Origin of the sequence: Rhodococcus sp. NPDC047139, assembly GCF_040643435.1 — a bacterium.
Classification (GTDB): Bacteria; Actinomycetota; Actinomycetes; order Mycobacteriales; family Mycobacteriaceae; genus Rhodococcus.
On the sequence record NZ_JBEYUH010000010.1, the window covers coordinates 57,672 to 171,832 of the forward strand.

The window sequence follows — 114,161 nt, forward strand, 5'->3', positions numbered from 1 at the left end:
GGAACACTGCCTGCCTACCGGAAGCTGTCGCTGCCCGCGAGCAAGGTCGGTGACGTCGACATCGACGAGAAGTACCATTTCGCGCCCGGGCAGACGCCCGTCACCGTCGACGCCTTCGGAACCCGATTCGGGTGCGTGATCTGCTACGACCGCACGTTCCCGGAGAACTGGGCCGTTGCCCGCGCGCTCGGCGCGGAGGTGATGCTCGCGATCGTCTCGTCGCTCGGTACCCGCGAGGACCTTTTCCTCGCGGAACTGCAGACGCGTGCCCTCGAATCGCAGATGTGGATCGTGGCCGCCAACCGGGCGGGCCCGGAAACTCTCAACGAGGTGACGGTCGACTATTTCGGGCTGTCGTGCGTGATCGCACCCAACGGAGCGATCGTCGCCCAGGCTCCGGCTCATCGTGCCGGGGAGACGCTGCGCTTCACCCTCGACCTCGACGCCGTCTCCACGCAACGCGCAGCCTTCCCGCTGACCCGGGACCGGCGTCCGGACGTGCTGCGCCTGCTCGCCGACCTGACCGCGGGCACCGTGAGGCCCGCTCCGCTGCCGCGACCGGCCCCCGCGGCCACGGAGGTGCTCCGGTGACCACCACCGACTATCCCGACCTCACCGCTGAGGCGGCCGAGACCGTCGACGACCTGCTCCCGCAGGCCCGCGCCGACATGGAACCGCTGCTCGGGGCCGGACGACTCACGCCTCTGGCCTCGGCGCCGGACGGCCCGGCCTGCGAACCGGCGCATTCCTCCGCGTTTCTCGCGGCGAGCCCCGTCCCCACATCTCCGGTCGACGCACCCGCCTACACCGCCCGCGTCGACGCTCCCGCGCACGAACTCGGCGTCGTCGACCTGCTCGCCGCCTACCGGTCCGGCAGGACCGCCCCCACCGCCGTCCTCGCCGCGCTGCGGGCCCGATGGAGCGACCCGGCGCTGTCCGGAGGGGCCGTCCTCGCCGTGGTCGAGGGCGCCGACGACGCGGCAGCGGACTCGGACCGACGGTGGAGCGACGGCACTGCGCGCCCCCTCGAGGGCATCTTCTTCGCAGTCAAGGACATCATCGATGTGGCCGGGGCTCCTGTCACCGCCGGTTCGCGCACCACCGGCGACCGCATCGCGGTGACCGACGCGACCGTCGTAGCCCGCCTCCGCGCAGCCGGAGCCATTCCCGTACTCATGACCGCCACCACCGAGTTCGCCTGCGGTGCACCGCACAACGCGCGCTACGGTGCCGTGACCAACCCGTGGGACCGGAGCCGGTGGACGGGTGGATCGTCGACCGGATCGGCGGGTGCGCTCGCCGCGCGGCTCGTGCCGTTGGCGCTGGGCACCGACACGGGTGGCTCCATCCGGGTGCCCAGCGCCTTGTGCAATCTCACGGGCATCAAGCCCACCTACGGTCTCGTACCGCGTACCGGCGTCGCGTCGCTGTCGTGGACCCTCGACCACATCGGTCCCATGGCGCGTTCCGCCGCGGACCTGCGGATCGCCCTTGAGGTGCTCGCCGGACCCGACGGATACGACCCTGCCGCCGTCCCGGACGAGGCGGCGCGGCAGGTGCGGGACGGGCTCGCCGCGACCGATGCTCCCGGCCCGGTCTCACTGGCCGGCGTTCGTCTCGGTGTGCCCACTACCTGGTTCACCGAACTGTGCGACGCCGGAGTGCTCGCCGCCTGGGAGGCGGCCGTGGACACCTTCCGTCAGCTCGGCGCGGAGATCGTGCCGGTCGACATCCCCGAAGCGCACCGCCTGCACGACGACGTCACGATCGTCATGACCTGCGAACTGGCCTCCAATCAGGAGGACTCCCTGGAGAAGTTTGCGCTGTACGACATCGGTACGCAGGTGCGGATCGCGCGCGGACTGGTGCCCTCGGCGGTGGACTACCTGCGGTCGGTGCGCCGCCGCGCGCTCGCCCAGCGGGAGACGATCCGCGCGTTCGACGCCGCGGGTATCGATGTGCTCGTCACCCCGGGGATCGGTGCCATAGCGGCCCGGTTGTCGGATGTGACGATGGAGATCGACGGTGTGCGGTACCCGATGCAGTCGGTCGTCGGCCGCAACACCGGCCTGTTCGACTATCTCGGCCTGCCCGCCGTCATGACACCTGCGGGATTCTCCGAAGGGATGCCGGTCGGCGTGCAGTTGGTGGGACGGCCGTGGGCGGACGATACGTGCCTGCGCCTGGCTCAGGTGCTGCAGTCCGTCACCGACGTCCACGACCGTCGTGCCGATGGCTAGCCTCACTGCCCGGCGTCATCCATATCCGTGGCGGGTCTTCGCAGCAACCAGTATCGGCGTGGTCGCCGTATTCATCAGCCTGAGCGGGCTGACTGTCGCGCTGCCCACCGTCACTCGCGAACTGGATGCCTCCGGCGCCCAGTCCACGTGGATCCTGCTCGGCTACATGCTGGTCACCACAGCACTGATCCTGGTGTTCGGCAGACTCGCCGACATCCTCGGTCGTCGGCCGCTCTACCTGGCGGGTCTGGTCACGTTCACAGTGGCCACAGGTCTGTGTCTGCTGGCGCCATCTGCGGGTTGGCTCATCGCGGCGAGAGTGCTCCAGGGTGTCGGAGCCGCAGCCGTGGTCACCAACAACACGGCTCTGCTCACGGACACCTTCCCGCCGCGGCTGCTCGGCCGCGCGCTGGGCTGGAACGCGACCGTCGCGGCCGTGGCCCAGGTCGTCGGCCCCCTCATCGGTGGAGCAGCCACAGCAGCCCTCGGATGGCGGGGTCTGTTCGTCGTCGTACTGCCCGTCGGGATCGCGGCCATCGTTGCCTCGTTGTGGGTGATTCCGCGCAGTCCTCGTACGAGTGTGATCCGGGAACCCTTCGATCTGACCGGTGCTGTCCTGTCCACCGCGCTGCTCACCGCAGTCGTTCTGGCTCTCACCCCGGGGGTCGATTCGGTCCCCTGGTTGCCGTGGGCATGTGGGGGCGCGAGTTTCGTCCTCTCCATGGCCTTCGTCGTCGTCCAGGTCCGCCGAACCCATCCGCTCGTCGACGTGTCGCTCTTCCGGGAGCGTGGGATAGCCCTCGTTCTCGTCGCGGTACTCGTGAATGCCGTTGCAACCTACGCCGTGACATTGCTCGTCTCTCTGTACGGGCAGGCAGTGAACGGTATATCCGCGGTGGCGGCGGGAGCTCTCGTGATGCCTGTCGCATTCGGTACCGTAATCGCTGCAGCGGCAGCCGGTTCCCTCATGCTGCGCTTCAGTCCCCGCGTTCTCACCGCGATCGGAATGGGGCTCAACGCGATCGGATTGCTCGGTGTCGCCCTCGTCTTGTCCGACGATGGTGGAGCACTGGCAGCGACTGCGCCCTTCCTGTTCGTTCTCGGTTGCGGGTCAGGGTTGTTCATGACACCGAGTACCAGTGCGCTCATGTTGACGGCACCGTCGGACCGCCGCGGAATCGCCAACGGTCTGCGTTCGACGTTGCAGAACGTGGGCTATCTGCTCAGTACCGCACTCGCACTGGTCTTCGCCACGGTCGGTCTCAGTGCGACCGCCCGCCAAGCCGCCTACGGCGGCACACTCGGTGCGCTCGGAAGTGATGAAGTGGCCCGTTTCGTCGACAACGTTCGCTACGTGAGCCTCGCACTCGCCGCGGTCGCCGTGGTGGGAGTCTTCGTCTGTCTGTCTTTTCCCCGCCGCAACGTCACTGCGGCAGTTCATCCACTCGAATCCGTCACTTCACTCAAGGAGTCAGCTTGACCACCGCAGATCGCATCGAACAGGCCGCAGACTACGTCCGAGCCGGCTTCGGGCAGGAACTCCGGCCGGGAAATCGTCCCGCCCTTGTCCTCGTCGATCCCGCACGGGCATACATCGATCCGGAATGCCCCCTCTATGCGGGGGTGGAATCCAATGTCGAGGCCATGAAGGCCCTGCTCGCAGCTGCGCGCGCCGCAGGAATCCCCGTGGTGGTCACGGAAGTCCGCCTACGGGCCGACGGAGCCGATGCCGGGGTCTTCTTCAAGAAGTCGGGCACGCTGGTCGCGTTCTGCGAAGGAAGTCCGTACGGGGAGTTCATCGAGGGACTCGAACCCACCTGTGCCGAAATGCTGGTGACGAAGAAGTATCCCAGCGCCTTCTTCGGCACCACTCTCAACTCGCACCTGACCTCGCTCGGAGTGGATACGGTGCTCATCGCGGGCTTGTCGACGAGCGGCTGCGTGCGAGCAACCACCCTGGATGCCATGCAACACGGTTTTATTCCGATCGTGGTCGAAGAGGCTGTAGGAGACAGGGACTCGTCCATCCACAACTCGAACCTGTTCGACATGCAGCAGAAGATGGCCGAGGTGTGGCCGCTGGCGCGAGCGCAGGACTACCTGGCGGAGATCTCAACACTCCACGACGCGGATCGCGTGCGCATTTAACACGAACGATCCAAGTACGCCGCTACGTGCAACACGCCGCGGATACATTCGAATTCATCACCTTTCGAGCCTGTCCCGCAACGACGCGGTCGCTTCTTCTTCGGCACTTCTCATCCTCCCAGGAGAATCCATGCGTCATTCCCTTCCCGGTCGCGCCGCGATCGCCGCGCTCGCCTTCTCGGCCGTCTTCGGTCTCGCCGCATGCAGCAGTGAGGGCTCGGGTGGCGGCGACGTGTCCGACGCGGACGTCACCGCCGGGCTCGAATACGCTCGCGCCCAACTTGCCCTGTACGAGGCGGATCCGGAGTTCACGCTCGAGGCCGAGCCGTTTCCGATGAAGGACATCGCCGGCAAGACGATCTTTGCGATTCCCACCAACAGCGAGAATCCGTACAACGTCGCTGTCGACGAGGAATCGAGGAAGGTCGCCGAACGTTATGGGGCCACCTGGATCGAGTACACGAACCAGGGCCAGCCCGCCCAGTGGGCAACCGGCGTCGAACAGGCCGTGAACCAGAAGGTCGACCTCATCATCCTGTCACAGGGCGTCGATGCCTCCCTGATCAAACCAGCGCTCGAAAAGGCGGATGCCGCTGGAATTCCCGTCCTGCTCACCCATACGATCCTGCGCGGCGAGTCGGTGCCCGCGGATCTCGAGGGACTGATCGACGCCACGACAGACGCCCCGCTCGCCGAAGCCAACCGGCTCACCGTCGACTGGATGATCGACCGCACGGACGGGGAGGGCAATGCGCTGATCATCACCTCCAACGAGGTTCCGCCGGCCAAGGCCGAGGTGGCCGCGATGGAGGATGAGATCGCACAGTACTGCCCGAAGTGCACGTACAAGATCGTCAACGTCCCGGTCACCGAGTGGGCCACCAAGATCCAGTCCGAGGTGCAGTCCGCGCTCTCCGCCGACCCGAACATCAATTTCATCCTGCCCATCTACGACTCGATGTCGCTCTACGCCCAGTCGGGTATCAAGGCCGCCGGCAAGACCGGGCAGGTCGAGATCTCGTCGGTCAACGGCACGCCCGCCGTCCTCAAGATCCAGCAGGACGACGGCATCGTCACGATGAACGTCGGTGAGTCCATCCCGTGGCTGGCGTGGGCGACGATGGACCAGGCCGGTCGCCTCCTGCTCGGCTACGACCCCGTTCCGAACGGCGCGCAGGAGACCCCGCTCAAGCTCATCACCGCCGAGAACATCGATGAGACCGGCACCCCGCCGCAGCCCGACAAGGGCTACGGCACGGCCTACGTCACCGGCTACGAAGCACTGTGGGGTCCCAGTGAGCAGTCCTGATCCCATCGTCAACATCGTCGGTTTGTCCAAGACCTTCGGTGAGCACACGGTGCTGAAGAAGGTCGGCCTGACGATCCACGCCGGCGAGGTGCACGGACTGCTGGGGGAGAACGGCTCCGGCAAGTCCACACTCATCAAGGTCCTCGCAGGCTTCCACGCCCCCGATCCCGGCGCTGCGCTGCAGGTCCGCGGGCGGGACGTGTCCCTGCCCGTCCCGGCGGGCGGGTTCCGTGACCTCGGCATCAGCTTCGTCCACCAGGATCTGGCGCTCGTGCCGGATCTGTCGGTGGTCGAGAACCTCCGTGTCGGACCGGTCGTGGCCGGGTCGAAGCCGTGGATCTCGTGGCGACGCGAGAAGCGCACCGCCCATGCATTGTTCGAACGTTTCGGCCTCCACGTCGACCCCGAGGCTCCGGTGGCGAGTCTCGACGAGACCGAACGTGCCCTTCTCGCTATCCTGCGGGCGACCGAGGAACTGGGGGAGCGCCGCACTCTGCTCGTGCTCGACGAGCCCACAGTCTTCCTGCCGCGCGAGGGCACCGACCTGCTGTTCGACGTCGTCCGCGAGATCGTCGCCGACAAGAAGGCCGCCGTCCTGTTCGTCTCCCACGACCTCGACGAGGTGCTCGAACACACCGATCGTGTCACCGTTCTGCGCGACGGGGTGTCGCAGGGTACGCACCGTACCCGCGACCTGACGGCGACCTCGCTCATCGACCTCATCGTCGGGCGCAGTCTCGACTCCGCCGACCCGCGCGTCGCCGGGCCCACCCGCGACTTCGCGGAGGCACCGGTCCTTGCGCGGGTCGAGGACCTCGAGACCGCCACCGTCGACGGTGTCGGGTTCGATGTGCGGCCCGGCGAGGTCGTCGGGCTCACCGGCATCGCCGGCTCGGGCTACGACGACGTGCTGCCTGCTCTGTACGGGGCCCGGCAGGCCCGCGGGGGACGGTTGACCGTCGACGGAGACAGCATGGCCCTGCCCGCGATGACGCCGATCGACGCTCTTGCCCGCAAGGTCGTCTACGTTCCACCGGACCGCAAGGTCGAGGGCAGCGCCCCCGAACTGACCGTCGTCGAGAACGTCACCCTCCCGCTGCTGGGCACAGGGTTCGTCAAACCGCGGGCGTTGACGGACATCGCGACCGCGCTCGCAGAGCACTGCGACGTCCGTCCTCGCGACCCGCAGGCCGTCTACGGGTCGCTGTCCGGCGGCAACCAGCAGAAGGCTCTGCTCGGCAAGTGGCTCCAGACCGACCCGGTGCTGGTGCTCCTCGCCGAACCCACCCAGGGTGTGGACATCGGTGCCCGTGCCCGCATCTTCGAAATGCTGCGGGAGACCGCGCGCGGGGGAGCGGGCATCGTCGTCGCCAGCTCCGACTACGAGCAGTTGTCGGTCCTGTGCGATCGCGTCCTCGTCTTCTCCCGCGGGCATGTTGTCGCCGAACTCACCGGCAACAGCCTGTCCAAGCACCACATCTCGGACAGTGTCCTCGGTCTGACCCGACAGGAAGTGAGCTCCTGATGTCCGTCACCATCGACAATTCCACCCCTCCTCGAGCCGCCGAAGCGGAGCCGGATTCGTCTCGGTCGCGTTCCTTCGGACCGATGTTCGAAAAGTACGCCCTGGTACTGGCGCTCGTGGCAGTGGTCGTCTTCTTCAGTATCCTGCGGCCGGAGATATATCCGACGGCGAACAACCTGCAGAACATCCTCGGTTCGCAGGCAGTGCTGCTCATTCTGGCGCTCGGATTGATCGTGCCCCTCACGGCCGGCGAATTCGACCTGTCTGCGGTGTCGACCATGTCGCTGTCGGCCATGACCATCGCCGTGCTCAACGTGCAGCACGGCTGGTCGCTGCTGTCCGCCATCGCCGTCGCCGTCCTCGCGTGCCTCGTCGTCGGCCTGATCAATGCACTGCTGGTCGTGCGATTGCAGATCGACTCGTTCATCGCGACCCTCGGTAGCGGCACCGTCGTCCTCGGTACGGTGCAGTGGATCTCGGACTCGACCTCGGTCACCGGCATCGATTCCGGCCTCGTCGATGCCACCATCGGCACCCGCATCTTCGGAGTCTCGCTGCAGTTCTACTACGCCCTCGCACTCGTGCTGATCATGGCGGTGGTCTTCCAGTACACACCGATCGGACGACGCCTGCTCTTCGTCGGACGCGGTGCCCAGGTCGCGCGGTTGAGCGGTCTGCACGTCGACCGCATCCGCGGTGGTGCCCTCGTCACGTCGGCGCTGGTCGCCGCGCTCGCGGGCATCGTCTACGCCGGCATGCTCGGCGGTGCCGATCCGTCCTCGGGCCAGTCGTTCATGCTGCCCGCCTTCGCTGCAGCCTTCCTCGGTGCCACCGCGATCGTCCCGGGCCGCTTCAACGCCTTCGGGACGCTGGTCGCCGTGTACTTCCTCGTCGCCGGCGTCGTCGGGCTGCAGATGCTCGGCGTAGCCAGCTTTGTCCAGCAACTGTTCTACGGCGGCGCACTCGTGATCGCGGTGGCGCTGTCCGGGGCGGTTCGACGCCGCACGACATCACGTGGCACACGCTGAGGCGGCGGAATCGAGGTGTCTTCGCAGGGCCGTCCTGATCTGAGCCGCCTTCATCCGCTTCCCGACGGCGCAATATGTACGCCACATTCAGGCTTCAATTCCGACACACGAGTCGGGTCGAATAACCGGTGACAGGCGGAACGCCTCGCCTGAAAAGGAGATCCACATGAAGGTCACAGTCGTTGCCGGCAACCCGAAGCCCGGCTCCCGCACTCTGGATGCCGCCACTCTGCTGGCGACCGCACTCACCGGAGAAGCCCCCGACGACGTCGTCGACGTCGTCACCCTCGGACCGGGCCTTCTGTGCTGGGGAGACGACGCGGTGAAGACGGCCGTCGAGACCGTGGCCGCTTCCGGCCTGGTGATCTTCGCCAGCCCGACCTTCAAGGCCACCTACACCGGCATCCTGAAGTTGTTTCTCGACCAGTTCGCCACCGGAGACGGCTTGCGCGATGTCACCGCCGTGCCGCTCATGCTCGGTGCCGGACCCGCGCACGCCATGGCTCCCGACCTGTTGCTCAAGCCTGTACTCGTCGAACTCGGCGCCACATGTCCGGCTCCCGGTCTCTACCTGCTCGATTCCACCTACACCACCGACACCCGGATCGCCGAGTACGCCGAGCGCTGGGCGCCGGTGCTGCGGTCCACAATCCGGACGGAGGCATCATGACCACCCTCGCCCTCGACGGCGCCACCTTGCGCCGCGCATTCGCCCACGTGCCTTCGGGTGTCGTTGCGATCTGCGCCGACACCGGCAGCGAGCGCATCGGCATGGCGGCGAGCACCTTCGTGCCCGTCTCGCTCGACCCGCCGCTGGTTGCCTTCTGTGTGCAGAACACCTCGACCACCTGGCCGAAACTCGAAGCGCAACCGAGGCTCGGCGTCAGCGTGCTCTCGTCCGAACACGACATCGCGGCACGGGTGCTGGCGGCGAAGAACGGTGATCGCTTCGCTGGGATCGAGACCGAGACACGCGACGGCGGAGCACTGTTCATCAACGGCTGCGGGGTGCGGATGGACGTGTCGATCGAACAGCAGGTGCCGGCGGGCGACCACGCCATCGTCGTACTGCGGGTACACGAACTGCACTGCGACGAAACGGATTACGAAACAGAGCCGATCGTCTTCCACCGCAGTTCCTTCCGACGGTTGGTGGCCTCGTGAACCGCGTCGAGGCGGCGCTCGATGCCTTGAGGGCCGGTAGGCCTGTGCTGGTCTCGGACGACGCCTCCCGCGAGAACGAAGGTGACGTGATCCTCGCCGCGCATCAGGCCACACCCGAGTGGATCGCGTGGACCGTGCGGCACACGTCCGGTCTGCTGTGCGCACCGATGACCGGTGCCCGCGCCGACGCTCTGGATCTCCCGGCGATGGTGGCAGAGAACCAGGATCCGAAGCAGACGGCCTATACCGTGACGGTGGACGCCGCGCGCGGCGTCACGACCGGGATCAGTGCCGCGGACCGTGCGACGACTCTGCGTGTGCTCGCCGATCCCTCGTCGACGTCGCGGGATCTGATCCGTCCGGGCCACATCCTGCCGCTGCGCGCGCGTCCGGGAGGAGTCCTCGAACGTCCGGGTCACACCGAAGCCGCCGTCGATCTGTGCGCCCTTGCGGGAGTGCCGCAGGTCGGAGTGATCGCCGAACTCGTCGCCGACGACGGATCGATGATGCGGATGCCCGAGATCGAGGCCCTCGGGGCGCGACACGATCTACCGGTGCTCACGATCGAGGAATTGATCAATTATCGCTCCGCACATCCCTTTCCGTCACCCGCCGTGCCGACGGGGCGGGTCGTGAGAGCCGACGAGACGCTGATGCCGACCCGCGTCGGGACGTTTCGTGCCGTCGGTTTTCTCGACCGTCAGACCGGGGCCGATCATCTGGCGCTGATCTCCGGGCCGGTGGGCGACGACACACTGGTTCGCGTGCACTCGGAATGTCTGACAGGAGAGTCGTTCGCGTCGCAGCGCTGCGAGTGCGGTCCTCAACTCGATGCCGCACTCGAGCGGATCGCGCACGAAGGTGGCGTCCTCGTCTATCTGCGGGGTCACGAGGGGCGGGGGATCGGACTGCTCAAGAAACTTGCGGCGTACCGATTGCAGGACGACGGCCTCGATACGGTCCAGGCCAATCTGGAACTCGACGAACCGGCGGACGGTCGTGAGTACGGCGGCGCCGCGGCGATCCTTCACGAACTCGGGATCGGCTCGGTTCGGCTCCTGACCAACAACCCCGCGAAGATCTCGGGACTCGCGGACAACGGCATCGTTGTCACAGGCCGGGAACCGCTGCACGTCGGCGTCGTAGCGGCGAACGTGCGCTATCTCGAGACGAAGCGGCGGAGGATGGGGCACATGCTCCCCGCGGCGCAGAGCTGATTCGAGAATCCTCGCTGCACGAAGCGAGGCTCACCGTTACTGCAGCGCGCGCGAACCCCGGTTCGGCGAGCGAGGACTCGCCCGGCAGTTCTTCGGTCACGAGTCCACATGCGGGCTGCGTCGGTCCGCCGGTAGGCACCGCGCTGCCGACCTGCGCACGGCCCGGCATCGACATCGGGCTTCAGAGGGGATCGAGTTGCACGACGACCGTCGTGCGGCCCTTCTCGTCGCGCCGCGCCACGGCGTGCCCGGTGCGTTCGCTGTCGAGCCCGATCCGGATGGGTGCGCCGTCGCCGAGGAAGGTGCGCCACCAGGTCTTGCTCTCGGCACGGGCTACGCCGATCGTGACGGTATCGCCGTCGCGGCGGTACACCACCGGCAGCGTGATGGTTCGTCCCGATCTGCGGCCGACGTAGGTGATCGGTACGACGCCCCGCCGCGCGAGTCCGCCGATCACCGGCAGGCGCAGCACGGCCAGGACCGTTCGGTTGAACCGGTCGGGTGATTGTCCGGACGCGCTCTTCGCTGCCATGACTGCCCCTTGTTCGTACGGTGCGGCAATTGCACCACGTGCGGGCACGCATCGGAACATGTCGAACCGCTCGCCCGGAATCCGTGCCGCACCCGTGGCGAGCGTCCTACGGTTGTCGGCATGGGCACGCCCGGCCTCGACCAGTGGGTCCTCCACGTCGACCTCGACCAGTTCATCGCCGCGGTCGAGGTGCTGCGCAATCCGGAGTTGGCGGGACGGCCGGTGGTGGTCGGCGGTCGCGGCGACCCCACCGAGCGCGGAGTGGTTTCCACCGCGTCGTACGAGGCTCGGGAGTTCGGGGTGGGGTCGGGGATGCCGTTGCGGGTCGCGGCACGCAAGATTCCGGACGCGATCTTCCTGCCCGTCGACGCCGAAACCTACAACGAGGTGTCGCAGGTCGTGATGGACACGCTGCGCGGACTCGGCGTGGTCGTCGACGTGCTCGGCTGGGACGAAGCGTTCCTGGGAGTCGTGACCGACGATCCCGAGGCGTTCGCGCGCCGGGCACAGGCCGCGGTGCACGACGCGACCGGCCTGCACTGCACCGTCGGGATCGGCGACAACGTCCTGCGCGCGAAGATCGCGACGGGCTTCGGGAAGCCCCGCGGCGTATTCCGGCTCACGCGCGACAACTGGTTCGCCGTGATGGGTGAACGCTCGCCCGATTCGCTGTGGGGCGTCGGCTCACGCACGGTGAAGAAACTCGACGAGATGGGTATCCGCACGGTCCGCGAGCTGGCCCGGGCACCTGTCGACGCGATGGCTGCGCGATTCGGACCCAAGATCGGCCCGTGGCTCGTCGGTCTCGGAGCCGGGGCCGGCGCGACGGAGGTCTCGTCTGAGCCGTGGGTGGCCCGGTCACGGAGTCGGGAGACGACCTTCCAGCACAATGTCGGAGACTGGAGAGTGATCGCCGACTGCGTGCGCGACCTCGCCGCACGTGCAGTCGACGATGTGCGCGGTGAAGGACGAGCGGGAGTGCGGGTCGCGCTGAAGATCCGCTACGCGCCGTTCGTCACCCACACCGCGAGCGTCGCCCTTCCATCGCCTACCGCGGACCTCGGGGCCGTGACGGATGCGGCCGTCGGGCTGCTCGACCGCTTCGATCACGAACGCGAGGTCCGGCTGGTCGGGGTGCGGGTCGAGATGACGCCACCGGAGAACCCGCAGTCACGCTAGCGGCTGGCAGACTGGGCCGGTGCGATCGGTGACCAGGACACGGGGCCCTCTTCGACCACCGGAGGCCGCCGCCGCGGCGGTCTTCGGAACGCTGACGGCAGTGCTGTCGGTTGTCGCCGGGCTGATACCGGTCGGTGTCGCTCAGGTGCTCGTCGCGCTTCCCGTGGCCTTCCTCGCTGCCACCGGCCGCCTCCGCGCGATCGTCGCCGCGACGGTCGCTGCCGGGGTGGTCGCGCTCGTGGCCGGAGGACCGTTCGCCGTCGTCTCCGTCGTCGTCCTCTCCGGTATCGGCACGCTCGTCGGCTTCGCCCATCGACGGTGGGGCAATGCTGCGGTCTTCGCGGTACTGGCAGGAGCCGTCCCGGCCGGGCTGGCGCTCGCGGCCGCCGCCTGCGGACTGTTGCTGCTCTTCGACCAGACCCGGATCCTGCTGCTCGAAGCGCTCGAGACGTCGATGCGCGGGACTCTCCGGGCATTCGAGGCCGCCGGTGCGGGTGAGCAGTTCGTCGACACCTGGGAACGAACCCTCGAGATCATGGTGCGACTGTGGTGGGTGTGGATCGGCGGTGCCGTCTTCGTCGCCACCGTCGGTACCGCACTGCTGTGTTTCGGGATCTTCCGCCTGGTAGCGCTGCGCAGTACGTGGGCGACGCGTTCGGTCGACTGGCCGGCGGAGAACCGGTCCGCCGACCCGGCTCCCTTGCCTGTCGCGTTGCGGCTGGCCGGATACCGATATCCGGGAGCCGACCGCGATGCCCTGTCGGACATCGATCTCACGATCGAACCGGGAGAGTTCGTCGCGATCGTCGGGGGCAACGGCTCGGGTAAGTCGACACTGGTGCGGTTGCTCGCGGGTCTCGGTCCCACCGCCGGCCTGGTGGACCGGCCCGGACCTGTCGGGCTCGGACGCCCCGGTGGAACGGCGATGATCTTCCAGCATCCCGAGAGTCAGGTGCTCGGCCGTACGGTCGGCGAGGACCTGCTGTGGGGGACCGACGACGTCGACGTCGACGAGTTGCTCACCCAGGTCGGTCTCGTAGGGATGGCGGACCGTGCCACGGAGGAGCTGTCCGGCGGCCAATTGCAGCGACTCGCGCTGGCAGGTGCATTGGCCAGGCGGCCCGCACTGCTCATCGCCGACGAGATCACCGCGATGGTCGATGGGGACAGCCGTGTGGAGCTGATCCGCCTGCTCGCGAACGTGGCACGGGCAGGCACCGCTGTCGTACTCGTCACCCATCTCGACGACGAAGCCCGCGCTGCCGACCGCATCGTGCACATCGCCGACGGCCGGATCGTCCCGCAGGTCGCTCCATCGCCGCTGCCGGAGCCGGTCACGGCGACCGCGCCCGCCTTCCCGCAACCGATCCTCGAACTGCGCGATGTCACACACGTCTACGCGGCCGGCACGCCCTGGGCGCATACCGCACTGCGCGAGGTGACGCTGACGATCTGCCGCGGAGAAGGGGTACTGGTGGTCGGGGAGAACGGTTCGGGCAAATCCACACTCGCGTGGATCCTTGCGGGACTGACCCGCCCCACCCGCGGAACCGCGGTCCTGCACGACACACCGACCGCCGACCTGCACGGAGAGGTCGCGATGGTCTTCCAGCAGGCCCGGCTCCAGCTACAGCGACCCACCGTCGCGCAGGAGATCTCCGAGGTGGCCGGGCTTCCGCACACCGATCACGGTTACGTCGCCGCCGTTCTGCACCGCGTGGGCCTTCGTCCGGAGTTGATCGACCGGCCGATCGACCGTCTCAGCGGAGGGGAGATGCGGCGTGTCGCGATCGCCGCGCAACTTGCTCGCACTCCGCGGGTGCTGGTGCTCGACGAACCACTGGCAGGACTGGATCTGCGTGGCCGCCGCGAGATCGTGTCGATCCTCGCCCACCTGCGTGCGGTGGAGCACGTGACCGTGGTCGTCATCTCGCACGACCTGCACGGAATGGAAGAAGTGTGTTCACGCACCGTGGTGCTCGAAGAGGGACGGATCGTGGAACAGTCGGGAGCGGTGACCGCATGATTCGCACTCGGAGCCGGCCGAGGCGCCCGCTCATCCTCCTGAGACCCGTACCACGGGAGACACCCCTGCACCGCGTGTGGGCCGGCACGAAGGTCGTCTCGGCGGCGGCGTTGTCGGTGGCGGTGAGTTTCGCTCCGAGTTGGACCGGGTTCGGCATCCTGTTCGCTGTTCTGGTGGTCGGGGTGCTGGTTGCACGTGTCCCTCGCGGTGCGGTACCGACGATTCCGTGGTGGGTGTTCGCATTCGTCGCCGCCGGTGCGGTACTCAACGCGGCGGGAGGAGGGATCGTCGCCTATGTCCGGGCGATCCTGCTGGGAGTGGGGCTGCTGGTTCTCGCCTCGCTCGTCGGGTGGACGACGCGACTGTCCGACCTCGTGGATGCTCTGCCGGTCCTGTTCGCGCCGCTGCGGCTGCTGCGATTGCCCGTGGACGAATGGGTGACGGTCTGCGCGCTGGCGCTGCGGGTGCTGCCGACTGCTCGCGCCGAGATGCGCGTGCTGTTCGCTGCTCGCAAGGTCCGCGGCCGGCCCGGCCTCCGCAACCCGGCGGGTTGGTGGCACGAGGTGATCGATTCGGCCGGTGCGGTGGTGTCGGTATCGATGCGGCAGATCCGCGACCTCGGCGACGCCTTGTCGGTGCGTGGCCCGCGATCGGCTGCTCGCCCGCCGCTGCGACTGCGTCTCGGTGACGTGGTCACCGTGCTGGTCGTGGCGGGCGCGTGCACCGCGATGGTCCTCTGGGGGTGATCTCTCAGTTGTGGTCTTTCGCGCGCACGCGGGAGCGAATGCGACGCACCAACCCGTAGCCGATCACGCCGACGACGACGGCGAGCACTACGTACTGCAGCACCTCGGCATACGGTTCGACAGCACTCCAGTTCTCCCCGAGTTGGTAGCCGGCCAACACGAAGATCGAGTTCCAGATGAGGCTGCCGGCGGTGGTGAAGGCGAGGAACTGCCAGGTCGGCATCTGTGTGACACCGGCGGGGATGGAGATGAGACTTCGGAAGACGGGCACCATCCGCCCGAAGAAGACCGCCTTGCGGCCGTGCCGATGGAACCAGTCGGTCGAACGTTCGAGGTCCTCGACATCGACGAGCGGCAACTTCCTGACGACCGTGCGGATTCGGTCCTCACCCACCCATCGGCCGATCGAGTACAGGCCGAGCGCGCCGACCACCGATCCGAGGGTTGTCCAGAACAATGCCCCGAACAGAGTGAAGCTACCGAGGCTTGCGGCGAACCCGGCGAGCGGCAGGATCACCTCGCTCGGGAGCGGCGGGAAGAAGTTCTCGAGGGCGATTGCGATACCGGCACCGAGACCGCCGAGACGGTCCATCAGATCGAGTGCCCATCCTGCGAGACCGTCGGTGGGCGCTGACTGAGAATCCGCAACACTCATCCACCAGACGTTACCGACGCGCGGCGGAGGCTTCCGCTTGCACGGATCGAAGCCGTACGGACCGGACCGGCCGAGCGGGGTGATGGCGAGTACTGTTCGCCTTCCATCGGAGGGCCGGTCCCGCACGGAGAGTTCCGGCGACGTTCGTTGTCGTCGCGGACAACCCGAAGCCCGGGGCCTGCGTTGCCGGTGCGGGAGCCGTAGCTGCGACCGGGCGAGATGCCGATCACAGTGTGCCGGTGGTCACATGCAAACAGAGACCGCCTGGCGGAACGGGGCGCCACCACCCCGGGGGTGAGCCCTGTATCTTCACGAGTCGACGCACACAACCGATACCCTTCTCGCGGATTACGCCGAATGCTGCACGTTCGGTGTCGTCCGCCGCAATTCGAAGCGAGGCCTCATGACCACTCTCGACGGACTCTCTCTGCGGCAGGCCTTCGCGCATGTGCCCTCCGGTGTGGTCGCGATCTGCGCCGAGGTGGACGGGGAGCGGATCGGGATGGCCGCGAGCACCTTCGTGCCCGTCTCGCTCGAACCGCCGCTCGTGGCCTTCTGTGTGCAGAACACGTCGACCACGTGGCCGCGTCTGTCGTCCCTCCCGCATCTCGGCATCAGTGTGCTGAGCGAGGAGCACGACGGCGCGGCGCGGGTTCTCGCTGCGAAGAACGGCGACCGCTTCGCCGGTATCGACATCGAGACCCGTGAGGGCGGCGCCCTGTTCGTCTCGGGCACGAGCGTACGGATGGATGTGACCGTCGAGCAGGAGGTACCGGCGGGCGATCACGCGATCGTCGTGCTGAAGATCAACGAGCTGCTCACCGACGCCGACGTCGAGCCCATCGTCTTCCACCGCAGCTCGTTCCGCCGCCTGCTCGCGTCCTGAGCGACCGGGCAGACTACGGCGGCGATGCTCCGGCCGGCCGGCGGGGCAGTCGGCCGGTGCCGAACAGGGCCGCGATCGCGAGCAGGGCGGTCACGGCGAACGCGACACGCAGCGCTTCGAGCCGGGCATCGGCGTTGACCGAGATGAGCGCATCTGCTGTGGCCGGGTCGACCCCGGCGTTGCCCAGCTCGGACTGTAGCTGAGTCGTGGAGAGGAACGGGACACCGTCGGCCAGTTCGGTGGTCGCCTGCTGCTGTACTGCAGGGGGGACACCGGGGTTGTTCTCGATCCCGGCGACGACCGACGACGTGAGGGTCGCGATCAGGATCGATCCGACCAGAGCGGTGCCCAGTGACGCACCGAGATTGGTCGCGGTGTTCTGCAAACCGCCGACCTCGGCGCTCTCCGAGTCGGGCACGGACGAAACCGTGAGCGCACCGAGTTGTGAAGCCAGCGCTCCGAGGCCGAGTCCCATGAGCAACATGGGGATCGCCACCACGGCCGCCTCGGCGCCCGGGTCCATGCCGGCGACGAGGATCAGGATTCCGAGGATCATCGAGGCCAGTCCCGAGCGCACCACCCGCCGAGGATCGGCGTGCGGCCGTAGCTTCGGAATCACCGTTGCGGCCAAGACGAGCGCGATCGACAGCGGCAGGATGCGCACTCCCGTCTCGATCGCGCTGAGTTCGAGCACGACAGACAGGAACAGCGGGACGGAGAAGAACACGCCGGCCTGAACGGCGAACTGTGCGAAGAACATCGTCAGGCCGCCGACCAGTTGCCTGTTGGCGAACAGTTCCGGATCGACCAGGGGGGTACGCCCTCTGCCCTGGAGAGCGCTCTGCCATCGCGCGAAGGCGTAGAGCACCAGCAAGCCCGCGACGAGCAACCAGACGACCGGGGACAGGCCCAGTACGGCAGGTCCGTTCGGTTCGGCCTGCACCCAGCCCCACTCACTCGATCGCAGGACACCGTAGACGATCGAGCCCAATCCGAGTACCGACAATGCCGAGCCCACGAGGTCGAGGTGGACCCGTTGGGGAGGGACGTCTTCGACGCGGCGCAGCACGAGCAGGATCAGCACCACGAGAACGACCTCGCCGAAGAAGACGTAGCGCCACGACGCGTAGGTGGTGACGGCGCCGCCCAGCAGCGGACCTACGGCGACTGCCGAAGCGCCGGCCGCCGCGACCAGACCGTAGGCTGCCGACCGTCGCTCGGGAGCGAAGTTGGCCGCGACGAGGGAGACGATCGCCGGCATGATCAGGGCGGCGCCGACACCTTCGAGCAACGACCAGCCCAACAGGAGGACCGTGAGATTCGGGGCCAGCCCCGTGGTGAACGAGCCGATACCGTAGATCACCAGTCCGATTCCGAATGCGCGCCGTCGGCCGAGGATCGTCCCGACCTTCCCGCCCGTGATCATCAGCGACGCCATCACCAGTGTGTACAGGGTGATCGCGGTCTGAATACCGGTGATCGTGGTGTCCACGTCCTGCGCGACCGTCGCCATCGACACGTTCATCACCGAACTGTCGAGGGTCATCAGGAACTGCCCCGACGCCAGCACGCCGAGCACCAGCGTCGAACCGGAACGGACCTCCGATTGCGACGACACCTCTCCGCGTCCCCGTGCTCAGGCCGATGGGAACGGCCGAGAATGCCCGATGTCGTTGCCGTCTCGCATCGTTCTCTGCTGCAACATGTCTCACTCCTCGCGTTCGAACGTCACGAGCACGTCTCCGGTGTCACCGCTGCTGCGCAGGTTCGTCGAGAAGCGTCTCGGGCCTGCCGCCGAGCATTCCCTCAGGAAGTCACTTGTGAGTGAATACGCCTCCAGCCTACGGTCGTCTCGTCCGGATCTCCCCGATCTCCGCGATTCTGTCCCGTGGGGATCTCGATGCGGCGCGGGATCAGCGTGTGGCGCCGTAGAAGCGGGAGACAGCCACACGCAACAGCAACCTGCGATCGGCGACCATCGCGGCACGGAAGTCGTCCCAGTCCGGATGCTCACCCTGCACGGCCCGGTACAGCGCCACAAGCTGTTCGACGGTGTCGTCGTGCGGATCCGCTGCCACCGTCGACAATTCGGCCTCACCCTCCGCGACGGCATAGGACCACTTGTCGCCGGATTCGACGAACAGGCTCACACGCGGGTCGCGTCGTATGTTGCGCGTCTTGGCTCGGTCGTCGGTGACGGAGACGAAGAACGTACGGGTGTCGGGCTCGTACCGATAGGTGATGTTCGACAGTTGTGGTCGTCCGTCGCGTTTGAGCGTCACGAGAGTTGCGACACCGGTGGGCGCGAACAATGCTTCGAGTGCGGTCTCGTCGGCCGGCATGGTGCTCAGATTACGGGCGGCGGTGCAGAATCGGTGCGGATATCGGGCCGAATACGGAGGGCAGCGCATGCTGGACTACGCGCGTTACTGCGGAGAGATCGTCGCGCAGACGGAACTGCTGGTCGCATCTCTGACCGGGCAGGACACGACCACGCCGGTGCCGTCGTGCCCCGGATGGAATGTCGGTCAACTCGTCCGGCACGTCGGCTACGGCCACCGGTGGGCTACCGAGGCGGTCCGCGGGCGCGGGGCCATGCCCCGCACCGATCGTGCGATGCGGGAGTTGTCTGGCTACGCCGCGGAGACGCCGGACGAGCTGATTCCGTGGTTGCGGGAGGGTGCGCGGGAACTCGACACCGCGCTGCGGGAGGTCGGCCCGAACATCCGGGTGTGGACGCCGATCCCCGGAGGCAGGAAGACCCCGGGCTTCTTCGGTAGGCGGTTCACTCACGAGACTGTGGTTCACCGTGCCGATGCTGCGCTGGCGCTGGGCACGCCGTTCGAGGTGGCACACGACCTTGCGGTCGACAACATCGACGAGTGGTTCGTGCTGGCGGAGGTCGTGTGGCCGAGACGTGACGTGGAACGGCATCGCGCGCTGCACGGACCGAACAGGACACTGCATTTCCATGCGACGGACACGTCGGCGGAGTGGGTCGTGGACCTGACCGGAGAAGAATTCGTGTGGCGACATGCGCACGAGAAGAGCGCGGTCGCGGTGCGCGGACCCCTGACGGATCTGCTTCTGGTGCTCTACCGCCGGCGTCCGGTGGAGGCAGCTGGCGTGGAGGTCTTCGGTGACGCCGATTTCCTGGCATCGTGGCTCGAGGTCAGTGGCTTCGGGTAACCGCACCGCGGCGGCATCCGGTGGCCGCAAGGCGGGCGGGTGCGGCGCGGCCACCGGATGTGTCTCAGAGCGACCGAATGTGTCTCAGAGCGACAGGCGCGCGGCGGAGTACGCGTGACGGATCGCGTCGAGTGCACTGGTGCAGGGGATGTGCGCTTCGCGCAGCGAGTGGATCACCTCGGCGGTCGATCCGGTCTGCTCGAAGGCACTACCGGCGGCGACGGCCCAAGCGACTTCGCCAGGCTCGAAAGTGCGAGTGGGTTTCCATCCTCGCTGAGGTGCGAGTTCGCGCAGCGTGCTCCAGTGCGCCACTTCGTCCGCATCCGGGCGTCCGATGAACAGTAGACGGTCGTGTCCCACGATCAACCCCTTTGTCCTTCGTCGTGCTTCGACAGGTAAGTCGTGTGTTCTGTGTGGTTCGTTACATCTACCTGATCGCGGACGGTTATAGGCTTATGACACGCCACCATGTGGTAGCGGCATCTCGATGCGTCGAGACCGCCTGTGGCAAGACGGTCATTCGACGCCGAAACGCTCGGCGAATGCCCCGGGGGTCATTCCGACGACTCTGGCGAAATCGCGCACGAAGTGCGGTTGGTCGGCGTAGCCGAGCACGGCGGCGACCTCCGACAGCGATGCCGACCGTTCGCGCAGTCGTTCGGCGGCCTCTTGGAGCCGTCGTCGCTGGATGAGCCACTTCGGGGTCAAACCGATCCGCCGCTGGACGAGACGCTGCAGGGATCGTTCGGTGAGGTCGAATTCGGCTCGGACCTGCTCCACGCGCAGTACGTCGGAATTGTCCTCGACGAACGCCACCAGCCGGTTGACCAGTCGGCTCTCGTCGCCGATCGGCAGATACGCACGCAGCATCTCGTCGAACGCTTCGGTCGCCGCGCGATGCGAATCCGGTGAGTGCGGCTTCGGCATCATCGCATCGCGGATCTGCGCGGTCGCACGCGCACCGGCCTCGCCCAGGAGGTCCGTCAGGTCCACGGCGCGGTCGGTGAACGCCGCGAGCGACCTGCCGCCGGTGAGCAGGGCCCCGGCGGCAGGACTGAGCATGCAGCCGACCGCCCAGCCGTCGCCGGTGAGTGTGATCGTGGACAGCCCGTGGTCGACGCCGTAGAAGTGGGCATAGTCGTGTGCGACCACCACCTGGCAGACCGGGTAGCGCAGTACGCGCTGGGGCGCTTCACGGCCGGGGGGCACCGACCAGACAGGAATCCAGTACCGCTGCATCAGCTCGGTGAGGCCCGGAGTGGCGGGGTATCGGTGGATCGTGTGTGAGGCGTCGTGCGGATCCTTCAGATGAGCCCGCTCGATTCGGTCGCGGCCGTCGGGTTTCATCAATACCTCGCGCTCGGTGTGTCGTCAGAATCGAGCTCATGAATACAACAGCATTGCGATACGCGGAGGCCGAACGACCGCTCACCGAGGTGATCGCGTCTCTGCGCGACACGGATTGGGACGCGCCGTCACCATGTGAGGGCTGGACGGCGCGCGACGTCCTGACGCACATCATCGACACTCAACGTGAATTCTTCGCCGGTCGTGGTCTCGAGGTGGGCGATCGGCCCGATCCGGTCCGGCCCGCCGAGGCGTGGAAGGAGCACACGGCGCGTGTCGCCGGGATCCTGGCCGACGACGGGGTCGTTTCCACGGCCTACGAGGGATATTTCGGACCGACGACGGTCGGCGAAACCTTCGAACAGTTCTACATCTGGGACATGTTCGTACACCGCTGGGACATCGCGCGAAGTGCGGGTATCGACCTGAAGTTCTCGGATGGTGAACTCGATCGGATCGAGGCCGGCGCCGACAGCTTCGGCGACGCGCTCTACATGGACGGCGTGTGTGCGGACGCTCTGGCTGTGGCCGAGGATGCCGACCGCACGACCCGCGTCCTGGCGAGAATGGGCCGCAACCCAGCCGCAACGGTCTGATCACCCGCGTTATCGTCGGTCGTATGAGCGAACCGATCCGCGTCGCGGACTTCGTGTGCGAGGCGATCGCGGCCGGTCGGCCGGTGGTGGCGCTCGAATCGACCATCTTCACGCACGGGCTGACCCGTCCCCGCAATGTCGAGGTCGCGCTCGACGCCGAGCAACGCCTGCGCGACTCCGGTGTGGTGCCTGCGACGATCGGCGTCATCGACGGAACCCCCACCGTCGGCCTGTCGGAGCAGCAGATCCGCATGCTCGCCGCCGAGGACTTCCCGGCCGTGAAGCTCGGCGTTCGCGACCTGCCGGTCGCGGTGGCGAAGAGCCTGCACGGCGGCACGACGGTGTCGGCGACGGCACTGCTCGCACATCGCGCGGGCATCGGTGTGTTCGCTACCGGTGGTCTCGGCGGAGTGCACCGCGGAGCGGCGTCCACCTTCGATGAGAGTGCGGATCTTGTCGCGTTGGCGACACTTCCGATCCTGGTGGTGAGTGGAGGCGTGAAGTCGATCCTCGATGTGCCGGCGACCCTCGAACGGCTCGAGACGCTCGGGGTGATCGTGGTCGGTTACCGGACGACTCGATTTCCGGGCTTCTACGTACGCGACAGTGGTTGCGTGGTCGACGAGGTCAACTCCGCGGAGCAGGCCGCGGAGATGGCGCGGGCCCGGGACGGGTTGGGGTTGCGGTCGGCGGTTCTCGTCGCCAATCCGGTGGCTGCCGAGGATCAGATCGATCCGGAACTGCACGACCGTGTGCTCGCCGAGGCCGAGCGGGCGGCCACGGATGCCGGGATGCGGGGCAAGGCTCTCACGCCGTTCCTGCTCGACCACATGCATCGGGCCACCGAGGGGCGCACGCTCGACACGAACGTCTCGGTCTACAGGAGCAACGTCGCTGTCGCCGCCGAGATCGCACATGCGCTGGCGCGCTGACGTCTCACTGCAGGAGGAAGGCTGCTGTGGAGGCCGGTAGGGGAGTGCCGCGTCGGCGGTAGATCTCTGCGGGGCGTCCCGTGCCTTCCCGCCGCAACTCTCCGGTGGGTTCCAGCCCGTGCAGCAGATGCCGGCGGAAGGTGTCCTTGGGATAACTGCGTGCGTACAGGGTTTCGTACAGCAGGCGCAGGTCGAGCACGGTGAAACTGTCACCGAGGAAGTTGCCGGGGTCGACCTCGGCGGCGCATCGGCGGCGCAGATCGTCCACGGCCATCCCGACGATCTCGGAATGGTCGAAGGCGAGGTGTGCGGTGTCCGTCGTGGGCGCGAGGTGCGCCTCGGCGGGGATCTCCGCGACGGGCACCGCGGCGCCGTGGGCCATGGACAACACCCAGCCGCGATCGTCGCGTTCGGGGTCGTCGAGCATTGCCAGCTGATGGAAGTCCACGCCGGTGAGCCCGGCCTTGTCGCGAAGGGCGCGCTCGGCGGCATCGGCGAGCCGTTCGCCGGGATGAAGGAAGGTGCCCGGCAGCGCGTAGCTGCCGTCGGGACGTTCGACGACCAGCACTTTCAGCACCTCGTCGACGGTGAGCACCGCGACGTCCACGGCCACCGAAGGCCGGGGATAGTCGGTGAGCGACTTTCCGGTCGAGTCGGTCGATGAGCCCATGGTGGACATTCAATCATTGATGCGCTAACTTTAGCGCAGCATTGATCGAAGAGGGGTTGTCATGGAACCGACCGCAGCACAGCACGACCGGGCCGCCGGTGTCCTGCTCGCCACCGCAGCGGGGGACGCGCTCGGTGCCGGATACGAATTCACCTATCCGACAGAGGATATGCGTATCGACATGATCGGCGGTGGTCTCGGGCCGTTCGAGCCCGGCGAGTGGACCGACGACACGTCCATGGCACTGGCCGTCGCCGAGGTCTCGGCGACGGGGGCGGACATCGGAACGGGCGCGGGTCTCGATGCGGTGGCCGCGCAGTTCCGCCGCTGGTACGCCACGAATCCGAAGGACATCGGCAACCAGACGAGCGCCGTGCTCCGCGCGGCGGGACCCACCGCCGCCACCATGCAGGCCCGTGCCCGGAGCCTGCCGGGCCGCACCGGCGGCAACGGTTCGCTCATGCGCACCGCGCCCGTCGGCCTGGCATATCTCGACGACGCCGAGCGGTGCCTGGCTGCGGCCCACGAGATCAGCAGCCTCACCCATGCGGACGAACAGGCGTCGGAAGCGTGCCGGTTGTGGTCGTTCGCCATCCGTCACGCCGTCCTCCACGGCACCTTCGACGGTGTGCGGCTCGCCTTGCCCCACCTGCCGCGACCCGCCGCGCAGCGGTGGACGGCACTGCTGGACGAGGCCGAGACCGCGACGAACCCGCGAGTGTTCGACAACAACGGCTGGGTCGTCCACGCCTTGCAAGCCGCGTGGTGGGCGATCACGCACGCACGTGCGGACGGACCGGGACACCTGCCGGAGGCGCTCGAACTCGCGGTGCGGGCCGGCAACGACACCGACACCGTCGCCGCGATCGCCGGAGGGTTGCTCGGCGCTCGGTGGGGTGCGTCCGCGGTGCCGGAGCGGTGGCGTCGCATGCTGCACGGATGGCCGGGCTACCGAGCCGACGACCTCGAGCGCCTCGGCCTTCGTACAGCCTGGGGAGGAGTGGACCACCGCGAGCGGATACTGCCGATCGGCGAAGCGTGAGACACCGCGCCATCGCGCGGGTGCGTCCGTCCGGGCCCACGATGCGGTAGACACGACCTCGAAGGCCGGACACTCGAGGAGGGATCGGACGTGGCTGCTTCCATCGCACTTCCACGCATCATTCGCGTCGGCGGGGGTTCCGTCGACGACATCGGTGAGGTGGTGGCCGGACTCGGACTCACGCGACCTCTCGTGGTGACCGACCGGTTCCTCGTCGGAACCGGGGCGGTGGACCGGATGGTCGCCCGCCTCGAGGCCGCGGGTCTGCACCCCGCGGTCTTCGCCGAGACCGTTCCCGATCCCACGACCGCCTCACTCGAAGCCGGGGTCGTTGCGGTCACCGAGCACAAGGCCGACTGCGTGATCGGCTTCGGCGGGGGCAGCCCGATGGACACTGCGAAAGCACTCGGATTGCTGGCGCTCCAGGGCGGGAGCATGAGCGACTACAAGGCACCTCGCAACAACACCGGGCCGGCACTGCCGGTGATCGCCGTGCCGACCACTGCAGGGAGCGGCTCGGAGGCAACACAGTTCACCGTCATCAGCGACAGTGACACCGACGAGAAGATGCTGTGTCCCGGCCTCGCCTTCCTGCCGGTGGCGGCGATCGTGGACTACCGGCTCACCGTGACGATGCCCCCGCGCCTGACCGCCGACACCGGCGTGGATGCGCTCACCCACGCGATCGAGGCCTACGTCAGCAGGAAGGCGAACCAGTTCTCCGACAGCCTCGCCCTGGTCGCCATCGGCACCATCGGGCGGGTGCTCCGGCGTGTCTACGCGAACGGGCAGGATCTCGAAGCGCGTGAGCAGATGATGCTCGCCGCGACGCAGGCGGGGATCGCATTCTCCAATTCGAGCGTCGCGCTCGTCCACGGCATGAGCAGGCCCATCGGGGCGCACTTCCACGTCGCGCACGGATTGTCGAACGCGATGCTCTTCCCGGCGGTCACCGAATTCTCGGTGGGTGCGGCCGAAGCCCGCTATGCGGACTGCGCGCGGGCGCTCGGTGCGACCACCGCCGGTGCGTCGGACGCGACGGCTTCCGCGGACCTGGTCGCCGCGCTGGCCGAACTGTGCCGTGACGTGGAAGTGCCGACACCGAAGTCGTACGGGATCGACAAGCGGACGTGGGAAGAACGGATCCCGATCATGGCAGAGCAGGCACTGGCCTCGGGATCACCGAACAACAATCCGAGGATTCCCACCAGCGACGAGATCCGCGAACTCTACGGCCGGATCTACGGCTGAAGACGGTTCATTCGGGAGCCTGATCGTCGGGCTCGACCTTCTCGGTTCTCACCCGATCCGAGACATTGCCGGGGGCACCCTCCTGCTCACGTTCGTTCTCGACCTTCTGTTCGAGCTTGTCGACGATGTTCTTGATCTTCTGACCCGTGAGATCGTCGTTGTCCTCAGGGCGACCCGAGCCGTGCTTGGGGGCGTTGTCCATCGACGTTCGTCCTTCGTTCGTAGGTGCAGGGGAGCGGTACCCGTGGCCCGGAGCGATCAAACGGCGGCAGCATCGCTATCGGACGTCATCTCCGACCACAACGGTTCTGTTCACGCCGGTCGCGACTCTGTACGAAGCCGGTGACCGCGCGCGATCATCGAGGAGGTATGTCCGACGAGGAAAGGGACGAAGTTGACCGTCACCGATGAATTCCTGACGAACAACGAGGTGTATGCGGCCGGCTTCTCCGGGCCCTTGCCGCTGCCTCCCAGCAGACACATCGCGATCGTGGCCTGCATGGATGCCCGGCTCGACGTGTACCGGGCGCTCGGGATCGAGGAGGGCCAGGCACACGTGATCAGGAACGCCGGTGGGGCGGTGAGCGACGATGTGATCCGCTCGCTCACGATCAGCCAGCGACTGCTCGGCACTACCGAGATCGTGCTGATCCACCACACCGACTGCGGGATGCTGACGTTCACCGACGACGAGTTCACCCGCGCAGTGCAGGACGACACCGGTATCCGCCCGTCCTGGGCGCCGGAGTCCTTCCGTGATGTGCACGAGGACGTACGCCAGTCGCTGCGGCGTATCGAGACGAGTCCGTTCGTCACGAAGACCACCTCACTGCGCGGCTTCGTCTTCGACGTGGCCACCGGCAGGCTCGAGGAGGTCGGGCGCGGCGCCTAGTTTCTGCTTCGCTCACCCGGTGACAGGGTGGAGCGGAAGTGCGGTCTCCTGCAGGCCGGGTGGAAGACCGCGCCGGCGGAACCATTCGGTGCCGAACACGGCCCGCATCTGTTCTTCCGGCATGTTCAGCATCGGCCCGAAATCACCGATCTGCGACTCGTAACCGAGCATCGCCGCCCGTTTGGCCTCCATGCTCTCCGCCACGTCCACCGCGGTGGTCAGTTCCGACTCGGGCAGACCGAAGGTGTCGAGGTCGGGTGGACGAACGTCGTCCGGCGTCTGCGGCAGTGTCGCGAGCAGCCGCATCAGATGGTCCCGATTCGTGGTGGCTTCGTAGACGGCGTCGTGCCCGGTCGACCGTTCGGCGTGCACTCCGGCGCGGTGGACCTGGATATGGTCGGGGTGGCCGTAGCCGCCGTGCGCGTCGTAGATCGTGACGACGTCGGCGCCTTCCTGCTCGATCACCGCAGCCAACCGCGCTCCCACCTCGTCCGGAGCGGCATTGGCGAAGGCGGCCGGATCCTGGTTACCGGACGTGCCTGCCATCCCCGAGTCGCGGTAGCCCAGGGATACCACCCTCGACACGCCCAGCACGTACGCAGAATGTTCGAGTTCTCTCGCGCGTCGTGCGGCCAGCGATTCACCGGGGGCGAGCAAGCCGTCGGGACATTCGCCGCGTGCACCGTCGGTGGCGACGACGAGTACGACACGATGACCGGCATCGGCGGCGCGGCGCATCACGCCGCCCGTGAGGATCACCTCGTCGTCGGGATGCGCGTGGAAGCACAGGAGAACACTCATGAGGATGAATGCTCACACAGTGCTCGTAACGTGCAGGCTCGCACCGCGGGTCAGACCGTGTCCCCGTACTTGGAGGCGAGGGCGTCGGGCATCGGCTCGTGGCGGAGATAACCGCGGGCGAAATCGGCGGTGCCCTGCGTGATCGCACGCAGTTCCACCGGATAACGGCCGAGTTCGAGTTCGGGTACTTCCGCGCGCAGCAGTGCGATTCCCGGTTCCGGCGATTCGGTGCCGAGTACCCGGCCACGCCGGGCGGACAGATCACCCAGAACGGCTCCCAGGAACTCCTCGGGCACGATTATCCGTACGGCGGCGACCGGTTCGAGGACACGAACGGTGCTGTGCGAGGCCGCATCCCGGAGGGCGAGGCCCGCCGCGGCCTGGAATGCGGCATCGGACGAATCCACCGAGTGCGCTTTGCCGTCCACCAGGGTGACCTGCACGTCCACCAGCGGATATCCGGTCGTCACACCCTTCTCTGCCTGCGCGTACACACCCTTCTCGACCGACGGGATGAACTGACGTGGCACGGCGCCGCCGACCACCCGTTCGGCGAAGACGACTCCGCTGCCCACCGGTAGCGGCTCCACCTCGATGTCGACCACGGCGTACTGACCGTGCCCGCCCGACTGCTTGACGAGCCGGCCGTGTCCTTTCGCCGGGGCGGCGAAGGTCTCCCGCAACGGCACGCGATGTTCGACAGGATCCACCTGCACCCCGTGCCGATTGCGCAGCCGTTCGAGGACCAGTTCCGCGTGGGCTTCGCCCGTGCACCACAACACGAGCTGGTGCGTGTCGGGATTCTGTTCGACCCGTAGCGCCGGATCCTCGGCGGCGAGTCGCGACAGGGCCTGCGACAGCTTGTCGTCGTCGGTGCGTGTGTGTGCTTCGATCGCGACGGGAAGCAACGGTGTCGGTGTCGGCCACCGGTCGAGCGAGACCGGCTCGTCGGGATCGTGCAGCACGTCTCCGGGTTGTGCCGTCGCGAGTTTCCCGATGGAGACGATATCGCCGGCGACGGCCTCACCGACCGGGCGTTGCTGTCTGCCGAACGGGCTCGTCAATGCAGGAATGCGTTCGCGACTGTCGTGGTCGCCGTCGGCCAGGGCCACGACGGTGTCTGGGCGCAGCGTGCCGGAATACACACGCACCAGGCTGATCCGGCCCACATAGGAGTCGCCGGCCACGCGCACGACCTGCGCGGCGAGCGGCCCTTCCGGATCGCACGGTGGCGCTCCCCGCCGGCGATGCGTCGGTGCCGGGAAGCCGGTGGTGATCAGTTCGAGCAGTTCGACGGCGCCGATCCCGGTCTCGTCTGCGGGCAACGCCGGGTGCAGAGCGCAGGCGAGGATCTCGCGGGTGAGCCCTTCCTGCAAAGAGTCCGTATCGAGCTGTTCCCCCGCGATGAACCGCTCCATGAGTGTGTCGTCCTGGCCGGAGATCGCTTCGACGAGACTCTCGCGTGCTTCGGCCGAGACCGGGCACGGGCCGGGTTCGCCGAAGTGGCGGCCCGTCAGCAGACCCATCGAACCGATCGGGCGGTCGCCGTCGTAGACGGGATAGAACAGCGCGCGCAGTGTGTCGGGACCCAGGCCGAATGCATCGTGACACGCTTCGAGCATCTCCTCGTAGCTGTGCCGCGCGATGTCGAGCTTGTTCACGACGATCGCCCGGGGGATCTTCTCCTCGTCGCACTCGCGCCACAGCGCGCGGGTGGCCGCGGTGATCGGATCGGTCGCGCTCACCACGAAGATCGCGGCGTCGGCGGCATGCAACCCGGCGCGGACCTCGGCGTCGAAGTCGGGATGGCCGGGTGTGTCGATCAGGTTGACCTTGATGCCGTTCCATTCGAGGGGCACGACGGCGAGCTGCACAGACCTGCGATGCCGCTGTTCGATCTCCTCGTAGTCGGACACAGTGGTCCCCTCGGCGACCTTGCCCGCCCGCCCGACCGTGCCGGCGGCTGTGGCGAGTGACTCGGTCAGCGTGGTCTTACCGGAACCGCTTGCCCCGACCAGGGCGACATTGCGGATCCGGTCGGGACTGTCTGCGGTGGGGGCCTGCCTGCTTCGTGCTGCGCTGCGATCGGGCATCGAGCTGCTCCTCGGCTGTTCCCGGAAGGAATACGGGAAACAGGTCCACAGTCTAGTCGAACGACTCGCCGGGCCAGGGCGTGTTGTTCGTACACTCATGACATGACCGGTGACGCGGGATTCGATTCCGGCCACACCGGGGCGGAGACCCGCTCGAGGACCGCGCTCACGGCCCGCGGTCCTCGGGTGCCATGGCGCGAGCGGGTAGGCGCCGGCGACGCGCGACCGCGATGCCGTAACCCGTCGCCACTCCTACCAGCGCCAGGTTGGTGATGTTGGCACAGAGTGCGCTCAGGCCACCGTCCGCGAACAGCAGGGCCTGGACCACCAGCACGACCGTCAGGCAGATCACCGCCGTCGCAGGCCCGACCAGGATGGCGGCGAGCGCACCGCCGAGAACGTGGGATGCTTGTTCGGCACGACACCTGATCGTATGAACAGTCGCGCAGCATTCGGGCGAGTCCGCAGTCGCGAATTTCGTTTCAAGATCAGCACATTCGCGGCGAGTGACGATCCCGGAAGGCGGTCGCCCGGCGCTCTCCGTCAGTACACGTCGCGCACGTACCGCTTCTCCCGTTTGAGAGCGGTGACGTACTCGGCTGCTTGCTCGTCGCTAATGCCGCCATGCTCCGCGACGATTTCGTGCAGTGCCCGATCGACGTCCTTCGCCATGCGTGAGGCGTCGCCGCAAATGTAGAAGTGGCCACCCTCCTCGAGCCAGGCGAACAGCTCCGCGCCGTTCTCCTTCATCCTGGTCTGGACGTAGATCTTCTCGGCCTGATCGCGGGAGAACGCGAGATCGAGGCGGGTGAGCACACCCGAATCGACGAACTCGGCCAGCTCTTCCTCGTAGATGAAGTCGCAACTGCGCGTCTGGTCGCCGAAGAACAGCCAGTTCTTGCCGGTGGCTCCCCGGGCCCGGCGCTCCTGGAGGAAGCCGCGGAAGGGCGCGATGCCCGTACCCGGCCCGACCATGATCATCGGCGCGGTGTCGTCGCCCGGAACGCGGAAGGCCTTGTTCTTCGACACGAAGATTCCGACTTTGCTCTCACCGACGCGGTCGGCGAGGAACGTCGAGCACACGCCGCGCCGCTCGCGTCCGTCGGTGCCGTAACGCACCGCCGCGACCGTCAGGTGCACCGAACCGTCGCACGCGCTCGGACTCGACGAGATCGAGTACGCGCGATGCTGCAGTGGGCGCAGCAGGGCCAGGAACTGCTCGGCCGAGAGCTCGGGTGCGGGATCGAGTAGGAGCACGTCGAGAATGTCGCGGCCCCAGAGCCATTCGTCGAGCGCGGCCTTGTCGCCGTGTCTCAGCACGTAGGTCAGCTCCTCGTTGCCCGTGTGCTTCTCGATCTCCTCGAGCAGGTCCACGGACGGAGCGGTGATCTCGTAGTTGTAGGTGAGCAGGTGCTCGAGGGTGTCGTCGTGTCCCTCGGGGACCGTGGCACCGTCGAGGCCCAACCGGGCCAGGATCGCCGCGACGAGTTCGCAGTCGTTGACCGGCACCACGTTCAGTGCATCGCCGGCCTCGTATTCGAGGCCGGAGTCGGCGAGTGCGAACTCGTAGTGCCGGATCTCCTTGGCCGAGCCCTCCCCGGACAGCAGGACGTTCGACGTGAGGATGGCAGGGTACGGGTTCTTGCGGCTCCACTGCGACTTCGCCCGAGCAGGAACGGCCGGTGCCGCCGCCGGGGCAGCACCCTCGCCGACGATGCCTTCCACCGCTGCGATGAGTGGCATGGTCTCGGTGATCCACGTGGCGGCGAGTTCCTCGAACTCGACATCACAGTCCACCCGAGGCACGATGCGCTGCGCGCCGAGTTGCTCGAGACGCATGTCGATGAGCTTGCCCGCCTGGCAGAAGCCGTCGTAGCCGGTGTCGCCGAGGGCGAGCACCGCGAAGTGCATACCTTCGAGACGCGGGGCACTCTCCGCAGACAGGGCCTCCCAGAACAATTCGGCGTTGTCGGGCATCTCGCCCTCGCCGTAGGTGGAGGTGACGATCAGGACCTGACCGAGCGTGACGAACCGATCGAGGTCCATGTCGTCGAGAGCGCACACGACCGGCGCGAAGCCCTGGGTGCGGGCCGCCGCAGCGGCGTCTTCCGCCACGGCTTCGGCGTTGCCGGTCTGCGAGCCGTACAGCACGTGCAGGACCGGCGCCGAACCGGTGGTCCCGGCATCGTCGGCGGGACCACCGGAGAACAGGCGGGTCTGCATCCCGGCGACGAAGCCGGAGAGCCACGACCGCTGATCCGCGGTGAACGGAGCATCGAGGGGAATGAAGGGGCTGGTGGTGGTCACGCGGAGGCTCCCATCGTGGACGCGAGAACGTTCGGCACGGCGTTGCGCGCGAACAGTTCTTCGTAGCCGGGCAGGCGACCCGCGGCGTCGAGATTCTTGCGGCTCTGCAAGACGATCCAGCCGTAGGTACCGGGCGCATCGACCGAGCGGACGTTGCGCAGGGCCAGGGCCTGCTTGTAGTCGTTCAGGCGCTTGTCGGCGACCAGCGCCGCAAGTTGCTCGTCGGTGTGATCGGCGATCGCCGCGAGGGCGTACCGCTCGAGCTTCGCGACGAGGAAGAAATCCTCGGTGAGCAGCAGGTTGCGCGCGGCCTTCTGCACTGCCGGATCGGCGACGTCGGTGGCGCCCGGGACCTTGTGCAACGCCATCTCCTGCGCGGCGGCGAGCACCGTGTAGTTGTTGAGCAGCGCGTACATCGCCTCGGTGTCGGTTGCGTCCGGGGTGACACCGCCCGCGACGGGCACACCGGAGCGGTAGTTCTCCTTGAACTTACGCACCTGGTGCGCCACCAGGGCCGAGGCGACCTCCGAGGCAAGGTCCTTGCGTGAGGCCGCGGCGAGGATCTCGTCGGCGTCCTGGTACTGCAGCAGCGCGCGTGGCATCCCGTACGCGAAGTGATGCTGCTCCACCTGCCAGTTGTCCAGCAGGAAGCGGGCTTTCGCCGATCCTGTGGCCTCGACGTGCAGGTGCAGCAGCTGCAACACCGCGGCGTTGTGGACGGCGGCCTGCGGGTCGTCGCCGGTGATCGATCCGAGCACGACCGAATCCGCGCTGGCCTTGCGGGGCAGCAGACCTTCCGGGTCGTACTGGTAGACGAAGCCGCCCGACATGCCGTTGCCGAAGCCCTTGCCGAAGCCGCCGATGTTGAGCACCGCGCCGTTGGTCATGTACTCGCACGCGAACTCGCCGACACCCTCGACGACGGCGGTGGCGCCGGAGTTGCGCACGGCGAAGCGGTCGCCGGCCTCGCCCTCGACGAACAGACGGCCACCCGTCGCCCCGAAGAGCGCGAAGTTGCCGATCAGGACGTTGCCGCCCCGCTCGTCACGTCCCTCGCGGGTGCCACGGGTGGCACCGCCACCGGGGGAGCGCAGCACGATCTGCCCACCGCACTGGCCCTTGCCGACACCGTCGTTGGCGGTGCCCGAGTGTTCGAGGTGCATGCCGTCGTTGCAGAAGGCGCCGTAGGACAGACCCGCGGAGCCGGACGTGGTGATCGTGACGGTCCCCTCGCGCAGCCAGCGCCGTCCCCGCTCGTCGACGAGCACGGAGGGCAGCTCGCCGAGCTGCTCGTGGTTGAGCATGCGCTCGATGTCGATCGCGAGCTGGGCGCCGACGCTCTTGTGGTTGTTCGTCAGGCGCACGCCGTCGCCGAGCGAGACGCCGAGTTCCCGCGCATCGACGAGCGCTTCGCGCAGCCGGAGCACCCACTCGTCGTCGAGCGAGTAGTCCTTTTCCATGTACACGGGGTTGTCGATGTGCACCTCGGGCAGCACCGCGAGCATCGCCCGCAGATCCAGCCGGCCCACGCTCGAGGGGTGGTCGAGCAGGTGCAGCAGGTCGGCGCGACCGCGTGCGTCGCGCAGCGAGCGCAGGCCGAGGCGGGCGAGCAGTTCGCGTGTCTCGTGCGCGATGTTGAGCAGGTACTGCGCCATCGCCCGCGGATCACCGTCGAACACTTCGGGATTGGTGGTCAGGCCGGCGGGACACTTGACGTTGCAGTTCTTGGCCATGACGCAGCCGAGCATCATCAGCGCGGTGGTGCCGAATTCGAAGCTGTCGGCGCCGAGCAGGGCGGAGACGATGACGTCCGAGGCGGTCTGGTGTGCGCCCGAGCAGCGCAGCACGACCTTGTCGCGCAGGCCGTTCGCGGTCAGGGCCTGGTGCACCTCGGCCACACCGATCTCCGCGGAGCGACCCGCGTACTTGAGCGAGGTCACCGACGCGGCGCCCGTGCCACCGGTGTTGCCTGCGACGTTGATGACGTCGGCTCCGGCCTTCGCGACACCCACGGCGATCGTGCCGATGCCCTCGGAGGAGACGAGCTTGACGATCACGCGCACGCGTGCCGCCTTGGCGTCGTGGATGAGCTGGGCAAGGTCCTCGATCGAGTAGGTGTCGTGGTGCGGCGGGGGCGAGACGAGCTCGACCCCCGGAGTCGCGCCGCGGGCGGCAGCGATCTCCACGGTGACCTTCTTGGCGGGCAACTGCCCGCCCTCACCGGGCTTGGCGCCCTGCGCGATCTTGATCTCGATCTCCTCGAGCATCGGGTCGGCAAGGTAACCGGCCCACACGCCGAAACGGCCGGACGCGAACTGCTTGATCCGCGAACCGCGGATCGTGCCGTAGCGGGAGATGTGCTCGCCGCCCTCGCCACAGTTCGACATGCCGCCGACCATGTTCGTGCCGTGAGCGACCGCCTCGTGCGCGTTGGAATTGAGCGCGCCGTGACTCATTGCACCGGATGCCAGGGCCGGGGTGATCTCGTGCGCCGGCTGCACCTGATCGAGGCGCACGCTCAGCGGAGCCTGGCGGACCAGTTCGAGATAGCGGGCGGCGTCTCCGATCGCGTGCACGGTCAGGGTGTCGCCGTAGCAGCGATGCGAGACGATCCCGTCTCCGAACCGCGCGACGAGGGATGCGGCGAGCGCATCGGGGCGCCGGTGATCGTCGGCGAGGGGGCCGGTCAGCCGTAGGACGAATTCGCTCTCACCGACTCGCGCGGCGGAGATTCCCCGCACGAGCATCGAATTGTTGCCGAACCGCGCGAATCGGCCCATCTCTTTCGTGAAGTCCTCGGCGGTGACGGCATAGGTGACGTCGGCGGGCAGAGCCAGTACGTCGCGTAGCGCGGCGGGGCGCTGCGCACGCTCGTCGGCGATGGTGCGTGCGAAGGCGCGGTAACCCGGCGTGATCTCGAAGGCGTCGATCTCGGCAGGCGTGAGCGCGCGGAATCCGCCGTAGCGGTAGGAGGCATCGTCGAGTCCGTGCGCGTCCGAGAGCCGGTGCAGCGGAAGCAGGCGGAGGGCGTCGGTCAGGTCGGGCTCGGCCTCCTTCTCGACGGGAAGCGTGACGGCCTCTTCGGTCATGTCGACGAAGCCGCGCACGGCGGTCGTGCCGAACGAATGCCCGGCGCCCTCGGCCCGCTCCTTGAACAGGCCGAGCAACGGGACGTCCTTCTCCGTCTCGACGGTCAGAGCCCGGCGGTGCCAATCGGCGACGGCCTGCGCGACCGTCTCGAACCCCACGCCACCGACCGGCGACTTCACGTTGGGGAACCAGCGCGCGAGTACCTCGTCGCTGGTGTCGAGATAGCTCGGCTCGAAGAACTCTCCGCCGATGTACGACTCGACGGTGCACAGACCGACGCGTCCCATGGTCTTCATCAGCGACTTCTCGGCGGCCTTGCGGAACCTCAGGAAGGCGATGTCCGCCTCGTCGCCGAACTTCTCCTCGGCGCGCATCTGCACCGTGAGCGGATACACCGCGGCGGCACCGAAACCGAGGGTCGCGGCGATGTGATGCGACGAGAACAACTGTCCGGATTCGACGATGACGGACACACGCAGGCGCAGTCCCTCGTCGATCAACCGCTGGTTGACTGCGGCAACGGTGAGCACCATCGGCAACCCGGCTCGGTCGGCGGACACGTGCCGGTCGGTGAGCACGGCGATGCCGCCGGACCCGCGGGCGAAGTCGGCGATACTCTCGGCGACACCGTCGATCGCGGCAGCGAGCGCAGCCGCGTTCGCCTTGGCGTCGTCGAAGACCGGGGAGTACAGCATCTCGAAACGCCGGACCGGGGTGTCGGACTGCTCGCGGATCCTCAGCATGTCCAGATGCGTAAGAATCGGTGTGGGAACGACGATCTGAGTCGCCGAGGATTCGGGAGCGCCGCTGCCGGGCCGAGCGCCGAGCGCGACGCGCAGGGTCATGCCGTCCGCCTCGCGGATCGAATCCAGCGACGGATTGGTGACCTGCGCGAAGCGCTGCGAGAAGTACTTGGCCACACCACCTTCCTGATCCGACAGGGCGTTGATGGCGTTGCCGTATCCCATCGCGGAGATTCGTTCCTGACCCGACGCGAGCATCGGATCGAGCATGAACCGGAAGGACTCCTGGTTGATGCTGTAGGACACGTAACGCTGGTAGCGGCCGAGATCACCGTTGTAGCGCAGCGGGGAACCGGCCTTCTCGGCGGGAACCTCGGGCAGCGCCTCGAGCTCGCGGCGGGAGTCGTCGACGAGTGATGCGTAATCCTTTTGAGCAGCAAGAAGCTCCAGGGCCTCGACGGTTTCGTACGAGCGGCGGGTGCGGTGATCGAAGTACAGCATGCCGCCGGCCTCGATACGGCCGCGGCGCAGCACGGTCTCGGGTGCGAAGTCGAACTGGCCTGCTTCGGAGGTGACGGCAAGGTACTCGGGGGTCTCGACGGTGCGCAGCGGACGCAGGCCGAGGCGGTCGAGGCGTGCGCCGACAACGGTGCCGTTGCCGAAGATCAGTGCCGCCGGGCCGTCGTTCTTCTCCTCGTACAGTGAGAAGAACTCGAGCATCGCTCGGACCTGCGGCGACAGTTCGGTGTCGTTCTCCCACGCCGGCGGCATCATCTGCACGACGGCCGTGACGAGATCGAGGTCGTCGTGAGCGATCCGTGAGGCGAGGGTCTGATCGAACCGGCAGCTGTCGGATTGTCCTGGCGGACGGATGATGTCGCGACCCATCGCACGGGCGAGCGCACCCTCGAACAGCCGGTTCTTGCGGTCGGTGTTGAGCTCGCCGTTGTGCGCCATCAGGCGGAACGGCTGCGCCATCGTCGGGTGCGGATCGGTGTTCGTCGAGAAGCGGGTGTGGAAGAACAGCGTGTGCACGGCGTGCCGCGGGTCGGTGAGGTCGCGGAAGTAGGGGATGACCTCGTGAGAATTCAAGCGGTTCTTGAGAACCTGCGTGCGTGCACTGAGCGAGAGCGGGTACAGGCCCCCGAGTGCCGGCTCGGTGTAGGCGCGAGCCTCGACCTCGAGGAGCACGTCGTGCAGGAGCAGGTCGAACTCGTCCACGGAGTCGCACGAGTCGGGCCGAGAGAAGATCCACTGGCGGATCGGCAACTGGTACTTCGGTGCGGCAGGACGCAACACGCTGTCGTCGATGGGTACGTCGCGCACCGCGAGCACGGTGACCCCTACTCGGGCGAGTGCCGACGAGACCAGCGCCTCGGCATCCGGGTGTGCCGCCGCATCGGTGGGAAGAAAGAAGTTTCCTACACCGAAGTGACCAGCCCGCAAGGGCTTTCCGACGATATCGGAGAAAAAGGCGACCGACAGGTCCACATTGATACCGGCTCCGTCGCCGACACCTTCGGCGGACATGCCACCACGATGCGGCACGACGCACAGCGCCTCGTGGCCGCGAGCGAGCACGTCGTGAGTCTGCACCCCGTCCTTGCGGGTGATGAAACCGACACCACAACTGCTCTTGTCCAGCGTGATGTCGTACAGACCGGTGTCACTGGCGTGCGTCACGGACGTCCTCCTCGGGCATCGAAGTCGGCGTCGACCGGCAGTGACGATGCGAAGAGGGGAACGCGTGAGTGGGCGCAAACTCCTGTGGGCGCATAGACGTGTGCCGGAGACGGTGGTGATGAATGCAGACGTCTTTGTCCGAATGCGCCGTGCGTTGCGACAGTGGAGCGCGCGAGCAGCAAGGGCAAGTGTAGCGCACATGTTAACTCCGGTGACGGCGGTGTACATCACAGCTCACCGGGAGTAAAAGCTTCATTGCGGGTGTGGTCTTCGTTACGCTCGCGCGCAAGCGCCCCCAACGAGCAGGGAGACCGAGATGACGGAGATTCTCGACCGCACCAAGATCTACATCGACGGGCGGTGGGTCGATTCCGACGGCGCCGGTCGGATCGAGGTCGTCGACCCGGCGACCGAGGAGGTCATCGCCGTGGTGGCCGAAGGGGTCGCCTCCGACGTCGACCGCGCGGTTGCCGCAGCCGCGGCGGCCTTCCCCGATTGGTCCGCGCTCGGCGGTGCCGCGCGCGCCGCCTATCTCGAGAAGGTCTCGGCCCTCGCGAACGAGCGGGCGGACGAACTCACGGCGGTCGTCTCGCAGGACATGGGGATGTCCGCGCACTTCGCGCGCGCCATTCAGGTCGGGATGCCGCTGAAGAACATCGCGACCTACGCGGCGCTGGCCGGTACGTACGACTTCGACGGCCCGGAGATCGGCAATGCCCTGGTCGTCCGCGAGCCGATCGGGGTCGTCGGGGCGATCACCCCCTGGAATTATCCGCTGCACCAGGTTGTGCTGAAGGTGTTCGCCGCTCTCGCGGCGGGGTGCACCGTGGTGCTCAAGCCCACCGAGGTCGCGCCGCTGGTCACCTACGCACTTGTCGACATCGTGGACGAGGCCGGGCTGCCGCCGGGTGTGCTGAACGTCGTCAGCGGATACGGTCCCGTCGTGGGTGAGGCGATCGCGGCCCACCCGGACGTCGACATGGTTTCGTTCACGGGATCCACGCGCGCCGGCAAGCGGGTCGCGGTGGTCGCTGCGGAGACCGTCAAGAAGGTCGCACTCGAACTCGGCGGCAAGTCGGCCAACATCATCCTCGACGACGCGGACCTCACTGCCGCGGTCACCGAGGGAGTCGGCAAGTGCTTCCTGAACTCGGGCCAGACCTGCACCGCGCTGACCCGCATGCTGGTCCCCGCCGAGCGCCTGCCCGAAGCCGCCGCCATCGCAGAGGAGGTCGCGCGGGCCTACACCGTCGGCCTGCCCCGAGATTCGTCGTCGATGCTCGGCCCGCTCGTCAGCGGTACGCAGCAGGCACGGGTGAAGTCGTACATCGACAAGGGCGTCGAGGAGGGTGCCGAACTGGTGCTCGACGGGCGCGAGACCGGGTTTTCGACCGGCTACTTCGTCGGCCCGACCGTGTTCACGAACGTCACGCCGGAGATGACGATCGCCCGCGAGGAGATCTTCGGGCCAGTGCTGTCGATCATGGGATATCGGGACGAGGACGACGCCGTGCGGATCGCCAACGACAGTGAGTACGGATTGTCGGGAGGTGTGTGGTCGGCCGACCCGGCGCGCGCCGAGGCCGTGGCCCGTCGCATGCGTACCGGACAGGTCTACATCAACGGTGGCGCCTTCAACACGGACGCGCCCTTCGGTGGCTACAAGCAGTCGGGTATCGGACGTGAAGCGGGAGTGTTCGGTCTCGAGGAGTTCCTGGAGGTCAAGTCGGTCCTGCGCTGACGCGCGGGTTCTGTTCACACGAGCAGCACCGTCCGGGATACCCGGGCGGTGCCGCGTCGTGCGCGGACCGGCCCGGCTGCAGACGCCGACGGCCCCCGCACGTTGGTGCAGGGGCCGTCGGTGGCCGGGATCAGGCCTTGGGTGTGCGTCCGAGGCGCAGCAGCGTCATGGCGAGCGTGCTTCCGTCGGTGCCGAGTTCGTCGAATCGTCCGAGTACGGCCATCTCCTCGGCCTGCGCTTCGCGGCTTGCATCGGTGCCCTTCGTCGATGCGCCGATGCGATGAACGAGCTCCGAACGCCGCTTGATCACCTCGAGCAACTGAGCGTCGAGCTCCCTGATCTGCTCGAACAGCTCTCCGAGCTCTGCCTCGGCCGACGAAGGCTCGCCGACGGACGCGATGCCAGGCGAATCAAGCTGGACAGTCATGCAGACTCCTCCGGTCTCGTCTGAATCGTCACAGATTGTGTCGCGATCTCGGCTGTAGGTGTTACCGACACGTAGTGAAAAATTCTGGCTCACCTCTCCCATGCGCGTCGTACCCCTTCGAAAACGGCCGTGACCTGGAATAACACGTATATGACCGATGGGTATGGTAATTGTCACAGCGCTCGGTGCCAACTCGTGATGTCGTCCGAGGCACAGCGTCGAAGTGTCCGATTCTCGTCTCTGCTCGAGGTAGCGTTTCCGGCCGATCGGCACGACCGAGAGCGTCGGGGCTCCTCGGCACCGGGAGGGGAGACCGATGCGACGACCTGTTGTCCCGTGGGGTGGGCGCAGCGCAGACGCTGCGACGTCCGATACGGAACCGCCGACCGAATGGCAGAGCGACGCGCGCAACCTGCGCGTGTACGCAGCACTGGGCATGTCTGTGATCGTGGCCGTGTGCGCCGCGATCCAGGGCGCGGGAGCGTGGCGAACGGATTCGGTGGGTGCGGACCGCTTTTATTCGATCCTCGCGGTGCTCATGTTGTTGACCGCGGCCTTCGGGGCGAGCCTCTGGTGGGCCGGCGCGCGTAGGTCTCGGGTGAGATATGTCGAACAGGCCGGGCGCGGCGGTATCGAGATCGGGGGGCGAAGCCTCGTCTTCGGGTTGCTGCTCGCGATGGTGGGCTGCGGAGCCTTCCTCTCACTCGGTGCCGCGGTGGAGATCGTGCTCGGCAACGAGGGGATCCCCGTCGTCGCGATCGGTCTGGCGCTCATCGCCGGGATATGCCTCACCTTCCTCGCGGAGGTGGCACTCGGGCGCATCCGTGCCGGTTCGCTCATCGTCGGACCCGATGGGATCAGGCTGCGAGGTTGGTTCGTCGAGTCGTATCTGCCGTGGGTTTCGGTGCGAGGGATACGTGCGGTCCATCGGGGCTTTCCGGAGATATGGATCGAGGGGCACGAGTCGGCAGCGTGGGCGCGCCGGCGGACCACCCGCGTGTTCTGCTTCGAGCGTCTGCCGCAACAGCCGCGAATCGAACTGGACTCACGGCGATTGGCGGTCGAGCCCGCGCTTCTGTACCGCTTTCTGAAGCTGTACGTGGAGCACCCGCGGCACCGTCGTGAACTGGGAACGCCGGCGGCCGCGGAACGTCTTACGAGCGGGTCATCGCTCGCTGCGCCCGACGAATGAGAATGACATAGTTCATGTTGTAGAATGTCGTTTCCGAACCCTCTCCTGCAGTCGGGTTCATGCCTACGAGGACGCGGCACTCGGTGCCGTAGCATCGGGGAAGATACTTCGGGCGGCCACCCTCCCCGAAGTGCCGCGCGTTCGGGTAGGTGCCGTCGCGCGGACCCAGATGTTCGACCAGATTGGACGAGAAATGACCGCTCCGGAACGCATCGTCATCGTCGACGGCGCACGCACCCCCGTCGGAAGCTTCGGCGGTGCACTCAAGGACGTACCCGCGCACGAACTCGGTGCCACCGCTGTCCGCGCAGCGCTGCAGCGCGCCGGTGTCGCAGGCGAGGATATCGACGAAGTCGTCATGGGCTGCATCGGCCAGGTCGGCGCCGACGCCTACAACGCGCGTCGGGTCACCCTCGCCGCTGGGCTGCCCGTCTCCACGCCGGCGCTGACGGTCAACCGGCTGTGCGGCTCGGGCCTGCAGGCCGTGTGGTCCGCGGCCCAGGAGATCCGCTGGGGTGCCGCCGAGATCACCGTCGCGGGCGGCGACGAGAGCATGTCGCGCATGCCCTTCTACGACTTCGGTGCCCGCAGCGGTTACAAGCTCGGCAACCGCGAACTCGTCGATGGCACCGTCGGCATGCTCACCGATCCGTTCAGCGGTCTGCACATGGGCGTGACCGCCGAGAACGTCGCACGCGAGTACGGGGTCACCCGTGAGCAGCAGGACGAGTTCGCCCTCGAATCGCAGCGCCGCGCCGCCACCGACGCGGCCAAGGCCGCCTTCGCCGAGGAGATCACCCCGGTCGAGGTCGGCGGCCGTAAGCCCGTCACCGTCACCGAGGACGAGCATCCCAAGCCCGAGACCACCCTCGAGGTTCTCGGTAAGCTCCGCTCGGCGTTCATCAAGGACGGCACCGTTACTGCCGGTAATGCCTCCGGCATCAACGATGGCGCCGCCGCTCTCGTCCTGGCCCGCGAGTCGGTGGCCCGCGAACGCGACCTCGGTGCCTCGGTCGTGCTCGAGTCGGTCGTCACCGCCGCCATGGAACCCGAACTGATGGGTTACGCGCCCACCCTCGCCCTGGTGAAGCTGTTCGAGCAGAACGGTCTCACCCCGGCCGACATCGACACCGTCGAGCTCAACGAGGCATTCGCCTCGCAGGCACTCGCGGTGGCGCGCGACGCCAAGCTCGATCCGGAGAAGACCAACCCCTACGGCGGCGCCATCGCCCTGGGGCACCCGGTCGGCGCGACCGGCGCGATCCTCACGCTGCGCGTCGCCAAGGACCTGATCCGTCGCGACCTCGAGCTCGGCGTCGTCACCATGTGCATCGGTGGCGGCCAGGCACTCGCGGCCCTGCTGCGTCGCGTCTCCTGATCCGGCTCCGGTTGTAGTACCGGGCAGTTGTAGTACCAGGCAGTGGCGGGCGCGATCCGGTATCGCGCCCGCCACTGTCATGTCTGCGGGTCGGTGAGGGGGCGTAGGCGGCGCACGCGACCGTCCCAATGCACGCGGGTGGTCACGGCGGCTCCGTCGCCGAGTCGCCGGACCTCGTAGACGTCGAGTTCGGGTACCTCGGGCACACAGCCCCACAGTGCGTGTCCGGTCATGACGAAGTCGATGTCCTGCCGCACGAGCAGACCCATCAGCTCGCCGATCGTCGGATCGTCGATCTTGGCGAAGGCATCGTCGAGCAGTACGAGTCGCAGGGCCGTCTCGGTGTCGGGAAGGCCGGAGAGATAACCGTCCGCCGCGGCGAAGAGCGAGACGTAGGACACGAACCGGGTCTCGCCCTGGGAGATCTTGGCGCGCGAGGAGATCCGCCGCTCCTGACCCGGCGCAGGGCCGATGATTGTCACCTCGACCTCGTGCCAGCGCCGATAGTCCAGGGCCTGCGACAGGTGCAGTGCGTAACCGGCGGACGGGTCGGCCGCATGTGAGGACTCGACCCGGCGACGCAGCATCTCGACCAGTTCGGACGCCTCGTCGGCCGAGCGTTCGGTGGCGGTGAGCAACCGCGTCAGCCGAGCCGCGTCGGCATCCTCTCGTCCGGGACGCCACTCGATCCGCACGCCGATTCCGTGCGTCGTACGACTGTCGGCGAGACTGTCGTTCATCGCGGCGATCAATCGCTGTGCCCGGTCGATTCGTCGGCGCAGTTCGTCCGCCACCCCACCGAGCACGAACCCCGTGAACACATCGTGCTCACGCTGCGTCAGCGCACGACGGCCGTCCTCGACCTGGCGGGTGAGGACGGCCAGCACTCCCGCAGACGTGCAGTCGTCGCCGGCGCCTGCGATCCGTACTCGGTGGGCACCGTGCATCACGGTGTGTTCGATGGCGAAACGGGTCGAGATGTCGCGGTCGAACTGTTGCAGTGCGACCAGCATCGCGTTTTCGTCGACGTCTGTGCGGGGCGGTAACGCGGCCAGCAGGTTCTGCGCCACCGAGAGCACATGGTCGGGGTCCTCGAGGTGGACGGGAGGCAGCAGAGTCCGGGGAGAAGGGGGAGCCGAGCCCGGGTGCAGACCTTCTTCGGCAGCGGCGCGCAGTTCCGGAAGCTGCAGATGGGCGGCGAGGCGCTCGGCCGCGACGGTGAGTTCGCGACGGTCGCGGTCGAGCCGTTCGCGTGCCGCGGCGCATCGTTGGAGCACCTCGGCGGCAGCATGGCCCAGGTGTTCACGATGGGCGAGAGTGCGCCTGCACTGCTCGTCGGCGCGTGCTCGTTCGGCCTCGGAGTCGCGCAGTTCGCGGGCGAGTTCGGCGGCGTCCACTTCGACAGCTGCGCTCTGTGCCGCGACGACGGCAGCCTTCGTATGCCACTCGTGCCGCCACGCCTCGGCCACCTCCTCCGCTTCGACCCGTGCGGCCGTGGCATGCGCGCACCGATCGACGGCCTCCGCGAAACGAGTGTGTGCGGCAAGAATGTCACCGAGATCGCGCGCCAGCTCGACGCACGTCGCCTCGGCGGTCGCGCACCCGGTGACCAGGGCTTCCAGTTCGGGACCCTCGCTGGGCACGGTGAAGTGCTCGCACACGGCGCGATGCCTGTCGAGCTCGGAGGTCCAGCGACCACGGAGCATCGTCGCCCGCTCACGGAGCTCGACCGCGGTGCTCGCTGCCGCACGCACGTGCGCGTACGCCTGACGACGCCGGTCGAGAGCGGTCCGAAGGGCGTGGGAGGTCGGCACGGTCGCGAGATGCGCGTCGATCTCCGCTCGCCGGTGCGTGGTGTCGGGGACATCGACCCGCAGTTGTTCGAGCTCGCGATCGATCCGCGTGATCTCCGCGCGGATCTCGTCCAGGCGCACCCGACGGGCAGCTGTGGCGGTGTCGCGGGCCGAGCTGCCGATACACAGTGCGGTCTCGGCAGTGTGCCGCCCGCGAAGGACACCGTTGTGCCATCGGCCGTCCCGGGACACCGACGCCGCCGCACTCGCATCCTCGAACCCGATCGAGTTCAACACGGCGTTGATCGCCGAGAGCGGTATGTCCGCGTCGGGATCCGGACGCAGCACCATCGACAGCGGCTGCGCCGGGGGCTCGCCGCGCGGCGAGACGAGGACCTGGCCGGCCAGTGCACGTAACCGTCCTTCGCCGTCGACCGTGGCGGTGAGGAATCCGGCGGCGAGCAGGGCAGCTTCGATGCCGGCACGGTCGTCGTCACCGAGCGAGTCGACGAAATCGACTGCCCGCCACAGGGGAACACCGTCCGTTCGCACATGCCACGGTGCTTGTCCCGGTCCCTCGTTTTCGGCGTCGAGTGCGGCCTGCTCCTGCACGAGGATCTCCCGTGCGGCCCGGATCTCCTGCTCGCGCCGTCCCCGTTCCGCCGGGTGGTCGCCGAGATCGGTCAGAGCCGATCGGGCGGCGGCTGCCGGTAGCGAATCGAGTTCGGTGAGCGCGGAATCGACACCGCTGTAACCCGCGGTGTCGTCCGCCGGTGCTTCGTCGATCAGTGCGTCGAGGTGCGTCGACAACCGGCGCATCAGGATCACGCGATCGTGATCGAGTTCGGGCAGCAGTGCCGTGGTGCGGTCTGCGGTGATCCACTCGCGCCACTGGTGTTGCAGGTCGGCCGCCGCGGCGGCGACGCCGGCATCGGTCTCGGCGGCTTCGACGGCGCGGTGTTCGGCGTCGCGGGCTGCACGGTCGGCGGCCGCTTCCGCCTCGCGCACCGCATGTGCAGCCGCCTCCAGACGTCGTGCTTCGAGGAGTCGGCGACCGGCCTGGTCTCTTCGCCGGCGAGTCGTCTCCGCCGCCTCGAGCGCCGACTGCCGGGCGGCGTCGACCTGTCCGGGCTCGAGAGAGACCGACGCGACGACCGGCCTTGCGATCTGTTCGGGAGTGTCCTGGACGCCGACCTGCACGGCTTCGAGCGTGGCCTGCGGGCAGTCGACGGAGAAGTGCAGCGCTGCGGGCACGGTGTCGTGCGGAAGGCCCACGGATACCAGTTCGCGCCCTGCTGCGGCGAGACGCCGGGCGGCACGCGAGACGGCGCCGGTCAGTTCGTCGAGGGAGCGAGCCGCGTGGTCCGCGTCGAGGCGTTCCTGCCGGCGGCTGCGATCGGCAGCGGCCGCGGCCTGCGCGGCGGCCCGGCCGAGTGCACCGACGGCGAGTTGTCTCTGGGCGAGATCGTCTGCGGACCGGAACATTTCATGGGACTCGAGTCCGCGGATGGCGCGGTCGAGTTCGGTCACCTGGTCGCGCCGCTCCTGAAGGCGGGTGTCCGCGGCGGCGACCTGGGTGTCGAGATCGGTGGCCTCGGCTTCTGCGGTGGCGACCTCGAGCCCGGTCTCGACGACCTTGTGCGCTGCGGCGATTGCGGTCTCGGCATCGGTGCGGAGCAGATTCGCCGCGTACTGCCGGTAGACGTCGTGGAAGCGCAGCACGTGTGCGTGAGCCGATTCCCGACGGGCTTGTTCCTGGCGTGTCTCCCCGAGCAGGTCGAGGCGACCGCCTGCTTCGACGAGCATGTTCTCCGCCAGTGGTGGCAGCGCCTCCGACAGGATCTGCGGCAGACGGCCCTCGTCGATTCGGTTGCCGACGTCGGGTGAGCGCAGTGTGTGCAGCAGTTGCAGCAGGCCGTCGTAGCGATCGCGTCCGGCCTCACCGCGTAGGCCGAACACCAGCTTCCGCACGGTCTCGCGGTGCAGGTCGGCATCTCGGGTCAGGTTGCCTGCTCCGACGAGTTCGGCGAGTTGCTCACGGGAGAGGGGGATGCGAGCGTCGTCGACGAGTCGTAGATCGACGCCGACACGCAGCGGTGTCGTGAAGAAGTGCACGTCGCTGCGGCGTGCCTCGACGTGATAGCGGATCTGCGCCCCCACGGTGAGATATCCGGTAGGGCGTGACAGTTCGAGCCATAGATACCCGACGCGGTCGGTCTCGACGGTGGCTCCGGTGCGCATGAGTTCGTCGAGGTCGACCTTCGCGGCACCCGTCGCGTCCATGCGCCTGCGGTCACCGTCGAGCAGGAACGGCAACAGCATCTCGAGCGCCCGGGATTTTCCGGATCCGTTGGTGCCGCGAAGGATCATCCGACCTGCGGACAGGACGAACTCGACGTCGAGGTAGTGCCAGACGTTCACGATCCCGGCGCGGCGGAGCCGCCAGCGGCCGGGATAGCGGGCCGGTGGGAGTACGTCGGCGGAGGACGGGTCGGACAGGTGGGTCATCGACGGCGACTTTCGGCGGGGACGGGACGGTATCGGGCGACGGGTGCTGTCAGTTCGAGTCCGCCGTCGTGCCGACGAGCGAGCCCGAGACGGGTGAGAAGGTCCACGACGTCCCGGCGCAGCAGCGCGAGGTCGCGAACGTAAGTGCTCTTCCACGTGCGGGAACGGTCGGCAGCGAGTTCACCGAGAACCGTGTCGAGGGTCTGTTCGTCGACGTGCAGCGTGGCTCCTGCACGGTCGCCGAACCGTTCGGTGAGTTCGGAGACGAGCAGCAGACACGCCTGCTTCAGGGTGCCCGATCCCGGGAATGCTTCGTCGGTGAGCATGCCGGCCGGGTCGTACGCCAGGGCGCCTTCGGCACGCACCTCGAGGACGAGTCCGAATTCTTCCTCCAGACTCCGGGCGAGCTCGGGACGGTCGCGAGCGAGAATCGCCGCCGCCTCGTCGTCGAGCTCGTCCCGTGCGACGAACGGGTCTTCGATCAGCCTCCGGTACAGGCGACGCGCTGCCGGTTCCTGCTCTGCACGTGTGAGTGACGCTGCCGGATTCGGCATCTCGTGCAGCGGAGTGGCGAGCAGGTGAGGAAGCAGGTCGCGGTTCACTTCGAGGTAGGCCTCTGCGGCGGCTTCCTCGTCCCTCTCGTGATCGGGTTCGGTGATCACCCCCCACTCACAGAGGATGCCCAGCGCGGCCGTCACGTTCCGGTCCTCGGAGATCTCGTCCCCGAATGTGATCCCGTTGTCGCGGGCGTCGGCGCGCACCTGCTCGAGCAGACTCGCGACGGTAATCCTGTCGCCGGTTTGCGGCTCGAGCAAGGCCGCGCAGACGAGGGCGAGACACGCGTAGGTGGTGGCCCCGAACTCCGTGCCGTCGGGGCGCCGGAGCGTCCGGTGCGGTGCCGTCGAGGCGAGCGGCGCTTTGACCAGGCGTACGAACGTCGGAGCCACGACGAGTCGGTAACCGAGGCGATCCGCGAAGATCGACTTCAGGGACCCGGCGTGGCGGCGCACGAGATCGAAGGTTTCCCGATCACCGCTTTCGGTGACGATCGGTTGCTGCAGCAGCGCCCGTGCGGCGTCCCGCCGTCCGCCGACGTCCCGGGATGCTGCGCTCGGGTGCGGTGCACTCACGGGACCACCACACCCTGCTCGAGGGATTCCGTCGCCGCGGCGCGCACCACCAGCGCATGCACGACGAGATCGCCGTCGGGGGAGTGCACGACGGTATCGGGCCCGGGCTCTGCGGTCAGCGACAATCCGAGATCGGTGTCGTCCACACGCACGGGTTCGTCGGTGCTCCGGTAGCCCGCGAGGGCGGTAGCGAGCAGGTCGAGCAGCACCTCGCGTGCCTCCGTCGACAGGTGCGCCCCGTGCAGCTCGCCGGCCTCGCGCAACTCCGTGACCGCCTCGGTGCGCCGACGCGACTCGTGCCGGGCGAGTTCGTCCGCTCGCACCCGCCCGGGCAGGGAATCCGGGAGCCGGCCGATGCCGCCACGGGACGAATGGTTGCCACGTTCACGCAATGCCACGGGGACGAGGACAGGATCGGCCCGCCACCAGGAGGTGCCCGCACCGACCCGCGGGTCGGGTTCTTCGGGACCGAGCAGCAGGTGCCGGCTCGGAAAGACTCCGAAGGTCGCGGCGAAGAGGTGGTGGGCCTGATCGTCCGAGGACTCGGCGAACCACCGTGCCAGGCGCAGCATGTCTGCGCGATGCGAGAAGTTCGATGCGCCCGAACTGATCCGCCGGGTGCGCACGAGCAGTCGGCCCAGCGCCAGGGCAGCCGCGTCGCGCATGCGGCGCGGTCCGGAATCCTCGCTGTACCACTGCGCCAGCGTCTCCCAGTCCGCGTGATTGCGTCCGGGGGAGCGGACCTGCGCAGCGTCGGGCAGGCCGGAGTCGGGTAGCGCGGCGAGCAGTGCGTCCAGACGCGCCATCACCCGATCGAGCCGGCCGGAGGCGAGTGGGGCGAGACGCTCGACGTCGAAACCGATGACGTCGACGTAATCGAGGAGCAGACGTTTGAAGTCGGTGTACTCGTCGACACCGTCGGAGTGTTCGAACCGGTCGAGGAGTTCGGCCAGATGGGCGTAGAAGTCGGCGACGCTGTCCGTGAACAACCGATGGTGCGCAAAGGCGGAAGTGACGTGCGCGGCCAGAGCGTCCGGATCGAGACCTTCCTCGGCATGGTCCAGCAGGTCGGCGATGCGGTTCAGTTCGTCCGCGACGCAACCGAGCGACTCGCGTGCCACCTCGCGCGCTCCGTCGGAGGTGGCGAGCATTCGGGAGGCCTCCCGATGCACCCTCAGGCCGGCAGGCGTCGCTCGGTATCGTGTCCGGTCGCGAACCTCGGCTATCGGCCCGTTGGGAGGATCCCCACCCACGAGGGCGAGGTTGCCCCATCGAACGAGTCGCCGACACCGAGCATCGACGACCGCGGTGCCGAGCGTGGCGCCCCGCGCAGCGCAGGCGGACACGATGTCGGCAGCACACAGATCGGTGAGCAGCACGTCGCTGAAGCAGTCCATCACCGCGACGTACTCGTCCGCTTCGTCGGCGACGAGATAGCGGAACAGGTCGCGACCGGTGTGTTCGCCCATCGGACCCCCTGTTCGAGTGCTGACGTGGTACGGACAGACAGGCTAGCCGTGCAGATGCCGGAGGGAGCGGGCGAGTTCATCCGATGGGCGTGGGCTGCGCGGAAAAGGCCGGGACAGCGCCGAGACACCGAGTGGATTCGTGCCCCGCTTCGCCCCCGTCTTATAGTTGCTCTGTGCAACACAATCGGCAGTCCGGACGAATGTCCGAGGACGGCGTTGCTCGCGTATACGAGGAGTTCGCGCTCCTCGTGCGCTTCCTGACGTCCGGGGAGCGGAAGCAGGACAGCGGTCTCTCGCTCGTTCAGCATTCGCTTCTCGGCTTCATCTCCCGGAATCCGGGCTGCCGCGCCACCGATATATCCGAGGTTTTCGGCGTCCATCGATCGACCGTGTCGCGGCAGTTGCGTCACGTCGTCGATGCAGGCTGGGTCGAGGCGGGGACGGGACCGGCGCGCGCCGGTCACCCCCTCCGGCTCACCGACCACGGAGCGGCGGTCCTCGAGGGTGCGGTCATGCGTCGTCTCGACGATGTCCGCGCCGGAGTCGAGGGCTGGCACGAGGACGACCTCGACCGTTTCGTGGATCTTCTGCACCGCTTCCGTGCAGGCGTTGCTCCCGAGGACCCGGCTCCCGACCAGAACGATGGAGATTGCAGTGCGTGAGTACTCGACCCCGGCCCCGTTCACCATCGGTGACGACGAATCGGTCGTCCACACGGTGTTCGCTCATGCGGAGAAGACTCCGCACCGCGTGATGTATTCGCGGCCGCACGGGGACGACTGGGTCGCGGTCAGTGCGCAGCAATTCGCCGAGCAGGTGAAGGCCGTTGCCAAGGGCCTGATCGCCAACGGTGTCGGACCCGGTGATCGCGTCGCGCTGTTGTCGGCCACCCGGTACGAGTGGTCGCTGTTCGACTACGCGATCTGGACTGCGGGCGCGGTGTCGGTGCCGATCTACGACTCGTCGTCCACCGAGCAGATCCGATGGATCCTTCAGGACTCCGAGGCCGTCCTCGCCATCGTCGAGACCGCGCAGCACGAGACTCGATTCGTCGATATGCCGGCCACCCTGCGCCGGATCCTCCGGATCGAGAACGGAGCAGTGGGCACTCTGACAGCGGACGGCGCCGACGTCGACGACGCGGAGGTCACCGCGCGCTTGTCCGGAATCCGTTCCAGCGACCTCGCCTCCCTCGTCTACACCTCCGGGACCACCGGCCGTCCCAAGGGGTGCATGCTCACGCACCGCAACTTCCTCGCCGAGGTCCGGTCGATTCTCACCTCGGACGTCGGAGCGGTCGCCAAGCCCGGCAACCGGGGCCTGACCTTCCTGCCTCTCGCGCACGTGCTGGCCCGCGCGGTGTCGCTCGCCCTGTTCGAAGGCGGCGCAGCACAGGCGCACTGGTCGGACTTCTCGACCGTCTCGTCGCAGTTCGCTCGGTACTCACCCAACATCATTCTCGGTGTGCCCCGCGTCTTCGAGAAGGTTCGCGACGCGGCGGCGGCGAAGGCTGCGGCCGGAGGACCGTTCAAGGCGGCAGTCTTCGATTTCGCGGAGCGCACCGCCATCGCCTACAGCGAATCGCTCGATCAGGGCGGCCCGTCGCTGCGGCTGAAGGCCCAGCGCACTCTCGCCGACCGCCTGGTCTACTCCAAGCTGCGCGAAGCGATGGGCAACGAGTGCTGGTACGCGATCTCCGGTGGCGGCGCCCTGAGCCCTCGCCTCGGCCACTTCTTCCGCGGCGTCGGCGTGCCGATCTACGAAGGCTACGGCCTCACCGAGACCACCGCCGCACACAGTGTGAACACGCCGGGGGAGCAGAAGATCGGCAGTGTCGGACGTCCCATGGGCGGAAACTCGGCGCGTATCGCGGACGACGGCGAGATCGAACTGCGCGGCCATGTCGTCTTCGACGGCTACTGGCGCAACGAGGAGGCGACCGCGAGCGTGTTCGACGACGGCTGGTTCCGCACCGGCGATCTCGGCTCGCTGGACGAGGACGGCTATCTGTTCATCACAGGGCGAAAGAAGGACCTCATCATCACCGCGGGCGGCAAGAACGTCTCGCCGGGGCCGGTCGAGGACCGTATGCGCTCGCACACTCTGGTGTCCCAGGCCGTCGTCGTCGGCGACGGCCGCAGTTTCATCACCGCTCTCGTGACGGTGGACCCGGATGTCTTCGAGAACTGGAAGGCCGAGAACGGCAAGCCGGCCACCGCGACCATCGCGGATCTGCGTCACGATCCGGCCCTACGTGATGCGGTGCAGACCATCGTCGACGATGCCAACTCGCTCGTCTCCCACACCGAGGCGATCAAGAAGTTCGTCATCCTCGACCGCGATCTCACCGAGGAGACCGGGGAACTCACCCCGACGCTGAAGATCAAGCGCAACATCGTCACCGAACGTTTCGCCCACGAGATCGAAGCGCTCTACGCGAAGTGACGTCGTAGAGCACCGACCTTCCGCTGCGACCGTCGAGCCCGTCCTTCGGGCCGGCGGTCGCGGCGTCAGTCCGCCGATCCGGACACTGCGCGGGCGAGTGCTGTGAACCCGTCGTGGACGACGAGATCGTCCACGAAGACCACTTTGCCGCGTGCGTCGGCGAGCGGGACCCGCCAGTTCGGATACTCGTCGACGGTGCCCGGCTGGTTCTGACTGCGCCGCTCACCGGTCACATCGGCAAGCGAAACACCCAGCAGCGCAGACGGACTCGCCGCGATCAGGCGGTGTAGCGCCTCGACCTGCCGGTCGACGCCGGTCTCGCCCACGTCCAGCATGCCGCGTTCGCGCGCCAGCGCGAGAATCGAATCGCGTTCGGCGGCGGCATCGGCGAGTTCGGCGTCGAGGTCGCGCTCGAGCAGACCGAGTTCCGAGCGCAACCGAACGTGATCACCCGCCAGATAGCCTGCTGTGGGCGGAAGGTCGTGTGTGGTGACCGAGGTCAGGCACAGCGAACGGTAGGTCTCCGGGGCACGCGGGGTGTGCCCGTCCCGCTCGAACCACAGGATCGACGTGCCGGCGATACCTCGCTCGGCGAGATACTCCTGCACCCACCCCTCGAACACGCCGAGATCCTCGCCCACGACCACCGCGCCGGCGCGCTGTGCCTCGAGCGCCAGGATCCCGACGAGAGCTTCGTGGTCGCTGCGGACGTACGCACCGTCCGCCGGCGACATTCCCGTCGGTACCCACCAGGTGCGGAACAAGCCGAGGATGTGGTCGACCCGCACTCCGCCCGCATGGCGCAGCGCCGACCGCACCACATCCCGATAGGGGACGTATCCCAGCTCCGCGAGACGATCCGGCCGCCACGGCGGCTGGTTCCAGTTCTGGCCGTTGCGGTTGAAGTCGTCCGCGGGGGCACCCACCGTGACACCGGTGGCCAGTGCATCCCCCAAAGTCCACGCATCGGCGCCGTGCGGACCGACACCCACCGCCAGGTCGTGCACGATGCCGATGTCGGAACCGGCAGCGAGCGCGGCGGACTGCGCGGCCGCGAGCTGCTCGTCGCACCACCACTGCAGCCGGCGATGGAAGTCGATGCGCGAGCTCAGCTGCTCGCGCAGGCGTTCGACCTTCGGATCGTCCGGGCCGGGGGCGCGCGACGTCCAGCGTTCGGAGTCGTCGCCGAACTTCTCGTACAGTGCGCACCACAGTGCGAAGTCGTCGAGTGCTTGCCCGCCCTCGGCGCAGAATGCTTCGTAACGTGCCTGCCGGGCGGAACCGAGCGGCACCCGGTAGACGCGTTCGAGGATGTCGAGCTTGGCGCGGAATGTCGCATTCCGGTCGAGGCGGCGCGGTTTCCGGTTCGCCTTCGCCGTACGCTGCGCGTACTCGTCGAGAAGCTTGCGATGCTTGGCTGGGAGGTAGGCAACCTCGGGAACATCCTCGATCCGCAGATACAGCGGGTCGACGAACCGGCGCGACGACGGCAGATAGGGCGACGGTTCGTGCGGGGGTACCGGCTCGGCCGCGTGCACGGGATTGATCAGGACGAAGTCGCCGCCGTAACCGGCCGTGATCGCTGCCAGATCCGCCAGGTCGGCGAAGTCCCCGACCCCCCAGGAACGGCGGCTGCGCACCGAATAGATCTGGGCCGCAAGGCCCCAACGCTTCCGCTCGAGCAGCCGGTCGGCTGTAGACAGCCGGCGGGGTGTCACGACCAGAGCCGCGGTGGCCTCGACGTCGTTGCTGCGGGCGTGCAGGACGTGCCAGCCGAGCGGAAGTCGCGGAACGGCGAAAGTCGCGCGCCCCACGAGCCGGCCGTCGACCGAACGTGGATCCACCCACACGTCGAGTTGCTCGACGTCGACCTCCTCGCCGTCCTCGGTGACCACCCACACCGTCACCGGGTCGCCGTGAGGCACGTGGACCGGGAACGTGCGCTCGTCGCCCTCGACGACCACGAGCGAAGGTGGCAGCATGATGCGCCACGGACGGTCGGCGAACTCGGCGAGAGAGGCGTCTACCTCTTCGCTCGTTCTTGCGGGGATGTCGAGCGCGGCGAGTACGCGCCGCAAGGTCTCCTCGGTGACCTCGTGTTCTTGTCCGCCCCATCCTGTGTAGGTGGTGGCGATCCCGTGTTTTCCGGCCAGTTCGCGCAGCTTCGCCGAGGACGTCACGGCCTGAATCATGCCAGCAAATCCACGCGGGGGCAGTGTGCGAAACATAAGGTCGAAAGGTGACAGTTCTCGACATCGCGCACGGCGACATCACCACGATCGCGGTGGATGCGATCGTCAACGCCGCGAATTCCTCCCTGCTCGGAGGTGGCGGAGTGGACGGCGCGATCCATCGCTCCGGTGGGCCGGAGATCCTCGAGGCCTGCCGTGAACTGCGTGCGAGCACACTGCCCCATGGGCTCGAACCGGGCCGTGCGGTGGCAACTCCCGCAGGCCGCCTTCCGGCGCGGTGGGTGATCCACACCGTCGGGCCTGTCTGGTCGGCGCACGAGGACCGATCCCCGGTACTGCGCTCGGCCTACCGCAACAGTCTGCTCGTGGCACAGGACCTCGGCGCCCGCACGGTCTCGTTTCCGCTCCTGTCTGCCGGAATCTACGGCTGGCCCCTCGACGACGCCGCCGTGCAAGCCGTCACCACGATCCGGGAGACGGACACCGCCGTGGAGACCGTCGTGCTCGTCGGATTCGACCCGGGCGCCGTCGACGCATTGCGTCGCGCGGTCGCTCAGTTGTAGTCGCCGAAGCCGTCGAAGAGGGTCGGTTCGTCGGGATTGTCGAACAGGGCAGGCTGCTCGGGTGCGACCTCGCGGGCAGAAGCCGGTCGCGAGACGCGTGGCGTGGACTCGGTACCGTCGCCACTCTGTTCGAGGAACCGGATGGCCTCGGTGAGTGAGCGACTCGTCAACTCCCATTCGACCGCCCGTGCGCGTGCCTCGCGAGCGCCGTCGGTATCGAGCGCCGCCGCTCGGGTTTGCGATTCGCCGTCCCACCAGACCTGCAGTTCGGTGCTGATGGTGAGGAACCGCTGCAACTGCTCGGGGTTGCGATCGCCGATCGCAGCGACGGTGCTCGCAGCGACATCGGTCGCGCCGTCGAGGTGGAAGTCGCGCACCGCGAGCAGCGCCACCGGCAGGTCGTCCTCGGCGTCGGACACCTGCGGAACGTCTCCCCAGGGCGGAGCGTCCGCGCCTGGCAGGGACCCGTCGAAAGCCTGATCGCGCAGCAGTGCGCCCCCGACATGGGCCGCGAACGAGCCGTCGAGGGTATCGAGGAACTGCGTCATCGTCTCGATGGATCCGAGCAGGTGTGCAGGCACGAAAGGCGAAGCCGGAACGTGATCGACGATGGCGAGGCGATCGTCGACGAGCACGAACTTCAGATGCGGCCACCGGCGGTTGAGATCGACACAGATCTCGGCGGCGCGGGTGCGTCCGGTGATGGAGTGGACGATCGGTGCGAACAGGTCGACGGTGCCACCACCCGGCCCGACGCCGACGAACACCAGCACCCCCGCGACCCGCAGGACGAGATCGCCGTCTTCGTCCCACGCGGGAAGATCGCCGATCCGCTCGTGCAGGGTCGACTCGATCAGCTCGCGCACGTGATCGTCTCCGGTGGGCACCACGGCGAGCGGGACGTTCGCGCTCGGCTTGCGACCCTCATGCGTCGTCTCGGGGACGAGGAAGGCCGTGAGATCGGCGGCGGAGCGCTCCGTCCCGAAGCTCTCCGTACGCAGGAACAGGGGATGGGGCACACCCCAGACCGAACGTAGGGCGCGCACGGCGATGACCGCGAGCTGATCGGCCCAGCTGCCCGGCCGGTCGATCCAGAACGCCGGGGATCCGCCGTCCTCCGGATCGTCCGGTCCTCGGGTGGGCGGCCGCAGGCCGAGTTCGAGCAGCATCTCCTCGTCGACCGGCGTGAGGTGCCGGTCGGGGGCGAGGTGGGCGTTGGACGGTACCTCGCAGCGGACCAGCCGATCTCCCCATGCATAGAACTGCACGCACGGACCTGCGGGGCCTCCGGCCTCGTCGCTGAAGGGTTCGAGGACCAGACCGTCGCCGTCGTCCATGGCTGCGACATGGTCTGCCAGGCGCGTACGGAACTCGCGCCAGGCCGCATCGACGTCCTGGTCGAACCGGGTCTGCATCTCGGCCATGATCGGACCCCCTTCTCTGTACCGGTCGGGCCGAGAAGAAGACTAGTCGCCTGCACCGACAGACCTGTCGCCGTGGAGCTGTAGGGGCGCAGGGAGTGGGTCCTACCGCAGCCCGCGGACGAACCGGCCGATCTCGGCGATCGCGCGGCCCCCTTCCGGGACGACTCCGGCTGCTGCCTGGAAGACGTGTAGCTGCTTCTCCCACACCTGCAGCTCTGCGGGCACACCGGCGAGTTGCAGCCGCCGGGCCATCAGCTCGGCGTCGACGTAGGTCATTTCCTCGGATCCGGTCTGGATGAGTGCCGGCGGCATCTCCGACAGGTCGAGATCGACAGGTGAGACGACCGGCTCGGACAGCTCTCCGCCGCGGCGCTCGGCGCGCTCCACGAGCCTCGTCAGCACGCGGACCGCACGTCGTGGAAAGACTGCGCAGCGGCGTGAGTTGGGATGTTCGAGCTTGCCCCGGGGATCGAGATCGGTCAGGGGCGAGAGCGCGACCGTGCCCGCCGGGCGACCGATACCGCGCTGAACGGCTTCGTGGGCGACGGCGAAGGTGAGAAAACCGCCCGCCGAGTCGCCGGCGATCACGACACGTTCGGGGGGATATCCGTGGGCTGCGAGCCACCGCAATCCGTCGAGCCCGTCCTCGACCGCCCGCCGGATCGGGTTCAGAGGCAGCATGCGATAGCCGACTGCCAGAACCGGTGCCCCGCTGGAGGCGGAGATGCGGGAGACCAGATTGCGGTGGGTGGCGAGACCGCAGCACAGGAAGGCACCGCCGTGCAGATACAGGACGGCGGTCCTGCGCAGGCCGCCGGCGGTGACCGGGGGCACCGCGCCGGGTGCCCACAGGAACTCCGAGGGGCAGGCAGGGAGGTCGACCCGATGGCGACGGGTGCCGGGCACCGGGAGGAGGGGAAACGCGACCCGGTCGATCACGGTGGCCGGCCACGGGAGTGTGGGGGCGTACGACCATGCCTCGATGAGGGGTCGGACCGTACGGCGCACCGACAGGGTGAGGGTCCGTGACTGTGCGCTCACCCCCGCGAACTCGCGCGTCGCAGCGCTGTGAGCAGGCAAGGGGAACAGCTCGGCGCGGGCGATATTCACGACCGGCACCTCCTCGGTCTGGCAGAAGTCCGTGGTCGGACCCGGATGGGGTGGCTGCACGGACTCCGACTCACGAGGGTACGCCCGTATATCCGGGTGGTGAGGATTCGAGGAGATATTCGGTGAGCACGTAGCCGAGGGCAGCTCGTGTGGCGTTGCTCTCTCGGCGTGAATATTCCGGGTGAGGACGCGCGCCGGGCGGGGTACCTTCTCTCAGGTACCGCCAGTGCAAAAAGTTTTGCGGACCTTCTACACATTCCACACTTTTCGGGCCACACTGACTGTATGTTTCGACGCGTGGCGCGGCCCGGCGCCACGTCGGGGGACGAGTGAAGGCGGGATGTTGCGTAAATTCGACGTTGCAAGTGTGGACGCCGGCGAGATCACTGCGGAGGATCTGCCCAGGTTGGTGGCGGCGGCCGCGGCACGCGAGCCCGATCGGATCGCCGTGACGCACGACGCGGACACCACCACCTACGCCCGATTGCACAGGGAGGTCGTAGCACTCGACGCCGCAATGGGAATTCTCCTGGGGCAGGCCTCGCTCGTGCCGATCGCACTCGCGACCGTCTTCCCGGCCCTGGCGGATACCGTGCCTGGTGATCTACGCGGCGTCGTCGACGCACTCGTGGCCGATCTCGTCGACTGTGTGGCGCTCGAACCTCTCTCCGCTGCAGGCTGACGGCTCACCCCGGCGTCCACCCGATGATTGATAGGTTGACGAACGAAGAGATCGGTACTGCTCCGCAGTAACGGACTCGGCGGGAGGCCACGTGGACGACACACTCACCATCGCCTGCAAGTACGGCGAGGTACGCGGATACCGTGACGGAGAGGTCTACGTCTGGAAGGGCGTGCCGTATGCGGCTCCGACGGGTCCCCGGCGGTTCCGGTCGCCGTTGCCGCCCGAACCGTGGAACGGAGTCCTCGACTGCGCGCGGTTCGGTCCCATCGCGCCTCAGAGCCGTCAGAGCCCGATCGGGATCGAGCCAGGGATGACACTGAGCGAGGACTGCCTCTCGCTCAACATCTGGGCGCCTTCCCCCGACGGGCGAAGGCGCCCGGTGATGGTGTGGATACACGGCGGTGCCTATGTGCTCGGCTACTCGGGCCAGAAGATCTACGACGGTCGAACGCTCTGTGAATCCGGTGATGTCGTGGTCGTGACGATCAACTACCGGCTCGGCGCGCTCGGCTTCCTCGACCTGTCGTCGTTCTCGACGCCGGAGATCACCTTCGAAACCAACGTCGGTCTACGTGATCAGATCGCGGCTCTGGAATGGGTTCGCGACTGCATCGCCGATTTCGGCGGCGATCCGGACGATGTGACCGTCTTCGGGGAATCGTCGGGGGGAGGGTCGATCACCACCCTGATGACGATCCCGAAGGCCGAAGGTCTCTTTCACCGTGCGATCGCACAGTCGCCGCCCGCGACCTCGGTGTACGGCAGCGAACGGGCCGCGGCGGTCGGTGCACGCTTCCTCGAGATCCTGGATCTGCCGCGGTCCCGGATCGCAGAATTGCTGACGATGCCGACCGACACCCTCGTCGAGGCCTCGGAGGTGCTCGTAACCGAGACGCCCACCAAGGTGCCGGGCACACTCGCCATGACGCCGGTGGTCGACCGCGACCTGGTGCCGAAGTATCCCGTCGCGGCATTCCAGAAGGGCCTGTCGCACCGCGTCCCGTTGATCATCGGATCGAACAAGGATGAGCCCTCGATCTTCCGGTTCATGAAGTCCCCGCTGATGCCGGTGGACGACAACGCCGTGCAGGCAATGCTCGCCGCGCTCGCCGACGATCGGCCGGATCTCGATCCCGGACGTATCGCCGAAATCGTTGCGGCATATCCAGATCTGCCCAAGCCGGTCGGTGCCATGGCATTGTCGCGCGATGCGGGCTTCCGGATGCCGGTGCTGTGGATCGCCGAGGCGCACAGCGCACACTCGCCGACCTGGGTGTATCGCTTCGACCATGCGACCCCGATGTTCAAGGCCGCGCGGATCGGCGCCGGCCATGCGACCGAACTGGCTTATGTCTTCGGAAATTTCGGCACGCTCGGTCGAGATCCGACGTTCTGGCTCGGTGGCCGTAAGGTGGCCGCCGAGGTGTCCGGGCGCGTGCAGCGACGCTGGGTGGCGTTCGCGCACCACGGTGTACCGGCGGCGCTGGACGGCTCGAAGCACTGGCCGCAGTACGACGTGGAGGAACGGCTGACCTTGCTGATCGACTCCACCGACCGTGTCGAGTCGGATCCGGACGGGGAGATGCGCAGGGTCTGGGGTACCGAGGTGATGGGCTTCAACTGACGGTCGCGGCGGCGATTCGAGGAGATTCGCCGCCGCGACGCGCGCTCGGATCAGTTGCGGTATTCGGGGTGCTCTGCGACGAACTTCTCGACGTACCAGCACGAGGTGCCGATCTTCAGCCCTTCCTCGCGGGTCTCGTCGAGGGCGTACTGCACGACAACTCCGGCGAGTCCCCGCCCGCGGAACTGTGGGTCGGTGACGGTGTGGTCGAAGTCGCGCAGTTCGCCGCGCTGCGTGTAGTCGGCATATGCGGCGAGGTCGTCGCCGAGATAGAGGGCGAAACGTGACTTCTCGGCCTCGTGCGCGAGGCGGGTGTCGGTGCTGTCGGTGTTCTGCGTCATGGATCAACGGTACCTGCGGGATCACCGTGCTCGGTGTCGACGACGAGTACGTCGTCGTCGGTCAGGGCCACATGGTCGATGTCGTGCTCACGCAGGAACGCCAGAGTCTGCGATATGCCGTCGTCGGCGAGAGCGGACGCCCCGGCGTGGGGCACGATCACCCGGTCGATCCAGCCCAGTCCGTCCCAGACCACGGCCGTGCCGCAAGCGGTGGCGACATCGGCAGGGTCGTCGGAGAATTCGATTCCCCTCAGGGACGGGGTCACGACACACGCGCCGGCGCTGTACCCGCCATAGACCAACCGGTCCTCGCGCACCAGTTCCGTGAGCACCGCGTCGCCGCCGCTGCGGGCGAGTTGCGCCCGCAGCACGAAGGTGTTGCCGCCCCGCACCCATACCGACGGGAACTCCTCGAGGCGCTCACGAAGGGAACCCGGGTCGCCGAGATGATCGCGCAGGTCCAGTTCCTCGGGTGCGAACCCGAGGGAACGCAGCGGAGCCATCTCGCTCGTGACTGCTGCCGCCCGCGCTGTGGACGGCCACGCATCGGCGGCGTTCGCGATCACCGCGATCCGGCCCGGCTCGCGTACCAGCCGGACGAACGACTCGGCAGCGGTACCGAACCGGTAGGACGACAAGAACAGTCGCATGAGCTCAGATCGTGAACGCGAGGTTGTCGACGATGCGGCGACCGACCTCGCTGTCGCCGCCGAACGAGATCTCGTCGAGCCGATCCGCAGCCCGTTCGCGTCCACCGGCGAGGCGCACGAACAGCGACGAGTCCATCGCGATCGTCGACGTCGCCGGCTGCGAGAGCTCCGGTACCTCGCTCGCCCGGCCGTGGACCTCGACGTGGATTGTGCGCGCGAGGGGACCGGAGAGTTCGATCGTGATGCGTGCGCCCTCGGGCGCCTTGCCGCGCTTGCCCACGATGAAGGGCACCGCCCCGAAGACCTCCCTCGACGCCAGCTCGGCTCGCGGACCGCCCTCGGAGCCGGTGCTGCCCAGTGCGTCGCAGATGTCGAGCTCGTGAAGCCAGCAGTCGAACACGCGGATACGCATGAAGCGCCCGTACGGAGCGGGTCCGACCGGCGTGTCCGATTCCTTCTCGAAGTCCGCCTGCGTCATCGCGTCGAGCTCGTCCGTGCGACGCGCGATGATCTCCCGGTAGTGCGACAGCACTTCCGCGCCGGGTACGGGACGCAGCGACTCGACCCACAGCTCGTTGAACGCCGCGATGTCGTTATGCACGTGGGGGAACGAACCTACGTCCGCCTCCACGCGCGGAGCGTCGATATCCGAGAGCATCGACTCGGTGCCGATGAGGTGCGCGGTGATGTCCTTGATCGTCCATCCCGGCAGGGAAGTGGGCGTCTTCCACTCGTCGTCGGTGAGCCCGGCGAGCAACTCGTCGAGCGCGGCGAACTGCTCGAGCAGCAGCGGCCGGATGGTCTCGATCGGAAACTCGGCGGTCTCGGCGGTGTCGCGATGTGATGTCACTGATGCTCCTCGGAGGTGAGACGGTCGAGTCCGGCGCGGATGAGCGCAGCGGTGGTCTCGGGATCGTGGGGGCGGCGGCGGATCAGGCCGATGCCCATCCGGACACGGTCGCCTTCCCAGCGGGGCAGTACGTGCAGGTGGGCGTGGAAGACGGTCTGGAAGGCTGCTCGCCCGTCGTTGAGGACGAGATTGGTTCCGTCGGTGGCGAGTTCCGAACGGGACATGGCACGAGCGATCCGCTGCCCGGCACGGAAGACGGCTGCGCCCGCGCTCGGATCGAGATCCTCGAGGCGGGCTGCATGCACGCGGGGGACGACGAGCGTGTGCCCGCGTGCGATCGGCCGGACGTCGAGGAAGGCCACGACGTCGTCGTCCTCGTAGACCCGTGCTGCAGGGCCACTGCCTTCGACTATGGCGCAGAACACGCAGGAACTCATCGGGTCACCATACGCGGCGTGTGTCACTTCTTCAGGGCACCGACCAGAGCCGGCAACCCCACCGCCGCCGTGGTGCGCCAACTGTGGTCGACCTGGTCGCTCAGTGCGGTCTCGCGTGGATCGATCTCCACGATCGGGATGCCTTGGCCGCGAGCGAGCGAGGGCAGGCCGGCCGCCGGGTACACGACTCCCGAGGTGCCGACGACCAGGAGCAGGTCCGCGTCGCGCACGGCTTCGGTCGCGTCCTCCCACGGTTGCGGCGGCAGCATTTCGCCGAACCACACGACTCCGGGGCGCCCGTCGCCACCGCATGCGCGGCACTGCGGGGGAGCCAGGCGCGCGACGGCTGTCTCCGGCGGGTCGGGAAGTTCGACGGGTCGCTCGCATCGGCTGCACCGCGGAGCGAAGAGGCTGCCGTGCAGATGCGTCACATCGTTGCTGCCGGCTCGCTCGTGGAGGTCGTCGACGTTCTGGGTCACGATCCGTACGCGGGCGAGGTGTGCCCAGTCGGCGAGGGCGCGGTGGCCGGCATTGGGTTGTACTCGCCGCACGAGCGCGACCCGCCACTGATACCAGGCCCAGACCGTGGCGGGATCGTCCGCCCATGCCTCCGGTGTCGCGAGGGCAGACGCGTCGAAGTTCTCCCACAAGCCGGTCTGCGCGTCGCGGAAGGTGGGCACACCGCTCTCGGCGGACATCCCTGCACCGGTCAGGACGGCCACACAGCGAGCCGATCCGGCGAGATCGAGGACCGGTGCCGGTATGTTCACGGCCGTCCGGCCGGGGCCGGCGAGATGCGGCGGGCGCGCCGGGCGGTCACGGAGGTCTTCCTCCTCGTGCTCTCGGCCACCGCTGGTCACACGTGTCCCTTACGCGTGTGGAGATGGAAGTGCAAGGGCGATACTCGCTCTCCGGGAGTCTGTATCGATTCGGAAACGATCTGAATCGATAAACGTCACCAGTTTCCCTGTGTGGGTCGAATGGTTTTGCTAGTGCTGGCCTTTCGCGCTCGGATTCGGCTCCGGGCTCGGAAATGGCCAGGATCCGGCGTTCTTTCCAGTCTTCCTCACGGGTGGAAAATGGCTTCTGTGAGGTGAGCTGCCTCACAAACTTTCGTCATCTTGCGGTTCGGACTCGATTCAGATGATCGGAACAGGTTGCGAGCTCACAGGAGGGCACGGTAGGTCTGCATAAGCCTTTAAGCGCAGGACAGGCCGTCACATGGCCTCCGATAACGCATCTTTCGCCGCCGACCGTGGCGCGACGCGCACTTTCATCGACGCAGGAGTCAAAGAATTGAGTACCGAAGGATCGAACACGGGGAGCGGAGCGCACCGCCGTCCGACCGTCGGCGTGGTTCGTGAAACGAACGACGGGGAACGGCGGGTCGCGCTCGTGCCGAAGATCGTGCCCTCGCTGATCGGCAAAGGATTCGACGTCGTCGTCGAATCCGGTGCCGGTCAGGGCGCGCTGATTCCGGACGCGGCCTACAAGGAGGCCGGCGCGAATGTCGGTGACGCCTGGTCTGCCGACATCGTCGTCAAGGTTGCCCCGCCGAACGACACGGAGATCGCCCGCATGAAGTCCGGTCAGCGACTGATCGGCTTCCTCGCCCCGCGCAATGCCGACAATCAGATCGGCGCCCTGACACAGGCCGGCGTCGAGGCGTACGCCGTGGAGTCCATCCCGCGTATCTCTCGCGCGCAGGTCATGGACGCCCTGTCGTCGCAGGCCAACGTCGCCGGTTACAAGGCCGTGCTGGTCGCGGCGAGCGAATCCACGCGCTTTTTCCCGATGCTCACCACCGCCGCCGGCACGGTGAAGCCGGCGACCGTGCTGGTGCTCGGTGTGGGTGTCGCGGGTCTGCAGGCGCTGGCCACGGCGAAGCGTCTCGGTGGCCGCACCACCGGTTACGACGTGCGTCCCGAGGTCGCCGATCAGGTGCGCTCGGTCGGTGCCCAGTGGCTCGATCTCGGTATCGACGCTGCCGGTGAGGGCGGCTACGCGCGTGAGCTCACCGAAGACGAGCGGGCGCAGCAGCAGCAGGCACTGGAAGATGCGATCAAGGGCTTCGACGTCGTCATCACCACCGCCCTCGTGCCGGGCCGCCCGGCGCCGCGTCTGGTGACCGCCGCCGCGGTCGAGGGGATGAAGCCGGGTTCGGTGATCGTCGACCTCGCCGGTGAAACCGGTGGCAACTGCGAACTCACCGAGCCGGGGCAGACCGTGGTCAAGCACGACGTGACGATCTGCTCGCCGCTCAACCTGCCCGCGACGATGCCGGAGCACGCCTCCGAGCTCTACTCGAAGAACGTGTACGCGCTGATCGAGTTGTTGCTCGACGAATCCGGTGCCCTGGCCCCGGACTTCTCGGACGAGATCCTCGCGGCTGCCTGCGTGACACGCTCGAAGGAGAACTCCTAGATGTACAACGAACTACTCGCGAACATCGCGATTCTGGTCCTGGCCGGATTCGTCGGTTTCGCCGTCATCTCCAAGGTGCCGAACACGCTGCACACGCCGCTGATGTCGGGTACCAACGCCATCCACGGCATCGTCGTGCTCGGCGCTCTCGTCGTGCTCGGTCACCTCCCGGGAGACGCCTCCTGGGGAATCAAGATCATCCTGTTCGTCGCTCTGGTCTTCGGCACCCTGAACGTCGTCGGTGGCTTCGTCGTCACCGATCGCATGCTCGGGATGTTCAAGCAGCGCAAGGACTCCCCGGCTGCTCAGAAGAAGGGGGCTGACGCCTGATGAGCTACCTCGTCTCGGTCCTGTACATCATCGCCTTCGCGATGTTCATCTACGGTCTGTCGGGTCTGACCGGTCCGAAGACCGCCGTACGCGGCAACTACATCGCCGCGGCCGGTATGGCGCTGGCCGTCGTCGCCGTGCTCATCGACATCCGCGACACGGAGAACTGGGGTCTGATCATCGGCGGCCTGGCCGTCGGTGTGATCCTCGGCGTCCCGCCGGCACTGAAGACCAAGATGACGGCCATGCCGCAGCTGGTCGCGCTGTTCAACGGTGTCGGTGGTGGCACCGTCGCGCTCATCGCATGGGCCGAATACCTCGAGTCCACCAGCTTCACCTCGCTCGACGACCAGCCCACCGTGGTCATGATCGTCGGCTCGCTGTTCGCCGCGATCATCGGTTCGATCTCGTTCTGGGGTTCGCTGGTTGCCTTCGCGAAGCTGCAGGAACTGCTGAACAAGAATCTCGAGCGCAAGCTGGTCGCCTCGGCGAAGCTGTTCCAGCTCGCGAACATCGTGCTGGTGCTCGCGTCGATCGCGATCGCCGTGTACATCGGGATCAGCGCCGACGGCGAGCCGCTGGCTTCCTGGTGGATCCTGGCACTGCTCGTCGTGGCCGGCCTGATGGGTCTGTTCGTGGTGTTCCCGATCGGCGGCGCGGATATGCCGGTGGTCATCTCGCTGCTCAACGCGCTGACCGGTCTGTCGGCGGCCGCTGCGGGTCTGGCGCTGAACAACCAGGCCATGATCGTTGCGGGCATGATCGTCGGTGCCTCCGGCACGATCCTGACCAACCTCATGGCCAAGGCCATGAACCGGTCGATCCCTGCGATCGTCTTCGGCGCCTTCGGTGGCGGCGAGGCGGCCGGTGGTGTTGCCTCGGCTTCGGGTGGCACGGTCAAGGCCACCTCCGCGTCGGATGCCGCCATCCAGATGGCGTACGCCAATCAGGTCATCGTCGTGCCCGGCTACGGTCTGGCCGTCGCTCAGGCCCAGCACGCCGTCAAGGAGATGGCAGCGCTGCTCGAGGACCGTGGTGTCGAGGTCAAGTATGCGATCCATCCGGTCGCAGGTCGTATGCCCGGACACATGAACGTCCTGCTCGCCGAGGCCGACGTCGAGTACGACGCGATGAAGGAGATGGACGACATCAACGGCGAGTTCGGCCGCACCGATGTCACCATCGTGATCGGCGCGAACGACGTCACCAACCCGGCAGCCCGGCTGGACTCGACGAGCCCGATCTACGGCATGCCGATCCTCAACGTCGACCAGTCGAAGTCGGTCATCGTGCTCAAGCGTTCGATGAGCTCCGGTTACGCCGGTATCGACAACCCGTTGTTCACCGCCGACAACACCTCGATGCTGTTCGGTGACGCGAAGAAGATGGTCTCGGAGGTCACCGAGGAACTCAAGGCCCTGTAGTCCTTTCGGTTCCCGTCACGGCGCCCACGCGGATCCCCGCGTGGGCGCCGTGACGCGTGCCAGGGGGTGCCGTCACGCACCCGCCAGCAGAGCGGCCACCGGATCTGCGAGGAAGGAGCCGATCGTCGCGAGAGCGCGGCCTGCTTGTTCCCCGTCGACGAGCCGATGGTCGAACGACAGTGACAGGGTGACGACCTTGCGGACCGCGAGAGCACCGTCCACCACCCACGGGCGGTCGGAGATCGCTCCGACCGCGAGAATCGCGGACTCGCCCGGATTGAGGATCGGTGTTCCCGCATCCACGCCGAAAACTCCGACGTTCGTCACCGAGACGGTCGAACCGGTCAACTCGACCGGCGAGGACCGTCCTGCCCGCGCTCGGTCGGCGACCTCGGCGATCGAATTGGCCAGCCGGGGCAACGACAACCGTTGTGCCTCGCGTACGACGGGAACCTTGAGACCCTCCGGGGTCGCGGTAGCGATCCCGAGATGCACGTCGTGGTGGAGGACGATCTCACCGGATTCGTCTTCCCAGCGCGAATTCAGCGACGGCTCGTCGGTGATCGCGCGCATCAGTGCACGGGAGACGATGCTCAGGGCGGTGGGGCGGACGCCTTCGAAGACAGGGGACGCGCGCAGAGTGGACACCAGATCGACCGTGGCGGTCGCGTCACACGTGAGGAACACCGTGGCGTGCGGGGCGGTGAAGGCACTGCGGGATACGGCGTCGGCGGTCCGCTTGCGGATGCCTCCGACGGGCACCCGGGTGGTCCGCGCGGCGGGGGACGCGGATGCGTGCGTGTCGGTCCCTCGGGTGTGTGCCTCGCCGTGTCCCGCAGCGCGGCGCACGTCGTCGCGGGTGATCACCCCACCCCGCCCGGTGCCGGTCACCGTGGTCAGGTCGACTTCCAGGAGGCCGGCGAGTTTGCGTGCACCGGGTTTGGCGTCGGGGCGCGAGGGTGGTGTATCGGCCTCTCGGGTGGGACCTTCCTCGCCCGGCATACGGCGGGCCGTGCGCCTGCTCGGCGGTGCCTCGCCGGGGCCGTAGCCGACGAGCACCGACGGATGTGGCGAGCCGGTCTCGCCTCCCGGTGTGTCATCGCTTCCGGCATCGGTGGCGATCCGCAGCAGCGGTGTCCCGACCGGAACCGTCTGCCCGGGTTCGACGAGCAGTTCGGTGATCGTGCCCGCACAGGGCGAGGGCAGTTCCACCGTGGCCTTCGCGGTCTCGACCTCTCCGATGACCTGATTGAGTGCGATGCGGTCGCCGACCGCGACCGCCCAGCGCACCCAGTCCGCCTCGGTCAGGCCTTCGCCGAGGTCCGGGAGGCGGAACTCCTCGACTGTGCGTGCGGGATTCGTCATGATGCTCCTCACGCTGCGAGTGCGCGGTCGACGGCGTCGAGGATCCGATCGGCATCGGGGCGATGATGCGATTCGAGTTTGGCCGGGGGATAGGGGATGTCGAATCCGCCGACTCGCAACACCGGTGCCTCGAGCTGATAGAAGCAGCGTTCGCTCGTGCGGGCCGCGATTTCCGCACCGATGCCGCAGAACACGGGCGCCTCCTGCACGACGACGAGCCGGCCGGTCCGACGCACGGACGCCTCGATCGTGTCGAAATCGATGGGCGACAACGTCCTCAGGTCGACGACTTCGAGCGAATGCCCCTCGGTTTCGGCGACCTCGGCGGCCCGCAGCGCTGTAGCCACCAGTGCACCGAAGGTCACGATCGTCGCGTCGGAACCGGACCGGGCGATCCGCGCGCTGTCGAGGCCGATCTCGGGAGCGGTCTGCGTGTCCACCTCACCTCGTTCCCAGTAACGGTGCTTGGGTTCGAGGAAGATCACAGGGTCGTCGAGCGCGATCGCCTGCTGAATCATCCAGTACGCATCGGAAGGGGTGCTCGGACTGATCACGCGCAGGCCGGCGGTGTGTGTGAAGTACACCTCGGGTGATTCCGAGTGGTGCTCGACCGCGCCGATGCCTCCGCCGTAAGGGATGCGGACGGTCAGCGGCGCTGTCACCGCACCGGCCGTGCGGTAGTGGATCTTCGCGACCTGGGAGACGATCTGGTCGAACGCGGGATACACGAAGCCGTCGAACTGGATCTCGCACACCGGCCGGTATCCCCGCAGCGCCATCCCGAAGGCTGTTCCCACGATTCCTGATTCGGCGAGCGGAGTGTCGATCACGCGTGCTCCACCGAAATCCTTCTGCAGAGTGTCTGTGATCCGGAAGACGCCTCCGAGGGTGCCGACGTCCTCGCCCATGACGACGACCTTGGGATCCTGTTCGAGCGCGCGCCGCAGTCCTGCGTTGAGGGCGCCGGCGAGTGTCATCGTCGTGGTCATCGTCCCGCCTCCTCGGTCGCTGGGCCGAAACTCGCCAGATACCGGGAGTGGTCGGCGCGTTCCTCACCCACAAGCGGATGCGCGGTGGCGTAGACGTGGTCGAACAGAGTCGCCGGGTCCGGGTCGGGCAACTCGAGTGTGCCGCGCCGGAGTCGCGCGGCGGCCTCGTCGGCCTCGGCTCGGACCTCGTCGAGGAAGGACTCGTCGATCCGACCTTCGCGCTCGAGCAACCGTCGTAGCCGATCGAGAGGGTCGCGCAACTTCCACTCCTCGAGGTCGGCGGGTGTGCGGTACCGGGCCGGGTCGTCCGAGGTCGTGTGCGGACCCATGCGGTAGGTGAGGGCCTCGATGAAGAACGGTCCGCCGCCGTCGCGGGCATGCCGGATGGCGCGCCGTGTCACCGCGAGCACTGCGAGGACGTCGTTGCCGTCCACCTGCACAGCGGGCATCCCGAAGCCGGCGGCGCGGAGCGCGAGGGGAACGGGGCTCTGCACGCGCGTGGGCACACTGATCGCCCACTGGTTGTTCTGGCAGAAGAAGACCACCCCGGCACCCCAGCTGACGGAGAACACCAGGGCCTCGGACAGGTCGCCCTGGCTGGTTGCGCCGTCCCCGAAGTACACCACCGTGGCGATCTCGGCGCCGTCGAGTTTCGCTCCCATCGCGTAACCGGTGGCATGCAAACCCTGGGTACCGACGACGATCGCCGGGTTGGTGGTGGCGACCGGCCGCGGATCCCATCCCGCCAGTGCATTACCGCGCCACAAACGGGTCATGTCTGCGGGGTCGACACCGCGGCACCACGCGACCGCGTGCTCGCGGTAGCTGATGAAGACGTAATCGTCGGGAGCAAGTGCCCGGGCCGAGCCGATCTGGGAGGCCTCCTGACCGATGAGTGGCGCCCAGAGCCCGAGCTCACCTTGCCGTTGCAGAGCGGTCGCCTCCGTGTCGAGGCGTCGTGCGACGACCATGTCGCGGTAGAACTCGCGGAGCCGGTCGGGGCCGATGTCGGCGACGAGTGGTGCGTACTCGGGGTCGAGGACACGTCTCCCGTCGGGCTGGATCAACTGGACCGGATAGGTGGTGGATACAACCATCGGATCACCTCGTCGGTGCGGACCGGACGTGCCCTTGTGGGGCGCGACCGGATGATGTGCCGTACCTCACATGATCCGCGTGCGGCGCGAATGCGCAATCGGCACGGAAAGCGCTGCGCAGAAAGCACGGTTTCGAAGCCCCGAGCGCTGGCAGACTGCGAAGAATGACAAGCCTCGATACCACCGACGCGCGTCTACTGCTCGAACTCGCCCGCACGCCGCGGGCCACCGGAGTGGAACTGGCGCAACGTCTCGGACTGTCCCGTAACACCGTCCAAGCGCGTCTGGCCCGGTGGGAGACCGAGGGAGTGCTCGCGTCCTTCGAGCGACGGGTGGAGCCCGTCTCGCTGGGTTATCCGCTCGCCGCCTACGTGGCCACGCGTGTCGATCAGCATCGCCTCGACGAGGTGGTCGACGAACTCGCGCAGATCCCCGAGGTCACCGAGGTCTACGGGGTGACCGGGCCGATCGACCTGTCGGTCAAGGTCGTCGCCCGCGACGCCGACGACCTCTATCGGCTGGCCGGCCGAATCCTGAAGATCCGCGGTGTCGAGCGCACGGACATGTCCCTGGTCATGCAGGAACTCGTCCCGCAACGTACGGCTCCGCTGCTCGACCGGGCCGCCCTGCGAAGCTGAGCGGAGGCCGAGTGTGCAGTGCTACCGGCCGGCGTTCGGGGTCGCCAGCTGGGCCGCGGCCTTGAGGATCTGGTCGGGGATTGCGACGGGTCGGCGGGTGTGCGGGTCGACGTAGACGTGCACGAAACGACCGGTTGCGGCCGGGACGAGTTCGTCGCCGGCCTCCCGAAAGATTGCGAGAGCGTATGTGATCGACCGAGCGCCCAGGCGTTCGACTGCCAGCCCCACCTGCAAGCGGTCGGGGAAGGACAGTTCGGCGAGATATCGGCACGAGGTCTCTGCCACGACCCCGATCGCGTCGAGTTCGCGGATGTCGCACCCGGTGGTGGAGATGAGCCAGCCGTTGACCGCGGAGTCGAAGTACGAGTAGTACGTGACATTGTTGACGTGGCCGTAATGGTCGTTGTCGGCCCAGCGCGTCTGCATGGGCCACAACACCGGGAACTGCTCCGGCGCGGGTGATCCGGCGGGGCTCGTCGGTTGGCGGTTGCTCACGTCTCGACGATAGTGCTTCTGCGGGTGGCAAATCAGATCAACTGTGCCGGGCGGAGTCCGAACCTGTCCCGAAATCCGTCGAATCGGACGGCTACGGTGCGAGATCGCAGGCCCGTCCTTCCACACGGCGCGCCTGTCGGCCGCAAACCTGAACGCCGCGTGCCGTTCGTGTCAGGATCGGATCATGCCCGATACCGTCCTCCTCGCCACTGCCGAACTTGCCCGGATGATCGATCACGGTCGACCCCCTGTGATACTCGACGTTCGCTGGGCGCTCGGCGACACGCACGGACTCGACAGATTCCACGAAGGGCACATCAGTGGTGCGGTCTACGTCGATCTGGACGAGGAGCTCGCCGATCCGCCCGCGCGAGAACTCGGTCGTCACCCCTTGCCCGGTATCGATCGCCTCCAGGCTGCGGCGCGCGGATGGGGTATCGACGACGGGAGTCCCGTCGTCGTGTACGACGACAGTGGCGACCTTGCCGCCGCTCGCGCATGGTGGTTGTTGCGCTGGGCCGGACACGCCGAGGTCCGCTTGCTCGACGGCGGGCTGCCGGCATGGATCGCAGGAGGGCACCCGATCGCAGCGGGCCCGGGCGGTGAACGGAAGACGGGTAACGTGACGTTGAGCCCCGGTCACATGCCGACGATCGACGCGGACGAGGCTGCCGCCTTCCCCGAGCACGGAGTTCTGCTCGATGCGCGGGCCCTGGAGCGGTACCGCGGCGACGAGGAACCGGTGGATCCCCGGGCGGGCCACATTCCCGGTGCGGTCAGCGCCCCGACCACCGAGAATCTCCGCGAGGACGGCTCGTTCCTGCCTGTCGACCAGCTCGCCTACCGCTTCTCGAAGCTCGGTCTGGGTCGCACCGATGTCGCCGTGTACTGCGGCTCCGGGGTCCATGCCGCACACGAGATCGCGGCGCTCGAGATTGCCGGCATCAGCGCCGCACTGTACCCGGGTTCGTGGTCGCAGTGGTCTGCCGATCCGACACGGGAGGTCGCGACCGGTGAGGACTGAGAGCGGTTCGAACGGGAGTGGGACGTAGGCTCGCGCTCGGGGAACCAATCGGTAAATTCACACAAATGAAACATCTCGCCCGAAGCCGTACGGCGATGACCGTAGGAGCTGCAGTTCTAGCGTCCCTCCTCGCTGCACCGACGGTATCGGCGGCGCCGGCTCCATCCGATACGGTTGCGTCCCAATGTGTGTCGGTCGTTCCCGAAGCCGAGATCGCCGCGCTCACCGATCCTGCGGGAATCGAGACCTTCGACGATGCCCGCGCCCGGATCGCCGAATTACGTGATCTCCTCACACGCAGCGACGACTATCGCGGAACCTTCGTGCTCGCCTTCGACGAGATTCTCGAGCTCACCGGCCCGACGCTCGATTCCGGGATCTACGACGACCCCGAGTGGGCGTCCGCCCTCGCCGTCGAAGTGGTGCGGCTGTACCTGACGAATCTGCACGAGTACGTGATCGGCGGGTCGCCGGCGCCGCACTGGGCCGATGCACTCGAGCTCACCGAACAGTGCGACCGCAGCCCGGGCCGTGTGCTGCTGGGTGCCATCGTCGCCCACCTGGTGATCGATTTCCCGGAAGCTCTCGTGACCATCGGATCGACGCCCGACCACACCCGCGACTTCTACACCTTCGGTGAAGCGCTGGTCGAGGCCGCGCCGGTGATCGCCGACGAGTTCGAGGCCGTCTACGGCGTCGACCTCGGGCCGTTCTTCACCGGATGGTTCGTCGGCGACCTCGCGGGCGCGACCGAGACCACCACCTTCATGTTCCAGTCGGCGCGAACGGCCGCATGGGTGAACAACTTCGGATTGCAGAATCCGGCCACTCGTGATGTCACGCGCGCCGAGATGAACCTCGCGGTCGATGCTGCCACCGTGGTCCTCGACGGACTCGAAAAGACCGGAACCATCTGACCGCTCAGGACCGTGAGTACTCCGACGCGCGACGGATCTGCTCGCGCGTCGGAGTCACGCCGGTGTAGAGCTCGAACTGGAGCGCGGCCTGCAATGCGATGACTTCATCGCCCGTGATCACCGGGATGCCGCGCTCACGCGCGAATCGGACAAGGGGGGTTTCCGGCGGTAGGGCCACCACGTCGAACACCGTGGCCGCCGCCGCGACGAAGTCGTGGGGGAGAGGCAGGTCGTCCGATTCCCGCCCGCCCGCCATGCCGATCGGAGTGGCGTTGACTATCAGGCCGGGCGCGACCTCGGCGATATCGTTACGCCACTCGTAGCCGTACTTGCGGGCGAGTGGCCGCCCGGTGGTCTCGTTGCGGGCGAAGATGGTCCCGTCGGTGAACCCGTTGTGCCGCAAGGCGGACGTCACGGCCTTCGCCATGCCGCCACTTCCCACGACCGTCACCGGCAGGGCGGTGTCCACACGGTGCTCGACGAGCAGGTCGCTCACCGCCTGATAGTCGGTGTTGTAGGCGTGAAGGACACCGTCGTCGTTGACGATCGTGTTCACCGATTCGATCGCCCGCGCCGAATCGTGCAGCACATCGACCAGCGGCAACACCGCTTCCTTGAACGGCATCGATACCCCGGCGCCGCGGATGCCGAGACCGCGTATGCCTGCCACAGCGTCCTCGATGTTCGTGGGGGCGAATGCCTTGTAGACGAAGTCGAGTCCGAGTTCCTCGTAGAGAAAATTGTGGAACCGCGTACCGATATTGCTGGGGCGGCCCGACATCGAGATGCACAGACGAGTGTCCTTGGAGATGCGCTCGAGCATCTGTTCACCGTAGACCCGAACCCTTCGGAATCATTGTTTCCGATACCGAGCATGCTGTTCTCGAACAGAAGAATGAGATACCGTTCGGTGCATGGGAGACGATCTGGGAGCAGGCGGACTGAGGTTCGAGCGAGAAGGCGCAATCGGCTGGTGCATCATCGACCGGCCTGCGGCGCGCAACGCTTTCACTCCGGCGATGTACTACGGGCTCAAACGCGCGGTACGGCTGGTCAACGCCGATCCCGATCTCGCCGCGCTGATCATCACCGGCGTCGACGACGTCTTCGCCCCCGGAGGTGACCTCGGCGGTCGTGCCGAACCCGGCGACGACCTGCCCGACGGTCTCGCCGGCACCGATGTGGTGCCCTTCCTCACGATTCGTGACAGTCGCGCGCCGGTCGTCTCCGCCGTCAACGGAATCTGCCAGGCGGGCGGACTGCTCGTCGCGATGATGTCCGACATCGCCGTGGCCAGCGACCGTGCAACCTTCCGGGTTCCCGAACTCCTGCGTGGCATCCCCGACGCGACTTTCGCCGCCGCACTGCCCGCCCACGTCGGTCTCGCCGCCGCCCGCGACCTGCTGTTGTCGGCGCGCGTGTTCGACGCGCACGAAGCACTCCGTCTCGGCGTGATCTCACGGGTCGTCCCGCACGAGCAGTTGCGCGAGGCGGCCCTCGAAGCCGCGCGGCAGATCCTGCGCACCGCACCGATCGCGCGAGCCCAGGTCAAACGGATGCTCAACGAGCGCTACGGGCAGTTCGACTACCAGACGATGTTCGGCGCCCTCGAGACCTCACCCGAGCCCCGGGAGGGTATGCGGGCATTCATGGAGAAGCGTGATCCGGATTGGATCCCGCGCAACCTCCCGGCCTGAGCGACGTCAGGGGCAGGACTCCGCTGCGGTCGCCAGGGCCCGGTGATCTGCGGCAGTGATGGGCAGCGAGTAGCGCACCGCCACCGTCAGATACCGCCCGGCGAACCAGCAGCGGTAACCGGGCGCGGGTGGCAGCCATTCGGCCGGTGTGTGGTCGCGTTTGTCGAGGTTGGCCTGTCCGCCCACGGCGACGAGGTTGTAGGTGATGTCGTTGGCGAACTGGCGTCGGAGCTCCGTCGGCCACGCCGCGGCACCGAGATCCCAGGCCGCGGCGAGCGGGTAGATGTGGTCGATGTGCACGGCGTCCGCCTCTGATCGCCGGAACTCCACCCGCACACCCGTATACGGGTCGTCGAGCAGGCCGGAGGTCACCACACAGTCGTTGCTGCCTACCCGGAAAATGGGTGAAACCAGGTCGCGCGCGAGGACGTTGTTGCGAGTGTCGCAGCCGTCGCGTCCGCCGGCGCCCGGATGGTCGTCGGTCCAGGCCGACCCGAACACGCATCCCTCGCCGGGACCGCATCCCCGCTGATAGCCGGGTACCTTCCGCCGCTCCTCCATTACCGTCACCTGGGCCAGCAAGGCGTGCACCTCGGTTCGGGCAGGGCTTCCCGGCACCGTCCCGGACTCGGGCCCGGTGCGATCCCACAGCCAGGACACCGCCACCGCCACGGCAACGGCCATCACCCACCACGTCGCGTTCCCCCCACGCACGCGGAGATCCTGACACGATCCGCCGACAAGGTCGTGAGGAGTACGGTTCGCTCAGGGCACCGTCACGACGACCTTCCCACCCGCATGCCCGGATTCGACCAGTTCGAGTGCGCGTCCGGCGTCGGACAGCGGAAAGGTCCGTTCGACACGGGGGGTGAGGACGCCGCGCTCCACGAGAGCTGCGACCTGCCGGAAGACCTCCCGGGTGCGTCGCCGGGTCACCCCCGAACCCCCGAGGGCTTGCGCGCGGACGGGATCCGCCACGCTCACCACCCGCTCGGGAGCCCGGGCCACCGTGACTGCGCGATCCAGCACGTCTCCGCCGACGAGATCGACGACCGCGGTCACCGGCCCACACCGCTCGGCGAGTGCTGCCACACGGTTCTCGAAGCCCGCACCGGCCTCGATCCACAGACCACCCGTGGATTCGACGAGATGTCGTTTCCCCGCACTCGCCACACCGAGGACGGCAGCCCCGGCTGCGTGCGCGAGTTGTGTCACGGCCGACCCCACCCCGCCTCCGGCGCCCAGAACGAGCACGGTGTCGGCGTCGACGATCTCGAGATGCTCGACGATGTCGAAGGCGGTTCCGGCCGCGACGGGGAGGGTGGCCGCTACCTCGAACGAGACGGTCTCGGGTTTGTGCGCGGCAGCGCGCGCGTCGACGAGCGTGTACTCGGCGTAACCGCCGAAGCCTTCCGCGGTGGCTCCGAAAACGGCATCGCCCACCGCGAAATCGTCGTCCGCACCGCTGCCGAGCGACTCCACCACACCCGCGACCTCCCGGCCGAGCACAGCGGGGAAGTGCACCGTGACGCTGTTTCTCCGCGCTCCGGAGCGGACTTTCCAGTCGGCGGGATTCACTCCGGCGGCTTGGACGGCCACGAGCAGTTGTCCCGGTCCGGGCGCCGGAACAGCCGTCTCGAGAAGCCGTTGTGTCTCCGGACCGCCGTAATCGACGAAGCCGTATGCGCGTGCCATGGACCCAGCCTGCCATCGGGGTCGGGTACGGCTGGCACGATGGTGGGCATGTTGCACGGGCTGTGGTCACCGGGATCCGGCCTGATGCTGTGGTGGGATCCCGCCACAGAGCCCGATCCCGACGCGCTCCCCTCGGCGCTGCGCCGGTGGGTGGATCGCCAGTTCCGTCATCGCGTCACGATCACCTTCCCGGGCGCGAGCGAACCGTGCCCGGTGCCCGCCGTCGCGGTCGCACCCCCGGACGCTGCGGAACTTCTGCTGGACATGCCCCGACGTCCCGGAGGCGTGGGCGGCGACCTGCGATATCTCGCTCACGTGGCGCGGGGAATCGAGAGATGGGCGCAGGCCGGTCGTGTCGCGCCCGAGCTCGTGCGTGCCGAGAAGCAGTGGTGGGCGCGGTGGCGACTGCTCGGTGGCGAGAAGACGAGGGCCTGGTCCGCCGAACTGGCCGCCGCGATGCCTCCCGTGCAGCGACAGCTCGGCCGGCCGGTCGAGCTGCTCGACGATCTGTGCTGTGAACTGACCGACCCGATCGTGCGCACGCTTCACGGTTCGTCGACCTCGCTGCATCCGCTCGTCGCCGCTCTGGCGGAGGGTATTCCCCATCCCCGCGGCACCCAGCGGATGGCCGACGCACTCGAGGAATGGCGCGCCAGCCTGGCCGGTTACGAACCCGATCTGGTGCTTCGCCTCGTCGAGCCGGACGACCTCGATGACGGAGTCGGTGCCGATTCCTTCTGGCGGCTGGAGGTGTGCCTGCGCGCGGAAGGCCAGGCGCCGATGCCGCTACCGGTGGAGGGCACCGACCCGTACCTGCTGCAGATCGGCGTCCGCAAACTCGGTGTCGCGCTCTCGGCGTATCCACGTCTGCAGGACGTACCCCGCGACCCGGACAACCTCGACCTGCTGCTGCCCACGCCGGTGGTGGTCGATCTCGTCGAGCACGGAGCCCGGGCGCTCGACGCCGCAGGGATTCCGGTCCTGCTGCCGCGCGCGTGGACCACGGTCGAGCCGTCCCTGCGCTTGCAGGTCGACTCGCCGGTGGCACCGGTCGGGGCCGACGACAGCGTCGTCGGGATGAGTGCGATCGTCTCGTACGAGTGGCAGCTCGCCGTCGGCGACATGCTGCTCACACCGTCGGAGATGGAAGAACTCGTCGCGGCGAACAGCGACCTGGTGAAGCTGCGCGGCAAATGGGTACGCGCCGACAGCGAGGCCCTCACACGAGCCGCCCGCTTCGTGACGGCGCATTCGGCGGAGGATGCCACACTCGGATCACTGTTCGCCCAGTTCACCGGCGACAACCCCCCACCGGCAGTGGTCTCCGACATCTCCGCGTCCGGCTGGGTCGAAACGCTGCTCGACGGGCGGGTCGCTCCCGAGCCGGTACCGGTGCCGATCGGACTGAAGGCCGAATTGCGGCCGTACCAGCAGCGCGGCGTCGACTGGCTGGCCTTCATGAGCAGGCTCGGTCTCGGCGCAGTACTCGCCGACGACATGGGTCTGGGCAAGACCATCCAGGTGCTTGCGTTGCTCGCGCACGAACGCGAATCCGGTCTGCGAGATGCGCCGACGCTGCTGGTATGCCCGATGTCGGTCGTGGGCAACTGGCAGCGCGAAGCCGAACGGTTCGTGCCCGATCTGAAGGTGCACATCCATCACGGTGCTCAGAGGAGGAGCGGCGCGGCGCTCGCCGAGACCGCAGCCCGGCACGACCTGGTGGTGACCACCTACGCGATCGCCGCTCGTGACGTCGCGCAACTCGCCGCGCTGTCCTGGCGGCGCGTGGTCCTCGACGAAGCCCAGCACGTGAAGAACACCGCGACGGCTCAGTCGCGTGCCACCCGTGCGGTGCCTGCGGCGCACCGGATCGCGCTCACCGGTACACCCGTGGAGAACCGTCTCGAGGAGTTGCGCGCGATCCTGGACTTCGCGAACCCGTCCCTGCTCGGCAGCGCAGCGTCCTTCCGGGCGCGGTTCGCGGTGCCGATAGAACGCGACCACGACGCGGTCGCCGCGGCGCGGCTGAGGGCGTTGTCCGCGCCGTTCGTGATGCGCCGCGTCAAGACCGACCCCGACGTCATCTCGGATCTGCCCGAGAAGTTCGAGCAGACCGTGCGGGCGAACCTCACGGCGGAGCAGGCTGCGCTCTACCGGGCGGTCGTGAACGACATGATGCGCCGGATCCGCGACAAGGAGGGCATGGCCCGCAAGGGAGCGGTGCTCGCGGCGCTGACCCGGCTCAAGCAGGTGTGCAACCACCCGGCGCACTATCTGAGCGACGGTTCGCCCGTCCTGCGTCGTGGCCGGCACCGCTCGGGCAAGCTGGGGCTGGTCGAGGACATCGTCGAGTCCGTGCTGGCCGACGGCGAGAAGGTGTTGCTGTTCACGCAGTTCCGCGAGTTCGGCGGTCTTGTCGTCCCGTATCTCGAGGAACGATTCGCGACGTCGGTTCCCTTCCTGCACGGAGGAGTGCCCAAGGCGAAGCGCGACGCGATGGTCGCGGCCTTCCAGGGTGAAGGCGGTCCGCCGATCATGATGCTCTCGCTCAAGGCGGGCGGCACCGGGCTGAATCTCACCGCAGCCAACCACGTCGTCCACCTCGACCGGTGGTGGAACCCCGCGGTGGAGAACCAGGCGACCGACCGCGCGTTCCGGATCGGGCAGCGCCGCGATGTCCAGGTCCGCAAGCTCGTCTGTGTCGGAACCGTCGAGGAACGCATCGACGAAATGCTCACCGGCAAGAAGGAACTCGCCGAGATCGCGGTCGGTGTGGGGGAGAACTGGATCACCGAGCTGTCCACCGACCAGCTGCAGTCCCTGCTCGCTCTCGGCGACGACGCGGTGGGTGACTGATGGCGCGGGGCAACGTTCACCGATACGGCACCACGCGGCGCATCGACGGCGGCATCGAAGCGCGCACCAAGCGTGGCTCGATCGGCCGGGGCTGGTGGTCGAAGGAACTGATCTCGGCCATGGAGGAGGTCGCCGACAAGGGACGGCTGACGAGGGGCCGTGCGTACGCGCGCACCGGTCAGGTGATCTCCATGCGCCTCGAACCGGGTTCGGCGGTGGCGGAGGTGCAGGGCAGTCAGCTCACCCCGTTCACCACGGTGGTGCGCGTACGGACACTCGACGAGGACACGGTGAACGAACTCGTGGACCTGGTCCGCTCGTCGCCCGGCATGCTCGCCCGGCTCGCGGCGGGAATCCTTCCGGAAGAACTGGGGTCGCTGCTGCTCCCACGACGCGCGGGCGAACTGGATTTCGATTGCACATGCCCGGACGACGGGTGGCCCTGCAAACACGCCGCGGCGGTCGCCTACCTGCTCGCCGAACACGTCGACGAGCAACCTCTCGCGGTCTTGACGCTCCGAGGAATCGACATCGCAACGTTGATCGGCGGCGTCGACGAGGCCGAGTCCGCGGACGACGCGGCCGCGGAGGAGGACTTCTACGGGGACCACATCGAGTTGCCGGAACTCCCGGCAGAGCGCTTCAGGCCTGCGCTCGAGGATCTCGACCCCATGCTGCTGCGCCGCGCGCTGCGGGCGGGCGGAACCGACGAGGCAGTGGTGATCCGCGGTATCAACGACCTCGAGGATCTGTACAGACGGATGCGATGACGGTCCGTCCTCCGATCCGGTTGCAACAGCGGACGCGGGGGTATGCCTGCCCGGTGAGGATGCGGGTGGCCACGCCCACCTGCTCGCAATCGTCCCGAGGGGAGAATTCATGGGGACATCCGAAGGACCATCGCCCAAGGAGCACGCAGAGCGTGCAGTTCACGCAGTGAAGCAGGAAGCCGCGATCTATCGGGGCGAGGAAGATCGCCCGCTCGGCGGATACGCGGTGCTGATGTCGATCTACTTCACGCTCGTAGGTCTTCTGTCGGCGGGCGCGGTGAGGCGGGGGCGCCCCCTGCCCAGACCGAGCGCCGGCGATCTCGTCGTCACAGCTCTCGCAAGCCACAAGTTCTCCCGGATCCTCAGTAAGTCCGCCGTGACGAGTCCGGTGCGCGCACCGTTCACCCGGTTCGACGGCCCGGGGGGTCCGGCCGAGGTCATGGAACAACCCCGCAAGTCGTCGCGGATCCGTCACGCCGTGGGCGAACTGCTGGCGTGTCCGTTCTGCCTCGACCTGTGGGCGGTGACCGCCCTCGTGTTCGGTCTGGTCTACGCACCGGGCCCGACACGCCTGGTCGCCGGCTCGTTCGGAGCCCTGGCCGGCGCGGACTTCCTGCAGCTCGCGTATGCGAAGGCACAGCAGATGGCCGAAGGCTGACGCACAGCACGCTCGTCGAGCGGCTCGAGCGGGGTGTGATGGTAGACATACATGGACTTCCAACTATAGGATCAGCGAAGACTTCGGGCCTGCGCCCGTTCGTGCCGAAAATCGCACATCCCATGTCATCACACATCAGTAAAGGACGGGATCGGACATGAGCGTTCGAGAACTCACCCACTTCGTCGGCGGACAGCACATCCCCGGCGCCTCCGGCCGCTATGCCGATGTCTTCGACCCCAATACCGGCGAGGTGCAGGCACGTGTACCTCTCGCTGCGGTGAGCGAGGTCGAGGCTGCGATCGCCGACGCCGAAGTGGCACAGAAGGAATGGGCGTCGTGGAACCCGCAGAAGCGGGCTCGCGTGCTCATGCGGTTCCTGCAGCTCGCCCAGGACAACATGGACGAACTCGCCCGCCTGCTGTCCAGCGAGCACGGCAAGACCATTCCCGACGCGAAGGGCGACATCCAGCGCGGACTCGAGGTCGTCGAAGTCGCGCTCGGCGCGCCGCACCTGCTCAAGGGCGAGTACACCGAATCCGCCGGTACCGGAATCGACGTGTACTCGATGCGGCAGCCCCTCGGAGTCGTCGCCGGTATCACGCCGTTCAACTTCCCGGCCATGATCCCGCTGTGGAAGGCCGCTCCCGCTCTCGTCTCCGGCAACGCCTTCGTGCTCAAGCCCTCCGAGCGCGACCCCTCCGTGCCGCTCCGTCTGGCCGAGTTGTTCATCGAGGCCGGCCTTCCGGCCGGTGTGTTCAACGTCGTGAACGGCGACAAGGAAGCCGTCGACGTCCTGCTGAACGACAAGCGCATCAAAGCTGTCGGCTTCGTCGGCTCGACCCCGATCGCCCAGTACATCTACGAGACGGCCGCCAAGAACGGCAAGCGCGCGCAGTGCTTCGGTGGCGCGAAGAACCACGCGATCATCATGCCCGACGCCGACCTCGACCAGGTGGCGGACGCCCTCGTCGGGGCCGCCTACGGCTCGGCCGGCGAGCGCTGCATGGCGCTGTCGGTGGCTGTCCCTGTCGGCGAGGAGACCGCCGACCGGCTCGTCGCCAAACTCACCGAGCGCATCGCCGAACTGCGCATCGGCACCAGCTTCGACGAGAAGGCCGACTTCGGTCCGCTCGTGACCGCCGCCGCCCGCGACCGTGTCCACGGCTACATCGCCAAGGGCGTCGAGGAAGGCGCCGAACTGGTGGTCGACGGACGCGACTTCGTCCTCGAAGGCCACGAGAACGGCTTCTTCTCCGGCGCAACCCTGTTCGACAAGGTCACCACCGACATGTCGATCTACCGCGAGGAGATCTTCGGTCCCGTGCTCACCGTCGTGCGCGCCCGCGACTACGAGGACGCCCTGCGCCTGCCCACCGAACACGAGTACGGCAACGGTGTCGCGATCTTCACCCGTGACGGCGACACCGCCCGCGACTTCACCACCCGCGTCGAGGTCGGCATGGTGGGCGTCAACGTACCGATCCCCGTCCCGATCGCGTACTACACCTTCGGCGGCTGGAAGGCCTCCGGCTTCGGCGACCTCAACCAGCACGGACCGGACGCCTTCCGCTTCTACACCAAGACGAAGACGGTCACGCAGCGCTGGCCGTCCGGCGTCAAGGAAGGCGATATCGAGGGTGCCCACGTGGCCGACACCGACCACTTCGTCATCCCGACGATGAACTAGGCGGTACGCCATGTTCATCCTCACCGACGACGACCGGGCGATTCGTGATACCGCCCGGGACTTCGCCACCGAGTACCTGGCACCCCACGCGGTCGAATGGGACCAGGAGAAGCACTTTCCCGTCGACGTGCTGCGCAAGGCGGCCGAACTGGGCATGGGCGGGATCTACGTCCGGGAGGACGTGGGTGGATCGGGACTGCGACGCCTCGATTCCGTCAGGATCTTCGAGGAACTGGCGAAGGGCTGCCCGTCCGTCGCGGCGTACATCTCGATCCACAACATGGTCTCGTGGATGATCGACAGCTTCGGCAACGACGAGCAGCGCCGGCAGTGGATCCCGAAACTGTGCACGATGGAGCACCTCGCCAGCTACTGCCTCACCGAACCGGGTGCCGGATCCGATGCGGCGGCCTTGAGTACCAAGGCTGTTCGTGACGGCGACGAGTACGTACTGACCGGCGTCAAGCAGTTCATCTCCGGAGCCGGCACCTCCGACGTGTACGTGGTCATGGCACGCACCGGCGACAGCGGCGCGCGTGGTATCTCCGCGTTCATCGTGCCGAAGGACACTCCCGGCCTGTCCTTCGGAGCCAACGAGAAGAAGATGGGCTGGAACGCGCAGCCCACCCGCCAAGTGATCTTCGACGGCGCCCGCGTGCCCGCCGAGAACCTTCTCGGCAGCGAGGGCGGCGGCTTCCGCATCGCCATGCACGGCCTCAACGGTGGCCGCATCAACATCGCCGCATGCTCGGTCGGAGGAGGGCAGACCGCACTCGACCGGACGGTCGCCTATCTCGCCGAGCGCAAGGCATTCGGGGAGCGACTGCTCGATTCGCAGGCACTGCAGTTCCGGCTCGCCGATATGCGTATCGAACTCGAAGCCGCGCGCACCTTGCTGTGGCGCGCTGCCGACGCCCTCGACCGCGGTACCGACGACGTCGTGGAACTGTGCGCGATGGCCAAGCGATTCGCGACCGACACCGGATTCGAGGTCGCGAACGAGGCGCTGCAACTGCACGGCGGATACGGTTACCTTGCCGAGTACGGGATCGAGAAGATCGTGCGCGACCTGCGCGTGCATCAGATCCTGGAAGGAACCAACGAGATCATGCGGGTGGTCGTCGCGCGGAGCGTGGTGGCCACGGCGCAGAACGGAGCGGCATGACCGGGCAGGAACCCGAGATCCTCATCGACGTGAAGGACGGCATCGGCCGCATCACGCTCAACCGGCCCAAGGCCATCAACGCGCTCAACCACGCCATGGTCCTCGAGATGTCGAACGCCCTGACTGCGTGGGAGAACGACGACTCGGTGAGGGCGGTGCTCGTGCGGGGTGCCGGTGAACGCGGCCTGTGCGCCGGCGGCGATATCGTCTCGATCTACCACGATGCGAAGGACGGTGGCACCGGCTCGAGGAATTTCTGGCGCGACGAGTACATCCTCAATGCGGCGATCGGCCGCTACCCCAAGCCCTATATCGCGATCATGGACGGCATCGTGATGGGCGGCGGCGTCGGGATCTCCGCACACGGAAACGTCCGGATCGTCACCGAACGCTCGAGCATCGCCATGCCCGAGACCGGAATCGGATTCGTCCCGGACGTCGGTGGTACCTACCTGCTCTCGCGCACCCCAGGCGAGATCGGTACCCACATCGCGCTGACCACCGGACGGATGAAGGCGGGAGACGCCATCGCCCTCGGTTTCGCCGATCACTACCTGCCCTCGGAGTCGCTCGACAAGTTCGTGGCCGCACTCGAATCCGGTTCGGTAGAGGACGCCCTCGCCGAATACTCGCAGCCGGCACCCGAATCGGCTCTGCTCGCCCAGCGCGACTGGATCGACGCGGCGTACTCCGCCGACACCGTCGAGGAGATCGTCGAGCGCCTCCGGTCCTCGGACGTTCCGGAGGCACGCGAGACCGCGGACCAGGTACTCGCGAAATCCCCTGTCGCGCTGAAGGTGACCCTGCGATCCCTGCGCAATGCCCGGCGCTTCGACAGCCTCGAAGAGGTCCTGAACGAAGAGTTCCGGGTCTCGACCGCCTCGCTGAACTCGCACGACCTCGTCGAAGGTATTCGCGCTCAGGTCGTCGACAAGGACCGGAACCCGAAGTGGTCTCCGGCGACCCTCACCGACGTCACCGAGACCGACGTCGACGCCTACTTCCAGCCTCTCGGCGATCTCGACCTCGGGCTCGCCGCTCCCAAGGAGAACGACCGATGAGTGCACTCCCCGCCGTCGCCTTCCTCGGCCTCGGGCACATGGGCGGACCCATGGCCGCGAATCTCGTCCGTGCCGGTTACACCGTCAAGGGTTACGACCCGGTCCCCGCCGCGCAGGAAGAGGCTGCGAAGAACGGCGTCACCGTCGCCGATGCTGCTGTCGAGGCGGTTCACGGTGCCGAGGTCGTGATCACCATGCTGCCCAACGGTAAGCTCGTCCTCGACCTGTACGACGAGATTCTCCCTGCGGCCGAGCCGAATACGCTGTTCGTCGACAGCTCGACCATCGACGTCGCGGACGCGCGCGCCGCGGCGGAGAAGGCGCACGAGGCCGGGCACCGCGCCGTCGACGCGCCGGTCTCCGGTGGTGTCGCCGGGGCGGCAGCCGGGACGCTCGCGTTCATGGTCGGCGGCAGCGAGGACGACTTCGCCACCGCACAGCCGCTGCTCGAGGCGATGGGCCGCAAGATCGTCCACTGTGGCGGGTCCGGCAACGGCCAGGCTGCGAAGATCTGCAACAACATGATCCTGGGTATCTCGATGATCGCGATCAGCGAGGCATTCGTCCTCGGCGAGAAGCTCGGCCTCGACAACCAGGCACTGTTCGACGTCGCGTCCAACGCGTCCGGCCAGTGCTGGGCACTGACGAGCAACTGCCCGGTGCCGGGTCCGGTGCCCACCACTCCGGCGAACAACGACTACCAGCCGGGTTTCGCGACCGCGCTCATGGACAAGGATCTGGGACTGGCCGCGAATGCGGTGCGGTCCAACGGAGTCGAGGCCGAACTCGGGCTGCGCGCAGCCGAGCTCTACCATCGTTTCAACACCGAGGGTGGCGGGGGACTCGATTTCTCCGCCATCATCACCGACATCCGTGAACGTTCGACCGCGAAGGACAGCAAGTGACCGATTTCGAGACCATCCTGCTCGACCGCAAGGGCCGCGTCGGCATCGTCACCCTCAACCGGCCGAAGGCGCTCAATGCGCTCAACAGCCAGTTGATGCGCGAAGTCGTCGCTGCGGTCGAGGAACTCGATGCCGACGACGAGATCGGCGCGATCCTGCTCACCGGGTCGGAGAAGGCATTCGCCGCCGGCGCGGACATCAAGGAGATGGCGCCGAAGACCTTCGCGGAGGTATACGCGGAAGACCTGTTCTCGCAGTGGGATCGGCTCTCGTCCGTGCGCAAGCCGATCATCGCCGCGGTCTCCGGCTATGCGCTCGGCGGCGGATGCGAGCTGGCGATGCTGTGCGACTTCATCATCGCCTCCGACACCGCGAAATTCGGCCAGCCCGAGATCAAGCTCGGTGTCATCCCCGGTATCGGTGGCTCGCAGCGTCTCACGCGTGCCGTGGGCAAGGCCAAGGCGATGGACATGTGCCTTACCGGTCGCAACATGGATGCCGAGGAAGCCGAGCGGGCCGGGCTCGTCTCGCGCATCGTCCCGGCAGCAGAGCTGCTCGATGTGGCTCTCGAAACCGCGACCACCATCGCGTCGATGTCGTTGCCGGTCGCAATCATGGCGAAGGAAGCAGTCAACCGCTCCTTCGAGACGACGCTGGCCGAAGGTGTGAGGTTCGAGCGACGAGTCTTCCACTCCACGTTCGCGACCGCCGACCAGAAGGAAGGCATGGCGGCCTTCGTGGAGAAGCGCACGCCGGAGTTCAAGCACGCCTGACCCGAGTCGTCACTGCATACGGCGAAGGGCCGCCCCGAATCGGGGCGGCCCTTCGCCGTATGCGACTCTCACCACTTCGTGGGCGCACCGCCGGTGTCGAAATCACCCGCGTCGTGGCGCATCGTGGCGATGATGCGCAGCAGGGTGTCGATATGTTCATCGGGAATACCGGGCCGGGCGAAGACCTCCGCGTTGAGTTTCTCGGTGGCCTGGATCGCCAATGCTCGCCCCTCGTCGGTGAGTTCGACGAGCGTCGCCCGTCGATCGCTCGGATGCGGGGTGCGCCGAACCAGTCCGGCCTTCTCGAGGCGGTCGACGGCGTTGGTCACGCTGGTCGGGTGGACCTGCAGACGCGCGCTCGCTTTCGCCATCGGCAATGCGCCGGACCTGGTGAAATGCAGCAGGGTGAGCAGTTCGTAGCGTGCGAAGGTCAGGCCGAACGGTTTGAGCACTTCCTCGACGCGGGCCATCATGATCTGCTGCGCCCGCATGACCGACGTCACAGCGGCCATGCCGTCGGCCACGTCACCCCAGCCGTGTTCGGTCCACTGGCGGTGGGCTTCGGCGATGGGATCGAGCGGGAGTGGTGCGGGCATACCTTCGATCATCCCACGTTGAACGTGCAGGTCGGCAGGGGACACCGTTGGCGTGCCGGTTTTCCGCGGGCTCAGCGGTATGCGTAGTCGGGGAATCGTTCGTCGACCTCGTCGACGGACAGTCCGAACTCCTCGAGTGTGTAGCGGTGCGCGGGTTTCCTTGCTCCGCTACGGCTTTCTTCGTGCAGTTCGGCCATGGCCCGTTCGGCTCCGGTGGTCAGCGGAAGACCGAAACGGTCGTACAGGGCACCGACGGTGCCGAGGGGGTCGGCGACGAAGTCCCGGTAGTCCACGTCGGCGAAGCGGGCCGGATCGTGCCGGCGACGTGCCGCGGTGAAGTGGTCGAAGCCTCGCGTCCACAGGTCGAGCTGACTTCGGCCGATCGTCTCACCGACGAAGACTTCCGACCACCCCTCGGTCGCCTGTGCCGCGAGACTGCACACCGAGGGAATCACGGCGCGCGGATCGCGGTGCGTCACGATCACGAGCGCGTCCGGGTAGACCGTGAGCAGTTCGTCGAGCGCGAACAGGTGACTGGGATTCTTCAGCACCCACCGCTTGCCGGCATCGGGCAGGCCGATGAGCTGCAGGTTTCTGCGGTGCCGGGCGTAGGCCGCGGTCCAGTCCTGGGCCGCGAGCCACCGGGAGTAGGTGGGCAGGTGTGCGAGGCATTCGTAGGAGATCGAACGGAACGACTGGCGCAGCAACTGCCAGCATTCCTCTACCTCCGCGGCCGACATGTAATGCACGCCCATGAATTCGGGGTGCTCGACGTGGTGCTGTGCGAATCCCGCCTCGATCCCGGCGAAGACCGGATTGTCCGCCCACGTCTCGCGGGGAGGTCGTGGCTGCGGCATCTCGGTCAGCCACATTTCCAGTCCCTGATGGGCGGGATCCGCCGCGAGCAGTCGGTGCAGCGCGGTGGTGCCTGTGCGGGGGAGGCCGGTCACGAAGATCGGCCGGGTGATCGGGACGTCGGCGTGCTCGGGGTGCCGGGTCCAGGCCGACTCGGACAGCAACCGTGCGACCAGGGCTCCCCGAAGAAACACCCGCGACATCTTGCTCCCGAGCGGGGTCAGCCTCTCGTCCTGTGCGTAGGACTCGAGCAGCACCTCCAGCGCTTCACGGTAATCGTCCTCGCCGAAATCGGTCGAGCCAGTCAATCGACTCGCCGAGACGTGCAGGTCCTCGACGGTGCCGACGGTGGTGCGCTCGCTCATGTGTGTCCTGTTCAGTGGTGGTATTCGCCGCAATTGACGTCGAGGCACTGGCCGGTGATCGCCGACGCCATCGGTGAGGCCAGGAAGATCACCGCATCCGCGATCTCCTCGGTGGTCGGCAGGCGCCTCAGATCCGAAGCGGCCGCGGTGTGCTCGTAGATCTGCTCGACGGTGGTGCCGTATTTCGCGGCTTGATGCTCGAAGTATCCCTGCAGAATCGGACCCCAGATGTAGCCCGGTGCAACGGAGTTGACGCGAATGCCCTTCGGTCCCAGCTCGGTCGCGAGCGACTGCGACATCGCCAGCAGGGCCGACTTGGCGAGTTTGTAACTGCCGTAACGTTCCTGGGAGTGACGCAGCACCATCGAGTTGATGTTGACCACCGAGCCCCCGGATTCGGCGAGGGCGGGGGTGAACAGTTGCGTCAGTCGCAGCGCGCCGAGGACGGTGAGCTCTACGCTGTCACGGATCTGCTGGAACTCGGTGCGCGCCAAAGGCTTCATGGAAGGAACCGAGAAGGCGTTGTTGACCAGGACGTCGACGCGCCCGAACTCGGAGACCGCCCGCTCTACAAGGGCGGCTGCAGACTCGTCGTCGGTGATGTCGGTGGGAACGGCCGCTGCCCGGCGGCCTGTGCTCTCGACCTCCGCCGCCACCTTCTCGAGCCGCTCCCTGGTGCGGGCGGCGAGCACCACGTCCGCACCCTGGGACGCGCACCGCAGCGCGAGCGTGTGGCCCAGACCCGGCCCGACACCGGAGATCACCACGACCTGATCGCGGAGCAGTTCCGCAGCCGCGCTCATGCGAGCATCCGATCGGCGACGGCCCGCTGACGTGCCGCGATGCGTTGTGCCCAAGCCTCCGGGGTGATGCGGTTCGCTTCGTGGAAGGGCAGAGCGTCGGCCAACCGGTCGAACGGGACCACCTCGGCCGTGGGACCGTCCGCGGCAGTCAGTTCGCGGTCGAGGCGTTGCCAGCGGAACTGCAGAATGCCCCGGCTGCGGCCCAGGGTCTCGACCCAGTTGGCCAGTCCGGGGTTGCGGCCCGAGACCACGATCCGGACCATCCCGTCGGGATCGACCTGTGCCTGAGTGTTGTTCAGCGAGGTCTGATGGTGCACGTAGTCCAGTGAGATGTACCAGAGGCTGCCTATCTGGAAACCCAGATAGGGCGCATCGCTCGCGGGCACGGTCAGGACCATGGCTTCGTCCTCACCGAGATCGAAATGACCCACCGACGAATACTGCGTGTCGAGCCCACCGGGCGTCCGCCGTGGTTCGGTGACGGTGTTCACCGGCAGTTTCAGGTAGAACCACTCGGGGAACTGCAGCCAGGTCTTCACACGCGAAACCAGGGCCCGACCGGCGCGTTCGTATCGGGTGACCGCGTCCTGGTGGGTGGGTTCGGGTGCAGGTGAGCCGAGGGAGTCGAGCCGGTGGATGCTCAACGTTCCGCGGCGCTGCGTCCAGTCGCTGTAGACCTCGCGGACCACGAGCTGGGACGAGCCGGGGGCGAGGGAGAAGTAGTTCCGTTCGGGGTCGCGTGGTCCGGGACCGAACCGCACCTCGAAGGTGCCGTCGTCGGCGATGTTCAGTGCGCGATCGTCGAAGGCCGTGACATTTCCGGGCACGTCCGCATCGGTGTAGTTGCCGGCGAGGACCTGGAAACTCAGATCGCAGGTCGTTCCCCGCCGCCCGGTGACGAGATACTCACCGTCCTCGCGTATCGACGCGCCCCAGTAGAGCGTGTCGGGGTTGTCGAGGCCCATCTTCGTGTAGGGGCCGGTTCCGGTGAGGAATACGGGGTGGGTGCGGCTGTGCGCCCAGGCGGCGTGCACACACGCGGAGATCCCGCCCGCCAGATATCCGTATCCCTCCACCAGATCCTGTTCGGTGCGGATATGAGGGGCGGTGGCGACGAGTTTCTCGGCCTCGGCTATCGCCGCGGTGAGTGGATCGGTGAGCACTGCGATCTCCTGTGGTCCAAATATGTACCGCTGCGGTAGTCTTCCGTGGAGCCGAGAGTAGAACGTGTTCCAGGGAGGGTCAATGGGGGAGCGGTCCGGGGCGCTCGGCGACGGAAGTGACCGATCCAGCACCGCCCGCCGGTCGCCGCCGACGGAACGCGTCGTGCAGGTGCTCGACCACCTCGTGGCGCGACCCGGTGTTCGATTCGGATTGTCCGAACTGGCAAGGGAGCTCGGCCTGAGCAAGCCCACCTGCCTGGGGATCCTCACCGCGCTCGCCGATGCGGGCTATCTGGTCCGCGACCCGGTCGACAAGGCGTACGGGCTCGGGCCGGCCCTGATCGTCGCAGGTCGTGCTGCGCAACGCGGCTCGGCGTACGGGCCCGTCGTGCATCGGCATCTGGTCCCACTCGCCGAGAGATTCGAGATGATGTGCTCCGCATCGGCGGTCGTCGGGGATCGCATCGTGGTGCTCGACGTCGTCGGTGGCGACGGTGCGCCGTCGGTTGCGCAGGTGGGAGAGGTGTACCCGTTCGCGCCCCCGGTGGGATTGATGTACGTCCTGTGGGACACCGACGAGCGCATCGAGCAGTGGCTGCGGCGGGAGCCGACCCTGCCGGTGGCCGTCGACCGTGAGGGCCTCGGACGAATCGTGGCCGAATGTCGGCGCTCGGGCTTTCTCGTCGAATCCCTCACTCCCGGCGGTCGCCGCCTCTATGCACTCATGGCAGGCGTGGTCTCGCACGACCTGGCACCGGAGCTGCGGGAGATGCTTGCGGAACTGGTGTCCAGTCCCGGCGAGCGCGTGTTGTTGCCCGACGCTTTCCGTGCGGGCGAGCCGCGAGCCGTCAATCTCGTGGCGGCCCCCGCCTACGGCCCCGACGGACATCAGGCGCTCGTGCTGGCCCTGCACGTCGAGCGGCAACTCGACGCCGCCGAGGTCGAACGGTGCGCAACGGCGCTCGTCGCGGCCGCGGAAGCGATCACCGCCGAGCTGGGCGGGCGGCACCCGCTGCGCCGACCGGACACCCGGACGGGTCGTTGACCCGGAATTGAAACTCGTTCTACTGTGGGGCTGAAGACTTCGACCGCGTCGGTACACATATGTACCGCGCCGGGCTGAGAGGGCGCGGATGACCACGGTGCCGCCGCAACGACCGCCGATCTACGAACTGCCACTGCTCGGGGCGCTCGAAGCCGAGTCCGTGCACATCTTCCGTGAGGTCGCCGCGACCTTCTCCCGACCCGTTCTGCTGTTCTCCGGCGGCAAGGACTCCGCGGTGATGCTCCACCTCGCGGCCAAGGCGTTCTGGCCCGCCCCCTTGCCCTTTCCCGTGCTGCACATCGACACCGGGCACAATTTCGACGAGGTGATCGACTTCCGCGACCGCACCGTCGCCGAACTGGGGTTGCGCCTGATCACGGCCTCGGTGCAGGACGATCTCGACGCCGGACGGTCCGTCGAGGACGTCGGACCCGGTGCGACACGTAACCGACTGCAGACCGGAACTCTCCTACGGGCCCTGCGTGAAGGGGGATTCGAGGCGGTCTTCGGAGGCGCCCGTCGGGACGAGGAGAAGGCACGCGCCAAGGAACGCATCTTCAGCCTGCGCGACGAGTTCGGGCAATGGGATCCGAAGGCGCAACGCCCGGAACTGTGGCAGCTGTACAACGGCCGGCATCGCCGCGGCCAGCACGTGCGGGTGTTCCCGCTGTCCAACTGGACCGAACTCGACATCTGGCGGTACATCCGCGACGAAGGAGTCGATCTGCCCTCCCTGTACTACGCCCACCGCCGTTCCGTCGTCGAACGCGACGGAATGCTGCTCGCGCACACCCGCTTTCTCACCCTGCTACCCGGTGAGACGCCGCGCGACGGCCACGTCCGGTTCCGCACGGTCGGTGATGCGACGTGCACAGGCTGCGTCGAGTCCGTCGCCACGACAGCGGACGAGGTGGTCGCGGAGGTCGCGGCCAGTCGTGTCACCGAGCGTGGCGCGACGCGAGCCGACGACCGGATCTCCGATGCCGGGATGGAAGACCGGAAGAGGGAGGGATACTTCTGATGTCCCGCCTCTTGCGTATCGCTACCGCCGGGAGTGTCGACGACGGCAAGTCCACTCTGATCGGCCGGCTGCTGTTCGATTCGAAGGCCGTCTTCGAGGACCAACTCGAGGCGGTGACGCGCACCAGCTTCGATCGCGGTGCCGACCGCGCGGATCTGGCCCTGCTCACCGATGGTCTGCGCGCCGAACGTGAGCAGGGCATCACCATCGATGTCGCCTACCGCTACTTCGCTACGGCGCAGCGTACGTTCGTCATCGCCGACACACCCGGTCACGAGCAGTACACGCGAAACATGGTCACCGGAGCGTCCACGGCGGATCTGGCGCTCGTCCTCGTCGACGCGCGCAAGGGCGTCGTCGAGCAGACCCGCCGGCACGCTTTCCTCGCCTCGCTGCTCGGGGTGCGCCATGTGGTGTTGTGCATCAACAAGATGGACCTTGTGGGCTGGTCGCAGCGCAGATTCGATGAGATCTGCGACGAGTTCCGGAATTTCGCAGCGAAACTCGATGTCCCCGACCTCGCCTTCGTTCCCCTCTCGGCGCTGCACGGCGACAATGTCGTCTCCCGGACCGTGAATATGCCGTGGTACGAGGGAACTTCGCTGTTGCATCATCTCGAACAGGTGCACATCGCCTCGGACACCAACCTGATCGATGCGCGACTGCCCGTGCAGTACGTGATCCGTCCGGGTGGCGATGGTGAACACCGCGACTTCCGGGGTTACGCCGGAACGGTCGCTGCGGGCGGATTCGCACCCGGTGACGAAGTGGTGGTTCTCCCTTCCGGTTTCGGAACACGGGTGCGGAAGCTGTGGGGGCCCGGCGGAGTGACGCTCGATCACGCGTTCGCCGGCGCGGCGGTATGCGTCGAACTCGAGAACGATCTCGACGTCGGACGCGGCGACATGCTGTGCCGTCCCAACAACCGCCCGCTCGTCGGCTGTGGGATCGATGCCATGGTGTGCTGGTTCGACGAACGCACCAGCCTCGAACCCGACGCCCACTACGTCCTTCTGCAGACCACTCGATCGACCGCCGCACGTGTGGCCCGTCTGGACTATCGGCTCGACGTCAACTCGCTGCATCGTGACGAGGCCGCGAACTCACTCCGTCTCAACGAGATCGGTCGTGTGCAACTGCGCACGCAACAACCCCTGCTGTTCGACCCCTACCGACGTAATCGCACCACCGGAAGTTTCGTCCTGGTCGACGAACACAGCGGGAACACCGTCGCTGCCGGGATGATCACCGGACCTACCCTGGCCGACAGCCAGGTCGTGTGGCACTCGGCTGCCGTCTCGCGTTCGGAACGGGGGAGAGGCGGTGCGACCGTCTGGCTCACCGGCCTGTCTGCCTCCGGCAAATCCACGGTGGCCGTCGAACTCGAACGACGGCTGATCGCCGCCGGTGTCCCCGCCTACCGCCTCGACGGCGACAATCTGAGGCACGGACTCAACGCCGATCTCGGCTTCGGGCCGGAGGACCGGGCGGAGAACGTACGGCGCGTCGGGGCCGTGGCGCAACTGATGGCCGACGCAGGTCTGGTCGCGATCTGTGCGCTCATCAGCCCGTACCGAGAGGACCGCGACCGCGTGCGCCGGCACCATGAGGAGACCGGCCTCCCGTTCTACGAGGTGTTCGTCGACACGCCGCTCGCGGAGTGCGAGGCGCGCGATCCCAAGGGCATGTACGCCCGGGCACGTGCAGGTGAACTGACCGGCTTCACGGGGATCGACGATCCCTACGAGCCACCTCGTGATCCGGAGTTGGTGCTACGTCCCGCAGACGGAACTCCTGCGGCGAAAGCCGAGCTCGTCGTGCGATTGTTGAGCCATGACCGATGACGCTCAGCTCGACGATGCCCGGCTCGCCGCCGAGACGGCCTCCGGCGCAGGAGAACTGCTTCTGACCGTCCGTGCCATAGAGGGAGACGCTCTCGGCGGCCGTGAGCTGGGTCGTCGTGGTGACCGCGCGGCCGACACCTACATCCTCGAGCGTCTGGCCGCAGCGCGTCCGGGCGATGCGGTGCTCTCGGAGGAGTCGGCCGACGATCCGGCGCGGGTGGGGGCCGACCGGGTCTGGATCATCGATCCGCTCGACGGATCGAAGGAATTCGGGATGCCCGAGCACGTCGATTGGGCCGTCCACATCGCGTTGTGGGAGGCGGGCAAAGGCCTGACCGCCGGTGCGGTTGCCCAGCCCGCCCTCGGTCTCGTCCACAGCACGGACGACGTGCCACCGCCCCCACCTGTCGTGCGGCGTCGTCCACGCATCGTCATCAGCGGGAGCCGGCCGCCGGCTTTCGTGTTCGATCTCGCCCGAGACCTCGATGCCGACCTGATCCGGATGGGTTCGGCGGGTGCCAAGGCGATGGCGGTCGTGCGCGGCGAGGCCGATGCCTACATCCACGCCGGAGGGCAGTGGGAGTGGGATTCGGCGGCGCCGGTCGCGGTCGCGCGCGCCGCAGGGCTGTACTGCGCCCGGGTCGACGGCAGCGAACTGGAGTACAACCGGCCGCATCCGTATCTGCCCGATCTGGTGATCTGCCGGAAGGAGTGGTCGCCGGAGGTGACGGCCGCTCTCGCACGTCATGCTGTCGGTCCCGGCGACAGTCCTCGGGTGGCGATGGCGCGCGCCTACATCCGGTCCTTGGTGAGCCACGATGCATCCCATGTGCGTCTTGCAGCCGACGCCTGGCGGGTCGAGAACGGGGAGCGGACCGGGGACAGCGGAGGTGAGATCCGCGACCGCCTCGAGCACGGTCCGGAATACCGGCCGATCCGCAGGATTCGCGATCTGCAGTTCCACGAATGGCACCACAGTGTCGTCGCGCGATTCGTTCTGGACATCGCGGCAGGGCCGAATTCGGAGATTTCCGTGGCGGTGACCGAACACTTCGATATCCCGGCGGGTGAGATCAGATCCATCGTGGCGATCATCGAACCCCATCCGGGAAACAATTGAACTCATTGCTGTAGCTTTCGAACGAAAGCCACACGATCGAGAGGCAGCACCGATGGTCGAAGCACGCGATATCGGAGACGGCATCCATGTCGTTCCCGTCCCGGTGGCGGACCTGCCCGTCGGCGACACCCAGGTCTACGTGATGGAGTCCCCGCGCGGCGTCGTACTCGTGGATGTCGGCTGGAACGACGACCGCTCGTGGGCGGCGCTGCAGGACGGCCTGGCCACGGCGGGCCTGTCGGTGACGGACGTCGAAGGCGTGGTCGTCACGCACTTCCACCCCGACCACGTGGGCCTCACCGGTCGTATCCGCGAGGCGTCGGGGTGCTGGGTCGCGATGAACGAGGCCGACTTCGCTCATCTCGAGGTCATGATGTCCGATGCGGATCGCCGACCCGAGGAAGCCGAACTGATGCGCCGCGCCGGCGCGCCCGAATCCGCGATCGAAGAGCTGCTCGCCACCGTCGTCCCGAAAGTCGGCCGGCCCGATTCGCTTCCCGACCGCAAACTCGGCCCCGACGAGACGATCCCCCTGTCGGGCCGTGTCCTGCGCACGGTACTCACACCCGGGCACACCGCCGGTCACGCGTGTTTCCTGCTCGAAGAGCACGGGGTGCTCTTCAGCGGGGACCACGTCCTCGCGACCACGACCCCGCACGTCGGCGAGTTCGATTTCCCTCTGCCGCAACGGGACGCGCTGGGGGAGTACCTCGACTCGCTACGCGCGGTCGCCGACCTGCCCGTACGCCGCGCACTTCCGGCGCACCGACGCCAGATCAACGACCTGCCGCACCGCGTCGGCGAACTGATCGCCCACCACGACCAGCGCCTCGACGACCTCTACGACGCGTTCGGCGACGAGGAACTCACGCTGTGGGACGCCACCGCGCGCATGCGCTGGTACCGGCCGTGGGACGAGACACCGCTGCACGGTAAGAGGATGGCGCTCGCGGAAGGTTCGGCGCACGTACGTCAGCTCATCGAACGCGGACGGCTCCGGCGCATCCCGGGTACCGACCCGGCGCGGTTCGTGCGTATCGGCGAGAGCCGCTGAGGGGCTTTCGCCGCGCCGCCCTGCGCAACCGTCACGGGGGCCCACACTGCTCATCGCCGGAAACCGGCCGTAGACACGACGAAGGCCCCGCTTCGTGTGAAGCGGGGCCTTCGTGGTGCCCTCGGCAGGATTCGAACCTGCGACTTCTTGCTCCGGAGGCAAGCGCTCTATCCCCTGAGCTACGAGGGCATCCGGACCACCGGATGACCGGAGGTGCGGGAGTTAGCCTAGCGCATCGAGCGCTCAACTCCACATCTGCAGGTCAGAGCCGGTTTCGGGCCGGGATTTCGATTGTTCAGTTCAACGGCAGAGGTTCGGCGCCGCGTTCGGCGAGCAGCGACCTCATCAAATCCGACTCACCCTGCTGCGTGGCAACCATCGTGCCGGCCAGATTGCGAACCGCCGGGGTGCTCGCGTACTGCTCGCCGTACTCCATCATCGATAGGCCACCCTCGTGATGTCGCAGCATCAACTGGAGGAACAACACGTCCAGTTCGAGTCCGCGCGCCGCCCGCAGATTCGCGAGGTCCTCGGAGGTGGCCATACCCGGCATCAGGTGCGCGGCGGCGGAATTCCCGGTGTCCTCGGACGTGCCGTGACTGCCGTGGTCGTGGCCGGTCTCGGTCATCCACGCCATGTACTCACCGCTGGGCAACGTCGGTTGTCCCCACAGCGACAACCAGCCCTGCATCTGACCGATCTGGTTCTGCTGGGTGGTGAGGATGTCGTACGCGATGTTGCGGATTCGATCGTCCTCCGAATTGGCAACCGCGACCGCCGCCATCTCGACAGCCTGGTTGTGGTGCACGATCATGTCCTGCGCGAATCCGACGTCCACCGAACCTGCCACCGGCGTCGCCGGGGTCGAATCCTCGAAGGGGATCCGGGCGAGGAAACCCGCGAGGAAACCCACGGCGACGGCGGCGACGGTGAGCAGCACCAGCAGCAGCCGGTTGTGTTCCCTCGGCTCGGGGGAGAACGTGTCCGGCGAGGCGCTCATCGTCAGCTCCCGGCCGGGGCCTGCTGCATGTCGCCGACGGTCTCCGCGTTCATCGGCACTGCGTCGGGGCCGGGCTCCGAGGCGTCGAACGGCGGCGGGTTCGCCGGATCGAACGAGCCGGGGATGGTCGAGCAGCTGGCACCGACCTCCGGATAGGTGTACTGGTTCGTCCGCAGTGCACTGATGAACTGATCGATGCGTTCGTCATCGGCACTGTCGAGCTTGAGCTGGTGGCCCCACGACTGCAACGAGATGGGGGCGTCGAGCCCCGGGTACGGCGACATCAGCGTGTAGGTGCGGCCGTCGACCTTCGACCGGAGCGTGTCGAGAGCCGCGTCGTCGACCAGATCGGGGTTGTACGCGATCCACACCGCACCGTGCTCGAGCGAGTGCACCATGTGCTCGGTCCGCACCGGCTGCTCGTACACCGTTCCGGTGCAGGTCGCCCAGACCGAATCGTGGGGACCACCGAACGGCGGCGAGTGGTCGTAGGCGACCCGCTGGCCGGGTGCGACGTGCACGCCGGCCGGGTAGTCGATCTTCAGGACGCCCTCGATGTCGTCCGAGGGATCCTGGTTGGACTCCGACGGCGTCCAGGCCGACATCTCCTGCTGATTCTGGTACTTCGGGATCAAGCTCACAGCGATGACGGCGACCAGCACGACAACAATGGCCACACCACCGATCGTCAACCACGGAATCTGACGCTGGGCGGGGACGCCGCGCGCGCCACCACTCTTCTTCTTGGCGGCCTTGATCGCCTTCGACGACTTGGCTCCGGTGTTCTTGTTACCGGAGCCGCCACTTACCGAACCGCTGGGCATCGCTGTGTGCTCTTTCGACGGGTGGACAGACGGACGTGCGCCCATCGGGGCGCACAAACACTCACAACTCTACGGGCGTGCCGGAGATCGGCGCCCCGGAGCGGCCGGTAGGGGGAGCGTCGCCGCCACTATTCACCAGCCAATAGGATGGATACCTGTGACTCCCTCCGACCTTGCCCAGCTGCTCCGCGGAACCGCTGCCGGTGTCCTCACCGACCGTGGTCTCGACGCGTCCGTTCTTCCCGAGACCCTTACTGTCGAGCGCCCGCGCAACCCGGAGCACGGCGACTACGCGACCAACGTCGCGATGCAGGTCGCGAAGAAGGTCGGTGCCAATCCCCGCGAACTCGCCACCTGGCTCGCCGAGGCCCTGACCGCAGCTGACGGCATCGACTCGGCCGAGGTCGCAGGCCCCGGCTTCCTGAACATCCGCCTCGCCGCGGACGCTCAGGGAGCCATCGTCGCCAAGGTGCTCGCCGAGGGCGACGCCTACGGCAACGGGCGCGACCTCGCGAACACGAAGATCAATCTCGAGTTCGTCTCCGCCAACCCCACCGGCCCTATCCACCTCGGTGGCACGCGCTGGGCCGCGGTCGGCGACGCGCTCGGACGCATCCTCACCGCGCAGGGCGGCGAGGTCACCCGCGAGTACTACTTCAACGACCACGGCGCGCAGATCGACCGCTTCACCCGGTCGCTCATCGCCGCCGCACTCGGACAGCCCGCGCCCGAGGACGGTTACGCCGGCGCCTACATCGTCGACATCGCCTCCTCCGTGCTCGAGCAGCGACCCGAGGCCCTCGACCTCCCGGAGGACGAGCGGCACGAGACGTTCCGCTCGATCGGTGTGGAACTGATGTTCGCGCACATCAAGCGCACCCTCCACGAGTTCGGCGTCGACTTCGACGTGTACTTCCACGAGAACTCCCTCTTCGAGAGCGGAGCCGTCGAGAAGGCCGTCGAGACCCTGAAGGCGTCCGGCAAGCTGTACTTCGAAGACGGCGCATGGTGGCTCAAGAGCAGCGACTACGGCGACGACAAGGACCGCGTCGTCATCAAGTCCGACGGCAATGCCGCATACATCGCCGGTGACATCGCCTACTTCCAGGACAAGCGCTCGCGCGGCTTCGACCTGTGCATCTACATGCTCGGTGCCGACCATCACGGCTACATCGGGCGTCTGAAGGCCGCCGCGGCGGCGTTCGGCGACGATCCCGACACCGTCGAGGTGATGATCGGCCAGATGGTCAACCTCGTCCGCGGTGGCGAGGCCGTGAAGATGAGCAAGCGGGCCGGCACCGTGATCACCCTCGACGACCTCGTCGAGTCGATCGGCGTCGATGCCGCCCGCTACTCGCTCGTGCGTTCCTCGGTGGATCAGAGCATCGACATCGATCTCGAACTGTGGGCAAGCACCACGAACGAGAACCCCGTCTACTACGTGCAGTACGCCCACGCACGCCTGTCGTCGATCGCGCGCAACGCCGCCGATCTGGGTCTCACCCACGACGGCGCCGATTTCTCGCTGCTCACCCACGAGCGCGAGGGAGACCTCATCCGCACCCTCGGCGAGTACCCCCGCGTCCTGGCGAAGGCTGCCGAACTCCGCGAACCGCACCGCGTCGCGCGCTATCTGGAAGAACTCGCGGGCACCTACCACCGCTTCTACGACGCGTGCCGGATTCTGCCGCAGGGCGATGAAGAAGCCGGGCCCCTGCACACCGCGCGACTCGCGTTGTGCGCCGCCACGCGGCAGGTCCTCGCCAACGGCCTCGGTCTGCTCGGCGTCAGTGCTCCGGAGCGGATGTGAACGCGCACCCGGCGGGACCGCGTCACGCTCAGATCCCGCACGCCCCGAACCTGCCCGAGCGTCCCTCCGGTACAGAGGCTCTCAACGCCCTCGTCCCGCATGTGTGGCCGCGTAACGCCGCGCGTGGCGACGACGGTGTCATGCGCATCGCCGGCATCCCGGTCACCGAACTCGCCGAGAAGTACGGCACCCCGCTCTTCGTCGTCGACGAGGACGACTTCCGGTCCCGCTGCCGGGAGATCGCCGAGGCCTTCGGACCGTCGGCGAAGGTGCACTACGCGTCGAAGGCATTCCTGTGCAGCGAGATCGCGCGGTGGGTCCATCAGGAAGGACTCTCCCTCGACGTCGCGTCCGGTGGTGAGCTCGCGGTCGCCCTGCACGCCGGCTTCCCTGCCGAGAAGATCGCGATGCACGGCAACAACAAGTCGGTCGACGAATTGCGCACCGCCGTCGGCGTGGGTGTCGGGCACATCGTCCTCGACTCGCTCGCCGAGATCGACCGGCTCGACACGATCGCCGGTGCGGCCGGTGTCGTCCAGGACGTGCTCATCCGGGTGACCGTGGGCGTGGAAGCACACACCCACGAGTTCATCTCCACCGCGCACGAGGACCAGAAGTTCGGGCTCTCGCTCGTCGGAGGCCACGCCATGGAGGCGGTGCGGCGCGTGTTCGCCACCGACAACCTCCGCCTCGTCGGCCTGCACAGCCACATCGGCTCGCAGATCTTCGACGTGGACGGCTTCGAACTCGCCGCGCACCGCGTCATCGGGCTCCTGCGTGACATCGTCGCCGAGTTCGGTGTCGACAAGACCGCGCAGATGAACATCGTCGATCTCGGCGGTGGCCTGGGCATCTCGTACGTGCCGAGCGACGACCCGCCGCCGGTGGCCGACCTCGCCGCGAAACTGACCGATATCGTCCGCAACGAGTCCGCACTGGCGGGGCTTCCCGCCCCGACCCTGGCTGTCGAACCCGGCCGGGCCATCGCCGGACCGGGCACGGTGACGCTCTACGAGGTAGGAACCCTCAAAGACGTCGAACTCGGTTCCGGTCACGTCCGCCGGTACATCAGCGTCGACGGCGGCATGAGCGACAACATCCGCACCTCGCTGTATCAGGCCGAGTACGAGGCACGCCTCGTCTCCCGCGTGAGCGACGCCGAGCCGGTCGTCTCGAGGGTCGTCGGCAAGCACTGTGAGAGCGGCGACATCGTGATCCGCGACGCCTGGATGCCCGACGACATCGCAGCCGGTGATTTACTGGCGGTCGCGGCGACGGGTGCATACTGCTACTCGATGTCGAGCAGGTACAACCTGCTTCCTCGCCCCGCCGTCGTGGCGGTCAAGGACGGTGTCTCGCGGATCCTGCTACGCCGCGAGACGCTCGAAGATCTGCTCAACTTGGAGGTTTCGGAGTGACCAGTGCAACGGCGACCGATGCTTCGGGCCGGCGTCCGGTGGGTGTAGCGGTTCTCGGCCACGGCACCGTGGGTGCCGAGGTCGTGCGGATCATCCGTGACGACGCCGCCGACCTCGAGGCGCGAATCGGCGCCCCCCTCGAGTTGCGCGGCGTCGCGGTACGCGACGACTCCCGCGACCGGGGTCTGCCCGACGAACTGGTCACGACGGATGCCGAGGCGCTGATCCGCAGGGACGACGTCGACATCGTCGTCGAACTCATCGGTGGTATCGAGCTTCCCCGCACACTCGTGCGCACGGCGCTCGACGCCGGCAAGTCCGTGGTCACCGCCAACAAGGCACTGCTCGCCGCCTACACCGGTGAACTGGCCGAGGCCGCCGAGGCGCGCAATGTCGATCTGTACTTCGAGGCCTCCGTGGCCGGCGCGATACCGGTGATCCGCCCGCTCACGCAGTCGCTCGCGGGTGACCGGGTCAATCGGGTGGTGGGCATCGTCAACGGCACCACCAACTACATCCTCTCGGCCATGGACGAGACGGGCGCGGACTATGCCGAGACGCTCGCCGAGGCGAGTCGGCTCGGGTACGCCGAGGCCGACCCCACAGCAGACGTCGAAGGTTTCGACGCGGCGTCCAAGGCGGCGATCCTCGCGTCGATCGCCTTCCACACCCGCGTGACCGCGGCCGATGTCTACCGCGAGGGGATCTCGTCGATCACCGCCGCCGACCTGACCTCCGCTCGTGCGCTCAACTGCACGATCAAACTGCTCGCGCTGTGCGAACGCGTTCCGTCGGTGGGCGGGAAGGAGCGCGTGTCCGCCCGCGTCTACCCGGCGCTCGTGCCCCGCGAACATCCGCTGGCGTCGGTCAACGGCGCGTTCAACGCCGTCGTCGTCGAGGCGGAGTCCTCGGGCCGTCTCATGTTCTACGGCCAGGGAGCCGGTGGCGCTCCCACCGCGTCCGCGGTGATGGGCGACCTGGTGATGGCTGCCCGCAACCGTGTGCAGGGTGGCCGCGGTCCGCGCGAATCGAAGTACGCGAAGCTCGAGATCGCGCCCATGAGCGACATCCTCACTCGCTACTACGTCAACCTGAAGGTCGCCGACCGCGCCGGCGTGCTCTCGGCGGTCGCCGCAGAGTTCGCCACGCGCGACGTGAGCATCGCAGCGGTCCGCCAGGAAGGGGCCGGTGATGCGGCCCGACTGGTGGTGCTGACTCATCAGGCCACCGACCGTGCGCTGGCGGACACCGTCGCAGCGCTCGACAAACTCGAATCCGTAATTGCTGTGACCAGCGTCCTGAGACTGGAGGGATCCGCCGAATGAGCGCGGCCGAGAAGAACACAACCCCCGTGCACACACCGTGGCCCGGCCTGATCGAGGCGTACCGTTCGCGTCTGCCGATCGGCGACGACTGGAAGACGGTCACCCTGCACGAAGGTGGCACGCCGCTGATCCCCGCCCCTCGCCTGTCGGAGATCACCGGCTGTGAGGTCCACGTCAAGGTCGAGGGACTCAATCCCACCGGTTCGTTCAAGGACCGGGGTATGACGATGGCGGTCACCGAGGCCCTCGCCACCGGCAAGCAGGCCGTGCTGTGTGCGTCCACCGGCAACACCTCGGCCTCGGCGGCGGCCTACGCCGCGCGTGCCGGCATCGGCTGCGCGGTCCTCGTGCCGCAGGGCAAGATCGCGATGGGCAAGCTCGCCCAGGCCGTGATGCACGGCGCGAAGATCGTGCAGGTCGAAGGGAACTTCGACGACTGCCTGGAATTGGCCCGCAAGACCACCGCGGAGTTCTCCACCATCGGTCTGGTCAATTCCGTGAACCCGGTCCGCATCGAGGGCCAGAAGACCGCTGCCTTCGAGATCGTCGATGCTCTCGGCGACGCCCCCGACGTGCATGTGCTTCCCGTGGGCAATGCCGGGAACATCACGGCCTACTGGAAGGGCTACAGCGAGTACGCAGCGGACGGGATCAGCACACGCCGGCCGCGGATGCTCGGTGTTCAGGCTGCCGGTGCCGCACCGCTCGTCCTCGGACATCCGGTGAAGGATCCGGAGACGATCGCGACCGCCATCCGGATCGGTGCTCCTGCCTCGTGGAACGGGGCCGTTGCCGCCAAGGAGGAGTCGAACGGCGCGTTCCGCGCCGCCACCGACGAGGAGATCCTCGAGGCGTACCGCTTGCTGGCGAAGTCCGAGTCGATCTTCGTGGAGCCCGCCTCGGCCGCATCCATCGCAGGTCTGCTGGCGGCGAGCAAGGAAGGCTGGCTCGAACGCGGCCTGAAGGTCGTGTGCACCGTGACCGGAAACGGCCTCAAGGACCCCGACACGGCGCTGCGTGATGTGCCGGTGGTCGAGCCGATCCCGGTCGACCCGGTCGCGGTCGCCTCAGCGCTCGAGTTGGCCTGAGTTGACCGCCACGCCTTCCTCCGTTGGGAAACAGGACATGACGCAGACGTTGCCCGTGGGGCTTTCGGTGACCGCCCGAGTGCCCGCCTCGAGCGCGAACCTCGGGCCCGGCTTCGACTGCTTGGGCCTCGCCCTCGGGTTGTATGACGAGATCACCGTCACGACAACGGCTTCCGGGCTCGACGTCCGGGTGGAGGGGGAAGGCGCGCAGGAGGTCCCCTGGGGACCGTCGCATCTCGTCGTCCGTGCCGTCGAGCGCGGGCTCGAAGCTGCGGGTGTGTGGGCCGACGGATTGGAGGTCGTGTGTCACAACGTCATCCCGCACTCCCGGGGACTGGGCTCCTCCGCTTCGGCGGCGGTGGGTGGACTGGCGGCGGCCAACGGTCTCGTCCGGAAGATCGCTCCTGAACGCGTCCTCGACGACGAGCAGCTCGTGCAGTTGGCGTCCGAGTTCGAAGGCCACCCCGACAATGCGTCCGCCAGTGTGCTCGGCGGCGTCGTGGTGTCGTGGACGGAGGCCGACGTCGATTCCGAGCAGCGGTCCTATCGGGCGGTCTCCCTGCCCGTCCACCCGGAGATCAAGGCGTATGCCTTCGTTCCGTCGGTCCGCTCGTCCACGGCTCACACCCGCGGTCTGCTGCCCGAACTCGTCCCGCACCGTGATGCGGTGTTCAACGTCAGCCGGGCAGCCCTTGCGGTCGTGGCGCTCACCGAACGCCCCGAACTGCTCATGTCGGCGACCCAGGATCTGCTCCATCAGGGGCAGCGGGCGCCCGCGCTCCCACTCACCACTAAGTGGGTGGCTGCATTGCGCGAAGAGGGGATTCCTGCCGTCGTTTCGGGTGCCGGACCGACGGTTCTCGCGCTGACGACCTGTGTGCTCCCCGACGAAGTGAGGGCTGCGGCCGAGGCCGACGATCTGAGGGTGCTCGCCCTCGAGATCGCCGAGGGCGTTCAGGTCGACTGAGACCGGCGCAGGGTGCCGAATCGGGGGTGGACGGTGGCGCAACACACACGTTTCTTCCGGTGCGGCGATTCTTGCCCTACGTACAGATCGTCGCTATTCTGTGGGGTGTCCGCACGTCGTGCGTATCAGTCGCCGGATTCTCCAGGGCAATCACTCCAGCTCCATCGGGGCGTCGAGCCTGGATCGATCCTCACCTGCTCCCGGATCCGGGAGGGGGACCGACCGCACCCACCGGATATCGGTGTGGTGGCGGACGTGCCGACCGTTCGTTTTCCCTGAACTCGTACGGCAAATCCCAGCTCAGTGGACGAACTGATCTGCGGGACGACCCCTCTGCTGCGCATGGAGCGAGCGAGGGAAGGAAGGATCTCCGTGACAGATACGGACCTGATCGCTACACCTGCTCTCGACATTCCCGAGGCCGACAGCCGGACGACCACGCGCGGTCGCCGCGGAGCAGGCCTTTCGGGCATGGTGCTGGCCGAGTTGCGGACTCTCGCCGCCGAGCTCGGAATCAAGGGCACCTCCGGGATGCGCAAGGGCGATCTCATCGCTGCGATCAAGGAGCGGCAGGGCAGCGGCGGCGCCGCACCTTCCTCCGAGCAGCCTGCAGCCGCGCCGACCGCCGGCTCCGAGAAGACCGGCTCGGCCGAGAAGGCAGAGGGAGTGCCCGCGCGTGGCACCCGCGGTCGCCGTGGTCGTCCGGCGGCGGACGAGACCGCCAGGCCCGAGGCCTCCGCGACCGAGAAGAAAGCCGTCGCCGAACCGGCCGAAGCAGGCTCGCAGGACAGGGCGCAGGCCGACCAGACTCCCAGCGGCGACAACGAATCCGAAGGAAACCGTCGCAACCGCGGCCGTCGTGGTCGTCGTGGTGCCGACAATGCCGAGCAGAACCAGCAGACCGAGACCGGTGACTCGTCCGACGAGGGTCGTCAGGATCGGGACTCGCAGCGCGACAAGGGCCAGGACCGCACCGCCGGTGACGGTTCCTCGCGCCGGGGTGACCGCAATCAGGGCGAGCGCAACCAGGGCGAGCGCAACCAGGACGGTGGCGATCGCGACGGCGGCAACCAGGGGCCTCGCCAGGGCCAGGACAACCGTGGGGGAGACGACGAGGAAGGGGGCCGCGGACGTCGCGGCCGTCGCTTCCGCGAGCGTCGCCGTGGACGCGACCGCAACGAGAGCGGTTCGGATTCGCGCGAACCCGAGATCCGTGAAGACGACGTCCTGCAGCCGGTCGCCGGCATCCTCGACGTACTCGACAACTACGCGTTCGTTCGCACATCGGGCTATCTGGCCGGACCGAACGACGTGTACGTCTCGATGAACATGGTGCGCAAGAACGGTCTGCGTCGCGGCGACGCGATCACCGGTGCCGTGCGAGTGCCTCGTGAAGGGGAACAGGGTAACCAGCGCCAGAAGTTCAATCCGCTGGTCCGCCTCGACACCGTCAACGGTCGCGACGTCGAATCGGCCAAGCGCCGTCCGGAATTCAACAAGCTCACCCCGCTGTACCCGAACCAGCGACTGCGCCTCGAGACCCAGCCCAACATCCTCACCACCCGTGTGATCGACCTGGTCATGCCGATCGGTAAGGGGCAGCGTGCGCTCATCGTGTCGCCGCCGAAGGCCGGTAAGACGACCGTCCTGCAGGACATCGCGAATGCCATCGCCGTCAACAACCCCGAGTGCTACCTGATGGTCGTGCTCGTCGACGAGCGTCCCGAAGAGGTCACCGACATGCAGCGATCGGTGAAGGGTGAGGTCATCGCCTCGACCTTCGACCGGCCGCCGTCGGACCACACGTCGGTCGCGGAACTCGCCATCGAGCGGGCGAAGCGTCTCGTGGAGATGGGGCAGGACGTCGTGGTGCTCCTCGACTCGATCACCCGCCTCGGCCGCGCGTACAACAACTCGTCGCCGGCCTCCGGACGCATCCTGTCCGGTGGTGTCGACTCGACGGCGCTGTACCCGCCGAAGCGTTTCCTCGGTGCTGCCCGCAACATCGAGAACGGTGGCTCGCTCACGATCATCGCCACCGCGATGGTCGAGACCGGCTCGACCGGCGACACCGTGATCTTCGAGGAGTTCAAGGGCACCGGTAACGCCGAGCTCAAGCTCGACCGGAAGATCGCCGAGCGGCGCGTGTTCCCGGCGGTCGACGTCAACCCGTCCGGTACCCGCAAGGACGAGCTGCTCATGAGCCCCGACGAGTTCGCGGTGGTGCACAAGCTGCGCCGTGTGCTCTCGGGTCTCGATTCGCACCAGGCGATCGACCTGCTCATCGACCGGCTCAAGAAGTCCAAGACGAACATCGAGTTCCTCATGAATGTGGCGAAGACCGCACCGGGGGCACTCGACGACTGACGTCGGCGCCCCGGGAATTTCTTCCCGGGGCCCTACGTTTGGCATAATCGACAGGCTCAGTCCGGCTCCGGTTCACGTCTTCGACCCGCGAAGGCGACCCGGCGGCCACGAAAGGGACACCATGAAGGCAGGAATCCACCCCAACTACGTGACGACGACCGTCGTCTGCGGTTGCGGTAACACGTTCGAGACGCGCAGCACCAAGGAGTCGGGACGGATCACCGTCGAAGTCTGCTCCAACTGCCACCCGTTCTACACCGGTAAGCAGAAGATCCTCGACACCGGTGGTCGTGTCGCGCGCTTCGAGGCTCGCTACGGCAAGCGTGCGCCGAAGAAGGCCGCTTCCGACAGCTAGCTGTCACGCCGACGCCCGGTACTGCCTCGTGCAGGCCGGGCGTCGGCATTTTCATTGCAAGGACCGAATCAGAGCGGAGCACACTCATGGCGGGGCAGACCAAGCCGTCGGCCATCGACGACATCCTGGCCGAACACGCGGGTCTGGAGCAGCAGTTGTCCGACCCGTCGCTGCACGACGATCCGGCAGCGGCTCGCCGGGTGGGTAAGCGATTCGCCGAACTCGCCCCCGTGATGTCGACCTACAACGCTCTGAAGCAGGCACGCGACGACCTCGAGGCGGCGCGTGAACTCGCCGCCGACGATGCGTCGTTCGCGTCCGAGGTGGACGACCTCGAAGAGCACATCGCCGAACTCGACCGGTCCCTGACCGATCTCCTCGCGCCCCGCGACCCGCACGACGGTGACGACGTGGTTCTGGAGGTCAAGTCGGGGGAGGGCGGCGAGGAGTCCGCACTGTTCGCCTCCGATCTCGCCCGCATGTACACGCGGTACGCCGAACGGGCCGGTTGGCGCGTGGAGGTTCTCGGCGCGACCTATTCCGATCTCGGTGGGTACAAGGACGTCACCCTGTCGATCAAGTCGCGGACCGACGTGCGCGACGGCGTGTGGTCCCGCCTGAAGTTCGAGGGCGGCGTGCACCGGGTTCAGCGCGTGCCCGTGACCGAGTCGCAGGGACGCGTCCACACCTCCGCGGCCGGTGTCTTCGTCTACCCGGAGCCCGACGAGGTCGAGCAGGTGCAGATCGACGAGAGCGACCTGCGGATCGACGTCTACCGATCGTCCGGCAAGGGTGGCCAGGGGGTCAACACCACCGATTCGGCCGTGCGCATCACGCACCTCCCCAGCGGCATCGTCGTGACCTGCCAGAACGAAAGGTCCCAGCTGCAGAACAAGGCCCGCGCGATGCAGGTGCTCGCCGCGCGCCTGCAGGCGGCGGCCGAAGAGGCGGCGGAAGCGGAGGCCTCGGCAGGTCGTGCGAGCCAGGTGCGCACCGTCGACCGGTCGGAACGCATCCGCACCTACAACTTCCCGGAGAACCGGATCACCGACCACCGCATCGGTTTCAAATCCCACAACCTCGACGCGGTGCTCGACGGAGAGCTCGACGCGCTGCTCGACGCGCTCGGTGCCGCAGACCGCGAAGCCCGGCTCGCGGCGGAGTAATCACGCGAGCCGGGCTTCGAGGGGAACTGGACTACTGGTTGTCCACCGGCTCGGGGGACGCTTCGTCATCCTCATCGGGTGTGGGTGCGGGTGCGGCAGCCGGAACGTTGGTCAGATCAAGGCCCGGTAGCAGGAAGCAACCCTGGCCGCCGGCATTCTCGTGGGCACCCCAGACCGCGCTCACGACGAGTCCTTCACCCGTTTCCAGCGCAATCGCAGGCTCCTCACCCTCCTCCGCCGGCGGGAGGACGCCATCCCCCAGTTGCAGGGTCGACAGGTTCACCCAGTTGATCTGACCGCCACCGCTGCCGTCCTGCTCGATCTCGTACTCGATCCCGCCCTCCGGCAGGTCCGCCTCGTCGGGGGCGGTCTCGGTGTCGACCGGGCCGATGCCCGCCGGGCATCCGATGGGGGTCGGCTGCAGGTCGATCGGTTCGGCGCTCGCGAGCGCAGGCGCTGCGAAAGCGGTCGCGCCGGCAGCAGCGAGAACGGTGATGCTGCGCACGGTCCGTGTCCTCATGAATCAATCCCTTTCTGTCGATGAAACCGACCGGAAGGTATCGGTCCCGATGCGGGTGCCCGCCCTTTCCACCCGCTAATCACATTCGGCCCGAGATCGCGTGGGATGTCGGTTATGTGTGCAATGCGAGGACTACCTGCGCGTAGCGCACTGCGCAGGTCGTGGCACGCTGTACGCGTGAGTCGTCAACCTCTGCGCCTGGCCATCATCGAAGCGGCATCGGTCCTCGAGGAAGCGGGAGTCCCGAGCCCGCGGGTCGACGCCGAACTTCTCGCCGCGCATCTGCTGGGCATCGAGCGCGGACGGCTCGGTCTCGTGCCACTCGTCGACGCCGCGACCATCGATGCCTACCGCTCCATGGTCGAACAGCGGGCCAAGCGGATACCGCTGCAGTACATCACCGGCACATCGCCGATGGGGGAGATCGATGTCGCCGTGGGGCCAGGGGTGTTCGTCCCCCGGCCCGAGACGGAACTTCTCCTGGGGTGGGCGCTGGCCTTCCTCGAACGTCACGGCAATCGCAATCCTGTCGTCCTCGACCTGTGCACGGGTTCCGGCGCCCTGGCCCTGGCGATTGCGCACGCCCGCCCGGACGCCGAGGTCCACGCCGTGGAACTCGAAGCGAAAGCGCTGGCGTGGGCGCGCCGCAATGCCGAAACCCGCGCGCGAGAAGGCGACACCCCGATCCACCTGTCTCAGGGTGACGTCACCGACCGCACGCTGCTCACGAACCTCGAAGGCACCGTCGATCTCGTGGTCGCGAACCCGCCGTACATCCCTGAAGGGGTCGAACTCGAACCGGAGGTGATCGAGCACGACCCGCACTCCGCGCTCTTCGGAGGGAGGGACGGGTTGTCGGTCATCCGGCCGATGGTGTCGAACATCGCGCGATGGCTACGGATCGGGGGTGCGGCGGCGGTCGAGCACGACGACTCCCACAGCCTGCTCGTCGCCGAACTGTTCGAGCAGCGGCGCGTCTTCGGCGATGTCGTACGACACCCTGATCTTGCCGGTAGAGCACGGTTCGTCACCGCGCATCGGGTTCCGACCGAGGTGGAGGCGGGTCGCATGAAGTCGGTACGGTCTGCTGTGGACGGCTGACGAACAGGACCCGTGAAGTGTCCATTGTGGCCCGAGTGGAAGGATGAGCACGTGAGCACCGTGTACGACTGCAACAACGAAGCTTCGCGTGCTGCCGGCCTCAATGCGGCGCGCGGTGCATTGAAGGCCGGCCGACTCGTCGTGGTACCCACCGACACGGTGTACGGCATCGCGGCCGATGCGTTCGATTCGGACGCTGTGACCTCCCTCCTCCGGGCGAAGGGGAGGGGGCGCGACATGCCGGTGCCGGTCCTCGTCGGGTCGTGGACCACCATCGACGGACTCGTCACCTCTGTGCGTCCCGAGGCGAGGGAGCTGATCCGTGCCTTCTGGCCGGGCGGACTCAGCCTGGTCGTCCACCAGGCTCCTTCTCTCGCATGGGATCTCGGAGACACCCGCGGAACGGTCATGCTCCGCATGCCCCTCCATCCCGTCATCCTCGAGTTGTTGCGTGAGGTAGGTCCGCTCGCGGTGTCGAGTGCGAACGTCTCCGGTCGGCCGCCCGCGACGAACGTCGCCGAGGCGCGCGAGCAGCTCGGGGCCTCGGCGAGCGTCTATCTCGACGGCGGCCCGGCCGAGCACGGTGTGGCATCGACGATCGTCGACCTCACCGGTGACCGTCCGCGCATTCTGCGCGAAGGTGCGGTATCGGCCGAAGCGCTCGCAGAGGTGCTCGACGACGATCCCGAGCGCCTTCGCTCCGGCGGGGAGTGACGGCGGAGGAGCGGAGCTCGTGACTGCAGCCGACACCACCGCCGTACTGCTCGCTCAAGCCGGGCGCGGCGCCGGCGTTCCCATCAGAGAACTTCTACTCGTCCTGCTCACCTCCGCGGTGGTGACCTTCCTCGCGACCGGTGTGGTGCGGATCGTCGCCCTGAAATTCGGGGCGGTCGCCATCCCCCGTGACCGCGACGTGCACGTGGCCCCCACCCCGCGGATGGGTGGGGTGGGAATGTACATCGGCCTCGTCGCCGGCATCGTCTTTGCGCAGCAGTTACCTGCTCTGACAAGGGGATTCGAGTACACGCCGGCCATGGGGGCAGCTCTCGTCGCGGCTTCGATCATCGTCGTCGTCGGCATAGTCGACGACCGGTGGGGTCTCGACGCGCTCACCAAGTTCGTCGGGCAGGTCACCGCCGCGGGCGTGCTCGTCGTCATGGGCGTGAGCTGGATCGTGATCTACGACCCGTTCAGTGCGTCGACCCTCGTGCTCGACCAGTTGCAAGGTGGTCTCATCACCGTCGCCATCGCCGCGGTGATGATCAACGCGATGAACTTCGTCGACGGACTCGACGGACTCGCGGCCGGCCTGGGTCTCATTGCTGCCCTCGCGATCTGCGCGTTCTCCGTCGGCTTGCTGGTCGACCAGGGTGGAGACGTCTCCGCCTACCCGCCCGCGCTCATGGCCGCGGCGCTCGCGGGTGCCTGCCTCGGTTTCCTGCCGCACAACTTCCAGCCCGCCAGAATCTTCATGGGTGACTCGGGATCGATGCTGATCGGGCTCATGCTGGCGGCGATCTCGACGAGCGCCTCGGGTCTCATCCCGCTCAGCGCGTACGGTTCGCGCGACCTGCTGGGCCTGGTCTCGCCGCTGATCCTGGTCGGTGCGGTGATGTTCATCCCGATCCTCGATCTGCTCCTCGCGATCGTGCGGCGCACGCGGGCGGGGGTCAGCCCCTTCAGTCCGGACAAGATGCACCTGCATCATCGTCTCCTGCAGATCGGGCACTCACATCGCCGCGTCGTGCTCCTGCTGTACCTGTGGGTCGGCATCCTCGCTTTCGGGGCTGTCGGTTCGTCCCTGCTCGACCGGCGGGCCGTGGTGCTGATCCTCGCAGGCGGTCTCGTGTTCGCTCTCGTCGTCACGGCTGTGCCGTCGCTGCGGCGGCACGACGAGGCGGGGGAGACGCCGCCGGAGCGCTCCCCGGAGGTGGGTTAGGCTCGGATATCGTGACGAACCCCGATCATCCCGAAACCGACCACGGTCTGCCCTCGCTGCCCGACCCGATCGCACCCATGCGCGCGGCCGTGCGGTACGGCGCGCTCGGTCTGCTCGCTCTCGCCGTCGTGGCGGCGGTGGTCTCGACGTTGGTCGCCGGGACGCCCGGTCTGTGGGGTGCGCTGATCGGCGCGGCCGTCGGAGGAGGATTCATCCTCTTCACCGCTCTCGGTGTTCTCCTGACCTCGAAGATGCCGGCGATGACGGCCGGAGCGGTTCTTCTCGGTACCTGGCTGCTCAAGCTGATCCTCGCGATCGTCGTAATGGGCTCGCTCGATTCGCTCGACTTCTACAACCGCAACGCGCTCGTGCTGACCATCGTCTTTGCCCTGGTCATCGTGCTGGGAGCCGAGACCTACGGGGTGCTCTCGCAGCGCGCCCTGTATGTCCAGCCGCAGGAGTCGTCCGAGGTGGACAACGACGAGCGGTAGTAGCATCGGATGTCGATAACCCCCTACGTAGGAACCCACCTACGCGCTGTCGTAGAGCAGTTGGTAGGGTGAGTTCTGCGAGAGTGACACTGCACGCATCAGGTTTGAAAACGGTGCGCAGTTGTGACTTCGTAGGCGGTCGTGTTCAAATGGCCGCCGAGTCGACGAGAGTCGCCGACACCGGCAGGAAGCGGGACCGTTCACGCGGTTCGGACCACTGGCGAATACGCGAGCCGACCTGGTCGACTTCTGGATCGTCAATGTCCGATCGAACCGCAGACGGCATGCCTGCGGCCGACTACGGGAGAGAGCGCTGAGCGTCACCACCTTGGCAGCCGGAGAATTCCACGCGCCGTCACTAGCCGATTTTTTCCCACCGCCGATCCTGTTCGAAGGCACTCCCTTCGAGATGGACCGGCTGATGCTCATTCGCGTCGCCGTCGCCGTGATCGTCGCACTGTTCTTCTTCTTCGCGCTGCGCAGTCCGAAGATCGTGCCACGGGGCGTGCAGAACGTCGCCGAGATCATGATCGATTTCGTCCGGATCTACATCGCCGAGGACATCCTCGGTAAGGAACAGGGACGCCGATTCCTCCCGGTCATCGTGACCATCTTCTTCCTGGTCGCCGGGCTGAACCTCACGTCGATCATTCCGTTCCTCAACATCTCGTCCAACGCACGTATCGGTATGCCGATCGTGCTCGCGGCACTCGCCTACATCGTCTTCAACTATGTGGGCATCAAGAAGTACGGATTCTTCCGTTACGTCAAGAGCAGCATCGTCATCCCGAACCTGCCGCCCGCCCTTCACGTGCTGGTGATCCCGATCGAGTTCGTCTCGACGTTCATCCTGCGGCCGTTCACCCTGACCATTCGTCTCATGGCCAACATGCTGGCCGGTCACATCATGCTCGTGCTGTTCTTCAGTGCCACCCAGTTCTTCTTCTTCGATTCCGACGGCCTGATGAAGGTGTTCGGCATCGGTTCTCTCATCGGCGGAGTCGCGTTCACCTTCTTCGAGCTCCTGGTGATCGTCCTGCAGGCCTACATCTTCGCGCTGCTCACCGCGGTGTACATCGATCTGGCGCTGCACGCCGAAGAGCATTAGCTCGACGAACGGCACGACCCACATCTACACACAGACTGACTCGGTTGCCGACTCCCGGGGCCGAGCCACAAGAAAGGGAATGGAACACCAATGAGCGTTGCGCTTCAGGCAGCAGACGTCCTCGCCCAGGAGACCACGATCTCGGGTGCAGGCGCCATCGGCTACGGCCTCGCCGCCATCGGCCCCGGCATCGGCATCGGCATCGTTGTCGGTAAGGCGATCGAGGGCATGGCCCGTCAGCCCGAGATGGCCGGCCAGCTGCGCACCACGATGTTCCTCGGTATCGCATTCACCGAGGCCCTGGCGCTGATCGGCATCGTCGCCGGCTTCATCTTCTGATTCGACGATCACCATGGCTGACAGCATCCTGATTCTCGCGGCAGAGGGAGGGGAGACTCCTAATCCCCTCCTCCCCGCGACATACGACATCGTCTGGTCGCTGGTCGCCCTGATCATCGTCGGATTCGTCTTCTGGAAGTTCGTGCTTCCGATGTTCCAGAAGGTGCTCGACGAGCGTTCGGAGCTGATCGAAGGCGGCATCAAGAAGGCAGAGGAAGCTCAGGCGGAGGCTGCGGCCGCGCTCGAGCAGTACCGGAGCCAGCTCGCCGAAGCCCGCACCGAGGCGGCGCAGATCCGTGAAGAGGCCCGTGCACAGGGCCAGCAGATCATCGCCGACATGAAGGCGCAGGCCCAGGAGGAGAGCGACCGCATCGTCGCTGCCGGCCACAACCAGCTGCAGGCCCAGCGCCAGCAGATCGTGGCCGAGCTGCGCAGCGATCTCGGACGCAGCTCCGTGGATCTCGCAGAGAAGATCCTCGGCGAGGCACTCACGGACGACGTGAAGCGTGCCGGCTCGATCGATCGGTTCCTCGACGAACTCGACTCCATCAGCGCTGATTCTGCATCCGGAAAGTGAGCACAATGTACGCAGCAAGCCGTGAGGCACTCGCTCATACGCGTTCCGCGTTGCAGTCCGCCCTGGGCTCGGGTGCCGCGACTGCCGCTGCGGCTCAGACCGGCTCCGAGCTGTTCTCGGTGGTCGAGGCGCTCGACAACCAGCGTGCTCTTCGGACCGCGCTGGCCGACGCCTCGGCCCCGGCTGCCGTTCGCGAGCGGCTGGCCGAGCAGGTCTTCGGCGGCAAGGTTTCGGCTCAGACCCTCGCGACCGTCAAGGCCGCAGCGGGACAGGACTGGTCGGCCCAGTCCGATCTGACCAACTCGCTCGTCCGGCTCGGCCGTGAGGCGCTGCTGAAGGCCGCAGCGGACCAGGACCAGCTCGACGCCGTCGAGGACGAACTGTTCCGCCTCGGTCGCATCGTGGCCGGCGATCCCGCACTCGAGCAGACGCTCTCCGATCGCAGCGCTCCGGCCTCGGCCAAGCGTGATCTGCTGACGCGGCTGCTCTACGGAAAGGTGACTGCGGTCACCGAGGCGCTGGCGGTGCACGCGGTCGGGCGGCTCACCCAGCCTCCGGCCGACACGTTCGACGAGTTGTCGGCGCTCGCAGCCGCCCAGCGGGACCGTGCGGTCGCTCATGTCCGCAGTGCGGCACCGCTCGATACGCGGCAGGAGGAGCGGCTCACCGCGATCCTG

At 67.4% G+C, this 114,161-nt stretch carries 102 protein-coding genes, 1 tRNA gene and 1 pseudogene (2 of these 104 cut by a window edge); 64 read left to right on the forward strand and 40 right to left on the reverse strand.

Going from position 1 to position 114,161, the window contains the following annotated elements; genetic code table 11:
- The 10 genes from ABZ789_RS14505 to ribB form a co-directional block, all read left to right on the forward strand.
- Positions 1–591, forward strand: the 3' portion of a protein-coding gene (locus ABZ789_RS14505; protein ID WP_358424761.1) for a carbon-nitrogen hydrolase family protein. The gene continues 378 nt to the left of window position 1, outside the view; the window shows 591 of its 969 coding nt (coding positions 379–969); its start codon lies off the left edge, out of view; it ends in the stop codon at positions 589–591.
- Complete coding sequence (locus tag ABZ789_RS14510) at positions 588–2,240, forward strand: amidase (RefSeq protein ID WP_358424763.1); 1,653 nt, start codon at positions 588–590, stop codon at positions 2,238–2,240. Before ABZ789_RS14505 ends, ABZ789_RS14510 begins: the two co-directional genes overlap by 4 nt.
- On the forward strand, positions 2,233–3,720 hold the full coding sequence (locus tag ABZ789_RS14515) for an MFS transporter (RefSeq protein ID WP_358424765.1): 1,488 nt from the start codon (positions 2,233–2,235) through the stop codon (positions 3,718–3,720). The genes ABZ789_RS14510 and ABZ789_RS14515 overlap by 8 nt, the downstream gene beginning before the upstream one ends.
- The gene (locus tag ABZ789_RS14520) at positions 3,717–4,388 is read left to right on the forward strand and encodes an isochorismatase family protein (RefSeq protein WP_358424766.1); all 672 of its coding nucleotides are present in this window, start codon (positions 3,717–3,719) and stop codon (positions 4,386–4,388) included. The genes ABZ789_RS14515 and ABZ789_RS14520 overlap by 4 nt, the downstream gene beginning before the upstream one ends.
- Positions 4,389–4,518: 130 nt before the next feature.
- Positions 4,519–5,697: a sugar ABC transporter substrate-binding protein gene (locus tag ABZ789_RS14525; RefSeq protein ID WP_358424768.1), complete on the forward strand. Its 1,179-nt coding sequence runs from the start codon at positions 4,519–4,521 to the stop codon at positions 5,695–5,697.
- Entirely contained in the window at positions 5,684–7,222 is a 1,539-nt protein-coding gene (locus ABZ789_RS14530) for a sugar ABC transporter ATP-binding protein (RefSeq protein ID WP_358424770.1), read from the forward strand. The genes ABZ789_RS14525 and ABZ789_RS14530 overlap by 14 nt, the downstream gene beginning before the upstream one ends.
- The gene (locus ABZ789_RS14535) at positions 7,222–8,250 is read left to right on the forward strand and encodes an ABC transporter permease (protein ID WP_358424772.1); all 1,029 of its coding nucleotides are present in this window, start codon (positions 7,222–7,224) and stop codon (positions 8,248–8,250) included. The genes ABZ789_RS14530 and ABZ789_RS14535 overlap by 1 nt, the downstream gene beginning before the upstream one ends.
- 166 nt (positions 8,251–8,416) lie before the next feature.
- Entirely contained in the window at positions 8,417–8,920 is a 504-nt protein-coding gene (locus tag ABZ789_RS14540) for an NAD(P)H-dependent oxidoreductase (protein ID WP_358424774.1), read from the forward strand.
- A complete protein-coding gene (locus ABZ789_RS14545) occupies positions 8,917–9,414 on the forward strand; it encodes a flavin reductase family protein (protein ID WP_358424776.1) in 498 nt (165 codons plus the stop codon). The genes ABZ789_RS14540 and ABZ789_RS14545 overlap by 4 nt, the downstream gene beginning before the upstream one ends.
- On the forward strand, positions 9,411–10,631 hold the full coding sequence (ribB, locus tag ABZ789_RS14550) for a 3,4-dihydroxy-2-butanone-4-phosphate synthase (protein ID WP_358424777.1): 1,221 nt from the start codon (positions 9,411–9,413) through the stop codon (positions 10,629–10,631). The genes ABZ789_RS14545 and ribB overlap by 4 nt, the downstream gene beginning before the upstream one ends.
- A 181-nt stretch (positions 10,632–10,812) precedes the next feature.
- Here the strand turns inward: ribB and ABZ789_RS14555 are convergent, their stop codons facing one another.
- Positions 10,813–11,163 carry a hypothetical protein gene (locus ABZ789_RS14555; RefSeq protein ID WP_358424779.1) on the reverse strand — a complete coding sequence of 117 codons (351 nt, stop codon included), beginning with the start codon at positions 11,161–11,163 and terminating at the stop codon, positions 10,813–10,815.
- 120 nt (positions 11,164–11,283) lie between these two features.
- On the opposite strand from ABZ789_RS14555, the gene ABZ789_RS14560 reads away from it, so the two are divergent.
- From ABZ789_RS14560 to ABZ789_RS14570, 3 genes are read left to right on the forward strand one after another with little or no spacing between them, the layout of a single operon-like run.
- The gene (locus tag ABZ789_RS14560; protein ID WP_358424781.1) at positions 11,284–12,342 is read left to right on the forward strand and encodes a DNA polymerase IV; all 1,059 of its coding nucleotides are present in this window, start codon (positions 11,284–11,286) and stop codon (positions 12,340–12,342) included.
- A 28-nt stretch (positions 12,343–12,370) separates the two neighbouring features.
- Positions 12,371–14,368, forward strand: a complete 1,998-nt coding sequence (locus ABZ789_RS14565; protein WP_358424783.1) for a DUF2232 domain-containing protein — start codon at positions 12,371–12,373, stop codon at positions 14,366–14,368.
- Positions 14,365–15,114 (forward strand): energy-coupling factor transporter transmembrane protein EcfT, encoded by a 750-nt coding sequence (locus tag ABZ789_RS14570; protein WP_358424785.1) that lies wholly within the window; start codon positions 14,365–14,367, stop codon positions 15,112–15,114. The genes ABZ789_RS14565 and ABZ789_RS14570 overlap by 4 nt, the downstream gene beginning before the upstream one ends.
- Before the next feature lie 4 nt (positions 15,115–15,118).
- Here ABZ789_RS14570 and ABZ789_RS14575 read toward each other — a convergent pair whose 3' ends face one another.
- A complete protein-coding gene (locus ABZ789_RS14575; protein ID WP_358424787.1) occupies positions 15,119–15,769 on the reverse strand; it encodes a DedA family protein in 651 nt (216 codons plus the stop codon).
- A gap of 403 nt (positions 15,770–16,172) precedes the next feature.
- Between ABZ789_RS14575 and ABZ789_RS14580 the strand changes: the two genes are divergently transcribed.
- Complete coding sequence (locus tag ABZ789_RS14580) at positions 16,173–16,655, forward strand: flavin reductase family protein (RefSeq protein WP_358424788.1); 483 nt, start codon at positions 16,173–16,175, stop codon at positions 16,653–16,655.
- A 13-nt stretch (positions 16,656–16,668) separates the two neighbouring features.
- Here ABZ789_RS14580 and ABZ789_RS14585 read toward each other — a convergent pair whose 3' ends face one another.
- Complete coding sequence (locus ABZ789_RS14585; RefSeq protein WP_358424790.1) at positions 16,669–18,273, reverse strand: MFS transporter; 1,605 nt, start codon at positions 18,271–18,273, stop codon at positions 16,669–16,671.
- A gap of 295 nt (positions 18,274–18,568) precedes the next feature.
- Positions 18,569–18,997, reverse strand: a complete 429-nt coding sequence (locus tag ABZ789_RS14590) for a PPOX class F420-dependent oxidoreductase (protein ID WP_358424792.1) — start codon at positions 18,995–18,997, stop codon at positions 18,569–18,571.
- A gap of 67 nt (positions 18,998–19,064) precedes the next feature.
- Here ABZ789_RS14590 and ABZ789_RS14595 point away from each other — a divergent pair, with 67 nt between their 5' ends.
- The gene (locus tag ABZ789_RS14595) at positions 19,065–19,844 is read left to right on the forward strand and encodes a maleylpyruvate isomerase family mycothiol-dependent enzyme (RefSeq protein WP_358424794.1); all 780 of its coding nucleotides are present in this window, start codon (positions 19,065–19,067) and stop codon (positions 19,842–19,844) included.
- A gap of 84 nt (positions 19,845–19,928) precedes the next feature.
- On the opposite strand, the gene ABZ789_RS14600 is transcribed toward ABZ789_RS14595, so the two are convergent.
- Both ABZ789_RS14600 and ABZ789_RS14605 read right to left on the reverse strand, forming a co-directional pair.
- A complete protein-coding gene (locus tag ABZ789_RS14600; protein ID WP_358424796.1) occupies positions 19,929–20,204 on the reverse strand; it encodes a hypothetical protein in 276 nt (91 codons plus the stop codon).
- 156 nt (positions 20,205–20,360) lie between these two features.
- Positions 20,361–21,191, reverse strand: a complete 831-nt coding sequence (locus tag ABZ789_RS14605; protein ID WP_358424798.1) for a helix-turn-helix domain-containing protein — start codon at positions 21,189–21,191, stop codon at positions 20,361–20,363.
- Between the two features lie 38 nt (positions 21,192–21,229).
- On the opposite strand from ABZ789_RS14605, the gene ABZ789_RS14610 reads away from it, so the two are divergent.
- Together ABZ789_RS14610 and ABZ789_RS14615 are read left to right on the forward strand one after the other, a co-directional pair.
- On the forward strand, positions 21,230–21,787 hold the full coding sequence (locus ABZ789_RS14610) for a TIGR03086 family metal-binding protein (RefSeq protein WP_358424800.1): 558 nt from the start codon (positions 21,230–21,232) through the stop codon (positions 21,785–21,787).
- A 23-nt stretch (positions 21,788–21,810) separates the two neighbouring features.
- Positions 21,811–22,719, forward strand: a complete 909-nt coding sequence (locus ABZ789_RS14615) for a pseudouridine-5'-phosphate glycosidase (RefSeq protein ID WP_358424802.1) — start codon at positions 21,811–21,813, stop codon at positions 22,717–22,719.
- Positions 22,720–22,723: 4 nt separating this feature from the next.
- On the opposite strand, the gene ABZ789_RS14620 is transcribed toward ABZ789_RS14615, so the two are convergent.
- Positions 22,724–23,389: an NUDIX domain-containing protein gene (locus ABZ789_RS14620; RefSeq protein ID WP_358424804.1), complete on the reverse strand. Its 666-nt coding sequence runs from the start codon at positions 23,387–23,389 to the stop codon at positions 22,724–22,726.
- A 61-nt stretch (positions 23,390–23,450) separates the two neighbouring features.
- On the opposite strand from ABZ789_RS14620, the gene ABZ789_RS14625 reads away from it, so the two are divergent.
- Positions 23,451–24,431, forward strand: a complete 981-nt coding sequence (locus ABZ789_RS14625; RefSeq protein WP_358424806.1) for an ADP-ribosylglycohydrolase family protein — start codon at positions 23,451–23,453, stop codon at positions 24,429–24,431.
- A gap of 90 nt (positions 24,432–24,521) precedes the next feature.
- Entirely contained in the window at positions 24,522–25,682 is a 1,161-nt protein-coding gene (locus tag ABZ789_RS14630) for an iron-containing alcohol dehydrogenase (RefSeq protein WP_358424808.1), read from the forward strand.
- 7 nt (positions 25,683–25,689) lie between these two features.
- Here the strand turns inward: ABZ789_RS14630 and ABZ789_RS14635 are convergent, their stop codons facing one another.
- The gene (locus tag ABZ789_RS14635) at positions 25,690–25,884 is read right to left on the reverse strand and encodes a hypothetical protein (RefSeq protein ID WP_358424810.1); all 195 of its coding nucleotides are present in this window, start codon (positions 25,882–25,884) and stop codon (positions 25,690–25,692) included.
- 192 nt (positions 25,885–26,076) lie between these two features.
- Here ABZ789_RS14635 and ABZ789_RS14640 point away from each other — a divergent pair, with 192 nt between their 5' ends.
- Positions 26,077–26,574 carry a carbonic anhydrase gene (locus ABZ789_RS14640; protein ID WP_358424811.1) on the forward strand — a complete coding sequence of 166 codons (498 nt, stop codon included), beginning with the start codon at positions 26,077–26,079 and terminating at the stop codon, positions 26,572–26,574.
- 12 nt (positions 26,575–26,586) lie between these two features.
- Here the strand turns inward: ABZ789_RS14640 and ABZ789_RS14645 are convergent, their stop codons facing one another.
- The 5 genes and pseudogenes from ABZ789_RS14645 to ABZ789_RS14665 form a co-directional block, all read right to left on the reverse strand.
- Positions 26,587–27,375 carry a PIG-L family deacetylase gene (locus tag ABZ789_RS14645; protein ID WP_358424813.1) on the reverse strand — a complete coding sequence of 263 codons (789 nt, stop codon included), beginning with the start codon at positions 27,373–27,375 and terminating at the stop codon, positions 26,587–26,589.
- Between the two features lie 50 nt (positions 27,376–27,425).
- Positions 27,426–29,468 (reverse strand): elongation factor G-like protein EF-G2, encoded by a 2,043-nt coding sequence (locus ABZ789_RS14650; RefSeq protein ID WP_358424815.1) that lies wholly within the window; start codon positions 29,466–29,468, stop codon positions 27,426–27,428.
- A 220-nt stretch (positions 29,469–29,688) separates the two neighbouring features.
- Positions 29,689–29,871: pseudogene (locus tag ABZ789_RS14655) on the reverse strand (energy-coupling factor ABC transporter permease); the annotation flags it as partial.
- Between the two features lie 140 nt (positions 29,872–30,011).
- On the reverse strand, positions 30,012–31,775 hold the full coding sequence (locus ABZ789_RS14660) for a sulfite reductase subunit alpha (RefSeq protein WP_358424817.1): 1,764 nt from the start codon (positions 31,773–31,775) through the stop codon (positions 30,012–30,014).
- Entirely contained in the window at positions 31,772–37,291 is a 5,520-nt protein-coding gene (locus ABZ789_RS14665) for a glutamate synthase-related protein (protein ID WP_358424819.1), read from the reverse strand. The genes ABZ789_RS14660 and ABZ789_RS14665 overlap by 4 nt, the downstream gene beginning before the upstream one ends.
- A gap of 316 nt (positions 37,292–37,607) precedes the next feature.
- Here ABZ789_RS14665 and ABZ789_RS14670 point away from each other — a divergent pair, with 316 nt between their 5' ends.
- Positions 37,608–39,032: an aldehyde dehydrogenase family protein gene (locus tag ABZ789_RS14670; RefSeq protein WP_358424821.1), complete on the forward strand. Its 1,425-nt coding sequence runs from the start codon at positions 37,608–37,610 to the stop codon at positions 39,030–39,032.
- 130 nt (positions 39,033–39,162) lie between these two features.
- Here ABZ789_RS14670 and ABZ789_RS14675 read toward each other — a convergent pair whose 3' ends face one another.
- Positions 39,163–39,459 (reverse strand): chorismate mutase, encoded by a 297-nt coding sequence (locus ABZ789_RS14675; protein WP_358424822.1) that lies wholly within the window; start codon positions 39,457–39,459, stop codon positions 39,163–39,165.
- A gap of 316 nt (positions 39,460–39,775) precedes the next feature.
- Between ABZ789_RS14675 and ABZ789_RS14680 the strand changes: the two genes are divergently transcribed.
- Positions 39,776–40,651, forward strand: a complete 876-nt coding sequence (locus tag ABZ789_RS14680; RefSeq protein WP_358424824.1) for a hypothetical protein — start codon at positions 39,776–39,778, stop codon at positions 40,649–40,651.
- Positions 40,652–40,844: 193 nt separating this feature from the next.
- On the forward strand, positions 40,845–42,029 hold the full coding sequence (locus ABZ789_RS14685; RefSeq protein WP_358424826.1) for a thiolase family protein: 1,185 nt from the start codon (positions 40,845–40,847) through the stop codon (positions 42,027–42,029).
- A gap of 77 nt (positions 42,030–42,106) precedes the next feature.
- On the opposite strand, the gene ABZ789_RS14690 is transcribed toward ABZ789_RS14685, so the two are convergent.
- The 3 genes from ABZ789_RS14690 to ABZ789_RS14700 are packed head-to-tail and all read right to left on the reverse strand — an operon-like array spanning position 42,107 to position 48,929.
- Positions 42,107–46,330, reverse strand: coding sequence for a TIGR02680 family protein (locus ABZ789_RS14690; protein ID WP_358424828.1), 4,224 nt, complete (start codon positions 46,328–46,330; stop codon positions 42,107–42,109).
- Positions 46,327–47,460: a TIGR02678 family protein gene (locus tag ABZ789_RS14695; protein ID WP_358424830.1), complete on the reverse strand. Its 1,134-nt coding sequence runs from the start codon at positions 47,458–47,460 to the stop codon at positions 46,327–46,329. The genes ABZ789_RS14690 and ABZ789_RS14695 overlap by 4 nt, the downstream gene beginning before the upstream one ends.
- Positions 47,457–48,929 (reverse strand): DUF2397 domain-containing protein, encoded by a 1,473-nt coding sequence (locus ABZ789_RS14700; RefSeq protein WP_358424832.1) that lies wholly within the window; start codon positions 48,927–48,929, stop codon positions 47,457–47,459. Before ABZ789_RS14700 ends, ABZ789_RS14695 begins: the two co-directional genes overlap by 4 nt.
- A 173-nt stretch (positions 48,930–49,102) precedes the next feature.
- Between ABZ789_RS14700 and ABZ789_RS14705 the strand changes: the two genes are divergently transcribed.
- Positions 49,103–49,591, forward strand: coding sequence for a MarR family winged helix-turn-helix transcriptional regulator (locus tag ABZ789_RS14705; RefSeq protein ID WP_358424834.1), 489 nt, complete (start codon positions 49,103–49,105; stop codon positions 49,589–49,591).
- The gene (locus tag ABZ789_RS14710; protein ID WP_358424836.1) at positions 49,584–51,374 is read left to right on the forward strand and encodes a long-chain fatty acid--CoA ligase; all 1,791 of its coding nucleotides are present in this window, start codon (positions 49,584–49,586) and stop codon (positions 51,372–51,374) included. The genes ABZ789_RS14705 and ABZ789_RS14710 overlap by 8 nt, the downstream gene beginning before the upstream one ends.
- Before the next feature lie 65 nt (positions 51,375–51,439).
- Here ABZ789_RS14710 and malQ read toward each other — a convergent pair whose 3' ends face one another.
- The gene (malQ, locus tag ABZ789_RS14715; protein WP_358424838.1) at positions 51,440–53,554 is read right to left on the reverse strand and encodes a 4-alpha-glucanotransferase; all 2,115 of its coding nucleotides are present in this window, start codon (positions 53,552–53,554) and stop codon (positions 51,440–51,442) included.
- A 59-nt stretch (positions 53,555–53,613) separates the two neighbouring features.
- On the opposite strand from malQ, the gene ABZ789_RS14720 reads away from it, so the two are divergent.
- Positions 53,614–54,129 carry an O-acetyl-ADP-ribose deacetylase gene (locus ABZ789_RS14720; RefSeq protein ID WP_358424840.1) on the forward strand — a complete coding sequence of 172 codons (516 nt, stop codon included), beginning with the start codon at positions 53,614–53,616 and terminating at the stop codon, positions 54,127–54,129.
- On the opposite strand, the gene ABZ789_RS14725 is transcribed toward ABZ789_RS14720, so the two are convergent.
- Positions 54,120–55,553, reverse strand: a complete 1,434-nt coding sequence (locus ABZ789_RS14725; RefSeq protein ID WP_358424842.1) for a hypothetical protein — start codon at positions 55,551–55,553, stop codon at positions 54,120–54,122. The two genes, ABZ789_RS14720 and ABZ789_RS14725, sit on opposite strands and share 10 nt — an antisense overlap.
- A 102-nt stretch (positions 55,554–55,655) precedes the next feature.
- Positions 55,656–56,657 carry an alpha/beta hydrolase gene (locus ABZ789_RS14730; protein ID WP_358424953.1) on the reverse strand — a complete coding sequence of 334 codons (1,002 nt, stop codon included), beginning with the start codon at positions 56,655–56,657 and terminating at the stop codon, positions 55,656–55,658.
- 346 nt (positions 56,658–57,003) lie between these two features.
- On the opposite strand from ABZ789_RS14730, the gene ABZ789_RS14735 reads away from it, so the two are divergent.
- Together ABZ789_RS14735 and ABZ789_RS14740 are read left to right on the forward strand one after the other, a co-directional pair.
- Positions 57,004–57,345, forward strand: a complete 342-nt coding sequence (locus tag ABZ789_RS14735; protein ID WP_358424844.1) for a non-ribosomal peptide synthetase — start codon at positions 57,004–57,006, stop codon at positions 57,343–57,345.
- Positions 57,346–57,436: 91 nt separating this feature from the next.
- On the forward strand, positions 57,437–58,972 hold the full coding sequence (locus ABZ789_RS14740; protein WP_358424846.1) for a carboxylesterase/lipase family protein: 1,536 nt from the start codon (positions 57,437–57,439) through the stop codon (positions 58,970–58,972).
- 50 nt (positions 58,973–59,022) lie between these two features.
- On the opposite strand, the gene ABZ789_RS14745 is transcribed toward ABZ789_RS14740, so the two are convergent.
- Genes ABZ789_RS14745 through ABZ789_RS14765 form a run of 5 tightly spaced genes read right to left on the reverse strand, consistent with a single transcriptional unit; the run spans position 59,023 to position 62,020 of the window.
- Entirely contained in the window at positions 59,023–59,313 is a 291-nt protein-coding gene (locus ABZ789_RS14745; protein ID WP_358424848.1) for a GNAT family N-acetyltransferase, read from the reverse strand.
- The gene (locus tag ABZ789_RS14750) at positions 59,310–59,963 is read right to left on the reverse strand and encodes a Type 1 glutamine amidotransferase-like domain-containing protein (protein ID WP_358424850.1); all 654 of its coding nucleotides are present in this window, start codon (positions 59,961–59,963) and stop codon (positions 59,310–59,312) included. Before ABZ789_RS14750 ends, ABZ789_RS14745 begins: the two co-directional genes overlap by 4 nt.
- Positions 59,964–59,967: 4 nt before the next feature.
- Positions 59,968–60,771 carry a maleylpyruvate isomerase family mycothiol-dependent enzyme gene (locus tag ABZ789_RS14755; RefSeq protein ID WP_358424954.1) on the reverse strand — a complete coding sequence of 268 codons (804 nt, stop codon included), beginning with the start codon at positions 60,769–60,771 and terminating at the stop codon, positions 59,968–59,970.
- Positions 60,772–60,809: 38 nt separating this feature from the next.
- Positions 60,810–61,250: an HIT family protein gene (locus ABZ789_RS14760; RefSeq protein WP_358424852.1), complete on the reverse strand. Its 441-nt coding sequence runs from the start codon at positions 61,248–61,250 to the stop codon at positions 60,810–60,812.
- Between the two features lie 23 nt (positions 61,251–61,273).
- Positions 61,274–62,020 (reverse strand): NAD-dependent deacylase, encoded by a 747-nt coding sequence (locus tag ABZ789_RS14765; protein ID WP_358424956.1) that lies wholly within the window; start codon positions 62,018–62,020, stop codon positions 61,274–61,276.
- Between the two features lie 526 nt (positions 62,021–62,546).
- Here ABZ789_RS14765 and ABZ789_RS14770 point away from each other — a divergent pair.
- Genes ABZ789_RS14770 through ABZ789_RS14780 form a run of 3 tightly spaced genes read left to right on the forward strand, consistent with a single transcriptional unit; the run spans position 62,547 to position 65,428 of the window.
- Positions 62,547–63,674, forward strand: coding sequence for a Re/Si-specific NAD(P)(+) transhydrogenase subunit alpha (locus ABZ789_RS14770; RefSeq protein ID WP_358424958.1), 1,128 nt, complete (start codon positions 62,547–62,549; stop codon positions 63,672–63,674).
- Positions 63,675–64,004 (forward strand): NAD(P) transhydrogenase subunit alpha, encoded by a 330-nt coding sequence (locus ABZ789_RS14775; protein ID WP_358424854.1) that lies wholly within the window; start codon positions 63,675–63,677, stop codon positions 64,002–64,004.
- Positions 64,004–65,428, forward strand: coding sequence for an NAD(P)(+) transhydrogenase (Re/Si-specific) subunit beta (locus ABZ789_RS14780; RefSeq protein WP_358424856.1), 1,425 nt, complete (start codon positions 64,004–64,006; stop codon positions 65,426–65,428). Before ABZ789_RS14775 ends, ABZ789_RS14780 begins: the two co-directional genes overlap by 1 nt.
- A gap of 72 nt (positions 65,429–65,500) precedes the next feature.
- On the opposite strand, the gene ABZ789_RS14785 is transcribed toward ABZ789_RS14780, so the two are convergent.
- Genes ABZ789_RS14785 through pdhA form a run of 3 tightly spaced genes read right to left on the reverse strand, consistent with a single transcriptional unit; the run spans position 65,501 to position 68,879 of the window.
- Positions 65,501–66,793, reverse strand: coding sequence for a dihydrolipoamide acetyltransferase family protein (locus tag ABZ789_RS14785; protein WP_358424858.1), 1,293 nt, complete (start codon positions 66,791–66,793; stop codon positions 65,501–65,503).
- An 8-nt stretch (positions 66,794–66,801) separates the two neighbouring features.
- Entirely contained in the window at positions 66,802–67,782 is a 981-nt protein-coding gene (locus tag ABZ789_RS14790) for an alpha-ketoacid dehydrogenase subunit beta (RefSeq protein ID WP_358424860.1), read from the reverse strand.
- A complete protein-coding gene (pdhA, locus tag ABZ789_RS14795; protein ID WP_358424862.1) occupies positions 67,779–68,879 on the reverse strand; it encodes a pyruvate dehydrogenase (acetyl-transferring) E1 component subunit alpha in 1,101 nt (366 codons plus the stop codon). Before pdhA ends, ABZ789_RS14790 begins: the two co-directional genes overlap by 4 nt.
- 164 nt (positions 68,880–69,043) lie before the next feature.
- On the opposite strand from pdhA, the gene ABZ789_RS14800 reads away from it, so the two are divergent.
- Positions 69,044–69,517, forward strand: a complete 474-nt coding sequence (locus ABZ789_RS14800) for an Lrp/AsnC family transcriptional regulator (protein ID WP_358424864.1) — start codon at positions 69,044–69,046, stop codon at positions 69,515–69,517.
- A 21-nt stretch (positions 69,518–69,538) separates the two neighbouring features.
- Here ABZ789_RS14800 and ABZ789_RS14805 read toward each other — a convergent pair whose 3' ends face one another.
- The gene (locus ABZ789_RS14805; RefSeq protein ID WP_358424866.1) at positions 69,539–70,012 is read right to left on the reverse strand and encodes a thioesterase family protein; all 474 of its coding nucleotides are present in this window, start codon (positions 70,010–70,012) and stop codon (positions 69,539–69,541) included.
- Positions 70,013–70,196: 184 nt separating this feature from the next.
- On the opposite strand from ABZ789_RS14805, the gene ABZ789_RS14810 reads away from it, so the two are divergent.
- Both ABZ789_RS14810 and ABZ789_RS14815 read left to right on the forward strand, forming a co-directional pair.
- Positions 70,197–71,036 (forward strand): sulfurtransferase, encoded by an 840-nt coding sequence (locus ABZ789_RS14810; RefSeq protein ID WP_358424868.1) that lies wholly within the window; start codon positions 70,197–70,199, stop codon positions 71,034–71,036.
- 188 nt (positions 71,037–71,224) lie between these two features.
- Entirely contained in the window at positions 71,225–71,953 is a 729-nt protein-coding gene (locus ABZ789_RS14815; RefSeq protein WP_358424869.1) for a DUF5995 family protein, read from the forward strand.
- A gap of 4 nt (positions 71,954–71,957) precedes the next feature.
- On the opposite strand, the gene ABZ789_RS14820 is transcribed toward ABZ789_RS14815, so the two are convergent.
- On the reverse strand, positions 71,958–72,776 hold the full coding sequence (locus tag ABZ789_RS14820) for a shikimate 5-dehydrogenase (RefSeq protein ID WP_358424871.1): 819 nt from the start codon (positions 72,774–72,776) through the stop codon (positions 71,958–71,960).
- Between the two features lie 91 nt (positions 72,777–72,867).
- On the opposite strand from ABZ789_RS14820, the gene ABZ789_RS14825 reads away from it, so the two are divergent.
- Positions 72,868–73,650 carry an enoyl-CoA hydratase/isomerase family protein gene (locus tag ABZ789_RS14825; protein WP_358424873.1) on the forward strand — a complete coding sequence of 261 codons (783 nt, stop codon included), beginning with the start codon at positions 72,868–72,870 and terminating at the stop codon, positions 73,648–73,650.
- 6 nt (positions 73,651–73,656) lie between these two features.
- On the opposite strand, the gene ABZ789_RS14830 is transcribed toward ABZ789_RS14825, so the two are convergent.
- Both ABZ789_RS14830 and ABZ789_RS14835 read right to left on the reverse strand, forming a co-directional pair.
- Complete coding sequence (locus ABZ789_RS14830) at positions 73,657–74,334, reverse strand: HNH endonuclease family protein (protein ID WP_358424960.1); 678 nt, start codon at positions 74,332–74,334, stop codon at positions 73,657–73,659.
- An 81-nt stretch (positions 74,335–74,415) separates the two neighbouring features.
- Positions 74,416–75,345 (reverse strand): NADP-dependent oxidoreductase, encoded by a 930-nt coding sequence (locus ABZ789_RS14835; protein WP_358424875.1) that lies wholly within the window; start codon positions 75,343–75,345, stop codon positions 74,416–74,418.
- Between the two features lie 48 nt (positions 75,346–75,393).
- Between ABZ789_RS14835 and ABZ789_RS14840 the strand changes: the two genes are divergently transcribed.
- From ABZ789_RS14840 to ABZ789_RS14875, 8 genes are all read left to right on the forward strand, one after another.
- Positions 75,394–78,201, forward strand: coding sequence for a DEAD/DEAH box helicase (locus ABZ789_RS14840; RefSeq protein ID WP_358424877.1), 2,808 nt, complete (start codon positions 75,394–75,396; stop codon positions 78,199–78,201).
- Entirely contained in the window at positions 78,201–78,971 is a 771-nt protein-coding gene (locus tag ABZ789_RS14845) for an SWIM zinc finger family protein (protein WP_358424879.1), read from the forward strand. Before ABZ789_RS14840 ends, ABZ789_RS14845 begins: the two co-directional genes overlap by 1 nt.
- A 109-nt stretch (positions 78,972–79,080) precedes the next feature.
- Complete coding sequence (locus ABZ789_RS14850) at positions 79,081–79,629, forward strand: DUF1360 domain-containing protein (protein ID WP_358424881.1); 549 nt, start codon at positions 79,081–79,083, stop codon at positions 79,627–79,629.
- A 157-nt stretch (positions 79,630–79,786) separates the two neighbouring features.
- Positions 79,787–81,319, forward strand: coding sequence for a CoA-acylating methylmalonate-semialdehyde dehydrogenase (locus ABZ789_RS14855; protein WP_358424883.1), 1,533 nt, complete (start codon positions 79,787–79,789; stop codon positions 81,317–81,319).
- Positions 81,320–81,329: 10 nt separating this feature from the next.
- Positions 81,330–82,484: an isobutyryl-CoA dehydrogenase gene (locus ABZ789_RS14860; RefSeq protein WP_358424885.1), complete on the forward strand. Its 1,155-nt coding sequence runs from the start codon at positions 81,330–81,332 to the stop codon at positions 82,482–82,484.
- Complete coding sequence (locus ABZ789_RS14865) at positions 82,481–83,545, forward strand: enoyl-CoA hydratase/isomerase family protein (RefSeq protein ID WP_358424887.1); 1,065 nt, start codon at positions 82,481–82,483, stop codon at positions 83,543–83,545. Before ABZ789_RS14860 ends, ABZ789_RS14865 begins: the two co-directional genes overlap by 4 nt.
- Positions 83,542–84,450: a 3-hydroxyisobutyrate dehydrogenase gene (mmsB, locus tag ABZ789_RS14870; RefSeq protein WP_358424889.1), complete on the forward strand. Its 909-nt coding sequence runs from the start codon at positions 83,542–83,544 to the stop codon at positions 84,448–84,450. The genes ABZ789_RS14865 and mmsB overlap by 4 nt, the downstream gene beginning before the upstream one ends.
- Positions 84,447–85,223, forward strand: a complete 777-nt coding sequence (locus ABZ789_RS14875) for an enoyl-CoA hydratase (RefSeq protein ID WP_358424891.1) — start codon at positions 84,447–84,449, stop codon at positions 85,221–85,223. Before mmsB ends, ABZ789_RS14875 begins: the two co-directional genes overlap by 4 nt.
- 68 nt (positions 85,224–85,291) lie before the next feature.
- On the opposite strand, the gene ABZ789_RS14880 is transcribed toward ABZ789_RS14875, so the two are convergent.
- The 4 genes from ABZ789_RS14880 to ABZ789_RS14895 form a co-directional block, all read right to left on the reverse strand.
- On the reverse strand, positions 85,292–85,819 hold the full coding sequence (locus tag ABZ789_RS14880) for a MarR family transcriptional regulator (RefSeq protein WP_358424892.1): 528 nt from the start codon (positions 85,817–85,819) through the stop codon (positions 85,292–85,294).
- A gap of 71 nt (positions 85,820–85,890) precedes the next feature.
- Positions 85,891–87,039 carry a sulfotransferase gene (locus ABZ789_RS14885; protein ID WP_358424894.1) on the reverse strand — a complete coding sequence of 383 codons (1,149 nt, stop codon included), beginning with the start codon at positions 87,037–87,039 and terminating at the stop codon, positions 85,891–85,893.
- A gap of 11 nt (positions 87,040–87,050) precedes the next feature.
- Entirely contained in the window at positions 87,051–87,842 is a 792-nt protein-coding gene (locus ABZ789_RS14890; RefSeq protein ID WP_358424896.1) for an SDR family oxidoreductase, read from the reverse strand.
- Positions 87,839–89,005 carry a hypothetical protein gene (locus tag ABZ789_RS14895; RefSeq protein WP_358424898.1) on the reverse strand — a complete coding sequence of 389 codons (1,167 nt, stop codon included), beginning with the start codon at positions 89,003–89,005 and terminating at the stop codon, positions 87,839–87,841. Before ABZ789_RS14895 ends, ABZ789_RS14890 begins: the two co-directional genes overlap by 4 nt.
- 82 nt (positions 89,006–89,087) lie before the next feature.
- On the opposite strand from ABZ789_RS14895, the gene ABZ789_RS14900 reads away from it, so the two are divergent.
- The 5 genes from ABZ789_RS14900 to ABZ789_RS14920 all read left to right on the forward strand — a co-directional run bounded on the left by ABZ789_RS14900 (position 89,088) and on the right by ABZ789_RS14920 (position 95,089).
- On the forward strand, positions 89,088–90,050 hold the full coding sequence (locus tag ABZ789_RS14900; protein ID WP_358424900.1) for a helix-turn-helix domain-containing protein: 963 nt from the start codon (positions 89,088–89,090) through the stop codon (positions 90,048–90,050).
- 88 nt (positions 90,051–90,138) lie between these two features.
- A complete protein-coding gene (cysD, locus tag ABZ789_RS14905) occupies positions 90,139–91,071 on the forward strand; it encodes a sulfate adenylyltransferase subunit CysD (protein ID WP_358424902.1) in 933 nt (310 codons plus the stop codon).
- Positions 91,071–92,915, forward strand: a complete 1,845-nt coding sequence (cysC, locus tag ABZ789_RS14910) for an adenylyl-sulfate kinase (RefSeq protein WP_358424904.1) — start codon at positions 91,071–91,073, stop codon at positions 92,913–92,915. The genes cysD and cysC overlap by 1 nt, the downstream gene beginning before the upstream one ends.
- Positions 92,905–94,035 carry a 3'(2'),5'-bisphosphate nucleotidase CysQ gene (locus ABZ789_RS14915; protein WP_358424906.1) on the forward strand — a complete coding sequence of 377 codons (1,131 nt, stop codon included), beginning with the start codon at positions 92,905–92,907 and terminating at the stop codon, positions 94,033–94,035. The genes cysC and ABZ789_RS14915 overlap by 11 nt, the downstream gene beginning before the upstream one ends.
- Before the next feature lie 52 nt (positions 94,036–94,087).
- Positions 94,088–95,089 carry an MBL fold metallo-hydrolase gene (locus ABZ789_RS14920; RefSeq protein ID WP_358424908.1) on the forward strand — a complete coding sequence of 334 codons (1,002 nt, stop codon included), beginning with the start codon at positions 94,088–94,090 and terminating at the stop codon, positions 95,087–95,089.
- 113 nt (positions 95,090–95,202) lie between these two features.
- Here ABZ789_RS14920 and ABZ789_RS14925 read toward each other — a convergent pair.
- The 3 genes from ABZ789_RS14925 to ABZ789_RS14935 all read right to left on the reverse strand — a co-directional run bounded on the left by ABZ789_RS14925 (position 95,203) and on the right by ABZ789_RS14935 (position 96,913).
- Positions 95,203–95,278 (reverse strand) — tRNA-Arg (locus ABZ789_RS14925).
- Positions 95,279–95,384: 106 nt separating this feature from the next.
- On the reverse strand, positions 95,385–96,089 hold the full coding sequence (locus ABZ789_RS14930) for a DUF305 domain-containing protein (RefSeq protein WP_358424910.1): 705 nt from the start codon (positions 96,087–96,089) through the stop codon (positions 95,385–95,387).
- A gap of 2 nt (positions 96,090–96,091) precedes the next feature.
- Complete coding sequence (locus tag ABZ789_RS14935; protein WP_358424912.1) at positions 96,092–96,913, reverse strand: DUF3105 domain-containing protein; 822 nt, start codon at positions 96,911–96,913, stop codon at positions 96,092–96,094.
- Between the two features lie 157 nt (positions 96,914–97,070).
- Here ABZ789_RS14935 and argS point away from each other — a divergent pair, with 157 nt between their 5' ends.
- The 8 genes from argS (at position 97,071) to prfA (ending at position 107,409) form a co-directional block, all read left to right on the forward strand.
- The gene (gene argS, locus ABZ789_RS14940) at positions 97,071–98,723 is read left to right on the forward strand and encodes an arginine--tRNA ligase (protein WP_358424914.1); all 1,653 of its coding nucleotides are present in this window, start codon (positions 97,071–97,073) and stop codon (positions 98,721–98,723) included.
- The gene (gene lysA / locus ABZ789_RS14945; protein WP_358424915.1) at positions 98,720–100,141 is read left to right on the forward strand and encodes a diaminopimelate decarboxylase; all 1,422 of its coding nucleotides are present in this window, start codon (positions 98,720–98,722) and stop codon (positions 100,139–100,141) included. The genes argS and lysA overlap by 4 nt, the downstream gene beginning before the upstream one ends.
- A gap of 38 nt (positions 100,142–100,179) precedes the next feature.
- On the forward strand, positions 100,180–101,466 hold the full coding sequence (locus ABZ789_RS14950; protein ID WP_358424962.1) for a homoserine dehydrogenase: 1,287 nt from the start codon (positions 100,180–100,182) through the stop codon (positions 101,464–101,466).
- Positions 101,463–102,554, forward strand: a complete 1,092-nt coding sequence (gene thrC, locus ABZ789_RS14955) for a threonine synthase (protein WP_358424917.1) — start codon at positions 101,463–101,465, stop codon at positions 102,552–102,554. The genes ABZ789_RS14950 and thrC overlap by 4 nt, the downstream gene beginning before the upstream one ends.
- Before the next feature lie 37 nt (positions 102,555–102,591).
- On the forward strand, positions 102,592–103,521 hold the full coding sequence (gene thrB, locus ABZ789_RS14960; protein ID WP_358424919.1) for a homoserine kinase: 930 nt from the start codon (positions 102,592–102,594) through the stop codon (positions 103,519–103,521).
- Positions 103,522–103,992: 471 nt separating this feature from the next.
- Entirely contained in the window at positions 103,993–105,888 is a 1,896-nt protein-coding gene (gene rho / locus ABZ789_RS14965; protein WP_358424964.1) for a transcription termination factor Rho, read from the forward strand.
- Between the two features lie 121 nt (positions 105,889–106,009).
- Entirely contained in the window at positions 106,010–106,243 is a 234-nt protein-coding gene (rpmE, locus tag ABZ789_RS14970; RefSeq protein WP_358424921.1) for a 50S ribosomal protein L31, read from the forward strand.
- Positions 106,244–106,329: 86 nt separating this feature from the next.
- Entirely contained in the window at positions 106,330–107,409 is a 1,080-nt protein-coding gene (gene prfA, locus ABZ789_RS14975) for a peptide chain release factor 1 (protein ID WP_358424923.1), read from the forward strand.
- A gap of 31 nt (positions 107,410–107,440) precedes the next feature.
- Here the strand turns inward: prfA and ABZ789_RS14980 are convergent, their stop codons facing one another.
- Complete coding sequence (locus ABZ789_RS14980; RefSeq protein ID WP_358424925.1) at positions 107,441–107,929, reverse strand: hypothetical protein; 489 nt, start codon at positions 107,927–107,929, stop codon at positions 107,441–107,443.
- A gap of 177 nt (positions 107,930–108,106) precedes the next feature.
- Between ABZ789_RS14980 and prmC the strand changes: the two genes are divergently transcribed.
- The 8 genes from prmC to ABZ789_RS15020 form a co-directional block, all read left to right on the forward strand.
- A complete protein-coding gene (gene prmC, locus ABZ789_RS14985) occupies positions 108,107–109,030 on the forward strand; it encodes a peptide chain release factor N(5)-glutamine methyltransferase (protein WP_358424927.1) in 924 nt (307 codons plus the stop codon).
- 51 nt (positions 109,031–109,081) lie between these two features.
- Positions 109,082–109,744 (forward strand): L-threonylcarbamoyladenylate synthase, encoded by a 663-nt coding sequence (locus ABZ789_RS14990; RefSeq protein ID WP_358424929.1) that lies wholly within the window; start codon positions 109,082–109,084, stop codon positions 109,742–109,744.
- A gap of 19 nt (positions 109,745–109,763) precedes the next feature.
- Positions 109,764–110,969 (forward strand): MraY family glycosyltransferase, encoded by a 1,206-nt coding sequence (locus tag ABZ789_RS14995; RefSeq protein WP_358424931.1) that lies wholly within the window; start codon positions 109,764–109,766, stop codon positions 110,967–110,969.
- An 11-nt stretch (positions 110,970–110,980) separates the two neighbouring features.
- On the forward strand, positions 110,981–111,460 hold the full coding sequence (locus tag ABZ789_RS15000) for a hypothetical protein (protein ID WP_358424932.1): 480 nt from the start codon (positions 110,981–110,983) through the stop codon (positions 111,458–111,460).
- 409 nt (positions 111,461–111,869) lie between these two features.
- Positions 111,870–112,568, forward strand: coding sequence for a F0F1 ATP synthase subunit A (gene atpB / locus ABZ789_RS15005; protein WP_358424966.1), 699 nt, complete (start codon positions 111,870–111,872; stop codon positions 112,566–112,568).
- 90 nt (positions 112,569–112,658) lie between these two features.
- A complete protein-coding gene (locus tag ABZ789_RS15010; protein WP_006552591.1) occupies positions 112,659–112,907 on the forward strand; it encodes an ATP synthase F0 subunit C in 249 nt (82 codons plus the stop codon).
- Between the two features lie 13 nt (positions 112,908–112,920).
- A complete protein-coding gene (locus ABZ789_RS15015; RefSeq protein ID WP_358424935.1) occupies positions 112,921–113,484 on the forward strand; it encodes a F0F1 ATP synthase subunit B in 564 nt (187 codons plus the stop codon).
- Between the two features lie 5 nt (positions 113,485–113,489).
- Positions 113,490–114,161 carry the 5' portion of a F0F1 ATP synthase subunit delta gene (locus ABZ789_RS15020; protein ID WP_358424937.1) on the forward strand. Its footprint extends 144 nt past the window's final position, so only the first 672 of its 816 coding nucleotides appear in the window; it begins with the start codon at positions 113,490–113,492; its stop codon lies beyond the right edge, outside the window.

Excerpts from the sequence above, each read along its gene's own strand:
- ABZ789_RS14515 (WP_358424765.1), top strand. The coding sequence starts at position 2,233 with ATGGCTAGCCTCACTGCCCGGCGTCATCCATATCCGTGGCGGGTCTTC.
- ABZ789_RS14525 (WP_358424768.1), top strand. The coding sequence starts at position 4,519 with ATGCGTCATTCCCTTCCCGGTCGCGCCGCGATCGCCGCGCTCGCCTTC.
- ABZ789_RS14535 (WP_358424772.1), top strand. The coding sequence starts at position 7,222 with ATGTCCGTCACCATCGACAATTCCACCCCTCCTCGAGCCGCCGAAGCG.
- ABZ789_RS14540 (WP_358424774.1), top strand. The coding sequence starts at position 8,417 with ATGAAGGTCACAGTCGTTGCCGGCAACCCGAAGCCCGGCTCCCGCACT.
- ABZ789_RS14545 (WP_358424776.1), top strand. The coding sequence starts at position 8,917 with ATGACCACCCTCGCCCTCGACGGCGCCACCTTGCGCCGCGCATTCGCC.
- ABZ789_RS14555 (WP_358424779.1), bottom strand. The coding sequence starts at position 11,163 with ATGGCAGCGAAGAGCGCGTCCGGACAATCACCCGACCGGTTCAACCGA.
- ABZ789_RS14560 (WP_358424781.1), top strand. The coding sequence starts at position 11,284 with ATGGGCACGCCCGGCCTCGACCAGTGGGTCCTCCACGTCGACCTCGAC.
- ABZ789_RS14570 (WP_358424785.1), top strand. The coding sequence starts at position 14,365 with ATGATTCGCACTCGGAGCCGGCCGAGGCGCCCGCTCATCCTCCTGAGA.
- ABZ789_RS14575 (WP_358424787.1), bottom strand. The coding sequence starts at position 15,769 with ATGAGTGTTGCGGATTCTCAGTCAGCGCCCACCGACGGTCTCGCAGGA.
- ABZ789_RS14580 (WP_358424788.1), top strand. The coding sequence starts at position 16,173 with ATGACCACTCTCGACGGACTCTCTCTGCGGCAGGCCTTCGCGCATGTG.
- ABZ789_RS14590 (WP_358424792.1), bottom strand. The coding sequence starts at position 18,997 with ATGCCGGCCGACGAGACCGCACTCGAAGCATTGTTCGCGCCCACCGGT.
- ABZ789_RS14595 (WP_358424794.1), top strand. The coding sequence starts at position 19,065 with ATGCTGGACTACGCGCGTTACTGCGGAGAGATCGTCGCGCAGACGGAA.
- ABZ789_RS14605 (WP_358424798.1), bottom strand. The coding sequence starts at position 21,191 with ATGAAACCCGACGGCCGCGACCGAATCGAGCGGGCTCATCTGAAGGAT.
- ABZ789_RS14610 (WP_358424800.1), top strand. The coding sequence starts at position 21,230 with ATGAATACAACAGCATTGCGATACGCGGAGGCCGAACGACCGCTCACC.
- ABZ789_RS14615 (WP_358424802.1), top strand. The coding sequence starts at position 21,811 with ATGAGCGAACCGATCCGCGTCGCGGACTTCGTGTGCGAGGCGATCGCG.
- ABZ789_RS14620 (WP_358424804.1), bottom strand. The coding sequence starts at position 23,389 with ATGGGCTCATCGACCGACTCGACCGGAAAGTCGCTCACCGACTATCCC.
- ABZ789_RS14625 (WP_358424806.1), top strand. The coding sequence starts at position 23,451 with ATGGAACCGACCGCAGCACAGCACGACCGGGCCGCCGGTGTCCTGCTC.
- ABZ789_RS14635 (WP_358424810.1), bottom strand. The coding sequence starts at position 25,884 with ATGGACAACGCCCCCAAGCACGGCTCGGGTCGCCCTGAGGACAACGAC.
- ABZ789_RS14645 (WP_358424813.1), bottom strand. The coding sequence starts at position 27,375 with ATGAGTGTTCTCCTGTGCTTCCACGCGCATCCCGACGACGAGGTGATC.
- ABZ789_RS14650 (WP_358424815.1), bottom strand. The coding sequence starts at position 29,468 with ATGCCCGATCGCAGCGCAGCACGAAGCAGGCAGGCCCCCACCGCAGAC.
- ABZ789_RS14670 (WP_358424821.1), top strand. The coding sequence starts at position 37,608 with ATGACGGAGATTCTCGACCGCACCAAGATCTACATCGACGGGCGGTGG.
- ABZ789_RS14675 (WP_358424822.1), bottom strand. The coding sequence starts at position 39,459 with ATGACTGTCCAGCTTGATTCGCCTGGCATCGCGTCCGTCGGCGAGCCT.
- ABZ789_RS14680 (WP_358424824.1), top strand. The coding sequence starts at position 39,776 with ATGCGACGACCTGTTGTCCCGTGGGGTGGGCGCAGCGCAGACGCTGCG.
- ABZ789_RS14685 (WP_358424826.1), top strand. The coding sequence starts at position 40,845 with ATGACCGCTCCGGAACGCATCGTCATCGTCGACGGCGCACGCACCCCC.
- ABZ789_RS14690 (WP_358424828.1), bottom strand. The coding sequence starts at position 46,330 with ATGACCCACCTGTCCGACCCGTCCTCCGCCGACGTACTCCCACCGGCC.
- ABZ789_RS14700 (WP_358424832.1), bottom strand. The coding sequence starts at position 48,929 with ATGGGCGAACACACCGGTCGCGACCTGTTCCGCTATCTCGTCGCCGAC.
- ABZ789_RS14725 (WP_358424842.1), bottom strand. The coding sequence starts at position 55,553 with ATGGCCGAGATGCAGACCCGGTTCGACCAGGACGTCGATGCGGCCTGG.
- ABZ789_RS14735 (WP_358424844.1), top strand. The coding sequence starts at position 57,004 with ATGTTGCGTAAATTCGACGTTGCAAGTGTGGACGCCGGCGAGATCACT.
- ABZ789_RS14745 (WP_358424848.1), bottom strand. The coding sequence starts at position 59,313 with ATGACGCAGAACACCGACAGCACCGACACCCGCCTCGCGCACGAGGCC.
- ABZ789_RS14750 (WP_358424850.1), bottom strand. The coding sequence starts at position 59,963 with ATGCGACTGTTCTTGTCGTCCTACCGGTTCGGTACCGCTGCCGAGTCG.
- ABZ789_RS14760 (WP_358424852.1), bottom strand. The coding sequence starts at position 61,250 with ATGAGTTCCTGCGTGTTCTGCGCCATAGTCGAAGGCAGTGGCCCTGCA.
- ABZ789_RS14775 (WP_358424854.1), top strand. The coding sequence starts at position 63,675 with ATGTACAACGAACTACTCGCGAACATCGCGATTCTGGTCCTGGCCGGA.
- ABZ789_RS14780 (WP_358424856.1), top strand. The coding sequence starts at position 64,004 with ATGAGCTACCTCGTCTCGGTCCTGTACATCATCGCCTTCGCGATGTTC.
- ABZ789_RS14785 (WP_358424858.1), bottom strand. The coding sequence starts at position 66,793 with ATGACGAATCCCGCACGCACAGTCGAGGAGTTCCGCCTCCCGGACCTC.
- ABZ789_RS14790 (WP_358424860.1), bottom strand. The coding sequence starts at position 67,782 with ATGACCACGACGATGACACTCGCCGGCGCCCTCAACGCAGGACTGCGG.
- pdhA (WP_358424862.1), bottom strand. The coding sequence starts at position 68,879 with ATGGTTGTATCCACCACCTATCCGGTCCAGTTGATCCAGCCCGACGGG.
- ABZ789_RS14800 (WP_358424864.1), top strand. The coding sequence starts at position 69,044 with ATGACAAGCCTCGATACCACCGACGCGCGTCTACTGCTCGAACTCGCC.
- ABZ789_RS14810 (WP_358424868.1), top strand. The coding sequence starts at position 70,197 with ATGCCCGATACCGTCCTCCTCGCCACTGCCGAACTTGCCCGGATGATC.
- ABZ789_RS14820 (WP_358424871.1), bottom strand. The coding sequence starts at position 72,776 with ATGCTCGAGCGCATCTCCAAGGACACTCGTCTGTGCATCTCGATGTCG.
- ABZ789_RS14825 (WP_358424873.1), top strand. The coding sequence starts at position 72,868 with ATGGGAGACGATCTGGGAGCAGGCGGACTGAGGTTCGAGCGAGAAGGC.
- ABZ789_RS14830 (WP_358424960.1), bottom strand. The coding sequence starts at position 74,334 with ATGGCCGTTGCCGTGGCGGTGGCGGTGTCCTGGCTGTGGGATCGCACC.
- ABZ789_RS14835 (WP_358424875.1), bottom strand. The coding sequence starts at position 75,345 with ATGGCACGCGCATACGGCTTCGTCGATTACGGCGGTCCGGAGACACAA.
- ABZ789_RS14840 (WP_358424877.1), top strand. The coding sequence starts at position 75,394 with ATGTTGCACGGGCTGTGGTCACCGGGATCCGGCCTGATGCTGTGGTGG.
- ABZ789_RS14845 (WP_358424879.1), top strand. The coding sequence starts at position 78,201 with ATGGCGCGGGGCAACGTTCACCGATACGGCACCACGCGGCGCATCGAC.
- ABZ789_RS14850 (WP_358424881.1), top strand. The coding sequence starts at position 79,081 with ATGGGGACATCCGAAGGACCATCGCCCAAGGAGCACGCAGAGCGTGCA.
- ABZ789_RS14855 (WP_358424883.1), top strand. The coding sequence starts at position 79,787 with ATGAGCGTTCGAGAACTCACCCACTTCGTCGGCGGACAGCACATCCCC.
- ABZ789_RS14860 (WP_358424885.1), top strand. The coding sequence starts at position 81,330 with ATGTTCATCCTCACCGACGACGACCGGGCGATTCGTGATACCGCCCGG.
- ABZ789_RS14865 (WP_358424887.1), top strand. The coding sequence starts at position 82,481 with ATGACCGGGCAGGAACCCGAGATCCTCATCGACGTGAAGGACGGCATC.
- mmsB (WP_358424889.1), top strand. The coding sequence starts at position 83,542 with ATGAGTGCACTCCCCGCCGTCGCCTTCCTCGGCCTCGGGCACATGGGC.
- ABZ789_RS14880 (WP_358424892.1), bottom strand. The coding sequence starts at position 85,819 with ATGCCCGCACCACTCCCGCTCGATCCCATCGCCGAAGCCCACCGCCAG.
- ABZ789_RS14885 (WP_358424894.1), bottom strand. The coding sequence starts at position 87,039 with ATGAGCGAGCGCACCACCGTCGGCACCGTCGAGGACCTGCACGTCTCG.
- ABZ789_RS14890 (WP_358424896.1), bottom strand. The coding sequence starts at position 87,842 with ATGAGCGCGGCTGCGGAACTGCTCCGCGATCAGGTCGTGGTGATCTCC.
- ABZ789_RS14900 (WP_358424900.1), top strand. The coding sequence starts at position 89,088 with ATGGGGGAGCGGTCCGGGGCGCTCGGCGACGGAAGTGACCGATCCAGC.
- cysD (WP_358424902.1), top strand. The coding sequence starts at position 90,139 with ATGACCACGGTGCCGCCGCAACGACCGCCGATCTACGAACTGCCACTG.
- cysC (WP_358424904.1), top strand. The coding sequence starts at position 91,071 with ATGTCCCGCCTCTTGCGTATCGCTACCGCCGGGAGTGTCGACGACGGC.
- ABZ789_RS14915 (WP_358424906.1), top strand. The coding sequence starts at position 92,905 with ATGACCGATGACGCTCAGCTCGACGATGCCCGGCTCGCCGCCGAGACG.
- ABZ789_RS14920 (WP_358424908.1), top strand. The coding sequence starts at position 94,088 with ATGGTCGAAGCACGCGATATCGGAGACGGCATCCATGTCGTTCCCGTC.
- ABZ789_RS14930 (WP_358424910.1), bottom strand. The coding sequence starts at position 96,089 with ATGAGCGCCTCGCCGGACACGTTCTCCCCCGAGCCGAGGGAACACAAC.
- ABZ789_RS14935 (WP_358424912.1), bottom strand. The coding sequence starts at position 96,913 with ATGCCCAGCGGTTCGGTAAGTGGCGGCTCCGGTAACAAGAACACCGGA.
- thrC (WP_358424917.1), top strand. The coding sequence starts at position 101,463 with ATGAGCGCGGCCGAGAAGAACACAACCCCCGTGCACACACCGTGGCCC.
- thrB (WP_358424919.1), top strand. The coding sequence starts at position 102,592 with ATGACGCAGACGTTGCCCGTGGGGCTTTCGGTGACCGCCCGAGTGCCC.
- rho (WP_358424964.1), top strand. The coding sequence starts at position 103,993 with ATGGTGCTGGCCGAGTTGCGGACTCTCGCCGCCGAGCTCGGAATCAAG.
- rpmE (WP_358424921.1), top strand. The coding sequence starts at position 106,010 with ATGAAGGCAGGAATCCACCCCAACTACGTGACGACGACCGTCGTCTGC.
- prfA (WP_358424923.1), top strand. The coding sequence starts at position 106,330 with ATGGCGGGGCAGACCAAGCCGTCGGCCATCGACGACATCCTGGCCGAA.
- ABZ789_RS14980 (WP_358424925.1), bottom strand. The coding sequence starts at position 107,929 with ATGAGGACACGGACCGTGCGCAGCATCACCGTTCTCGCTGCTGCCGGC.
- atpB (WP_358424966.1), top strand. The coding sequence starts at position 111,870 with ATGGACCGGCTGATGCTCATTCGCGTCGCCGTCGCCGTGATCGTCGCA.
- ABZ789_RS15010 (WP_006552591.1), top strand. The coding sequence starts at position 112,659 with ATGAGCGTTGCGCTTCAGGCAGCAGACGTCCTCGCCCAGGAGACCACG.
- ABZ789_RS15015 (WP_358424935.1), top strand. The coding sequence starts at position 112,921 with ATGGCTGACAGCATCCTGATTCTCGCGGCAGAGGGAGGGGAGACTCCT.